At 43.9% G+C, this 114,085-nt stretch carries 123 protein-coding genes, 4 tRNA genes and 6 pseudogenes (1 of these 133 cut by a window edge); 49 read left to right on the forward strand and 84 right to left on the reverse strand.

The window, feature by feature from the left end; all coding sequences use genetic code 11:
• Window positions 1-413 precede the first annotated feature (413 nt).
• From FTU40_RS09440 to FTU40_RS09450, 3 genes are read right to left on the reverse strand one after another with little or no spacing between them, the layout of a single operon-like run.
• Window positions 414-1,490 carry a DUF6670 family protein gene (locus tag FTU40_RS09440; RefSeq protein ID WP_180040633.1) on the reverse strand — a complete coding sequence of 359 codons (1,077 nt, stop codon included), beginning with the start codon at window positions 1,488-1,490 and terminating at the stop codon, window positions 414-416.
• An 18-nt stretch (window positions 1,491-1,508) separates the two neighbouring features.
• Window positions 1,509-2,330 (reverse strand): CDP-diacylglycerol--serine O-phosphatidyltransferase, encoded by an 822-nt coding sequence (gene pssA / locus FTU40_RS09445; protein ID WP_005094042.1) that lies wholly within the window; start codon window positions 2,328-2,330, stop codon window positions 1,509-1,511.
• Between the two features lie 38 nt (window positions 2,331-2,368).
• Window positions 2,369-3,226: a 23S rRNA (adenine(2030)-N(6))-methyltransferase RlmJ gene (locus tag FTU40_RS09450; RefSeq protein WP_005094045.1), complete on the reverse strand. Its 858-nt coding sequence runs from the start codon at window positions 3,224-3,226 to the stop codon at window positions 2,369-2,371.
• Between the two features lie 117 nt (window positions 3,227-3,343).
• On the opposite strand from FTU40_RS09450, the gene FTU40_RS09455 reads away from it, so the two are divergent.
• The gene (locus FTU40_RS09455; RefSeq protein WP_180040635.1) at window positions 3,344-3,946 is read left to right on the forward strand and encodes a 2OG-Fe(II) oxygenase; all 603 of its coding nucleotides are present in this window, start codon (window positions 3,344-3,346) and stop codon (window positions 3,944-3,946) included.
• Between the two features lie 70 nt (window positions 3,947-4,016).
• A complete protein-coding gene (locus tag FTU40_RS09460) occupies window positions 4,017-4,544 on the forward strand; it encodes a hypothetical protein (protein ID WP_180040637.1) in 528 nt (175 codons plus the stop codon).
• Window positions 4,545-4,634: 90 nt separating this feature from the next.
• On the opposite strand, the gene FTU40_RS09465 is transcribed toward FTU40_RS09460, so the two are convergent.
• From FTU40_RS09465 to FTU40_RS09490, 6 genes are all read right to left on the reverse strand, one after another.
• Window positions 4,635-4,892, reverse strand: a complete 258-nt coding sequence (locus FTU40_RS09465; RefSeq protein WP_005094049.1) for a DUF2789 family protein — start codon at window positions 4,890-4,892, stop codon at window positions 4,635-4,637.
• 115 nt (window positions 4,893-5,007) lie between these two features.
• Window positions 5,008-5,262, reverse strand: a complete 255-nt coding sequence (locus FTU40_RS09470) for a DUF2789 family protein (protein WP_034608346.1) — start codon at window positions 5,260-5,262, stop codon at window positions 5,008-5,010.
• Between the two features lie 88 nt (window positions 5,263-5,350).
• Window positions 5,351-5,611 carry a DUF2789 family protein gene (locus tag FTU40_RS09475; protein WP_005094053.1) on the reverse strand — a complete coding sequence of 87 codons (261 nt, stop codon included), beginning with the start codon at window positions 5,609-5,611 and terminating at the stop codon, window positions 5,351-5,353.
• Between the two features lie 174 nt (window positions 5,612-5,785).
• Window positions 5,786-6,772: a malate dehydrogenase gene (locus FTU40_RS09480; RefSeq protein WP_005168672.1), complete on the reverse strand. Its 987-nt coding sequence runs from the start codon at window positions 6,770-6,772 to the stop codon at window positions 5,786-5,788.
• A 167-nt stretch (window positions 6,773-6,939) separates the two neighbouring features.
• Window positions 6,940-7,578, reverse strand: coding sequence for a ribonuclease I (locus FTU40_RS09485; RefSeq protein ID WP_180040640.1), 639 nt, complete (start codon window positions 7,576-7,578; stop codon window positions 6,940-6,942).
• A gap of 31 nt (window positions 7,579-7,609) precedes the next feature.
• Window positions 7,610-9,544 (reverse strand): lytic transglycosylase domain-containing protein, encoded by a 1,935-nt coding sequence (locus FTU40_RS09490; RefSeq protein ID WP_180040701.1) that lies wholly within the window; start codon window positions 9,542-9,544, stop codon window positions 7,610-7,612.
• Between the two features lie 334 nt (window positions 9,545-9,878).
• On the opposite strand from FTU40_RS09490, the gene miaB reads away from it, so the two are divergent.
• Genes miaB through ybeY form a run of 3 tightly spaced genes read left to right on the forward strand, consistent with a single transcriptional unit; the run spans window position 9,879 to window position 12,956 of the window.
• The gene (miaB, locus tag FTU40_RS09495; RefSeq protein ID WP_180040642.1) at window positions 9,879-11,336 is read left to right on the forward strand and encodes a tRNA (N6-isopentenyl adenosine(37)-C2)-methylthiotransferase MiaB; all 1,458 of its coding nucleotides are present in this window, start codon (window positions 9,879-9,881) and stop codon (window positions 11,334-11,336) included.
• Between the two features lie 38 nt (window positions 11,337-11,374).
• Window positions 11,375-12,451, forward strand: a complete 1,077-nt coding sequence (locus FTU40_RS09500; RefSeq protein WP_074383566.1) for a PhoH family protein — start codon at window positions 11,375-11,377, stop codon at window positions 12,449-12,451.
• Window positions 12,452-12,473: 22 nt separating this feature from the next.
• Window positions 12,474-12,956, forward strand: coding sequence for an rRNA maturation RNase YbeY (gene ybeY, locus FTU40_RS09505; RefSeq protein WP_005094076.1), 483 nt, complete (start codon window positions 12,474-12,476; stop codon window positions 12,954-12,956).
• Window positions 12,957-13,134: 178 nt separating this feature from the next.
• Here the strand turns inward: ybeY and FTU40_RS09510 are convergent, their stop codons facing one another.
• Entirely contained in the window at window positions 13,135-13,992 is an 858-nt protein-coding gene (locus tag FTU40_RS09510; protein WP_005094077.1) for an energy transducer TonB, read from the reverse strand.
• Window positions 13,993-14,253: 261 nt separating this feature from the next.
• Here FTU40_RS09510 and FTU40_RS09515 point away from each other — a divergent pair, with 261 nt between their 5' ends.
• The 3 genes from FTU40_RS09515 (at window position 14,254) to FTU40_RS09525 (ending at window position 16,478) form a co-directional block, all read left to right on the forward strand.
• Window positions 14,254-14,940 (forward strand): hypothetical protein, encoded by a 687-nt coding sequence (locus FTU40_RS09515; protein WP_180040644.1) that lies wholly within the window; start codon window positions 14,254-14,256, stop codon window positions 14,938-14,940.
• A 190-nt stretch (window positions 14,941-15,130) separates the two neighbouring features.
• Window positions 15,131-15,814, forward strand: a complete 684-nt coding sequence (locus tag FTU40_RS09520) for a DUF3108 domain-containing protein (protein ID WP_370982144.1) — start codon at window positions 15,131-15,133, stop codon at window positions 15,812-15,814.
• A gap of 88 nt (window positions 15,815-15,902) precedes the next feature.
• Window positions 15,903-16,478: a xanthine phosphoribosyltransferase gene (locus FTU40_RS09525; RefSeq protein ID WP_005094083.1), complete on the forward strand. Its 576-nt coding sequence runs from the start codon at window positions 15,903-15,905 to the stop codon at window positions 16,476-16,478.
• Window positions 16,479-16,788: 310 nt separating this feature from the next.
• Here the strand turns inward: FTU40_RS09525 and FTU40_RS09530 are convergent, their stop codons facing one another.
• The 3 genes and pseudogenes from FTU40_RS09530 to FTU40_RS09540 form a co-directional block, all read right to left on the reverse strand.
• Window positions 16,789-17,451, reverse strand: coding sequence for a hypothetical protein (locus tag FTU40_RS09530; protein WP_180040703.1), 663 nt, complete (start codon window positions 17,449-17,451; stop codon window positions 16,789-16,791).
• 83 nt (window positions 17,452-17,534) lie between these two features.
• Window positions 17,535-18,739: pseudogene (locus FTU40_RS09535) on the reverse strand (CsgG/HfaB family protein).
• Entirely contained in the window at window positions 18,733-19,110 is a 378-nt protein-coding gene (locus FTU40_RS09540) for a hypothetical protein (RefSeq protein ID WP_005094089.1), read from the reverse strand. The pseudogene FTU40_RS09535 and the gene FTU40_RS09540 overlap by 7 nt, the downstream one beginning before the upstream one ends.
• A gap of 832 nt (window positions 19,111-19,942) precedes the next feature.
• On the opposite strand from FTU40_RS09540, the gene FTU40_RS09545 reads away from it, so the two are divergent.
• Entirely contained in the window at window positions 19,943-20,365 is a 423-nt protein-coding gene (locus FTU40_RS09545) for a hypothetical protein (RefSeq protein WP_100329343.1), read from the forward strand.
• Between the two features lie 53 nt (window positions 20,366-20,418).
• Here FTU40_RS09545 and wrbA read toward each other — a convergent pair whose 3' ends face one another.
• A complete protein-coding gene (wrbA, locus tag FTU40_RS09550) occupies window positions 20,419-21,015 on the reverse strand; it encodes an NAD(P)H:quinone oxidoreductase (RefSeq protein WP_074383568.1) in 597 nt (198 codons plus the stop codon).
• 114 nt (window positions 21,016-21,129) lie between these two features.
• Here wrbA and FTU40_RS09555 point away from each other — a divergent pair, with 114 nt between their 5' ends.
• Entirely contained in the window at window positions 21,130-22,377 is a 1,248-nt protein-coding gene (locus tag FTU40_RS09555) for a YihY family inner membrane protein (protein WP_005168686.1), read from the forward strand.
• Window positions 22,378-22,407: 30 nt separating this feature from the next.
• On the opposite strand, the gene yddG is transcribed toward FTU40_RS09555, so the two are convergent.
• The 4 genes and pseudogenes from yddG to FTU40_RS09575 all read right to left on the reverse strand — a co-directional run bounded on the left by yddG (window position 22,408) and on the right by FTU40_RS09575 (window position 25,566).
• Entirely contained in the window at window positions 22,408-23,295 is an 888-nt protein-coding gene (yddG, locus tag FTU40_RS09560; RefSeq protein ID WP_180040646.1) for an aromatic amino acid DMT transporter YddG, read from the reverse strand.
• Window positions 23,292-24,229: pseudogene (locus tag FTU40_RS09565) on the reverse strand (DMT family transporter). The gene yddG and the pseudogene FTU40_RS09565 overlap by 4 nt, the downstream one beginning before the upstream one ends.
• 155 nt (window positions 24,230-24,384) lie before the next feature.
• Complete coding sequence (locus FTU40_RS09570; protein ID WP_180040649.1) at window positions 24,385-25,026, reverse strand: fumarylacetoacetate hydrolase family protein; 642 nt, start codon at window positions 25,024-25,026, stop codon at window positions 24,385-24,387.
• A gap of 42 nt (window positions 25,027-25,068) precedes the next feature.
• Window positions 25,069-25,566, reverse strand: a complete 498-nt coding sequence (locus FTU40_RS09575; RefSeq protein ID WP_005094104.1) for a YcxB family protein — start codon at window positions 25,564-25,566, stop codon at window positions 25,069-25,071.
• A gap of 160 nt (window positions 25,567-25,726) precedes the next feature.
• Between FTU40_RS09575 and FTU40_RS09580 the strand changes: the two genes are divergently transcribed.
• A complete protein-coding gene (locus FTU40_RS09580; protein ID WP_180040651.1) occupies window positions 25,727-27,025 on the forward strand; it encodes an SRPBCC family protein in 1,299 nt (432 codons plus the stop codon).
• Window positions 27,026-27,130: 105 nt separating this feature from the next.
• Here the strand turns inward: FTU40_RS09580 and FTU40_RS09585 are convergent.
• The 4 genes from FTU40_RS09585 to FTU40_RS09600 all read right to left on the reverse strand — a co-directional run bounded on the left by FTU40_RS09585 (window position 27,131) and on the right by FTU40_RS09600 (window position 27,810).
• Window positions 27,131-27,207: transfer RNA gene (locus FTU40_RS09585), tRNA-Arg, on the reverse strand.
• Window positions 27,208-27,502: 295 nt separating this feature from the next.
• Window positions 27,503-27,579, reverse strand: a tRNA-Arg gene (locus FTU40_RS09590).
• 48 nt (window positions 27,580-27,627) lie between these two features.
• Window positions 27,628-27,704, reverse strand: a tRNA-Arg gene (locus FTU40_RS09595).
• A gap of 16 nt (window positions 27,705-27,720) precedes the next feature.
• A tRNA-Ser gene (locus FTU40_RS09600) sits at window positions 27,721-27,810 on the reverse strand.
• Between the two features lie 263 nt (window positions 27,811-28,073).
• Here FTU40_RS09600 and rnr point away from each other — a divergent pair.
• From rnr to FTU40_RS09630, 6 genes and pseudogenes are all read left to right on the forward strand, one after another.
• Window positions 28,074-30,521, forward strand: a complete 2,448-nt coding sequence (gene rnr, locus FTU40_RS09605; protein WP_005168700.1) for a ribonuclease R — start codon at window positions 28,074-28,076, stop codon at window positions 30,519-30,521.
• A gap of 79 nt (window positions 30,522-30,600) precedes the next feature.
• On the forward strand, window positions 30,601-31,071 hold the full coding sequence (locus FTU40_RS09610) for a hypothetical protein (RefSeq protein WP_252357268.1): 471 nt from the start codon (window positions 30,601-30,603) through the stop codon (window positions 31,069-31,071).
• A gap of 154 nt (window positions 31,072-31,225) precedes the next feature.
• A complete protein-coding gene (locus FTU40_RS09615; RefSeq protein WP_180040653.1) occupies window positions 31,226-33,265 on the forward strand; it encodes a M3 family metallopeptidase in 2,040 nt (679 codons plus the stop codon).
• Window positions 33,266-33,305: 40 nt separating this feature from the next.
• Window positions 33,306-33,515: a YheV family putative zinc ribbon protein gene (locus FTU40_RS09620; protein WP_171509128.1), complete on the forward strand. Its 210-nt coding sequence runs from the start codon at window positions 33,306-33,308 to the stop codon at window positions 33,513-33,515.
• An 18-nt stretch (window positions 33,516-33,533) separates the two neighbouring features.
• Entirely contained in the window at window positions 33,534-33,968 is a 435-nt protein-coding gene (locus FTU40_RS09625) for a hypothetical protein (RefSeq protein ID WP_180040655.1), read from the forward strand.
• Between the two features lie 53 nt (window positions 33,969-34,021).
• Window positions 34,022-34,672: pseudogene (locus FTU40_RS09630) on the forward strand (EamA family transporter).
• A gap of 59 nt (window positions 34,673-34,731) precedes the next feature.
• Here the strand turns inward: FTU40_RS09630 and FTU40_RS09635 are convergent.
• From FTU40_RS09635 to FTU40_RS09655, 5 genes are all read right to left on the reverse strand, one after another.
• On the reverse strand, window positions 34,732-37,014 hold the full coding sequence (locus tag FTU40_RS09635) for a TRAP transporter large permease subunit (protein WP_180040657.1): 2,283 nt from the start codon (window positions 37,012-37,014) through the stop codon (window positions 34,732-34,734).
• Window positions 37,015-37,210: 196 nt separating this feature from the next.
• Window positions 37,211-37,783 (reverse strand): rhombosortase, encoded by a 573-nt coding sequence (rrtA, locus tag FTU40_RS09640; protein WP_005094122.1) that lies wholly within the window; start codon window positions 37,781-37,783, stop codon window positions 37,211-37,213.
• Window positions 37,784-37,850: 67 nt separating this feature from the next.
• The gene (locus FTU40_RS09645; RefSeq protein WP_005094123.1) at window positions 37,851-38,891 is read right to left on the reverse strand and encodes a hypothetical protein; all 1,041 of its coding nucleotides are present in this window, start codon (window positions 38,889-38,891) and stop codon (window positions 37,851-37,853) included.
• Between the two features lie 536 nt (window positions 38,892-39,427).
• Entirely contained in the window at window positions 39,428-39,814 is a 387-nt protein-coding gene (locus tag FTU40_RS09650) for a hypothetical protein (protein WP_005094124.1), read from the reverse strand.
• Window positions 39,807-40,064, reverse strand: coding sequence for a succinate dehydrogenase assembly factor 2 (locus tag FTU40_RS09655; protein ID WP_100535177.1), 258 nt, complete (start codon window positions 40,062-40,064; stop codon window positions 39,807-39,809). The genes FTU40_RS09650 and FTU40_RS09655 overlap by 8 nt, the downstream gene beginning before the upstream one ends.
• Before the next feature lie 183 nt (window positions 40,065-40,247).
• Here FTU40_RS09655 and FTU40_RS09660 point away from each other — a divergent pair, with 183 nt between their 5' ends.
• Window positions 40,248-41,420, forward strand: coding sequence for an acyl-CoA dehydrogenase family protein (locus FTU40_RS09660; RefSeq protein WP_180040659.1), 1,173 nt, complete (start codon window positions 40,248-40,250; stop codon window positions 41,418-41,420).
• A gap of 60 nt (window positions 41,421-41,480) precedes the next feature.
• On the opposite strand, the gene FTU40_RS09665 is transcribed toward FTU40_RS09660, so the two are convergent.
• The 30 genes from FTU40_RS09665 to FTU40_RS09810 all read right to left on the reverse strand — a co-directional run bounded on the left by FTU40_RS09665 (window position 41,481) and on the right by FTU40_RS09810 (window position 57,749).
• Complete coding sequence (locus tag FTU40_RS09665; RefSeq protein WP_180040662.1) at window positions 41,481-42,971, reverse strand: NAD(P)/FAD-dependent oxidoreductase; 1,491 nt, start codon at window positions 42,969-42,971, stop codon at window positions 41,481-41,483.
• A gap of 215 nt (window positions 42,972-43,186) precedes the next feature.
• On the reverse strand, window positions 43,187-43,552 hold the full coding sequence (gene rplQ / locus FTU40_RS09670) for a 50S ribosomal protein L17 (RefSeq protein ID WP_004281488.1): 366 nt from the start codon (window positions 43,550-43,552) through the stop codon (window positions 43,187-43,189).
• 18 nt (window positions 43,553-43,570) lie between these two features.
• Window positions 43,571-44,578 carry a DNA-directed RNA polymerase subunit alpha gene (locus tag FTU40_RS09675; protein ID WP_005094131.1) on the reverse strand — a complete coding sequence of 336 codons (1,008 nt, stop codon included), beginning with the start codon at window positions 44,576-44,578 and terminating at the stop codon, window positions 43,571-43,573.
• 16 nt (window positions 44,579-44,594) lie between these two features.
• Complete coding sequence (gene rpsD / locus FTU40_RS09680; RefSeq protein ID WP_005094132.1) at window positions 44,595-45,221, reverse strand: 30S ribosomal protein S4; 627 nt, start codon at window positions 45,219-45,221, stop codon at window positions 44,595-44,597.
• A 12-nt stretch (window positions 45,222-45,233) separates the two neighbouring features.
• Window positions 45,234-45,620 carry a 30S ribosomal protein S11 gene (rpsK, locus tag FTU40_RS09685; RefSeq protein ID WP_004281491.1) on the reverse strand — a complete coding sequence of 129 codons (387 nt, stop codon included), beginning with the start codon at window positions 45,618-45,620 and terminating at the stop codon, window positions 45,234-45,236.
• A gap of 19 nt (window positions 45,621-45,639) precedes the next feature.
• Window positions 45,640-45,996 (reverse strand): 30S ribosomal protein S13, encoded by a 357-nt coding sequence (gene rpsM / locus FTU40_RS09690; RefSeq protein WP_004281492.1) that lies wholly within the window; start codon window positions 45,994-45,996, stop codon window positions 45,640-45,642.
• 105 nt (window positions 45,997-46,101) lie between these two features.
• On the reverse strand, window positions 46,102-46,218 hold the full coding sequence (gene rpmJ, locus FTU40_RS09695; RefSeq protein WP_000867907.1) for a 50S ribosomal protein L36: 117 nt from the start codon (window positions 46,216-46,218) through the stop codon (window positions 46,102-46,104).
• A 20-nt stretch (window positions 46,219-46,238) separates the two neighbouring features.
• Window positions 46,239-47,558: a preprotein translocase subunit SecY gene (gene secY / locus FTU40_RS09700; RefSeq protein ID WP_171063316.1), complete on the reverse strand. Its 1,320-nt coding sequence runs from the start codon at window positions 47,556-47,558 to the stop codon at window positions 46,239-46,241.
• Between the two features lie 45 nt (window positions 47,559-47,603).
• The gene (rplO, locus tag FTU40_RS09705; protein WP_005094137.1) at window positions 47,604-48,044 is read right to left on the reverse strand and encodes a 50S ribosomal protein L15; all 441 of its coding nucleotides are present in this window, start codon (window positions 48,042-48,044) and stop codon (window positions 47,604-47,606) included.
• A 3-nt stretch (window positions 48,045-48,047) separates the two neighbouring features.
• Window positions 48,048-48,224: a 50S ribosomal protein L30 gene (rpmD, locus tag FTU40_RS09710; RefSeq protein ID WP_005094139.1), complete on the reverse strand. Its 177-nt coding sequence runs from the start codon at window positions 48,222-48,224 to the stop codon at window positions 48,048-48,050.
• A gap of 6 nt (window positions 48,225-48,230) precedes the next feature.
• On the reverse strand, window positions 48,231-48,728 hold the full coding sequence (gene rpsE, locus FTU40_RS09715) for a 30S ribosomal protein S5 (protein ID WP_004281496.1): 498 nt from the start codon (window positions 48,726-48,728) through the stop codon (window positions 48,231-48,233).
• Between the two features lie 2 nt (window positions 48,729-48,730).
• Window positions 48,731-49,081, reverse strand: coding sequence for a 50S ribosomal protein L18 (rplR, locus tag FTU40_RS09720; protein ID WP_004281497.1), 351 nt, complete (start codon window positions 49,079-49,081; stop codon window positions 48,731-48,733).
• A gap of 14 nt (window positions 49,082-49,095) precedes the next feature.
• On the reverse strand, window positions 49,096-49,629 hold the full coding sequence (gene rplF, locus FTU40_RS09725; protein WP_005094142.1) for a 50S ribosomal protein L6: 534 nt from the start codon (window positions 49,627-49,629) through the stop codon (window positions 49,096-49,098).
• Between the two features lie 13 nt (window positions 49,630-49,642).
• Window positions 49,643-50,038, reverse strand: a complete 396-nt coding sequence (rpsH, locus tag FTU40_RS09730; RefSeq protein WP_005094144.1) for a 30S ribosomal protein S8 — start codon at window positions 50,036-50,038, stop codon at window positions 49,643-49,645.
• A 12-nt stretch (window positions 50,039-50,050) separates the two neighbouring features.
• The gene (gene rpsN / locus FTU40_RS09735) at window positions 50,051-50,356 is read right to left on the reverse strand and encodes a 30S ribosomal protein S14 (protein WP_180040664.1); all 306 of its coding nucleotides are present in this window, start codon (window positions 50,354-50,356) and stop codon (window positions 50,051-50,053) included.
• A gap of 9 nt (window positions 50,357-50,365) precedes the next feature.
• Window positions 50,366-50,902, reverse strand: coding sequence for a 50S ribosomal protein L5 (gene rplE, locus FTU40_RS09740; protein ID WP_005094146.1), 537 nt, complete (start codon window positions 50,900-50,902; stop codon window positions 50,366-50,368).
• A 16-nt stretch (window positions 50,903-50,918) separates the two neighbouring features.
• On the reverse strand, window positions 50,919-51,236 hold the full coding sequence (rplX, locus tag FTU40_RS09745) for a 50S ribosomal protein L24 (protein WP_004281502.1): 318 nt from the start codon (window positions 51,234-51,236) through the stop codon (window positions 50,919-50,921).
• 9 nt (window positions 51,237-51,245) lie between these two features.
• Complete coding sequence (rplN, locus tag FTU40_RS09750) at window positions 51,246-51,614, reverse strand: 50S ribosomal protein L14 (RefSeq protein WP_005094147.1); 369 nt, start codon at window positions 51,612-51,614, stop codon at window positions 51,246-51,248.
• A gap of 91 nt (window positions 51,615-51,705) precedes the next feature.
• A complete protein-coding gene (rpsQ, locus tag FTU40_RS09755) occupies window positions 51,706-51,963 on the reverse strand; it encodes a 30S ribosomal protein S17 (RefSeq protein ID WP_004281504.1) in 258 nt (85 codons plus the stop codon).
• Window positions 51,960-52,157, reverse strand: coding sequence for a 50S ribosomal protein L29 (rpmC, locus tag FTU40_RS09760; protein WP_004281505.1), 198 nt, complete (start codon window positions 52,155-52,157; stop codon window positions 51,960-51,962). The genes rpsQ and rpmC overlap by 4 nt, the downstream gene beginning before the upstream one ends.
• A complete protein-coding gene (gene rplP, locus FTU40_RS09765; RefSeq protein WP_004281506.1) occupies window positions 52,157-52,570 on the reverse strand; it encodes a 50S ribosomal protein L16 in 414 nt (137 codons plus the stop codon). Before rplP ends, rpmC begins: the two co-directional genes overlap by 1 nt.
• Before the next feature lie 3 nt (window positions 52,571-52,573).
• Complete coding sequence (rpsC, locus tag FTU40_RS09770; RefSeq protein ID WP_004281507.1) at window positions 52,574-53,326, reverse strand: 30S ribosomal protein S3; 753 nt, start codon at window positions 53,324-53,326, stop codon at window positions 52,574-52,576.
• A 1-nt stretch (window position 53,327) separates the two neighbouring features.
• Window positions 53,328-53,657 carry a 50S ribosomal protein L22 gene (gene rplV, locus FTU40_RS09775; RefSeq protein WP_001982638.1) on the reverse strand — a complete coding sequence of 110 codons (330 nt, stop codon included), beginning with the start codon at window positions 53,655-53,657 and terminating at the stop codon, window positions 53,328-53,330.
• 11 nt (window positions 53,658-53,668) lie between these two features.
• On the reverse strand, window positions 53,669-53,944 hold the full coding sequence (rpsS, locus tag FTU40_RS09780; RefSeq protein ID WP_004281508.1) for a 30S ribosomal protein S19: 276 nt from the start codon (window positions 53,942-53,944) through the stop codon (window positions 53,669-53,671).
• A gap of 19 nt (window positions 53,945-53,963) precedes the next feature.
• Window positions 53,964-54,788, reverse strand: coding sequence for a 50S ribosomal protein L2 (gene rplB / locus FTU40_RS09785; RefSeq protein ID WP_005094148.1), 825 nt, complete (start codon window positions 54,786-54,788; stop codon window positions 53,964-53,966).
• A gap of 11 nt (window positions 54,789-54,799) precedes the next feature.
• Complete coding sequence (gene rplW / locus FTU40_RS09790; protein WP_005094149.1) at window positions 54,800-55,120, reverse strand: 50S ribosomal protein L23; 321 nt, start codon at window positions 55,118-55,120, stop codon at window positions 54,800-54,802.
• Window positions 55,117-55,719: a 50S ribosomal protein L4 gene (gene rplD, locus FTU40_RS09795; RefSeq protein ID WP_005094150.1), complete on the reverse strand. Its 603-nt coding sequence runs from the start codon at window positions 55,717-55,719 to the stop codon at window positions 55,117-55,119. Before rplD ends, rplW begins: the two co-directional genes overlap by 4 nt.
• A gap of 11 nt (window positions 55,720-55,730) precedes the next feature.
• Window positions 55,731-56,369, reverse strand: coding sequence for a 50S ribosomal protein L3 (gene rplC / locus FTU40_RS09800; protein WP_005094152.1), 639 nt, complete (start codon window positions 56,367-56,369; stop codon window positions 55,731-55,733).
• 60 nt (window positions 56,370-56,429) lie between these two features.
• Entirely contained in the window at window positions 56,430-56,741 is a 312-nt protein-coding gene (rpsJ, locus tag FTU40_RS09805; protein ID WP_000070912.1) for a 30S ribosomal protein S10, read from the reverse strand.
• Window positions 56,742-56,987: 246 nt separating this feature from the next.
• Complete coding sequence (locus FTU40_RS09810; RefSeq protein WP_180040666.1) at window positions 56,988-57,749, reverse strand: type 1 glutamine amidotransferase; 762 nt, start codon at window positions 57,747-57,749, stop codon at window positions 56,988-56,990.
• A gap of 161 nt (window positions 57,750-57,910) precedes the next feature.
• On the opposite strand from FTU40_RS09810, the gene FTU40_RS09815 reads away from it, so the two are divergent.
• The 6 genes and pseudogenes from FTU40_RS09815 (at window position 57,911) to FTU40_RS09835 (ending at window position 63,134) form a co-directional block, all read left to right on the forward strand.
• On the forward strand, window positions 57,911-59,113 hold the full coding sequence (locus tag FTU40_RS09815; RefSeq protein WP_005094155.1) for a PLP-dependent transferase: 1,203 nt from the start codon (window positions 57,911-57,913) through the stop codon (window positions 59,111-59,113).
• A gap of 59 nt (window positions 59,114-59,172) precedes the next feature.
• A pseudogene (locus FTU40_RS15380) lies at window positions 59,173-59,260 on the forward strand (hypothetical protein); the annotation flags it as partial.
• Between the two features lie 436 nt (window positions 59,261-59,696).
• On the forward strand, window positions 59,697-60,908 hold the full coding sequence (gene hmpA / locus FTU40_RS09820) for an NO-inducible flavohemoprotein (protein WP_100355133.1): 1,212 nt from the start codon (window positions 59,697-59,699) through the stop codon (window positions 60,906-60,908).
• Window positions 60,909-60,997: 89 nt separating this feature from the next.
• A complete protein-coding gene (locus tag FTU40_RS09825; RefSeq protein ID WP_005094159.1) occupies window positions 60,998-61,450 on the forward strand; it encodes an Rrf2 family transcriptional regulator in 453 nt (150 codons plus the stop codon).
• An 88-nt stretch (window positions 61,451-61,538) separates the two neighbouring features.
• Complete coding sequence (yihA, locus tag FTU40_RS09830) at window positions 61,539-62,483, forward strand: ribosome biogenesis GTP-binding protein YihA/YsxC (RefSeq protein WP_180040668.1); 945 nt, start codon at window positions 61,539-61,541, stop codon at window positions 62,481-62,483.
• A 231-nt stretch (window positions 62,484-62,714) separates the two neighbouring features.
• A complete protein-coding gene (locus FTU40_RS09835; RefSeq protein WP_005168733.1) occupies window positions 62,715-63,134 on the forward strand; it encodes a VOC family protein in 420 nt (139 codons plus the stop codon).
• Here FTU40_RS09835 and FTU40_RS09840 read toward each other — a convergent pair.
• The gene (locus FTU40_RS09840; RefSeq protein ID WP_034608350.1) at window positions 63,131-64,369 is read right to left on the reverse strand and encodes a dicarboxylate/amino acid:cation symporter; all 1,239 of its coding nucleotides are present in this window, start codon (window positions 64,367-64,369) and stop codon (window positions 63,131-63,133) included. The genes FTU40_RS09835 and FTU40_RS09840 overlap by 4 nt on opposite strands.
• A gap of 176 nt (window positions 64,370-64,545) precedes the next feature.
• Window positions 64,546-65,418 carry an acyl-CoA thioesterase II gene (locus FTU40_RS09845; RefSeq protein ID WP_005094170.1) on the reverse strand — a complete coding sequence of 291 codons (873 nt, stop codon included), beginning with the start codon at window positions 65,416-65,418 and terminating at the stop codon, window positions 64,546-64,548.
• Window positions 65,419-65,703: 285 nt separating this feature from the next.
• Here FTU40_RS09845 and plsB point away from each other — a divergent pair, with 285 nt between their 5' ends.
• Window positions 65,704-68,274: a glycerol-3-phosphate 1-O-acyltransferase PlsB gene (gene plsB, locus FTU40_RS09850; RefSeq protein WP_180040670.1), complete on the forward strand. Its 2,571-nt coding sequence runs from the start codon at window positions 65,704-65,706 to the stop codon at window positions 68,272-68,274.
• A 139-nt stretch (window positions 68,275-68,413) separates the two neighbouring features.
• Here the strand turns inward: plsB and FTU40_RS09855 are convergent, their stop codons facing one another.
• Window positions 68,414-69,229 carry an NAD-dependent epimerase/dehydratase family protein gene (locus FTU40_RS09855; RefSeq protein ID WP_180040672.1) on the reverse strand — a complete coding sequence of 272 codons (816 nt, stop codon included), beginning with the start codon at window positions 69,227-69,229 and terminating at the stop codon, window positions 68,414-68,416.
• Between the two features lie 33 nt (window positions 69,230-69,262).
• On the opposite strand from FTU40_RS09855, the gene recG reads away from it, so the two are divergent.
• Window positions 69,263-71,308, forward strand: a complete 2,046-nt coding sequence (recG, locus tag FTU40_RS09860; protein WP_100357824.1) for an ATP-dependent DNA helicase RecG — start codon at window positions 69,263-69,265, stop codon at window positions 71,306-71,308.
• Window positions 71,295-71,930, forward strand: coding sequence for a ComF family protein (locus tag FTU40_RS09865; protein WP_180040674.1), 636 nt, complete (start codon window positions 71,295-71,297; stop codon window positions 71,928-71,930). The genes recG and FTU40_RS09865 overlap by 14 nt, the downstream gene beginning before the upstream one ends.
• Window positions 71,931-71,933: 3 nt before the next feature.
• Here the strand turns inward: FTU40_RS09865 and FTU40_RS09870 are convergent, their stop codons facing one another.
• Together FTU40_RS09870 and FTU40_RS09875 are read right to left on the reverse strand one after the other, a co-directional pair.
• A complete protein-coding gene (locus FTU40_RS09870; RefSeq protein ID WP_005094183.1) occupies window positions 71,934-72,335 on the reverse strand; it encodes an NUDIX domain-containing protein in 402 nt (133 codons plus the stop codon).
• A 31-nt stretch (window positions 72,336-72,366) separates the two neighbouring features.
• On the reverse strand, window positions 72,367-72,957 hold the full coding sequence (locus tag FTU40_RS09875) for a TIGR00730 family Rossman fold protein (RefSeq protein ID WP_005094184.1): 591 nt from the start codon (window positions 72,955-72,957) through the stop codon (window positions 72,367-72,369).
• A gap of 152 nt (window positions 72,958-73,109) precedes the next feature.
• Between FTU40_RS09875 and FTU40_RS09880 the strand changes: the two genes are divergently transcribed.
• Window positions 73,110-74,123, forward strand: coding sequence for a CorA family divalent cation transporter (locus FTU40_RS09880; RefSeq protein ID WP_005168743.1), 1,014 nt, complete (start codon window positions 73,110-73,112; stop codon window positions 74,121-74,123).
• 325 nt (window positions 74,124-74,448) lie between these two features.
• On the opposite strand, the gene FTU40_RS09885 is transcribed toward FTU40_RS09880, so the two are convergent.
• The 8 genes from FTU40_RS09885 to dxs form a co-directional block, all read right to left on the reverse strand.
• Window positions 74,449-74,739: an STAS domain-containing protein gene (locus tag FTU40_RS09885; protein ID WP_005168745.1), complete on the reverse strand. Its 291-nt coding sequence runs from the start codon at window positions 74,737-74,739 to the stop codon at window positions 74,449-74,451.
• A 15-nt stretch (window positions 74,740-74,754) separates the two neighbouring features.
• A complete protein-coding gene (locus tag FTU40_RS09890; RefSeq protein WP_005094187.1) occupies window positions 74,755-75,387 on the reverse strand; it encodes a phospholipid-binding protein MlaC in 633 nt (210 codons plus the stop codon).
• Between the two features lie 18 nt (window positions 75,388-75,405).
• The gene (locus tag FTU40_RS09895) at window positions 75,406-76,083 is read right to left on the reverse strand and encodes an outer membrane lipid asymmetry maintenance protein MlaD (RefSeq protein WP_005094188.1); all 678 of its coding nucleotides are present in this window, start codon (window positions 76,081-76,083) and stop codon (window positions 75,406-75,408) included.
• On the reverse strand, window positions 76,083-76,862 hold the full coding sequence (gene mlaE / locus FTU40_RS09900; RefSeq protein WP_074383590.1) for a lipid asymmetry maintenance ABC transporter permease subunit MlaE: 780 nt from the start codon (window positions 76,860-76,862) through the stop codon (window positions 76,083-76,085). The genes FTU40_RS09895 and mlaE overlap by 1 nt, the downstream gene beginning before the upstream one ends.
• The gene (locus FTU40_RS09905) at window positions 76,859-77,677 is read right to left on the reverse strand and encodes an ABC transporter ATP-binding protein (protein ID WP_005094190.1); all 819 of its coding nucleotides are present in this window, start codon (window positions 77,675-77,677) and stop codon (window positions 76,859-76,861) included. Before FTU40_RS09905 ends, mlaE begins: the two co-directional genes overlap by 4 nt.
• Window positions 77,678-78,083: 406 nt before the next feature.
• Window positions 78,084-79,997, reverse strand: coding sequence for a DEAD/DEAH box helicase (locus FTU40_RS09910; protein ID WP_180040676.1), 1,914 nt, complete (start codon window positions 79,995-79,997; stop codon window positions 78,084-78,086).
• A gap of 553 nt (window positions 79,998-80,550) precedes the next feature.
• The gene (locus FTU40_RS09915) at window positions 80,551-81,381 is read right to left on the reverse strand and encodes an inositol monophosphatase family protein (RefSeq protein WP_034608351.1); all 831 of its coding nucleotides are present in this window, start codon (window positions 81,379-81,381) and stop codon (window positions 80,551-80,553) included.
• Window positions 81,382-81,495: 114 nt separating this feature from the next.
• A complete protein-coding gene (dxs, locus tag FTU40_RS09920) occupies window positions 81,496-83,406 on the reverse strand; it encodes a 1-deoxy-D-xylulose-5-phosphate synthase (protein WP_100355141.1) in 1,911 nt (636 codons plus the stop codon).
• Between the two features lie 309 nt (window positions 83,407-83,715).
• Here dxs and ribA point away from each other — a divergent pair, with 309 nt between their 5' ends.
• Entirely contained in the window at window positions 83,716-84,318 is a 603-nt protein-coding gene (gene ribA / locus FTU40_RS09925) for a GTP cyclohydrolase II (protein ID WP_005094196.1), read from the forward strand.
• Between the two features lie 150 nt (window positions 84,319-84,468).
• On the opposite strand, the gene hemN is transcribed toward ribA, so the two are convergent.
• On the reverse strand, window positions 84,469-85,842 hold the full coding sequence (gene hemN / locus FTU40_RS09930; protein WP_005094198.1) for an oxygen-independent coproporphyrinogen III oxidase: 1,374 nt from the start codon (window positions 85,840-85,842) through the stop codon (window positions 84,469-84,471).
• A 236-nt stretch (window positions 85,843-86,078) separates the two neighbouring features.
• Here hemN and hemF point away from each other — a divergent pair, with 236 nt between their 5' ends.
• From hemF to FTU40_RS09955, 5 genes are all read left to right on the forward strand, one after another.
• Window positions 86,079-87,035 (forward strand): oxygen-dependent coproporphyrinogen oxidase, encoded by a 957-nt coding sequence (gene hemF, locus FTU40_RS09935; RefSeq protein WP_180040678.1) that lies wholly within the window; start codon window positions 86,079-86,081, stop codon window positions 87,033-87,035.
• A gap of 135 nt (window positions 87,036-87,170) precedes the next feature.
• Window positions 87,171-87,377, forward strand: a complete 207-nt coding sequence (locus FTU40_RS09940) for a hypothetical protein (protein ID WP_005094202.1) — start codon at window positions 87,171-87,173, stop codon at window positions 87,375-87,377.
• A gap of 98 nt (window positions 87,378-87,475) precedes the next feature.
• Entirely contained in the window at window positions 87,476-88,264 is a 789-nt protein-coding gene (gene aroE / locus FTU40_RS09945) for a shikimate dehydrogenase (protein ID WP_005094203.1), read from the forward strand.
• 396 nt (window positions 88,265-88,660) lie between these two features.
• The gene (locus FTU40_RS09950; RefSeq protein WP_005168756.1) at window positions 88,661-90,484 is read left to right on the forward strand and encodes an acyl-CoA dehydrogenase C-terminal domain-containing protein; all 1,824 of its coding nucleotides are present in this window, start codon (window positions 88,661-88,663) and stop codon (window positions 90,482-90,484) included.
• 346 nt (window positions 90,485-90,830) lie between these two features.
• Window positions 90,831-91,040 carry a cold-shock protein gene (locus FTU40_RS09955; protein ID WP_004281542.1) on the forward strand — a complete coding sequence of 70 codons (210 nt, stop codon included), beginning with the start codon at window positions 90,831-90,833 and terminating at the stop codon, window positions 91,038-91,040.
• Window positions 91,041-91,261: 221 nt separating this feature from the next.
• On the opposite strand, the gene hemW is transcribed toward FTU40_RS09955, so the two are convergent.
• Window positions 91,262-92,416, reverse strand: a complete 1,155-nt coding sequence (gene hemW / locus FTU40_RS09960) for a radical SAM family heme chaperone HemW (RefSeq protein ID WP_180040680.1) — start codon at window positions 92,414-92,416, stop codon at window positions 91,262-91,264.
• 126 nt (window positions 92,417-92,542) lie between these two features.
• Between hemW and FTU40_RS09965 the strand changes: the two genes are divergently transcribed.
• Window positions 92,543-93,001, forward strand: coding sequence for a DMT family transporter (locus FTU40_RS09965; RefSeq protein WP_005094208.1), 459 nt, complete (start codon window positions 92,543-92,545; stop codon window positions 92,999-93,001).
• Window positions 93,002-93,041: 40 nt separating this feature from the next.
• Window positions 93,042-94,418, forward strand: coding sequence for an MATE family efflux transporter (locus FTU40_RS09970; protein ID WP_373686056.1), 1,377 nt, complete (start codon window positions 93,042-93,044; stop codon window positions 94,416-94,418).
• Here FTU40_RS09970 and FTU40_RS15235 read toward each other — a convergent pair.
• Window positions 94,407-94,650: pseudogene (locus tag FTU40_RS15235) on the reverse strand (DUF1737 domain-containing protein). The gene FTU40_RS09970 and the pseudogene FTU40_RS15235 overlap by 12 nt on opposite strands.
• A 287-nt stretch (window positions 94,651-94,937) precedes the next feature.
• Between FTU40_RS15235 and FTU40_RS09975 the strand changes: the two are divergent.
• Both FTU40_RS09975 and FTU40_RS09980 read left to right on the forward strand, forming a co-directional pair.
• A complete protein-coding gene (locus FTU40_RS09975; protein WP_180040682.1) occupies window positions 94,938-96,236 on the forward strand; it encodes an AarF/ABC1/UbiB kinase family protein in 1,299 nt (432 codons plus the stop codon).
• Window positions 96,237-96,333: 97 nt separating this feature from the next.
• The gene (locus FTU40_RS09980) at window positions 96,334-96,585 is read left to right on the forward strand and encodes a type B 50S ribosomal protein L31 (RefSeq protein WP_180040684.1); all 252 of its coding nucleotides are present in this window, start codon (window positions 96,334-96,336) and stop codon (window positions 96,583-96,585) included.
• Between the two features lie 87 nt (window positions 96,586-96,672).
• On the opposite strand, the gene crcB is transcribed toward FTU40_RS09980, so the two are convergent.
• Window positions 96,673-97,053 carry a fluoride efflux transporter CrcB gene (crcB, locus tag FTU40_RS09985; protein ID WP_004281556.1) on the reverse strand — a complete coding sequence of 127 codons (381 nt, stop codon included), beginning with the start codon at window positions 97,051-97,053 and terminating at the stop codon, window positions 96,673-96,675.
• 174 nt (window positions 97,054-97,227) lie between these two features.
• Between crcB and FTU40_RS09990 the strand changes: the two genes are divergently transcribed.
• Window positions 97,228-97,560 (forward strand): HopJ type III effector protein, encoded by a 333-nt coding sequence (locus FTU40_RS09990; protein WP_180040686.1) that lies wholly within the window; start codon window positions 97,228-97,230, stop codon window positions 97,558-97,560.
• 70 nt (window positions 97,561-97,630) lie between these two features.
• Here FTU40_RS09990 and FTU40_RS09995 read toward each other — a convergent pair whose 3' ends face one another.
• Window positions 97,631-98,194, reverse strand: coding sequence for a hypothetical protein (locus FTU40_RS09995; RefSeq protein ID WP_180040709.1), 564 nt, complete (start codon window positions 98,192-98,194; stop codon window positions 97,631-97,633).
• A gap of 191 nt (window positions 98,195-98,385) precedes the next feature.
• On the opposite strand from FTU40_RS09995, the gene FTU40_RS10000 reads away from it, so the two are divergent.
• On the forward strand, window positions 98,386-99,015 hold the full coding sequence (locus FTU40_RS10000) for a class I SAM-dependent methyltransferase (RefSeq protein ID WP_100357832.1): 630 nt from the start codon (window positions 98,386-98,388) through the stop codon (window positions 99,013-99,015).
• Window positions 99,016-99,033: 18 nt separating this feature from the next.
• Here the strand turns inward: FTU40_RS10000 and FTU40_RS10005 are convergent, their stop codons facing one another.
• Window positions 99,034-99,612, reverse strand: coding sequence for a hypothetical protein (locus tag FTU40_RS10005; protein ID WP_100357833.1), 579 nt, complete (start codon window positions 99,610-99,612; stop codon window positions 99,034-99,036).
• Window positions 99,613-99,639: 27 nt separating this feature from the next.
• A complete protein-coding gene (locus FTU40_RS10010; RefSeq protein WP_005094229.1) occupies window positions 99,640-100,107 on the reverse strand; it encodes a Holliday junction resolvase-like protein in 468 nt (155 codons plus the stop codon).
• A gap of 124 nt (window positions 100,108-100,231) precedes the next feature.
• On the opposite strand from FTU40_RS10010, the gene FTU40_RS10015 reads away from it, so the two are divergent.
• The 4 genes from FTU40_RS10015 (at window position 100,232) to FTU40_RS10030 (ending at window position 103,401) form a co-directional block, all read left to right on the forward strand.
• Window positions 100,232-100,876 carry a ParA family protein gene (locus tag FTU40_RS10015; RefSeq protein WP_005094230.1) on the forward strand — a complete coding sequence of 215 codons (645 nt, stop codon included), beginning with the start codon at window positions 100,232-100,234 and terminating at the stop codon, window positions 100,874-100,876.
• A gap of 128 nt (window positions 100,877-101,004) precedes the next feature.
• Window positions 101,005-102,135, forward strand: coding sequence for an AI-2E family transporter (locus tag FTU40_RS10020; RefSeq protein WP_373683703.1), 1,131 nt, complete (start codon window positions 101,005-101,007; stop codon window positions 102,133-102,135).
• A gap of 122 nt (window positions 102,136-102,257) precedes the next feature.
• A complete protein-coding gene (gene sodC, locus FTU40_RS10025; RefSeq protein ID WP_180040688.1) occupies window positions 102,258-102,800 on the forward strand; it encodes a superoxide dismutase family protein in 543 nt (180 codons plus the stop codon).
• A 298-nt stretch (window positions 102,801-103,098) separates the two neighbouring features.
• A complete protein-coding gene (locus FTU40_RS10030) occupies window positions 103,099-103,401 on the forward strand; it encodes a DUF3817 domain-containing protein (RefSeq protein WP_005094233.1) in 303 nt (100 codons plus the stop codon).
• 71 nt (window positions 103,402-103,472) lie between these two features.
• On the opposite strand, the gene FTU40_RS10035 is transcribed toward FTU40_RS10030, so the two are convergent.
• From FTU40_RS10035 to FTU40_RS10055, 5 genes and pseudogenes are all read right to left on the reverse strand, one after another.
• Complete coding sequence (locus FTU40_RS10035; RefSeq protein ID WP_005168783.1) at window positions 103,473-104,702, reverse strand: MFS transporter; 1,230 nt, start codon at window positions 104,700-104,702, stop codon at window positions 103,473-103,475.
• A 172-nt stretch (window positions 104,703-104,874) separates the two neighbouring features.
• Window positions 104,875-105,459 (reverse strand): hypothetical protein, encoded by a 585-nt coding sequence (locus tag FTU40_RS10040; protein WP_074383601.1) that lies wholly within the window; start codon window positions 105,457-105,459, stop codon window positions 104,875-104,877.
• A gap of 82 nt (window positions 105,460-105,541) precedes the next feature.
• Entirely contained in the window at window positions 105,542-105,919 is a 378-nt protein-coding gene (locus tag FTU40_RS10045) for a hypothetical protein (RefSeq protein WP_005094245.1), read from the reverse strand.
• 104 nt (window positions 105,920-106,023) lie between these two features.
• Window positions 106,024-107,105, reverse strand: a pseudogene (locus FTU40_RS10050) (RNA-guided endonuclease InsQ/TnpB family protein).
• 171 nt (window positions 107,106-107,276) lie between these two features.
• On the reverse strand, window positions 107,277-108,686 hold the full coding sequence (locus tag FTU40_RS10055; protein ID WP_180040689.1) for an FAD-binding oxidoreductase: 1,410 nt from the start codon (window positions 108,684-108,686) through the stop codon (window positions 107,277-107,279).
• Window positions 108,687-109,040: 354 nt separating this feature from the next.
• Here FTU40_RS10055 and serA point away from each other — a divergent pair, with 354 nt between their 5' ends.
• Together serA and FTU40_RS10065 are read left to right on the forward strand one after the other, a co-directional pair.
• On the forward strand, window positions 109,041-110,273 hold the full coding sequence (gene serA / locus FTU40_RS10060) for a phosphoglycerate dehydrogenase (RefSeq protein ID WP_074383602.1): 1,233 nt from the start codon (window positions 109,041-109,043) through the stop codon (window positions 110,271-110,273).
• 115 nt (window positions 110,274-110,388) lie between these two features.
• On the forward strand, window positions 110,389-111,255 hold the full coding sequence (locus FTU40_RS10065; protein ID WP_074383603.1) for an EamA family transporter: 867 nt from the start codon (window positions 110,389-110,391) through the stop codon (window positions 111,253-111,255).
• Between the two features lie 55 nt (window positions 111,256-111,310).
• On the opposite strand, the gene FTU40_RS10070 is transcribed toward FTU40_RS10065, so the two are convergent.
• Window positions 111,311-112,129, reverse strand: a complete 819-nt coding sequence (locus tag FTU40_RS10070; protein ID WP_257223535.1) for a hypothetical protein — start codon at window positions 112,127-112,129, stop codon at window positions 111,311-111,313.
• A gap of 51 nt (window positions 112,130-112,180) precedes the next feature.
• On the opposite strand from FTU40_RS10070, the gene FTU40_RS10075 reads away from it, so the two are divergent.
• Together FTU40_RS10075 and FTU40_RS10080 are read left to right on the forward strand one after the other, a co-directional pair.
• Window positions 112,181-112,486, forward strand: coding sequence for an IS630 transposase-related protein (locus tag FTU40_RS10075; protein ID WP_087547287.1), 306 nt, complete (start codon window positions 112,181-112,183; stop codon window positions 112,484-112,486).
• Window positions 112,487-112,533: 47 nt separating this feature from the next.
• Window positions 112,534-113,019, forward strand: a complete 486-nt coding sequence (locus FTU40_RS10080) for a transposase (protein WP_225554184.1) — start codon at window positions 112,534-112,536, stop codon at window positions 113,017-113,019.
• Here FTU40_RS10080 and FTU40_RS10085 read toward each other — a convergent pair.
• Window positions 112,985-113,338 carry a hypothetical protein gene (locus FTU40_RS10085; protein ID WP_257223536.1) on the reverse strand — a complete coding sequence of 118 codons (354 nt, stop codon included), beginning with the start codon at window positions 113,336-113,338 and terminating at the stop codon, window positions 112,985-112,987. The two genes, FTU40_RS10080 and FTU40_RS10085, sit on opposite strands and share 35 nt — an antisense overlap.
• Window positions 113,339-113,648: 310 nt before the next feature.
• Between FTU40_RS10085 and FTU40_RS10090 the strand changes: the two genes are divergently transcribed.
• Window positions 113,649-114,085, forward strand: the 5' end (the start) of a protein-coding gene (locus tag FTU40_RS10090) for a DMT family transporter (protein ID WP_180040691.1). It continues 442 nt past the right edge of the window; only the first 437 of its 879 coding nucleotides appear in the window; its start codon is at window positions 113,649-113,651; its stop codon lies off the right edge, out of view.

The following is a 114,085-nucleotide window of genomic DNA, read 5'->3' on the forward strand; positions in this document are numbered from 1 at the left end:
CAATCTTGGCTCATCAATTTTCTGACAAATATTTCTCAAATAAACTTCGAGTAATTTCTACCATCAATCAATGAAAATAATTTCGATCGATCAACCAGTAAAAATCCACACAAGTTGTTCTTCATAAGCTCTTAATGATCTTCTTGCTGATTCGTCACCAGCAAGCTAGGTCGGCTATATTACACTGAATTTCTAAAGTGTCAATCCGTAATTCAAATTAATTTAAACTTATCCAACAAAACCTAATCTCAACACTTCGTGCTAAGTCACTGTTTTATCAGAAGTTTTAATCTTCATCACTGCCGATGGATGTGCATTCTACAGGATTTCACACCCAACACAACCCCTATTTCTAAATAATTCAGCAAAAAACCAACGACTGTTTATTTATTCTACAAAAAATGCAGGTTTTTCTATTTTTTGAGCATTAAAGGGACCGAATTGGATAAATGACTTAATCTTTTTTCAGTTTTATTCTGTTCCTGAAAGCTTAAAGGCCGGCAATCTATGTATTCACAATAGCCACCCTCCCCACTTTCGGTTTCTTCATTTATTTTGACCTGATAACTAAAACTTCCTACATAACCCGCTGCCAGGCCAAATTTAAAATCTCCACGACTTTGACCTTGTACCCAGATACAAGTACCGTCTGCATTTTCATAACACCATTCAAATTCTCGCGGCAAATACATACTTTGCCGATTGGGTGTCGTGACACGCGGATAAACACGATGAACTTTAAAATAAACTTTGCGATCGAACATTTGGGTCCGCATGTTTTTTAAATCACGGAGATATATCCGCGACTGAACAATACTATTAAAACCATCCCGAATTTGTGCCAACAACAGTTGCCGGTTTTCACTGAGATTAATAATTTGATAAGTCAGGAAAGCCAAAGGCAGATAGGGAAAGTTAAAACTCCGCGCGTATTCAAAGCTTCCGAGACCATCAATCGTATACTGCTGTGCTTTATAGCTCACGGTTCCCTGACAATGACACAGCAAAGACCAGTGCTCGGCAAGTGAAAACCTCACCTGGCTAAAGTGGGAAATGAGCTGAGTGGTATGAATGCTTAAATCGAAACTGAGTTCCGAGTCAAAACGCTGCAAACGAAAATGAGGAAAGGCCCCACTCAGTTGCTCCCGATCTAAAAACTGAAATAAGCCAGCATCAAAGTTACAGTCCTGCTGTACTGAATAACGATGCAGTTGGCCGACCATATGCGAACTCGTGCTGCAAATCACCGTAGCGGTATCCAGTGCGTTGGTTTGAATTGCACTGGGATTGGCCAGCATCGGTGCATTCGGCTGCCCGATAATGCTGAGAAAATTTAGATAGTGCAGCGGCGCCGGAAGTCCAGGAATCATCAAACCTTGATGAATAATCTTATATTTTGAGTTGGGGCCATGATAGGCAGGATAATGCGAAACAGTTGGAGTCTGATTCAGCTGTTTCGAACGATCTAAAAAATCTTGAAGAAACCGCATCTCAGACTCCTTATATTTTTATAATCTACTCGATCTTTTTGCCATAAAGGTGGTCACAAAACCAGATAAGGCATAGAGAATAGAAATTACCAGAATGCCGACAGGAATATTATAAGTCATCGCAGCAAAGACAAATACGGCAATTGGTAATACAAAAAACGGAACGCGTTTACGCTCTACGGTCTTGAATGAATAATATTTGATATTGGAAATCATCAACAAGCCCACCGCAATAATGACAACAGCATTAATGATCTGAATGGATGCTTCACGAATATCAAAAATTTCAGGAAAATCTAAACCGACCCAGACCAGCGAAACAATCATGAGAGCCGCCAATGGACTGGCCACACCAATAAAATAACGCTTGTCTACCACGCCAATCTGTACGTTAAAGCGGGCCAGACGAAAAGCAGCACAGGCGGTATAGACAAAACAGGCGGCCAGACCAATCCGGCCTAAATCACTCAAACCCCAGCTATACATCAAGATCGCGGGAGCAACACCAAAAGCCAGCATATCGGAAAGCGAATCAAACTGTTCACCAAACGGACTTTGCGCACCAATCGCACGCGCCACACGCCCATCCAAACCATCCAGCAAAGCCGCAATAAAAATTGCATAGATCGCTTGCTGGAAATTGCCATTCATACTGGCAATAATGGAGTAGAAACCTGCTAACAGCGCAGCGGTTGTAATCAGGTTAGGCCATAGATAGATGCCTCGACGCTTAACTTTCTGCCCTTCCTGGGTATGTTCCTCTTCTTCCACCTCAAAGGTGATGCCATCAAAAGGCAAGTCTTTTGAAGAGTCGCGTTCCGGTTTGCTTATATTTGTCATTCTTGTCGATCCTAGCTATGACCTGTGCTTTGAAAAAATTATTCGCCGACTAACCAGCGAACTGCAGCGTGACCACCATTTTCACTCATGCGAAGATGTGGGAATAACCATTGTAGTGCTTCATCTGCATCTTCAGAGAATTTCCAAGGCGGATTAATCACCAGCAAACCACAACCATTCAAGCCGACTGGGGTGTCATCCGGCCATACACAAACTTCACACACCAGTTGACGGCGGATGCCGGTCTTGAACATTTTTTTCTCGAAGCGTTCAATCATGGCACGGTCTTTAATTGGATACCAAACAGCAAATACACCTGTCGGCCATTTCTTATAAGCGGCAACCAGCAATTCTACCAATTGTGGAAAATCTTTACGCTCAAGCTCATAAGGTGGATCGATCATCACCAGACCACGTTTTTCTTTCGGCGGAATCACCCCCAAAAGACCTTCATAAGCATCACGCTCATGCAAGCCGGCACGCTTGTCAAAAATATTATGACGAAGTTGCTGAAACACATCACGCTGCATTTCAAAAATAGTCGCTTTATCAATCTCGCGCATACCTTCAAGGGCAAACCAAGGTGAACCGGGATAAGCACCCTTACCAAAGTTTTCACGCATTTTCTCAACAACTTTCAAATATTGTTGTACGCCTTCAGGTGCATTACGCTTGATCGAGTCATCCAGTTTAACAAGACGATGAATACCGTTTAAGAACTCACCTGATTTTTGCGCTTCAGCAGTCGATAAATCATATTTACCCGCACCACCATGTGTATCTACATAGCGATAAGGTTTGTCTTTTGCATTCAGTCGAGTCAACAACTGAAGCAATAAAACGTGCTTCATGACATCGGCAAAGTTGCCTGCGTGGTAAGAGTGACGGTAATTCATGTTTCATTAATTCCTAATATCAACAGCTATTTTAACATGAAAAATAGTTTCGTTCAGGCACGATTCTTACACTAAAATAGCGAACCTGTTTTGCCACACTATCGAGAATTGAAAAAAATGGAAGCTGTTATCATCCCAGGGGATTGGAATGTTGATCAAATCTTAGATGATTTAGATCAACATGGCTTTAGTATTGTTGACGATGCTTATTCTAGCGAATATCAACATGCGGTAAGTCAGGAATGCTTAAGCCACTTAAACGAATTTCGTAATGCAGCCATTCAAAATGGCGTCGTCAGCAACATCCGTAGTGATCATATTCTTTGGTTACGACCTGAATTTCAAATTTCCCACCTACACACCCAAACCCTGCAACAGTTTTCTCAAGCTTTAAACCGTGCGTTTTATTTAGGCATTAAAGAAATCGAAGCACATTTTGCCTGCTATCACGCTGGCGAGTTTTATGCGCTGCATCGTGACAATCCTCAAGCTAAAAATGGCCGAATGATTTCCAGTGTGTATTATCTGCATGAACAATGGCAGGCAGATTGGGGGGGTGAATTGCGTCTGCAAGATAAAAATGGCCAGTGGCATATTATTCAGCCAAAACCGAACCGAATGGCGCTGTTCCAGAGCGATTTATTACATGAAGTCTTGATCTCCAAACAGCAACGTCTATCCATTACGGCCTGGTTAAGAAGCGATACAGCCTTAATCTAATGCTCGCTCATGCTTTAAATTTATTTTTTTAACCTCATATAGGCATTATTGAGAAATGAGGATTGCGTTGATGCGATTAACAACCAAGCAGATTATTGAGCGACTGGGTGAAACTGACCAATTGTACTTAAAAGGCAATACGCCAGAATTAACGCTTGAACGTGCTGATCTTCGTTTACAGCTGGTGACTTTAAGTGAGCTGCGTCAGGAACAGCGACATTTCCTGCAAGAAGCGATTGTCTTACTTGAACAAGGCCGGGTGGAATTTGAAGAAATGCCGCTGCGCATGTATATCAATTTATCCTTGCATCTGGCCAAGGCTTATATGATGTTTTTTGAACTGACCAAAGAGCAGCATTTTGCCCTGATTACCCAGCAAATTCTTAAGCCGATGGCCAGTTATGAACATGGCGATATTTATTTCTTCCTGGCTTATGCCAGTGCCAGTAAAAATGAGCCAGCCCTGACACGTCACTGGTTAGGGAAATACACCAAAACGGTTGAATGTGAACTGGAATTGTTGCAGCAGCATCATGCCTTTAGTGATTATCGTCAGCAGGAATGGTTTATCAAAATATTAAAAAGTAAAATGCATTAAGCTTAACAGCGTCAAAGAAAACGCCTCATTTGAGGCGTTTTCTTTTGAGCATCACTTTCATTTTTTAAGTAATACCAAGATATAACACAGTTAAGCAGGCTGACGTCTGTAGGCATCCATGTGTAATTGCTGGTTCAGCTCATCCACCCAGATTGCCCAATCATCATCCTGTACCAGATGACTAATCAATAACGAACGCTGGGATTTATTCCAGAATGGTGCCTCATGCAAGGACAGGCCTGCTGGAAGCTGATGAGTCCGGATATACAACTCAATGGCAGCAGCGCTATTGGCCAGACCGAGTTGAGAAAATAACATTTCTAAGGATGGTTGGTTCTTCATGAGCATGTCGCCCTCCTTATATCAGATAAATTGTAATTATTTATAGATCTAACTTATAAGATAAGACAAAAAAAACCTAGTCATTTCACTAGGTTTGTTGTTTCTTTTTGTAGACTATAATTTAAACACCTTGCTTGTCACTTTCGACATGTAACAGCTGGTTCAGTTTGTCAATAATCACAATCCATTCATCATCTTGATGCCAGTGCTCGCGTAAGAATGCACTTTGGCCCTCACTCCAGAATTCGGCATCCGGTAAAGCGACTTCAGATGGCAACTGATGGGTATGGGTGAATTCATTAATTGCGGCTTCATCAGAAGGCAAACCCAATTGTTCAAATAATAATTCTAAAGTTGGCTGTTGTTCGAACATGATCCACTTGCTCCTGTTATATGCTCTAAACTAAAAATAAGACCTTTACCATCCCTAAAATAAGAACTGGCATAAATCTTTAAATATTCATTTATAAATCACATGACCCAGAACCCTGGGCTTCGCTATGTAATTGTTCATTCAGGACATCAACTAAAATTGCCCATTCATCATCTTTTTTCCACTGACCAATCAGGAAATCATGCTGGGATTTCGACCAGAACGGCGCCTTGTGCAAAGGCACGTCCATGCCAATTTGATGGGTCTTAATAAACTCATCAATCGCCTCGGGACTCGAGTCCAATCCAAGTTGCTGAAAAAACATTTCTAACGTTGGGTGTTGATCAAACATCTTCTTCACCTCGCCTTTTATTGGATTATTTATGTTTTTTAGCTTAGTCCAAGCCTAAGCAAGATTCAGTTGCTGCTGCATCACAGCATGTTATTTTTTGTTCATCAAAAAAATAGAGATATAAAAAAAGCACCCCGAATGGAGTGCTCTTTCAACTTAATCTAAACGATCAAATTATTTAAGCATGTCAGCAATCGCTGCGCGCTCTTCTTCAAGTTCGTTCAATGTAACATTGATACGCTCACGGCTGAACTCGTCGATTTCTAGACCTTGAACGATTTTGTATTCACCGTTCTCAGTCGTTACAGGGAAACCGAACATAACGCCTTCAGGAATACCGTAAGAACCGTCAGAAGGAATACCCATGGTTACCCATTCGCCATTTGTGCCAAGAGCCCAATCGCGCATATGATCGATTGCAGCGTTTGCAGCAGAAGCAGCAGAAGACAAACCACGCGCTTCAATGATGGCAGCGCCACGCTTACCAACAGTCGGAAGGAATGTATTTGCATTCCAATCTTGGTCGTTAATCATGTCTTTAACGCTTTCGCCATTAATTGTAGCGAAACGGTAGTCAGCATACATGGTTGGAGAGTGGTTGCCCCAAACTGTAAGATTTTTGATGTCTTTAACCGCTTTACCGGTTTTAGCAGCAATTTGAGATGCAGCACGGTTGTGGTCAAGACGTAACATTGCAGTGAAGTTTTTCGCTGGAAGATCTGGAGCAGATTTCATCGCGATGTAAGCATTCGTGTTCGCAGGGTTACCTACAACAAGAACTTTAACGTCACGGCTCGCAACTTCGTTAAGTGCCTGGCCTTGACCGATAAAGATTTCGCCGTTCACTTTAAGCAGATCAGCACGTTCCATACCTGGACCACGTGGACGTGAACCAACTAATAACGCGTAGTCAGCATCTTTGAATGCAACTTTAGGATCATCAGTACCGATCATGTCTTCTAGTAGCGGGAATGCGCAATCTTGAAGCTCCATCATTACGCCTTTAAGCGCTTGCTGAGCTTTCTCAAAAGGAACTTCGAGCAATTGCAAAATCACTGGTTGATCTTTACCTAGCATTTCGCCGCTTGCGATACGGAATAATAGGCTGTAACCAATTTGACCTGCAGCGCCAGTAACGGCAACACGAACTGCTTGCTTCATCTAATTATCTCCAATTGAGGATATTCAATGCGATTAAATAGTTAGTATTTAATCTAATAATCGTAAACGCGAAAGATTGTACTCCAATCCTTTGCCAGATGCATATAAAAGAGGACGGATTTCACCTAAAGTCTGATAGGAAATATAAATTAAATCGGCAAAAAAGCTCAGTATGTTCCTTTTATTGTGACAGTTTTTGGGCATGTATTAATAATGTTGGCAGGACAGGATTTATAATTGCCATTTTTGTGATAACAGACTTTGATCGAGGTCAACACGCTGCTAGCTTGAGTAAGCTGGCAATTAAATCTCAAAGCATTGGCGGGTAATTGCGGATTAATTCTCACAAATTTCACACGCAGCGCATCGACTGATATGGTGATATTTTCCTGTTCAGTCAGCTCTGCCGGCACTTTAAGCCGGTCTGCATAATTGATAATCGTCCGGAAATATTGGCTGGCATTCATCGGAACGCAACCGCCGATGTTGCGCCACAAAATGGTCCGGGTATTTTCATCCGGCATGATTCTGGCCACCACCTTGGACTGAAGCGGTGAAAGTTTCGCAGAGCTATTGGTGGTACAGTTTTCTGACGTAGCCTGAGGATATAAGCCGGAAATATTCAAGGAATAGCCTTCCAGACATTTTCGTTTCTTTGCATATTCAGGGTACAGGCTACACAAAGCCGGCACCATTTCTACATCCATAACATAGTCTGTCGGCATGGCGAATGCTGCCGGACTGCTGCCAAAAAATACAAGCGCTGCCCATTTCCCCCAAACTCGACGATCCTTCATTATTTTCATGAATAAATCACCATCCCCAATAATTTTAATTTTATTGTGTATTACGTAATGGTATCAGTTGCATACGCTTACCCACGGACTGTGCACCCTGTCCTAACAAGAGACCGTAATGTGTGGCATTGGTCATGACATGTTTCACATAATCTCGGGTTTCAAGTAAAGGAATACTTTCAGTATATTGATCTGCTGCCATGCCCTGAAATTCCGGCTGCCAACGGCGGGCACGGTTTGGTCCGGCATTATAGCCTGCGGTTGCCAAGACTGGGCTGTTGCTGAGCTGACGCTGAATGGTCGATAAATAAAAGGTGCCGTAACGAATATTGGTATTCATATCGGTGAGAGCTGCCGGATTATAAGCCTCACCCATTTGACGCGCCACCAGCTTGGCGGTATCTGGCATGATTTGCATCAGGCCACCGGCACCCACATGTGAACGTGCCACGGTATTGAAACGGCTTTCCTGACGCATCAACCCATAAGCCCAAGCCGGATCGATCCCGGCATTGCGGCTATGACTGACCACGTAATTCTGGTGCGGCATTGGATAACGATAATTGTAGTTATGTTTGTTCACGGTGCGGTCAGCTGCATAAATGGCCCGATCATGCCAGCCCATGTCCATGGCACGCTTTGCTGCGGCCAGCAACAGCTCATCATCTTTCTTCAGATAGGCCTGACGCACTGCCCAGTTCCATTCACGGTTAATGTAGTTATTCGGTGCACTGATATTACGTAGCGTGAACGCACGACGGAAATGAATATCCTGATTCAAACGTTGCATGGCCTGATTCGATGGCTGAATTGGATTGGGTGTGCTCGCAGTTAGCTGTCCCAACTTGTCGCGTGCCAGCAAGTTGTGATAATCATCCCCGGCGGCCAATGTACGATAAATACTCTCTGCAGTTTTCTTTGAACTACGATCTGCACGCTGCTCACTGGCACGGGCCAGCCAATATTGCCAGCGATCTTCCTGTTTCTGATTGACGCTCATGGCATCAATCGCACGGATTAGGCTTTCCCACGCACTAAAACGGATGGCCTGACGCGCATAAATCTCAGCTTCTTCCGGACTAAATGGCAGACCATAACTGGCATCAAAGGCATTTAACACTTCCCGGTTAAAGTTGTTCTTCATGACTGTGGTTCCACCGACATACCCCACAGCTCGGTATAAGGCACGTTGTACTTGTACCGGTGTGCCTTCAGCAGTCCGTTTCACAATGGATAACGCCGAGTCCAGATCACTATCTGCCAGACGTCCCAGTGCATAAATCAGATAAGCATGTTCTGCCGCACTGTTTTTCGGTGCAGACCATAAATAATTGGTTGGATTGGCCTGAATCGAATTGAGTTGTGCTAAAGACAGATTCAGACCGATTCCTTGCGCAGTGGCAATAGCCTGACCTGACTGACCGGCACGCAATTGTACCCAAAGTCGCTGTTGGCGGTCTTCTGCCGTCATTAAAGGGCTAGAAAGCATCATTCGACCAAGTCCAGTACAAGAATCCGGTTGGCTATTGGTGGTTAGCCAGACCTCTTTAAACTCGGCATAAACCAGCTCATCACCGGCTTTGGCACGAACTTGTGCTACGGCACAGGCTTCAGCTGGATCAGCATTGGTCACATAAGGCAATACCGGTTGAGCCGTGGTGAAATCTGCCATTTTGACTTTTTCTTCGACATAGTCCGCTGCCAGCTTTTCAGCCATCGCAGATTGCGGGTAGCGCTGAGCAAAACTGACAATTTGGCTGGCAGGTTGCAAGGCAAGATTCTGGTTTAAAATCCAGTATTCCGGATAATAGCCTAAAGCATCATTCTGCATGGACAGGCGATATTGTTGTAATAATTCAGTATTACCTGAATTGGCCGCACGTAAGGCATCGTTAAATTGCTCTTCAGCTGCATATGTACTTGCTGAACCGATACACGCCACACTTAACGTAATTAATTTATAATATTTATACATATTTTCAGTGTGTTTCAACATCCCTTTGCCTTCTCTCATCGATTCTGTGCCTAGCCTATGTTGCTTATCATAAGAGCTTTGTTGAAATATTATAAGCAACTGTATTGTTCAGTTATGTAACCTTATGATTAAGCAATATTAATCTACAGACAATTTTTACCCATAAATCAATATTTTTCCACGTTTAATTTAAGCTATAAGTTTAAGCGACTTTCCTGCTAAAATATGCGCCTTCCCATATTTCAGTCCGTGAATTGAATTGTTATTCACCTGTTTGATGCGTCAATCAGGCTGTTCGTTCACTCTTTCAACGTATTACCTTGTAGGAGCCTACATGACGGTTCAAACCTTCATTCCGAATGGTGCCCCAGCTGCCTCAGAAAACACTGTTACCCAGCCAGCGCACACCCCTGTCCATGAGATTGCAGTAAAAAAACTGTATATCGAAACGCAAGGGTGTCAGATGAATGAGTACGACAGTCACCGTATGGCAGACCTGTTAGGCGATTCTCATGGCTATGTGCTGACCAACGATCCTAAAGATGCCGATATTCTGCTGATGAATACCTGCTCGATCCGTGAAAAAGCCCAAGAAAAAGTGTTTTCCGAGCTGGGTCGCTGGCGCAAACTGAAAGACAAGAATCCGGATCTGATTATCGGGGTTGGCGGCTGTGTGGCGTCTCAGGAAGGCGACAACATCCAGAAACGTGCCAATTATGTCGACATGATTTTTGGCCCGCAAACCCTGCACCGCTTGCCACAAATGCTGGATCAGCATTTTGACCAGATCGAAAAACCGAAAAAAGAAAAAATCAAACTGGTAGATATCTCCTTCCCGGATATCGAAAAATTCGACTTTCTGCCTGAACCGCGTGTTGAGGGCTATAAAGCCTTTGTTTCGATCATGGAAGGCTGTTCAAAATATTGTTCGTTCTGCGTGGTGCCTTATACCCGTGGTGAAGAAGTGTCTCGCCCACTGGATGATGTATTGGCTGAAATTGCGGGTCTGGCAGAAAAAGGCGTGCGTGAAATTTCCCTGCTGGGTCAAAACGTCAATGGCTATCGTGGTGAAACCTTTGAAGGCAATATCTGTACTTTTGCCGATCTGTTGCGTTTAGTCGCGGATATTCCGGGCATTGGCCGGATTCGTTATACCACTTCGCATCCACTCGAATTTAATGATGACCTGATCCAGTGTTATCGCGACCTGCCACAAATGGTTTCACATCTGCATCTGCCGGTACAAAGCGGTTCCAATGATGTCCTTCTGGCGATGAAGCGCAACCATACGATTGATGTCTATATCGAGAAGATTAAAAAGTTACGTGCAGTTCGCCCAGATATGCATTTATCTTCAGACTTTATCATTGGCTTCCCGGGTGAAACTGATGAGAACTTTGCAGAGACCTATCAATTTATTAAAGATCTGGATTTCGATCATTCTTATAGTTTTATCTATTCAAAACGTCCGGGTACGCCTGCGGCAGAACTGGAAGATACCATTCCGGAAGATGTCAAAAAAGAACGTCTGGCCAAAGTTCAGCAATGGATTAAACGCTCGAGTATTGACAAAACGGATGCCATGCTCGGTAGCATCCAGCGGGTACTGATCGAGAAAGTCTCTGATAAAGATCCGAATATTCTGGTGGGTACGGCGGACAACACCCGTTATGTCAACTTTATTGGTGATCCTGCCTGGGTAGGTCGCTTTGCCGAGATCGAAGTGACCGAAATTAAAACTTTGAATTTAGTTTATGGTGAACTCTTGAATCTTGAGCCTGACGTGGCGTAATGTAGAGCATATAACGTACACTTCATAAGGAATACTCTTTGACTGCAGCGATTCGACGTACAGTAGCTTTTCCTGGGATTTCAATGGACCGTATCCAAGCGATGTTAGGTGCTTATAACGGTCATTTGAAGCAAATTGAACAACGTTTAGATGTCAAAATCTCCCATCGCGGAGAGAGTTTTATTGTGGATGGTGGAATCGATGCCGTTGAAAGAGCCGAAATACTCTTGCAACGTCTACACGAAGAATCTGAACAGAGCCAGCAGATCAGCGCAGATACCCTGCACCTAATGATTCAGGGCAGTCAGACTGACCGTGAACTCCAGCAAGATCTAGAAGACCAAGAACATACCGGCCTGGACAATGTCTGGTTACAAACCCGTAAAGGCCGGATCAATCCGCGTGGTGCCAACCAGAAACGTTATGTACAGCGTATTCTGCAAAGTGATATTTCTTTTGGTATAGGTCCTGCCGGAACCGGTAAAACCTATCTGGCTGTCGCTGCTGCTGTGGACATGCTGGAACGCAATGAAATCCAGCGCATTCTACTGGTGCGTCCTGCGGTCGAAGCCGGTGAAAAACTGGGTTTCTTGCCAGGGGATTTAAGCCAGAAAATCGATCCTTATTTGCGTCCATTGTATGATGCTTTGTATGAAATGCTCGGCTTTGAAAAAGTGGCCAAGCTGATCGAACGTCAAGTGATTGAGGTGGCGCCACTCGCTTATATGCGTGGCCGTACCTTGAATCATTCTTTCGTGATTCTGGATGAGGCACAGAACACCACCCCTGAACAGATGAAAATGTTCCTGACCCGTTTAGGTTTTGGTTCTCGAGCGGTCATTACTGGTGATGTGACGCAGGTGGATTTACCGCGCGGCCAACAGTCTGGTCTTTCACATGCCCTGCGTGTGATTGATAAAATTCCTGAAATTCATATCACCCGTTTTCATTCTCGTGATGTGGTTCGTCATCAACTGGTACAGAAAATTGTTGAAGCCTATGAAGGCTGGGACAGTGATCAGCAGCGTTTAAGTGCAGAAGCACGTGCAGAACGTAAAGCACGTCAGGACGCCTTGATCGCTGAAAATAATGCTGCCGCAGATGCACAGCATTAAGCTTTCAATTTAAGGATTTGTGTTGAAACTTAGTCTTTCCTTACAGCAGGATTTTCAGTCACCTGAACTGGTACTAAAACGTGCCTCTATTAAAAAAGTAGTCGAAACCACTTTAGGTCATATCGGTACGCAAAGTAATTGCGAAATCGGAATTGCCTGTGTCGATCATGATGAAAGTCATAAACTGAATCTGGAATATCGCGGCAAAGACAAATCGACCAATGTCCTGTCTTTTCCGAGCGATCTTCCAGATGAAATGGCGCAATTTCTGGATGCCTTTCCGATTGGCGATCTGGTGATCTGTATTCCTGTGGTACTTGCTGAAGCGCTTGAGCAGCAAAAAGCGCCGTTGACGCATTTCACCCATATGCTGGTGCATGGCACCTTGCATTTAATGGGTTATGATCATGAAACATCAGATGAAGATGCGGAAGAAATGGAAGGCATTGAAATTGAAATTCTGGCCAAACTGGGTTTTGAAAATCCTTATCTGGAACGAGATTAAGATTTAAAAGAAAATGAAGGAAGCGAGCTGAGGCTCGCTTTTTTAATGCTTTATATTCGCTCTTCTTCTAGGAGATGAGAATCCTCAGAATATATTCTGAGTTCGCAAGGGAGAGGTTCTAATACCTGTTAAAACCCCTCTCTAACTCTCTCCCAAAGGGAGAGAGAACTAGAATGAATTAACGTACTTCAAACTCTGCTTCAGCCGGATCAAAACGCCAGGTTCGGATAATCCGCAATTCAGAAATTTCCTTCATTTTGGCATCAAACGCACCAAATGGCGCCGCTTTACGTACAGAAGATTTCGCAGCCTCATCCAGCATGGCATGTCCTGAACTGTCAATTAATCGGATGGCACGAATCCCTCCATTCTGATTCAGGATCACCATCAGACGAACTTCACCTGCCAGATTCTGCTGCTTGGCAGCTTCCGGATAATACTGATTGCCATAAAACTCTACTTTCTGACGGAACTTTTCCAGATAGGCTGCGGAGACATCCTGCTTGGATTGAATACCATCCACAGTTTTAATTTTTTGCTGACGACTAAAATTTTGCTGACGCTGTAAATATTGCGCTTCCAGACTGGCCACCATGGCTGCTTTGGCCTGAAACTGGCTTTGTAACTGCTCCTGCATTTTTTTACGCTGATTTTCTTCTGCCTGTTTTTGCCAGCTCAAGGTGGTCATCAGCACTTTTTCTTCAAAACTGAGTTCCTGTTTCTGTTGCAGCAGATCCGGACTTTCTTGTTGTTCTTCCCCTGCCTTCTGCTCTAACAAAGGAGATGGCATATCACTCGACATCCGGTGCGCTTCTCGAAACTTGCCAGAACCTTGCTGGTCTGTCTGGGCCAGAAAATCAGCGTGTTCAATTTTTTCATCTGTTTGTCGCAAGCTGACTGCAATTTCTTTGGTGCTGGTCTCCCGATCTTGCGGCATACCAAATTCCAGTGTCAATACGATCAAATGCAGAATGCCTGCGGTGAGCACGGCACTGCTAAACACTGGATCTTTCCACCAGGTTCTGACCAGAGGCATTAATATCATTGCTTATCACATTACCCAAACTCAGTCCTGAGTTCAGTTCCCCAAAAAAGTATTTTAAAGATTAAAAATAAACAAATTGGGCATTTCTATTTTAAAAATGCCAAATCCATCAAATCTTCAACGTTACATAACTAAAACTATAAAAATGGTGCTATTTATTTTGCTAAACTTCAAGCTTGAATACTTGTATTTTTCATACAATTCGACAAGATACACTTCGAGTCAAAAATAAAGTTGCTAGGATGCTTCAATATGCAAACGCTAATTTCCAATATTTCCAACCGAATCCGCCAAGTGTATCAGAGGGCGGAAGGATTTATTGAGGATGAGCGTGAATTCCCTTTATCGCAAGTCTTCTTAAATGCAACTTTTCAACGCTTTGTCACTGACAATGTCGATGCACTGAAAGACTTACACGCAGACCTGCATGAAGACTGGCTGCGTCTCTACGCGACACTAGACTATAAAGGCTTGAATATCACTTTGTCGGTAGACTTGAAGCTGGTTCAGATGGAACTGAATAAGACCACCCAGCTGATTGTATTCGAGCAAATCAGTGATACACAGCTTATTGAAGCCAAATATCCAAATCTGTTGTATAAGCTTGGGGTGCGTTTTGCCCTGTTCTTCTATCAACGCATCTTGAACAAAGATCCATTGGGCATGATTCTGGAAAAACTTGGCGTTATTAAAGTCATTGATGACTTGCTGTATCTGGACTTGAACCGCTGGTTAGGCAAAAACCGTTCGATTATTGACACTCTAGGAAAAGTTCATGTGAATCATGCAGTGCTTCGCGAAGCTGAACTGGTGGTGATTGGTAATGTGAATCTGGCAGCCCTGTTTAGAAAACTTTCTCAAGACAGAGAGGAAAATTGGAATGAAGACGAAATGGACGATAACCTGGTGACCCCGATCAAACAGAAAGATCCGTCTTGAATACCATCCAATCCCGTTTTTTGAACTTTTGTTGAAAAAAACTACATGAAAGATACATTTTTGCTAGAAATATCCCTTAAATTTCCATATTTTGCCTAAAGAATAAAAGCTACAACAAGTAAGATGTTTTGCCCGTTTAACCAATATAGGAAAATGACTAATGGTGAAGACTGTATTTAAGACTTTAGCGATGACCACAGGTCTAAGCGGTGCAATACTGTTGACTGGTATTTCTAGCCAGGCTTTTGCCATGACGCCTTTCCAAGCCAATTATCAATTTAGCTATAATGGCAAGAATATGGGTTCTGCCACCCGTACTCTGAGTAAATCCGGCAATAACTGGACTTACGTCTTTGCTGCAAAAGCCGGTGGTATTGCTTCAGCAACTGAAACCAGCCGTTTCACCTTTAATAACGGCAAGATTGGCTCCAGCAGTTTCAGTCGTAGCAGTAAAATCCTGGTACATAACAACACCATGAGTATTAACTTTAATCCTTCCAGCAAAACCATCAATACCAGAAAAGATGATGAAAAGCGTTCTTTTGCCTGGAGAGCCGATGTTCTGGATGAACTGAATGCGGAATTACAAATTCGTGAAGATCTAAAAAATGGTGGCTTAAAATCGAATTATTATCTTGCTGATGCTAAAGAGGTCGAAGGCCGTAAGTTTGTTCGACAAGGTTCAGAAACGGTCAGTACCAAATATGGTTCTTTTAATACCATCAAGGTGGTGATGAAGCATAGCAAGCCGGGTCGTGAAACCATCTTCTGGCTGGCACCGAAACTTGACTATCTGCCAGTCAAAGTTTCGCATGTAGACAAGAAAACCTCTTATGGTTTGCTATTAACTGACTATAAAGGTGCAAGCAACTAAGATTTTGGCGAATTTCACTTGATTTTTTCCGGGTGCTTTTTACAATACGCTTTTGCTTGAAAAAGCACCTGCTCTTGAGGATTCTCCCGTGCATGCACTAGAACAGAAAATCTTGGCCGAAGGCATCGTTCTCTCTGAAGAAGTTTTGAAAGTGGATTCTTTCTTAAACCACCAGATTGACCCAGTCATGATGCAATTAATTGGTCAAGAATTTGCGCGTCTGTTTAAGGATGCTGGTATCACCAAAATTATTACGATTGAAGCATCAGGTATTGCACCTGCAGTGATGGCAGGTTTAGAACTTGGTGTACCTGTCATCTTTGCACGTAAATACCAGTCTTTGACCCTGAAAGATGATTTATACCGCTCTAAAGTGTTTTCATTTACCAAACAGACTGAAAGCACCATCGCGATTTCAAATAAACACATCAGCTCAACCGACAAGGTTTTAGTGATTGATGACTTCCTGGCGAATGGTCAGGCGGCGCTGGGTCTGGCCGATCTGATTCATCAGGCAAACGCAGAAGTGGTCGGTATTGGTATTGTGATTGAAAAATCATTCCAGCCTGGTCGCGACTTGCTGCTTGAAAAAGGCTACCGTGTGGAGTCACTGGCACGCGTAAAATCTTTGGCAAATGGCACAGTTGAATTTGTTCGCGACTAAGCTCGACAATCAATTTTAAAAGAGCGCTTATGCGCTCTTTTTTATTTTGTCTATCTGATGAAATAAATTAAAAATATTCAAAGCTCGACTCTAGTTCAATCTAATGTGTTATTCATGATTCCTGACTTGATCCTAGATAAATGGCTTACTTTTAAATTCGAAGTGATTAAACCTCTAAAATAGATCGTGTCATAAAATAAATAATTTTTCTATCCGATGAATAAACAACCAGTTATAGCAATTTTATTATAAGATAAAGAGGTCTAACTATCTGCAAATAATTAGACCTCTGTTCACCTTGAACAAGAGTTTATTTAACCGTCACAGTAATACTGCCGCTATTTACAGCACCGATAGCGGTAGTTGTGATGCTATTGTTAATAGCAGTTTGAGTTCCTTCTGCAATCGCATTGACAGAGGCATCAATGGTACCCGCATTATAGGCAATGTTCGCTACACTATAATTGCTTAAAGTTTCATTGATCTGCTCACTATAGTTGGTAGACAGTGATGAACTTACAACTTCCGATAGATCTGAACTATCCGCAACCTCGGATAACTCTTCTAAGGTTTCAGAATTATTCGTTGCACTGGTGACTTGACTGAAATCATAGTCATATGTTTCATCTGATACGTCTGATATCACCTGATTGAAGCTGCCTTGCTCAATCGTGATACTACCTGTGTTCGCTGCACCAATTGCAGTAGTTTCAATTGTCCCTTCAATTGAAACTACTGCAATTGGTACTTCTCTTACTGCTCCTGCAAGTGCTTCTAAATCAACGCTTGCATCAACATCACCTGTATTCACTGCCAGATTCAGCGCAGAACCATTTTCAACCTGCTGAGAAATAGAATCCAGAGTAGCTTGTAAACCGGTATCTACTTCCACATTGGTTTCTTGAGCATATGCCATCCCCGCACTAGACAGAAAGGCGACGGATAATGCGACTGTTTTGATCGTGTTTTTCATCATTGTTCTTCCTACTGTTATTTTGAAGTACTTCTCGCTAAGTACTTCTTCTGACAATGGGAGCGAGCCCATTTTCAAATCTTTTAATCACGTTGAATATTTGACCAGTAATTCTCCACTACCTCTGGATTGGCATCCCATAAACTGGATGACTTCTCCTCAGCTTGTTCTTTGTTGGCTTGTTCTTGAACATCTTTTTTGTCATTTATTTTGCTTGTCGGAGATGGGCGCTTAGTCTTACTAATATATTTAATCAGTTCCTGTTTGCTCATTTCAGGCTCGGCTTCAGGATTCTGAATCACCTCAGATTCTTTCTGCGTAGGCGGCTTGGTATCTTTGCTGGGTGAATTGGTCGACTTGTTTTTTTCATTGAATGAATCTGCCTGACGTGAGGCCGATTCCTGAACAGGGTTGCTGGAATCGGTACTGATTTGTTGCTGATTTTTCTTATATTTATGCAAGGCAACAGAACTGCGAGTGAGATCTAAGCGACCAAATTCAGGTGGAATTTCCGCACGGCAACTTGCAAACACTGCCGGTGGCACGACCTGACTGAGTAATTCAAAAGTGGCCAGGTTCAACATTTGGCGTAAGGCAAAATTAGTCGCCTCTCGTTCTCCCTTGCCAATTTGAATATTTAACAGTGTACGACCCGCGAACCTGCCTGCACTAAGACCATAATCCTGTGCAGCAATCTGCTTTTGCAAAGAAACATTACCCACCACTTTACTACTGCGGGTATCGGTCAGAGATAAATCCAAACCGACCATAATACGGGTTTGACTGTAATTTGGGCCAACTCCGGCAATTTGCATGTCAAAACCCCCACCCGGAATAAAATCCAGACTGTTAATACTGCCGGTGACATAATAATCGGAGGCCTGAATTTGCCTTGGATCACGAATCCCCCACTTGGCTTCACTTTCGATAATCCGGGGATCACGTCGGTTCATTAAACTGACGCCCGCCTGAAACAAGGCAGACTGCACCATATCTCCCGCACCCTGGGTCACCATTTTGCCACTTCCGCCATTGGTGACTACGTCTTTACCGGTTTGATCCAGAATCGCGCCAACAGAAAAACTCACATCACTACGCAGTTGCCCTTTGAGGCAGGAGAGCGCCATATCAAAAGGGGTAAAAATATCGGTAATGGGTGGTCCTTGCACCAGACTAACTGCTTTCTTGTTTGAGGGAGCTAAACCTGTACAACCTGTTAGAAACGAGCTAAAAAAATAGGAATACTCAGAGAAAATATATATTTTCGGGTTAAGGAGAAATTCAGCATAGCGACTCTCCTGATTGAGTACTTAAATTAGGACAGCGCTGAGCGTTTTGATTGGTATTTGAATTGACAGGTGCTTCATTGAGTAATTCACTCGAAATATCGATGTTGTTGTCTGAACCTTCGACATTGATATTGTTGGTGGGTGTATTTACGGTACCTATAGAGGTGGTTGAGGTACTGTAAATAGTGGTTCTACCTAATCCAGAATAATAATCGGACTCCTTGAGCTCGATCAGATTGGCTTGAACTAGATTTTCATTGGAGCGGGCACTTGATGATTTCCAACGCTGCGTCCACTCATCAGATGTGGCATAAGCATTGTTTAAAAAACAAAAACATAATAAACCCAGATTGATGACTAATATTCTCATAATCTTAATATCCTCTGATCTAAGATATTTATTTAATTCTTGGGTTGAGTAAGATTAAATTTATCTGAAAAATATTAAATCACATAAAAAAATAAAAAGTAGAATCCAGCATTATTCACATATTTATTTATATTGATTAAAAACCCATATATTTGTTTTTATTTATAATAATTATTTTTTTATAATTTGTGATTTGTAAGAAATCATTATATTGAAAATATATGAATATAATAATCACCTAAAAAACTTGATTAAAATAATATATTTTTTATCTTATTAATAATAAATAAATTATCTAATCACGACCCAAATTATTATTTATTTTAATTTCAAAAATCTGTAAATTTTTATTTTATTAGAACTTCTCATTAATAATAAATATCACACTTTATTAAAAATACAATTAATCAATGAGAATGAAAACCACTTATAAAAAAATGCCAAATAGCTTTAATGATTCCTTTCTGTTTGCAAGCTTTTGAGAGCAGCCAGCAAACCATCAGCTGCTTTGAATATAAAGAAATGGCCAATCAGGCCTGTGTATAGATAGAGTACTGAGGAAGAAAAAACTCAAAAATCTTATAGTGTCCTGCATGATCGAAGTAATTCAAAAATGACTCAAGCAGATAAAAATAAATATATTTACAGCTGAAATACAATGTTTTAGCGTTAATTCAACTAGAATCAGGAAAGTAGGAAATGCTCCTGATCTCAGGATTCAGCATGTATATATGCTGTTGCAGCATATTATGAAGAGCTGCTGATCTAGAGAAAATTGCATTTCCTCCATAAACTTAAAACAAGTGAATACCAATCCTTGATGGAAAAACCTATGCAATGTCCTAAATGTGGTTCCACTGACATCGAACAGCGTGATCACGAACAGAATTTAAAGAAAATTGGTGGCATTCTCATGAGCTCGGCCGGTGCCACTGCGGGTACAGTCGGTGGTGCCGCTTCTGGCGCATCCGTTGGCGCAGCGATTGGTACTGTTGCTGGCCCCTTAGGTGTAATTTTAGGTGGGACAGTGGGTACTTTTGTCGGGGCAATCAGTGTTGGCATTACCGGTGGCGTAATAGGGAATTTCCTCGGCAAAAAAGCCGGGATTTCCGTCGACCGTAATTTATTCTTAGATTATCAATGTTTAAAATGCAAACATAGATTTATTCAAAAAGATCAAAAAGATCAAAAAGATCAAAAAGATCAAAAAGATCAAAAAGATCAAAAAGATCAAAAAGATCAAAAAGAAGATTAATATCATGAAGGAAATGAAGTGAGTGAGTTCTTCATTTCCTTGTGAGTTAATGCTTAAGACTGATTGAGTTTTAAAGCCACTTCAGCCAGTCGTTTGCCCTGTACTTCGCACAAAACTTTTTCATCTGGGCTTAAACCCTGATCATGCCGTGGGCCACTGACATGACTGGCACCGTACGGCGTACCGCCAGTCTTGGTATTGGACAAGGCAGCTGTAGCATTACTGAGCCCCATAATCATCATACCGTGGTGGAATAATGGTGGCAGCATAGTCAACAAGGTACTTTCCTGTCCGCCATGCATGGAGCCCGATGCGGTAAAGACACAAGCCGGCTTACCATGCAACGCGCCATTCAGCCATAGACTGGTGGTCTGATCCCAAAAGTATTTCATTTCTGAGGCCATATTGCCAAAACGGGTCGGTGAACCTAAGGCCAAGCCAGAACACTGGGCCAAATCCTCTAAACTGCAATAAATATCCCCTTCTGCCGGGATACTCGGCTCGGCTATGGTTACGACGCTAGAAATATTCGGGACAGTCCGAATTTTTACCGCCATTCCTGCCGATTCAACGCCATTGGCTATCAGATGTGCCATTTCTTTCGTTGAGCCATATTTGCTGTAATATAAAACAAGAATATAAGGTTGCATGAGGCTTCTTATTCATTACTTAAAAAAATAAAACTATACGATATTCTGTAACTTTTTTGGTTAAGCTAATGGATGAAAATTCATGATGATTAAAAAAATTGAGATTGGATGCACATGATTGTTGAGTATTTAAAAAAGTTACCCTTTTATGAGAAACACTGGTTTCAGTTTATTTTATTCGTACTTCGACGCTTTGAAGCAGACCGTTGTCGTGAGCAAGCCGGTTCTCTGACCTATACTACGCTTTTCGCAGTCGTGCCGATGTTGACGGTTTTCTTGGTCATTATTTCATCGATTAAAGCCTTAGAGCCTGCACGACAACAATTGCAACAGCTGATCTACAGTAACTTTCTACCCAAAACCACGATTGCCTTTGATAAAGCGCTGAATGCCTTTACCGATAAATCCAGTAATTTAACCGTGATTGGTATCCTGTTTTTATTTATTACGACCGTATTGATGCTCACCAGTATCGAAACGGCCTTTAACCGAATTTGGCGAGTGACTCAGACCCGAGGTGGAATCATCGGGTTTATGCGCTACTGGACTATCATTTCGCTGGGACCGATTTTACTGGGTAGTGCCTTCGTCATTTCATCAACCGTGGCTTCCATGAGTGTCCTCAGCAATAACTTTGCCGGGTATGAACTTAATGGTGCTTTTGTCCTCTGGGCCATTTCTTTTTCTCTGACCGTACTCGGATTTTTCATTCTCAACTGGACCATCCCCAATCGCAGTGTGCCACTCAAGTCTGCATTTATTGCCGGCCTGTTTAGTGCAGTGGTGTTTGAGCTGCTTAAAAACCTGTTCGGTTTTGTGATGTCAAACTTTACCAGTTATGAGATTGTCTATGGTGCATTCGCCGCTGTGCCGATCTTTCTACTGTGGATTTATTTATCCTGGAATATTGTCTTACTCGGCGTTGAGATCAGTTATGCCCTGACGGCCTTTGAATCTGGCCAGGATCATAAACGTCACCCAATCATCATGCTGCTGGATCTATTAGAGCTGTTTCATAAAAAGCAAAAAACTGGTGAGAGCATTAGTGAAGCAGAAGCATTAGATGCTTTGGGTCGTGATGAAATTGGTCGCTGGCCAAACTATGTGAGCATGTTTGAAAAACAAAATCTGATCAAACGTACCGATGACAATGAATATGTCTTGGTACGTGATCTGGATCAGGTGAGTTTTTGGGACTTTTATCTGCAACTTCCTTATCCATTGCCACGTAAGCATCACTTCACCGAGGCACATACCGAGGAAATCTGGATGCAGAAATTCTCGCCTAAACTACAGGAAACCGATCAATATCTGGAAGAAAAGCTGAGTTTTCCACTTTCTGAATTGTTCCGGAATAAATAATCCTAAATCCTCTCGCTTGAGAGGATTTTTTTAAGTTGTTTGCGTAGACTTCCAGCAGACGATCGCACCTGCGGTCACCAAAGCAGTACCAATCCAAAAACTCAGCTCGGGCCGAATATCCAGAATCAGCATCGACATAACTGAAGACAGAATTGGCATAAAATAGGTGGCCAAAATCAGTACCTTGATATTGCCGTACTGCATGCCCTGATTCCAGTTACTATAAGCAATCCCGATCAGACTGCCTACTATGGCGATTTCCAGCCAGAGCTTCAATGAAGGCATCCTGAAAGGCTCATCCAAGCCCAGATGTAAGCCCCATAACGCAATGACGGCGACCACAAAAAAAATCGGTGCGCCGTTTTGTCCACGACCATATTTTCTGGTCAGAATGCAATAACATGGCCATAACAAGGCACCGATAAAAGCAAAGCCATAAGCCCAAGGATTTTCAGCTAAAACCTGCATAAGTTTCGATAGATTGGTAATTTCAGGATTGACCACCAACATCAGACCGACTACAGCAAGCAAAAACCCTGGAATGACCCAAAGACGCGCCTGCAATTGCCGGGCAAATATCGAAAAGACAATCATCAAGGGTGGCCAGAGATAATTAATCATCGCAATCAGCATCACCTGTTCACGGTGATCCGACCAGGCAACTGCAACAAGAAATAGAATTTCATAAGCAACGAACAAAGCCCCACACCCCAATAGATAGCGCTTCGACATTTGCATGATTTTAGGAAATCCAATCAATGCCAGAATCGCCAGACTACTAAAAGTGTAAATCAGGGCAATCCCCTGCACCGGACTGGTAGATTCGGTAATCAATTTGACCACAGCCACCAGACTGGCCCAGATCAGAATGGAAGACAGGCCAATCCAGGTGGCCAGTTTCATCGACCAGACGTTCATGTTTGCTCTTGAGGATTGTTCGTTGTATTCGGTTTTTTCAGCCATCCCTGCAAGCTCACCAGAATCACGCCCAGCATGACCATACAGGTTCCAACAATAAAATTCAGTTCGATCTGTTCATCCAGAATCAGCACCCCAAACAGCATGCCAAATACAGGCGTTAAAAAAGAAAATACGCCCAAACGTGAAGCCAGATAATGTTTCAGCATCCAGAACCAGATCAAATAACTGGCAAAGGAAATCAGCATGGTATGAAAGATCAGACTGGAAATAGACAGGGTCGTCCATTGAATGGTCGCTTGCCCACTAAAAAAAGCCAAAGGTAGCAATAATATGCCGCCCATCAATAATTGATAGAATAAGGTCTGGGTGGCAGGTGCTTCAGCCAGTCGGCTCAGACGTACACTGACAGTGGTGGCTGCCCAGAATATACCTCCGAGTAAGGCCAGAAAATCTCCCCACAAAGCATCGGTTTGTAAAGTAGAGCTTGTCTGTGGTCTGAGTAAAAAACTGACCACAATCCCGCTAAATGCCACGAAGATACCGCCCCATTGCACACGCGACAAACGCTCTGCCGGCAATTTCCAGTGCAGACCCAATGCGACAAAAATCGGCGCAGTATAAAGCAAAACAATGGTATGCGAAGCTGAGGTATAGCGTAGTGCTTCCCCAATCAGATGAAATTCGGTTGCGAACAGTATTCCGACCAGCAATCCTGCAGGCAAATAGCGGGTGCTCAAAAGCTGACGGCGCACGCTCTGCTGAATCAGGGGATACACCATGATCGCAGACAAGGCTGAACGCAAGGCAATTTGCATCAAGACTGAAATATCACTGGCCGCCCATTTCAGCACGACCTGTTGTAGCCCCACAACATACATAATACAAACATGATGGCAGATGCTTTGGCATCTAGCGCCTGACGTTGCTTCACCCCTACTCCTGTGACCGCTTTAAAGTGCCCACTATAATCTTCTCTGCGGTAAAACAATACTTTTCTATTATTTTGCCAGCGCTGTAAATATTTTAAAACTCGATAAAAAAGGACTGCGTTCGCAGTCCTTTCAATCAAAAAATAAACCGTTCAGCTTATTTAACCCAAGTCGTCCAGATATAATCCTGAGACTGGCCTTTCAGGATCATCTTTAACTGATCGCCTGCATGCAATGCCGCCACACCTGCGGGTGTACCCGTCATCACCACATCACCTTCTTCTAAAGTGAATACCTGGCTAATATCTGCCAGTAAAGTCGCGATATCAAAAATCAATAAAGCGGTATCGCCTTTTTGACGCAGTTCTTCATTCACCTCCAAAGTGTAATGCACATCTTGCCAGTCCGCGACCACATCATTCACAGGAATCCAGTCTGACAACAGACACGAACCATCAAAGGCTTTGGCACGTTCCCAAGGCTGGCCTTTTTTCTTGAGTTCATCCTGCAAGTCACGCAGGGTCAAGTCCAGACCTAAAGTCACCGCACCCACCGCTTGCAGTGCTTTTACAGGATTATTTTCTTTGCTTAAAGTCCGGTCAATACGCAAACTGAGTTCACATTCATAGTGGCAGTTGCCCCACTCCGGATTCCATTCAATCCCTGCATCGAGCGAGCCTAAGGCACTCGGTGGCTTAATAAATAAGACCGGACGATCAGGGATCGCATTTCCGAGTTCTTTGGCATGATCGGCATAACTGCGACCAACGCAGACAATTTTGGATGGGCGTGTACTCATGATCAAAACTTTCCTTTATTTGTCTTTATATCGATCTCTGGATTATTTTTTAAATGCATTCTCAAAAATGTTTTGCTCAGTCGCATCTTTAAAGGCACGTTTTGGCACAATGATGACGGTACGGTTTTTCAGTTCCAGCATATAGGTCAGTTTGCCGGCAGCAAAATTCTGCACCTCACTATACGCTACCAGCTTGCTACGCTCATTATTAAAAATCTCCGCATAGTCCTGATACAGATCAAGGCCTTGTTCACTCTTACCAAACTGATATTTGACGAACTGGCGTTTAAACATCATCGGCAGAAACCAGTAACGCATGATGCCTTGCAGGATCAGGAAGAATGCCCCCAAAGCCACATAATAACGTCCTACCCCGTCAAAGCCCATCGAAAAGCCCCAAATGATAATCCCGATACTGACCAGAGGCGTCAGAAAACGTGAAATCTGCTTTTTGCCAAAAGTCGCCAAGGCAAAACCATCCTGAGATTCTTCTAAAGTCAGAAAATAACGGGTCGATAAAGTCGGTGCTGACTCAGTCATAGCATCACATCAAAAAAATAAAATCTTGCCCAATACTATAGCAAAATATGCACAATGCTTATGGCCTGACGCATCAATTACATAACTTTGCTTTGGAAAAACGTGTATTTAGTTTTAAATAAACAGCAATTAAAACAAAAAATATGCAACAGGATGTTGAATGAAAGGATTCAAGCAATGTATTGCAATCGGTATCTGTTCGGGTCTGTCTACTCTATCACTGGCCAAGATCATTCCCTGGGATGCAGAATTACCCAGTAGCCTGAGTGCTTATCCGGGCAATGCCCAACAATTGGCAGAATTAACAGGCGAAAGGATTCTGATTTATGCGCATCCGGTGACTAAAACCCAGCTTCCTACCTTAAACAGTAAGGCCACCAGCAAGGTACAATTTTATAGTGCCGCCGTGGTTTTGCCTATGGCTGAAACACAGGTCGAGAAATTGCTACAGCATTATCCGGATTATGTTGGCCTGTTTCCGACTTTAAAGTCAGCCAAAATTCTAGAACAGCAAGGTTCGATTCAGCAGGTCAAATATCAGGTGCATATCCCCACACCAATTCCGATATTGAACTTCAAAGAAACCGTGGTGATGCAGCATCATCTGGGCAATAACAGCATCAGCACTTTAATTATTGATGCACCCATTCCTTATGGCGCGGGAAAACTGGAATGGTTCGCGCTTGATCCGCACAGAACTCTGGTGACAGTGACCCAGTGGGGCGACCTGAACCAGCCTAAAGGTTTTCTATTCAGTAAAATTCTCAATGCCCTGCCTGAAGCCAAACTTGGCATTCCTCCCGGTACCAACGCATTTCTACTCGAAGCACTGCAACAGCGTTTTAAAACCAGTCATGCCACAACACTCACCGCCCCGACTCCACAACTGAAATTTAATTCACAACAGCTACAGAAGATTGCCCAGCTTAGTCAAAAATCCGGCCAACCAGTCAGTTTTATTTTGCCCAGCTATCAGATTAAAGAAGGAAAAGCGTCAGAAAATTTGAGATTTAGCAGCACCTATCAATACTTTCCGCATTCGGTAGACAAGCTACGACCGTGGTTGGCTGCACAAGCCAGTCAACAGCTTTTCCCACGCCAGATCAAGAAAGTCGAACTTAACCCGATCAATACCCAAAGTGTAGATGCCAACTATAAAGTTTCAGTGGGCTTAGGCGTGATTCAGATTCCATTCAACTTCAAGATGCGTTTTTACCAGCCCGATCCCTTGCAGAATCAGTTCAATGCCAATGGTGGCGACTTAAAGTTTGTCAAAGGCGGCATGAAGCTATTGCCGCAATCACAAGGTAATCTGTTCCAAATCACCAGCAGCATGAAGATTCATGATCAGGCACCGTTTTTATTAAGGGCCATGCGCAGTCTGCCCTATCACGATGTATTACCTGCGGTGGGTGGCAATACCGTCTATGCACTCAAGGTACAGCAAAAATTAAGATAATCAACGAATCGGTAGTTATTGGTTTTTTATATGAAAAAGCGTTAAATATCACAGACGTAAAAAAACCGCATCAATGTGCGGTTTTTTCAGAATTCTTATCAAGATTGGTGCGCTCAGAGAGATTCGAACTCCCGACCCCTTAGTTCGTAGCCAAGTGCTCTATCCAGCTGAGCTATGAGCGCGACGTCTTGATGGGGTGCATTATACGGCTTTTTTAAGGCTTGTTAAGTGTTTTTTAATAAAAGCACAACTGAATGTATAGTAATTAAACGATACAGCAGTATTTACAGTTTTCTGTGAGAATTTCTGCACATTTAGAGCTAAAAACAATTAATACCATCCGGACTTTGACGCTGCATTCAATGTGGCGACAAGCTCCATTTCATCCTGATGAAAAGTACACAGCAAATACCGAGAAAGATGTTCCCAAATTTCAGGCACAAAAAAACCGCTATGAAAGCGGTTGATTGTTCAAGTTGGTGCGCTCAGAGAGATTCGAACTCCCGACCCCTTAGTTCGTAGCCAAGTGCTCTATCCAGCTGAGCTATGAGCGCGTAACTTGTGTGCCTAGGTTGGCAATACGTTTTTCTGCTTAACTTACTTGGTGCGCTCAGAGAGATTCGAACTCCCGACCCCTTAGTTCGTAGCCAAGTGCTCTATCCAGCTGAGCTATGAGCGCGCGACATAAGTAAGCGTGGCGGTGAGAGAGGGATTCGAACCCTCGATACAGTTACCCGTATGCGTCCTTAGCAGGGACGTGGTTTCAGCCACTCACCCATCTCACCGTAACGTGCGGCCATAATACAAATTTCGGCATGGCACTGCAAGCGCAGCATCGAAAAAAAGTGCATATTTTTGCTCGTTTAAATACTTTTTAAGCAATTCAGCGATTTTTCGTACATTTTCCTGCTCAAAAAACCGAATAAATTTCCAGTTATCTAAAATGAACAGAAAATTGAAAACTTAAATGGATTATTGCAATCATTTACGTGCAGTCTGCGCACACATGTTTTATGCTAAACCTATCTCCTAAGATAAATTTAAAGACATGATGAAAAACTGGGTCGATCCTGAAGCAAAAGCTGAAGCCGAACGTTATGACAACCCTATCCCAAGCCGTACGCTAATTTTAGAAACCATAGAAAAAAATAATGCCCAGTCTCATGCCGACCTGGTAGAACATTTCGAAATTGCAGATCAAAAAAGTATTGATGCTCTCAGCCATCGTTTAATTGCGATGGTGCGTGACGGGCAATTGATGAAAGATGGTTATAAATTCCAGATTGCCGTCGAGCAGCCTGAATCCGAAGCGACGGTTTATATCAATTCCCGCGGGATGGGAACTGCCAACATTTCTGGCCAGGACGATCTCTTACTGGCTGAGCGTGAACTGCGGCTGGTCTTTAATGGCGACCGTGTCAAAGTACGTCAAACTTCAGTAGACCGTAAAGGTAAAGCCTGGGGTTATGTGACTGAAGTTGTGCAGCACCGCGTTAAGCAGATCATTGGTAAAGTTTCCCTATATGAAGGTGAATACTTTGTTCAACCTGCCAGCCCAAATGCGCATCAGCCGATTACTCTTGAAAAAGAACTGATTGAACATGCGCAAGTCAATCTGGGTGATTCGATTCGCGTGGCGATTGATACTTATCCGACCCGTGAAGAGTTTGCGACCGGTCATATTGTCCAGTCCATGGCAGATAAAGCCGATACCGAAATCATCATTCCACAAACCATTTTAGAATATGGTTTGCCCTATGAATTCCCGGAAGAAGTGATTCAGGATGCAGAAAGCTTTAAAGAACCAACAGAGAAAGACCGTGAAGGTCGTGTGGATCTGCGTGATTTAGCTTTGGTCACTATTGATGGTGAAGATGCACGTGACTTTGATGATGCAGTATATGCTGAAAAACGTCCGGGCGGTGGCTATCGCGTGGTCGTAGCGATTGCCGATGTCAGTCATTATGTACGTACAGGCAAACCGCTGGACGATGAAGCTCAGGAACGCGGAACTTCTGTCTACTTCCCGCACTTTGTTTTACCAATGCTGCCTGAAGCCTTGTCGAATGGCTTGTGTTCTTTAAATCCGGCTGTTGATCGTCTCTGTATGGTCTGTGATTTAAAACTGTCACGTGCCGGTCGTGTTACCGGTTTTGAGTTCTATCCATCCGTGATGCACTCTAAAGCACGTTTGACTTATGATCAGGTTGCCCAATATCTGGAAGGCGACAGTCAGGCCATTACCGAAGATCGCGAAGTTCGCAAGTCGATCAACACCCTGTTCCAGCTGTACCAGGTTCTGAAAGGCTTACGTGCTGAACGTCATGCCATGGAATTTGAAACCGTTGAAACGTATATGACTTTTGATGAGCTGGGCGGAATTAAAGAGATTTTGCCGCGTAGCCGTAATGATGCGCATAAGCTGATTGAAGAATGTATGTTGCTGGCCAACGTGGCAGCCGCAGAATATGCATTGAAAAATGAAATTCCGATGTTGTACCGCGTACATGAGCCACCTGAGTTCTCGCGTATTCAAAAAGTCCGTGATTTCGTCAAGCTGCTTGGTTTGAAATTCCCGGAGCAACCGACCCAAGCAGATTATCAGGCGGTGATTGAAGCGACCAAAGACCGCATAGATGCACCAAGCATTCATGCGGTGTTATTACGCTCCATGATGCAGGCTTATTACGGCCCTAACAATGCGGGGCACTACGGTCTGGCTTATGAGGCGTATACACATTTCACTTCGCCAATTCGACGTTATCCAGATCTGTTATTGCATCGTGCCATTAAAGCGCATTTAAATAAAAAGCCATCTCCGCTTTCAGGTGGAGCTTTAGATGAAGCAGGAACACATTTCTCTGCCACTGAACGCCGTGCCGATGAAGCCTCTCGCTCGGTGACGACCTGGTTGAAATGTCATTATATGCAGCAGCATCTGGGCGAAGAATTTGTTGGCATCATTAGTGCGACAGCAGAGTTTGGCCTGTTTGTGACGCTAAAAGACCTGTATGTGGATGGTATGGTGCATGTCAGCCAGTTGGGCGATGACTTCTTTGTCTTTGATCAAGTCAGCCAGAATCTGGTCGGCCAGAATCGTGGTCAGGTCTTTGGTCTGGGCGATGAAGTCAAGATCAAGGTGGCTGGCGTCAATCTGGAAGAGCGCAAGATCGACTTTGAACTGGTACAGCAACTCAGTCATGCCGGCCGTGCGATCCGAGCCCGTGCGCCGCGCGTGAGCGAGAAAAAACCGGCAGTACGTCCAGCAGCAACAGAAGAGGTTTTTAGCAAGAATGAGCGCGAGTCTAAATCCAGCCTGAATGCCGATGGAGAACAGCCCATACGACGCAAAAAAGCCAAAGGAAAACCCAGCTCTTACAACAGCAAGTCTGCTAAAAAATCTGCAGCAAAGCCTGAAGCAAAGGCTAAAGATAAAGTAAAGAAAAAGACCAAAGTGAAAAAGAAAAAGTCGAATGCAAAAGCCAAGACTGAATAATTTTTGACGGTATAAAAAGAGCGCTAAGGCGCTCTTTTTTATTTATAATCAAAATATTAAAATAGGAAAAATTATAAGAATGAATACCATAACTATTTTTACTTTGATCATTTCTTTAATGGCTTTGCTTGTGACTTATGCCGTATTTAAATCTGATCAGCAACCACAAATTATAGTTTTTGCTCTTCCGCATTACGGTAAGCAATCTTTCATTCAACTACAGATAAAGAATATAGGAAAATCCATTGCCTATAATGTACAAATATCGAGTGATCAACCCATTCCTAAACGGGCCTTCGGAATTAAAAAATTAAATGCTTCAAAAGATTATTTTGATAGCGGTATTTTCAAACATGGAGTCAAAGTATTTCCACCCAATCAGAGCTATATATACGATTGGGGACAATACGGCGGCCTCAGAGAGGCTTTAGATAATAATCCTATCACCATGAAAGTCACGTATTGGTATCAGCACCCTTTAAACTTATGGAAAACTCAAATCACTGATATTTCCATCATCGATATAAATGAACTAGAAGCCTTACCCTGATCTGATGGTGGATTTATTGAACAGCTTCAAAATATTAATAAAGAATTGAAAATATTAAATACAAAGCTAAAGAAAAAACTTTAACTACCTTGATTTCCCCCACCAAAGGCCCTACATCTAGAACTAATATAGGCAATTGATTCGGCAGACCGACATGACTTTAGATAAGGCAACTTTGCCTGTTCCACAATTTGATCAGATTACCCTGGCCGATCTCAAAGAAAAAATTGAAACAACCATTCAAGCCGGACAAAAGTTTTTAAATGAACTGACTGATACGCCAGACTCGGTTCAGGCTCAACTTGAGATTCTGGAACAGGTCGATACCCTCGAAAATAATATGAGTGAATCCTGGGGCGTGTTATCACATCTGAATGCCGTGATGAACAATGCCGAAACCCGTGACGTCTATCAAGCCTTATTACCGGGTCTGAGCGAATACTATACGCAACTAGGTCAACATACGGCGCTGTATCAAACTTATCAGCATGTTCATGATGCATCAATTTTTAATGAATTACCTGCAGCCCAGCAAAGTGCCATCAAACTGGCCTTACGTGACTTCAAACTGTCTGGTGTGGCCTTAGAAGGCGAAGCGAAGAAACGTTATGCGGAAATTTCTGCACGTCTCTCACAACTGTCTTCGGACTTTTCCAACCATGTGCTGGATGCGACTCAGGCTTATTTCAGACCATTAGCTGAAGATGAGTTAGCGGGTCTCTCTGAAAGTAATATTGAGCTGTTAAAACAATATGGCCAGCAACGCGAGCTGGATCAGCCGGTGGCTACGCTAGATTTCCCGTCTTATCTGGCAATCATGACCCATGCGGAACATCGTGAACTGCGTGAAGAGCTGTATAAAGCCTATACCACGCGCGCTTCAGATCAGTCCGAGCAAACTGAATTTGACAATACCGCCTTAATTGAAGAAATCCTCAGCTTACGTCAGGAAATGGCCAAGCTGCTCGGCTTCAACAATTATGCAGAATTATCCCTGGCCAGCAAAATGGCGCCAAGTGTAGAGGCAGTAGACGAATTCTTGCGTGATCTGGCAGAGCATGCCCGTGCGCCGGCAACCAAGGAAATTGCAGAACTAAAAGCCATTGCCGCTGAAGATGGTATTGATGAACTGAAACCTTGGGACAGCAGCTATTATTCAGAAAAGCTGAAAATGCAGCAGTTCAATCTGTCACAGGAAGCGCTGAAACCTTATTTCCCTGCACCAAAAATCCTGCAGGGCCTGTTCAGTATTGTCAATCGCCTGTATGACATTCAGGTGATTGAACGTGAAGCGCCGGTTTGGCATCCAGAGGCGCGTTATTTCGAACTGGAAGATCAAGGTCAGGTGATTGGCGGTTTCTATTTTGACCTGTATGCACGCCAAGGCAAACGTGGTGGTGCCTGGATGAGCGGTTTCCGTTCGCGCATGCAGACCCGTGATGGCCTGCAAAAACCGATCTGCTATATGGTGGGTAACTTTACTCCACCTGTTGGCAACCGACCTGCACTGCTCACGCATGATGAAGTAATTACCCTGTTCCATGAATTTGGTCACGGCCTGCATCACATGCTGACTGAAGTGGACAATATCGCGGTGGCAGGTACGCATGGCGTGGCTTGGGATGCCGTGGAGCTGCCAAGCCAGTTTATGGAATTCTGGGCCTGGGATCAGGACAGTCTGAATCTGCTCAGTGAACATATTGAAACCAAGGAATCTTTGCCGGCCGACCTGCTCAAAGCCCTGCTCGATGCACGTTTCTTCCAATCCGGTATGCAAACCCTGCGTCAACTTGAATTTGCCTTGTTTGACTTGAGTATTCACCGTGCCAATCCGGCTTCAAATGCGGAACAGGTTCAGGCCACACTGAATGAAATTCGTGAAAAATATGCAGTTCTGCCCACCACCGACTATAACCGTTTCCAGCACAGCTTCAGTCATATTTTTGCCGGCGGTTATGCAGCGGGATATTATTCCTATAAATGGGCCGAAGTTTTGGCCAGTGATGCCTTCGACCGTTTCGAAAATGAAGGGATTTTTAATACCACCACTGGAAAACAGTTTCGGGAAAATATCCTCGCAGTTGGCGGAAAAGATCAAGCACTTGACGCATTTATCAATTTCCGCGGACGCGAGCCAAAAATAGATGCATTGCTACGTTATCAAGGTTGGACGAACCGCTCTAAAAACGCTTAAACTAGCTTTTTAAGTTGATCACAAGGTGAGTATGATGACCATTAAACGTCGTTTCATTGCAGGCGCAAAATGTCCAAAATGTCAAGCGTTAGATCGTGTCGTCATGCTGACCTCTGGTGAAGATGAGTGGATTGAATGTATCGAGTGTGGTTATGAAGAAAATCGTCCCACACATGTTGACCAACCAGAAACACCAGCTGTTCCAGATGAAATTGGCGTGATTCAGTTTAAACCTCATTCAGCAAAATAAAAAATCAAGGTTCAAGCTATGTCAGTAGAACAAAGAAATAACCCCAAACTTTTAATGGGGATTATGGGGGCTTTAGTTACTGTCGTTGTATTGGTGCTGCTCTATCAATGGTTGAATGCACCTTCGAAGGAGACACAACGCATGCAACAGGAGGAAATCGCAGCTGTTCCGGCAACCACATCTACAGCGACAACTGAAGAAAATACAGATGCAAGCAATGCGGCTGAGGCACTCGAGACCAAAGCATTAATCAGCGGCAGCCTGTTAAAAGCGCCAGTACCGGAAAATGCTACTTTGGCCAACGAAGAGATGGCCAAATTAGCCGATATTCAAGTTCAGCTCAATGAGCAAAAAGCCACGCTAGATGCGCAGCACAGCGATGCTGACCAGCTCATTCAGTTGAAAGAGGAACAGATCAAGCTACTCGAAGCACAACTGGCTCAAGGCCAATAATCTTGATGCATTTCGGCTAGAAGATCTGTAGATCTTCTAGCCGAAATGTCTCCCTGTCTACCACAGCCACTTCACCACTATTCAAAGCCATTATTTTACTGACCTGCTCTGCTTTTTTATTTTCAGTGATGGGCGTATGTATCCGTTATGCCTCACAAACGGTTGATTATGCTACTGTGGTTTTCTTCTGTAATGTGGTCGGGCTGTTTATTTTCCTGCCTTTCATTTTTAACCAAGGTCGCGGATTTTTTAAAACTGAAAAACTGTGGATGCACACCTAGCGTGCGGTGGTCGGTCTGATTACCATGTATGGCTTTTGTTGCAGTTCAAGCGCTGACCAAAACCGAATCTCCAGAAAAAATCGTATTTTATTTCTGTTTGATTGGCAGCCTGATTTCAGTGATTCCGATGTTTTGGGTGTGGCGGCCCTATACTACTCTGACAGAACTTCAGCTATCTGATTACTGCCGGCATTCTGGCCAATTTCAGTCAGTTATTGATGTCAAATGCTTACAAACTGGCGTCGGCAGGACAAATTGGGCCGGTGAATTATGTGGTGATTTTTTTTGCCGGTATATGGGGGTTTTCTGTTCTGGCAGGAGGTTCCTGATCTATATAGCCTGATCGGATTAGGGTTGATTTTCTGCGCGATTCTGCTGTGTAGCCCAATCCTGCAAAAGCGCCTGAATTCATCTAAAATCTGAGCCAAGAATTCAGATTAAATTAAAAAAGCACCCGTAGGTGCTTTTTTAGTGTATATCTTTTATGGATACCAGCCGAACAGCTTAAAGACATAAGGCACATAGGCGATGATCAGCATTGCAGGCAGCAGCACAATCACCGGTAAAATCCAGCGTTCATAACGGTAGTAAAAAGACAGATGGCGTACTTCTGCATCCGCTTCAGCCACTTCGGCATTGCCAATGGATTGTCTGGCCAACAGATGGTTCAGTGCCACCGGTGGCGTCACATAGCCCAGTTCAAAGCCAATCAGGGTGATCATCCAGAAATGCACCGGATGAATGCCGTATTGGTAAGCCACTGGAGCAACAGTCGCCGAGATCAGAATCACCGCACCAAACGGATCCATAATCATCCCGACAAAAATCATCAAGCCGACAATCAGGGAAATGACCAGAATAGTACTGCTGATATCGGTTGGAAACGCTTCCATAATTTCCATACGTTCCAGCAAGCCACCGACACTCACAGAAAGTGCCATCAGGATCACCAGCGCACCAATATGCCCCACGGTTTCACTGGTGGAGATATGCATCGACTTCCAGAAACCCACCTTACGCAAGATTTCTGTAGCATTTGAACGCTTTACACCATGATCAACAGCCAATTCTTTATCTCGCTGCCCCGCATGCTCTGCTTCACGATATTCTACATTGGCCACGCTAGCAGCTGTCGCCAGTTCAGGAGTATTTCTCGAATGTAAGGTCGCATTCAAAGTCTCATCCCAATGACCGACCGGTGGCAACGGTGCCGGTTCATGACGTAATTTATCATATAAGACAATCATCAGCAGAATGACCGGCATCATCACAGGGGCGGTAAATTCATTCAGGTCTGTCGACAAAGCATATTTGTAGAATAGCCAGATCAGAATAAAAATCACGATATAAGGAATAATCGCAAGGAAGGCACGACCTGATTGAGGAGCTGCGATGGTTGGTGCGGCAATCCGGAATTTATTTTCTGCAAAGAATAAAGAAATTACCAGGAATAAAGTCGAGCTGAGCAGGAAGACATAAATCCCATAGTGATAGAGCAAATCAGTAGTTACTTCTTTATTCAGTGATGCTACCACGACGATCAGCAAGCATGGACGTAAGACCACACCCAGTGAACCGGACATTGCAGTGGCGGCCAGTGCAAACTGACGGCGTCCACCTGCATTCCAGACTTCCTTATAAATGATCGCACCTGCGGCAATCACGAAAATCCCTGATGCACCGGTATAGGCAGTCGGTAAGGCAGCGGCCAGCAGAATTAACCAGGTCAAGGTTTCAGGGGCCAGATTCCATGGACGCAGAATGTTCAGGAACATATCTACCACACGGGTCTGTTTCAGCAACATACCGGCCCAGATAAACAAGGCCAGATTCAGGAAAATACTGGAAAACTCGACCAGTTGCCCCAGATAAATCCCCTGTCCCATTGGATAATCCATAAAGAAGGTGAAGTTTATTCCGGTAATAATGGCCATATAGGCATACAGTGGCACACTCAAAAAGGCCAGACCAAAACTGCCGCCCTCACGCGTTGGTTTTGGTTGTTTAACCACCTGATATAAACTGATTAAGGTTAAGCTGCTAAACAGAATCATCCACAGCCAGTAGATGTATTTCATCTCGCCCATCGGTACGCCCGAGTTCAGCACAGACTGGTATTGACTGTAGGATGAGAATGCCAGAAAAGCATTACCCAGCAGCATGGCGACCGAATAGACTTTAAAATCGATACCTGTACTTGGACTACGCAGACCAATATGATGGGTTTTTAGGGTGGCACTGATCGCAGCGAATACCACCATGATGACCAAGAGCAAGGCCCGGTTCTCAGTGCCAAACTTGAATATTCCAAAGAAAGACGTTTCAAAAGCCCGATAAGCCCGAATACTCGGTTGTGCTTCGACATGTTGAATGGCTTTATCGTAGAACAGATAAGATTCTTCACAAACCTGCTGTGCCTGTAATACCGCAGCCCGGACATCCGCTTGCGAGCGCACGCCGAAGAAATCAGCATATTCATCGGCTGCATCGGCTTTCATCTGCTGCTGAACACGCTGATCGACATTGATCTTGCGTTCACATTGTGGACGTGTCGGTTCAGCACGTAAAAATGAATATTGCATCCCGGTTGCCGGATCGCCATAGAGACGCTCCCCCATGCGCAGCAACTGGCCGTGAATCATTTCTCCAGTACCAATAATCAGTGTAAGCAAAAGCAAGACCAGCACCACGAAGGTCGAGATCCACTCTGTCCAGATATAACGCAACAGACCTAATCCTGATCTGTTTTGATCATCATTTTGCATGTATATTCCTATTTTTATTTTAGCGACCTGTGTTTGTTCTAGGACGCTGATCTTCCCTTCTGGCCCGAAAATTCCTTTTCAAAGGTCAGGATTTTTATTCTATGTTTTGACTCTGCATCAAAATCAGCACAATAAAAATGACAATTTATATTTTCTTTTTGTTTTTTCTGCCAAGTGCTTTATTCATTGCTTCACTTTAGCTATCCCGAAAATAGTTGCTGACAATATAGGCCAGCGCCAACATCACTCCCCAAATTACCCCGAGCAAATGTGCTTCGACCAAGACCGGACTGCCAATCAGCTGTGCAGTCCCGACATTGCCAATCGTATTTTCCCAGACCAGTTTGCCAAAGATCAAAAATAACACCAGTGCAGCAAAACTGCGTTCCCGCTTATACAGCAAATGTACACAGGCAACGGCAACATAGGCACCATGCAGCACACCCGACAAGCCAGCGTAGGCTTCAATATTGGGTAAGAAAAAATAAAAACTTAAACTGATCAAAGGTGGCAAGATCAGTAAAATGGCAGAAAAGTGCCATAGAATAGCGCGTGGAAAAATAAAAGGCAGACAGATAAAAGCGAGAATATTCAGGAAATAATGGGTCCACCCCACATGTACCCAATGTGCCGTCCACAGTCGCCAAAACTCACTGAGCAAACTCTCTTGCCAGTAGATGAAACTATCCTTGAAAATTTGCAGACATGCACAGAGAGAGACAAAAGCCGCTAGAAAAATAATTTTTCGTCGAACATGTTGATCTAGCATCAGCTTATGCTTCTCCCTAACCATCTAGTTTAATTTCATCCTTAAAATTCTATGCAGGCTATCTGGGTTACAGGTCTGCACTGAATAGGTCATCGAGTTCCGAAGAGCTGTCTGATTCATCCCAGAAACGTTGCATGCCATCATCGGCGCTGCGCACACCAGTATTTTCTGTCCAGTAACGATCTGAAATTCCACCGACCATAATCGCTGCCATACTGTCGATCAGCTTGAACTGTGGATTTACCGGCTTTTCCTCAGTACGGGCCTGCGCAAAGGTTTTTAAAGCATCGCGGATTTTGGCATCGTCACCGCTGGCCTGTGCTGCTACAGCATATAAAGCATGCGATAAACGTACACCTTTTTGCTCACCAATTTGTGTAGATTGTTTTAATGTTTGGTAAGGATCAGGTTTACCATCGCTTGCACCTGGTAATAAAGTCCAGATCACAGCACGCGTAGCATTCGGTGCTCCCCAGAATTTGGCATTATCCAGACAGGTCATACCACGTTCGACCACAGCAGCGATATCTTTGGGTACATGCACTGCGCCGCCAGAATTAATATCATTGGTCATGGCTTGTAAACCGCTGAGCATGCCCAGCAGATAAACCGTTTGCTCCATATCGCTGTTCATGCGCGGGCATTCTTCACCCAAGGCTTTTTGATATTTTTTTTCATAACGGCTCTGGAACAATTGATAACCGGTATATTGACGCTGTGCCGCTAGAGCCGCCCAGCGCTTCTGCTCGATTCGCGCATCTTGGGCTTCCGCTACCTGGTTGGATTTTGAAGCCCGCAAATAGCGTAACTCAGCTTCCAGCGCCTTTTGCTCGGCACAAATGCCGGCAGCCGAATACATCAATACGGCTACCCGGGTCGGATCCGCTCCCATTTCTTTGGTTGCCATGATGGCCGGAGTTAGAGAATTGCCTGAATTACAGACCATCTCGGCATCATCCATGGCTAAAATTGGTGGGACAATATGGTTTTCGGTAAAACCCAGTGCGACATTGGCACCGGTTTTAATGACATGGGAACACCCCGTTAATACTGTTGTTGTTATTGCAATGGTCGCCATACCTTGGCATATTTTACGGACGCCTGACATTTTCCTGTCCTCTATAATTGTGATTATGTCCATCTTTCTGTTAAAGATATCAGAAGCATTTTGTGAATAAAAGAGTATTTACTCTAATCCGGACCAGACACTGTGCCATCAAACTGGCCGACTGCAATTGACTTGATCTGTTGAATTCCCAAATTTTGGGCAAAAAAAAGTAGCATTGCGACGGTTCAGCACATGCTACTTATTAACTGTACAAACAGAGAGCCGGTAATAACTCTGCTTGATTAAGATGAAAATTTATCCTTCAGCACCATCGCGAATTGTCCAACCACCAAAGCTGAAACAATCACTACGATCAAAAACATCCACACTGGAGATTCTATTGAATTCTCCCGTATTTGCTGTTGGTGCGTTCAATGTACAGGCTAAAAATAAAACATAGGCGGGAAATTGTCATACAATTTATCTTACTGATAAGTCATTATTATTTTCTGTCTGACAATGAAAGCGTATTAATGATCTAAGTATCTGTTTTATTGAAACTTCAATCAAGTGATTAAAATAGCGTTGTCTGACAACTAGATAAGTTTGGTCAGAACTTTCAGGGATTTCCATTGTTTTAGCGGCAATTGGTCACACCAGATCAATAAAGGCTGAGCCTTGGCGTGCTGAAAATACACCACAATATAAGCTTGATGATCAATCACATGACTAACACATACCCGACAGGTGGGCCGAGATTTGGCCGTCAATGACCATTCACGTCCATCCAGATATTCAAACTGTTCAATCTGGGGCGTCTTGCGATAAAACAGCTGATAAATCACCAGTCCAATCGCAGCACACAGCAGCCAAATCGCAATCGGCAATAGCTGGTATAGGAGGTACATCAACAGTGCAAAAATAAAAAGCTGAAACGCCAGTGCACAATAACTGCGTTTCAGCTTGAAACAGCGATTATCCATGAACGTAAAATTTAAGCTTCTTGATCAAATCTTTTAATTCAGGACGCGGCGGCTCAGAGACTTCCATAAACCAGTCCAGCAGATCTGGATCTTCCTGTTCAACCAGTTCGGCAAACATCTGCTTTTCAAATGGATCAGCAGTTAAGTAGTAGTTTTTTACGTAGGGATCAAAATACACATCCAGCTCTTTTAGACCACGACGCGCGCGATAAATCACTTTGCGCTCTTCTAAGGTGATGTCATCAGTCATCGAATTTCCCCAATTCGTTATAAACCGGAATAGTTTACCTGAAGCCATCGCTGAATTTCGAGGGATTTCATACAAATGACCAAAAGCATCAGCATATTTAAGTTATTTGAACATTCCGCTCATTGTTGCTGATCTATGCTTGACCTACTTTAAAGCAAACAGATCAGAATAAGGAATAACAAGATGCAATCTGCAGCCATTCGCCCGCTTGCCCCGATGCTGCCCCGCCAGCTTTTTACTGCCGAACATGAAGCATTTCGTCAAACCGTACGCAAGTTTTATGAAAAGGAAGTTATTCCGCATAGCGAGCGCTATGAAAAGCAACAGCATGTGGATCGAGAGCTCTGGACTAAAGCGGGTGAACTGGGACTACTCTGCGCCACCATGCCAGAGCAATATGGCGGCTCTGGGGTAGACCGGCTGTATAGCATGATTCTGATTGAAGAACAGGCTTATGCTGGTGATTCAGCCACAGGTTTTTCCCTGCATTCGGATATCGTCGCCAATTATCTGCTGAACTTTGGTAATGAAGCCCAAATGCAGCAATGGCTACCGAAAATGGCATCTGGAGAAGTAGTTACCGCCATTGCCATGACCGAACCGGGAACCGGCTCAGACTTACAGGCAGTGCGTACCTCTGCAGTACTGGATGGCGATGAGTATGTAATTAATGGATCCAAGATCTTCATTACCAATGGCTATCTCTGCGATATGGCGATTGTGGTCTGTAAAACGGGTAATAGTGACAAAGGCTCGGCCAATCTCTCATTAATTATGGTCGAAGCCGACCGGGCCGGATTTAGCAAAGCTAAACCGCTGAATAAAATCGGCATGAAAGGCCAGGATACTTGCGAGCTGTTCTTTGACGATGTACGCGTACCACAAGAAAACTTGCTCGGTCTGGAAGGCATGGGCTTTATGATGTTGATGAAAGAACTGGCCTGGGAACGCCTGATTGTGGCAATTATGTGTCAGGCTGGCGCTGAAGCTGCTTTCGCACATACAGTGAAATACACCAAGGAACGTCAGGCCTTTGGCAAGAGTATTAGCCATTTTCAGAATACCCGCTTTAAACTGGCAGAAATGCGTACCGAAATCGAGTTTTGTCGCGCTTATCTGGATCGCTGCATGGAGCTGCAACTCAAGCAAGAATTAGGCATCGATGCCGCTGCTGCGGCCAAATATAAGATTTCAGAAATGTATAGCAAGGTGGTAGATGAATGCCTGCAATTGCATGGTGGTTATGGCTATATGCTGGAATATCCAATTGCCCGGGCCTATATCGACAACCGCGCCAACCGGATTTATGCCGGTACCAACGAAATTATGAAAGAACTGATTGCACGTTCACTGTAAACTGGACGCATAAAAAAGGAGTCACTCAGGACTCCTTTTTCTTTAGTTCGATATCCGACTTTAAGAGACCAGACGCGGTTTATGTTTGAGAGCCTTGCTGTTTTTTTTAAATTTCAGCACCCTATCTTCAAACGAAGCCTGTTTAAGTTCCTTACGATCTGCAAGATAATTGTTGCTGACTTTCCACGGTGCATGTTTACCTTGTTTTGGCATCACATCTGCAGCACGGGCAATATAGCCCGAACTGAGACTACCCATCACAGTATCCTCTAGCAATTCAGTCTGATCACCCTGAGCGATGACTTCAGCATAGCCCTGCTGATCCATATAGTTCAGCAAACGGCAAATGTACTCAGCGGCAATATCCACTTTTAAAGTCCAAGAGGCATTGATATAACCAATAATTAGCGCCATATTCGGCACATCACTAACCATGATGCCTCTATACAGCATATGTTGTGAGGTATCGACAGGTTGACCATCAATCATCGCCTGAATTCCACCAAGAATCTGGATATTTAAGCCTGTGGCTGAAACGATAATATCTGCCTCCAGATGTTGACCCGATTTCAGCTGAATGCCAGTTTCAGTCAAGCTTTCGATCTGATCCGTTACAACTGATGCCTGCCCTTCACGTAAAATTTTAAACAGATCACCATCCGGCACCACGCATAGGCGCTGATCCCACGGCTCATAATTCGGGGTAAAGTGTTTCATATCCACTTTACCTTTGAGCTGAAACTGCACGGATTTAAGTAACAGCGTTTTTAACAGTTTTGGCTGTTTTTGTGCCAAGGCATAAATTCCGCGCTGCATGCCAATATTCCGGGCACGGGTAATTTTATAGGCCACATCTTCTGGTAGATACTGCCGCATCTTTGCATAAATCATATCAATAGAGGGCACTGAAGCGATATAGGTCGGAGAACGCTGTAACATGGTCACATGCCCGGCGCCGCCTTTGACCATCGCCGGAACTAAAGTAATCGCGGTGGCACCACTACCAATGATCACCACTTTTTTGCCCTGATAATCTAAATTTTCCGGCCAATGCTGCGGATGAATGAATTGACCTTTAAAAGCCTCCTGATTTGGAAACTCGGGCTGAAAACCTTGGTCATAGTTGTAATAACCGGTACAACTCAGTACGAAATTCGCAATCCAGATCTGCTTCTTGCCGTGTTCATCCTCAATCTCTACTGACCATTTGCAGGCCATAGAATCATAGTTGGCGGTTAACACACGGTGTTGATAATGAATTTTCGATTCCAGATTAAATTCATCTACTACTTCGGCCAGATAACCCTTAATCGAAGCGCCATCGGCAAGTACACTGGCTTTTTTCCAAGGTTTAAAATTAAAACCAAAGGTCGACATATCCGAATCAGAACGAATTCCCGGATATTTAAATAAATCCCAGGTTCCGCCAATGCTGGCACGTCGCTCAATAATTTCAAATGAGCGCTGCGGACAATGTTTAGAAAGATGCGCTGCCAGACCAATTCCCGAGATCCCCGCACCCACAATTAAAATATCGATTTGCTTTTCCATATTGTTCTTTTACCTAAGCGATACTATCTGTTTTTATTAAATCACAAAATTGACAATACACAATGTCAAGTTTGATAAAAAGCCATTATTTTTTTATCTTTTCAGGCCAGATTAGTTCTGCATGATGCAAATACCTGAAAATAAATTTCAGACATTAAAAAAGGCCGGTTTATTCAACCGACCTTTTCGAACAACTTGCGTTATTCTTCACGAAATTAGTTAACTTCGCGATCTACTAGCTCAACGTAAGCCATCGGTGCAGCATCACCTGCACGGAAGCCCGCTTTAAGAACACGTAGATAACCGCCGTTACGCTCTTTGTAACGAGGGCCAAGAACGGTAAATAATTTACCAACAGTTGCTGCTGAACGAGTACGAGCAAACGCCAAACGACGGTTTGCTACTGTATCGTTTTTAGCTAAAGTGATTAAAGGCTCAGCTACACGACGTAACTCTTTCGCTTTAGGCACAGTTGTTTTGATCAACTCGTGCTCGAACAAAGAGTTAGCCATGTTTTGGAACATCGCTTTACGATGGCTGCTTGTACGGCCTAATTTCACACCACTATTACGATGACGCATGGTGATAGTCCTACTTAATTAACGGCTACGATAGGCGAAACGATCGTCCATACGGAGACTAGCCGGTGGCCAGTTCTCTAAACGCATGCCGAGTTGTAAGCCTTTAGAAGCCAGAACATCTTTGATCTCAGTAAGCGATTTTTTACCCAAGTTAGGAGTTTTAAGCAACTCAACTTCAGTACGCTGTACAAGATCACCAATGTAGTAAATGTTTTCTGCTTTCAAACAGTTAGCAGAACGAACAGTTAGCTCTAGATCATCTACTGGGCGAAGCAAGATTGGGTCAACTTCTTCACGCGGCTCTTGAGCCACAGGTGCTTGATCTTTCTGAAGGTCAACAAAGATTGCAATTTGTTGTTGCAAGATTGTTGCCGCTTTACGGATTGCTTCTTCAGGATCTACAGTACCATTGGTTTCAAGATCAATGACCAATTTGTCAAGGTCAGTACGTTGTTCTACACGAGCGTTTTCCACTGTATAAGACACACGTTTGATTGGGCTATAAGAAGCATCTAACTGCAAGCGACCCACTGGGCGAGTTTCGCCTTCTGGGAAGCGTGAATCAGAAGTCTCGTAGCCACGACCTTGAGCAACTTTCAGACGCATTTTCAATGAGCCTGAGGCACTTAAAGTACCGATCAAATGTTCAGGGTTAACCACTTCAACATTATGAGGTAAACGAAGGTCAGCCGCAGTTACGTCGCCTGCACCTTGTTTCTCTAATGTTAAGTATGCTTCATTTTGATCGAACAGCTTAATCGACAATCCTTTTAGGTTCAGCAAGAGCTCGACGATGTCCTGCTGCAAGCCTTCCAAAGTACTGTACTCGTGCTCGACCCCTTCAATCTCAACTTCTACCACAGCTGCGCCAGGTAGAGAAGAAAGAAGGATGCGACGTAAAGCATTACCCAGAGTATGACCAAAGCCACGCTCTAAAGGTTCTAGAATAACTTTTGCCGAGGTCCCGCTTGCCGCTTCGACCTTGATCGCTTGCGGAGTTAGAAACTCATTTGCAGTACGCGTCATATTGCTTCCTCAAGGATTATTTAGAATACAATTCTACAATCAAGCTTTCGTTGATTTCAGCAGGTAAATCAGAACGATCCGGTGCAGCTTTGAACGTACCTTCTAATTTAGAATGGTCGATTTCCATCCAAGAAGGCATGCCACGTTGAGTTGCTAATTCAATTGCGTTTTTGATACGTAATTGTTGTTTAGCGCCTTCGTGAACTGCGATCACATCACCCGCTTTAACTTGGATAGACGCAATGTTAACACGACGGCCATTCAAAGTGATGCTGCGGTGAGATACTAACTGACGAGCTTCTGCGCGAGTAGAACCGAAACCCATACGATAAACAACGTTATCAAGACGGCTTTCAAGTAGCTTCAACAAGTTTTCACCAGTTGCGCCTTTAACACGAGCAGCTTCTTTGTAGTAGTTACTAAATTGACGCTCTAAAACACCGTACATACGACGTACTTTTTGTTTTTCACGTAATTGTAGTGAGTACTCAGACTGTTTACCGCCACGAGCTCCACCATGTTGGCCAGGAGCTTTAGCGTGTTTTTTAGTTTTTACATCAAACGGTTTAACGCCTGATTTAAGTTGCAGGTCTGTCCCTTCGCGGCGAGAGAGTTTGCATTTTGGACCAATATAACGAGCCATGAATGTTTCTCCTTACACGCGACGTTTTTTAGGTGGACGGCAACCGTTGTGCGGGATTGGCGTCACATCGGTAATGCTGTTAATTTTATAACCCACTGCACCTAAAGCACGAACCGCAGATTCACGACCAGGACCAGGACCTTTTACAAGGACGTCCAAGTTTTTCAAACCGTAGTCTAAAGCAGCTTTACCAGCAACTTCAGCAGCTACCTGAGCAGCGAACGGAGTTGATTTACGTGATCCACGGAAGCCTTGTCCACCTGAAGTGGCCCAAGCCAGTGCATTACCTTGACGATCGGTAATAGTCACAATGGTGTTATTAAAAGAAGCGTGAATGTGTGCGACACCTTCAGAGACGGTACGAGTGACCTTCTTGCGTGCGCGAGTATCTTTAGCCATCTTTTAGCTTCCAGAAATCTTATTTCTTAATAGGTTTGCGCGGACCTTTACGGGTACGAGCGTTAGTTTTGGTGCGTTGACCGCGGACAGGCAAGCTGCGACGATGACGAAGACCGCGATAGCAGCCTAAATCCATTAAACGTTTAATGTTCATGGAAATTTCGCGACGTAAATCACCTTCGGTCGGAACCTTAGCAACTTCTGCACGAATCGCATCAAGCTGAGCGTCATCTAATTCACGGATCTTAGTCGTTGGAGCAATACCCGCAGCAGCTAAAATAGCTTTTGAAGTATGGCGACCAATACCAAAGATATACGTTAGAGAGATAACAGCGTGCTTGTTATCCGGAATGTTTACACCGGCAATACGAGCCATTCAATTTTCTCCAAAAAGGCAGTAGATAATCAACCGCCCCACAAAAATCTTGAGGGGCGGATAATAACCCAATTCGCCTACAGAAATCAACAGGTCTTAATCAGATTAACCTTGACGCTGCTTATGACGAGGTTCTGCGCTACAAATTACGCGGATAACCCCATTACGACGGATAACTTTACAGCTACCACAAATTTTCTTAACAGAAGCTTGTACTTTCATGATGAAACCTCTAAGTGCGCTTATCCCTTAGGATGAGCTGTCGTTTTTCTCATTAACGTTTGATTATCATACTGGTGCGAGGTGAGGTGTGACTGCAGCTGAGCCATAAAGTCCATCACTACTACCACAACAATCAGCAAAGAAGTACCACCCAAATAGAATGGAATACCAAATGAACTTTGCAACACCATCGGCATCAAACAAATGACGGTGATGTAAATCGCGCCAATAAATGTCAAACGACTGAGAATATGATCTAAGTAACGAGCAGTTTGCTCACCTGGACGTATACCAGGCACATAAGCTCCGCTGCGTTTCAAGTTCTCTGACACTTCTTTAGGACTAAATACCAGTGCTGTATAGAAGTAACAGAAAAAGATAATTAACGCACCAAAGAGCACCAAATACAACGGCTGACCAGGCGACAATACCAATGCTACATCTTGCAGGCTACGCTGAATAAATCCGGCATTCGGATCTGCACTACCCACCCACTGGCCTAAGCTCGCAGGGAACAACAGCAATGAGCTGGCAAAAATTGCCGGAATCACACCCGCCATATTAATTTTCAATGGCAAATGTGTCTGTTGTGCAGTAAATACACGACGACCTTGTTGTTTTTGAGCATAGTTGACCGGAATACGACGCTGCGCTTTCTCGATAAACACGATGGCTGCCAAAACACCCAGAGACAACAGACCAAAAATTACCAAGCCAATCAGGCTGGTCTGGCCATTATCTACAGATGACAAAGATTGCATAATTAAATTAGGCAATCCGGCAACAATACCCGCGAAGATGATCATGGAAATACCATTCCCCACCCCACGTTCGGTAATCTGCTCACCCAACCACATCAAGAACATGGTTCCCGCAACCAATGAGGTTACTGCAGGAATATAAAAAGCCAGACCAGTATTCAGGGTAATTCCCTGACTGATCAAGCCTGCACACATCCCGATCGCTTGTACAAGCGCCAGAAATAATGTGCCTTGTCGTGTGTATTGATTTATTTTACGTTTGCCTTGCTCGCCTTCTTTTTTCAAAGCTTCCAGCGAAGGAACCACTGTCGACATCAGCTGCACGATAATCGATGCAGAAATGTAGGGCATGATCCCAAGAGCAAGAATAGACATTCGTTCTAATGCACCACCGGAAAACATGTTAAACAAACCAAGGATAGTACCTTGGTTTGCATTAAACAGGTTTTCTAGGGCCGCATTATTGATGCCCGGTACTGGAATATGCGCTCCTAGCCGAAACACCAACAACGCACCAATGAGAAACATCATTCGACGAATAATTTCACGGTATTTCACATGAAATGGTTGGCCTTTCATCATGTTGACATGACCTGAAGAACTAGGAGTCATAGACACTGGGGATTACTCCTCGACTTTGCCGCCAGCAGCTTCAACAGCAGCTTTAGCGCCTTTAGTCAATGCAACACCTTGAACAGTGAATGCACGAGTAATTTCACCAGAAAGTACGATACGAGCACGGATCATGTCTTTACGTACAACGTTCGCCGCTTTTAAAGTTTCTAGAGACACGATGTCGCCTTCAACTTTAGCAAGCTCAGATAAACGTACTTCAGCAGTTTTCAAAGCCAATTGGCTAGTGAAGCCGAATTTAGGCAAACGACGATAAAGTGCTGTTTGACCGCCTTCGAAACCTGGACGAGTACCACCGCTCTTACGTGAGTTTTGACCCTTGACACCACGGCCACCGGTCTTACCAACGCCAGAACCGATACCACGGCCTACACGAAGGTTGTCACGTTTAGCACCTTCTGCAGGTGCAATTGTATTTAAACGCAGAGTCATGGCTTATTCCTCTACACTAACCATATAGTAGACTTGGTTGATCATACCACGGTTAGAAGGCGTATCTTGCACTTCTACAGTATGACCAATACGACGCAGACCTAAACCTTGCAGGCTCAGCTTATGATTTTTCAAGCGGTGCGATGCAGATTTAGTCTGGGTAACTTTAATCGTTTTCATGATTGATTACCCTTGAATTTGTTCTACTGAAAGACCACGTTTCGCAGCAACCTTCTCAGGAGTAGTCATATCACGCAAACCGTTGAAAGTTGCGTTAACTACGTTAGCAGCGTTAGTAGAACCACGGCATTTAGTCAAAACGTTACGTACACCTACAGCTTCTAAAACTGCACGCATAGCGCCACCAGCAATTACGCCTGTACCTTCAGAGGCAGGCTGCATGAATACGCGACTAGCGCCATGACGTGCATGAATTGGGTGCTGTAACGTACCATCAACAAGGTCAACAGTAATCATGTTGCGACGAGCAGCTTCAAGTGCTTTAGAGATAGCAGCTGGAACTTCACGTGCTTTACCACGACCAAAACCTACGCGACCATTACCATCACCCACAACAGTTAATGCTGTGAAAGAGAAGATACGACCACCCTTAACAACTTTGGCTACACGATCAACGGCAACCAGCTTTTCAACAAGACCTTCGTTTTGTTCAACTTTAGCCATGATTAGAACTCCAAGCCGTTTTCACGAGCAGCATCAGCCAAGGCTTTGATACGACCATGATATTTAAAACCAGAACGGTCAAATGCAACTTTAGTAACACCAGCTGCTTTAGCGCGTTCTGCGATTAAAGCACCTACTTTTTGAGCTGCTTCAACGTTACCAGTTGTACCTGCACGTAGAGTAGCGTCTAAAGTAGAAGCTTGCGCTAATACTTTGCCACCATCTGCAGAGATAACTTGAGCATAGATGTGACGCGGAGTGCGGTTTACACACAAACGAGTCGCACCCAATGCACGGATGTGCAAGCGTGTGCTTTTCGCACGACGCAAACGGGATTGTTTCTTTTCGTTCATAAGAACCTCGCGCCTTATTTCTTCTTAGCTTCTTTACGAAGTACAACTTCGTCAGAATAACGAACACCTTTGCCTTTATACGGCTCTGGTGGACGGTAACCACGGATATCTGCAGCAACCTGACCTAAAGCTGCTTTGTCAGCAGATTTAAGTACGATTTCAGTTGCAGTTGGAGTTTCAGCAGTTACACCTGCAGGAAGTGCATAATCGATCGGGTGAGAGAAACCAAGGTTAAGATGAACAACATCACCTTTAACCGCAGCTTTATAACCAACACCGATAAGCTGTAACTTACGTTCGAAACCTTCGCTAACACCTTTTACAAGGTTGTTAAGCACAGCGCGAGCAGTACCAGCTTGCATCCAAGCGTCTTTCGACTCTTGTACTGGAGCAATAGCCAGAGTACCGTCTTCCTGTTTAAGCTCGACCAGCGCATGCAGGTTGAAAGACAATGTACCTTTAGTGCCTTTCACTTCGACCTGCCGGCCGTTCTGAGTAACTGTTACACCATTCGGTACAGTTACTGGGGCTTTAGCCACACGAGACATGAGGAATCACCTATTAAGAAACAAAAGCAATAACTTCACCACCAACGCCTGCAGCACGTGCAGCGCGATCAGTCATGATGCCTTTGCTTGTAGAAACAATTGCAATACCTAAACCTTGCTTAACGCTTGGAAGTGCATCTTTACCGCGATACTGACGTAGACCTGGACGGCTTACGCGTTTCACAGTGTCAATCACTGGCTTGCCTTCAAAATATTTTAACGTAATTGTTAAAGTTGGTTTGCCTTCAGCTTCCGCAACTTCTACGTTAGAAATGTAACCTTCTTGTTGAAGTAAGTTAGCAATTGCAACTTTCAACTTAGAATTAGGCATAGAAACAGTTTGTTTCTTCGCCATTTGTGCGTTACGAACACGTGTTAGCATGTCGGCAACGGTATCTTGCATACTCATTTATAGTGCTCCTTACCAGCTTGCCTTAACAACGCCAGGTACATCACCTTGCATTACTGTTTCACGTAATTTGTTACGGCTTAAGCCGAACTTACGGAAATAGCCATGCGGACGACCAGTTAAACCACAACGGTTACGTAGACGTACTGGAGATGCATTACGTGGTAATGCTTGCAATTTCATCATCGCTTCGAAACGTTCTTCGTCTGATGCATTTACGTTTGCAATAACAGCTTTTAATTCAGCACGTTTTGCAGCGTATTTAGCAACAGTAGCTTCGCGTTTCGCTTCGCGATTAATCATACCTTTCTTAGCCATATCGACCTCTTATTTGAACGGGAAGCCGAATGCACGCATAAGCGCACGGCCTTCGTCATCGGTGCGAGCAGTCGTAGTAATGGTAATGTCCATACCACGAATACGATCAATCTTGTCAAAATCGATTTCAGGGAACATGATCTGTTCCTTAAGACCCATTGAGTAGTTACCACGACCGTCGAATGATTTCGCAGAGAAACCACGGAAGTCACGGATACGAGGGATCGCAATCGAGATCAAACGGTCTAAGAATTCGTACATACGTTCGCCGCGTAAAGTAACTTTACAACCGATCGGCCAACCATCACGGATTTTAAAACCAGCGATTGATTTACGAGCTAACGTAAGTACTGGTTTTTGACCAGCGATAGCTTGCATATCTGAAAGAGCACCATCAAGGAGTTTTTTGTCAGCAGCAGCTGCGCCAACACCCATGTTGATCGTGATTTTAGTGATGCGAGGAATTTCCATCACATTTTTAACGCCTAAAGTCTCTAATAACTGAGCTTTAAGTTCGTCATTGTAACGTGTTTTAAGTCTGGCCATGGCCTATATCAACCTATTACTTCGCTACCGCCACTGATTCACCATTTGATTTGAATACGCGAGTTTTCACGCCATCAATCACTTGGTAACCAACACGGTCAGCCTTTTGGGTTGTAGCATTAAAAACTGCCACGTTTGAAATATGAAGCGAAGCTTCCTGAGTTACAACGCTACCTTCAGCGCCTGTAGCACGGTTCGGCTTTTGGTGCTTCTTCACCAAGTTAAGGCCTTCAACCTTAACACGGTCATTAGAAACAGACAGAACAGTACCCTGTTTGCCTTTTTCTTTACCTGCGATCACAATTACTTGATCGCCTTTTTTAATCTTAGCCATGATCGCCTCTTATAGAACTTCAGGAGCCAATGAAATAATTTTCATGAACTGTTCAGTACGAAGTTCACGAGTCACTGGTCCGAAAATACGAGTTGCAATCGGCGCTTTGTTGGTGTTCAAAATAACAGCAGCGTTATCGTCGAAACGAATCACTGAACCGTCTGCACGACGGATACCGAATTTTGTACGAACCACAACTGCATTCATCACGTCACCTTTTTTAACACGTGCGCGTGGAATTGCTTCTTTTACAGTAACTTTAATAATGTCGCCAACAGAAGCATAACGACGATGCGAGCCACCAAGTACTTTAATACATTGTACGCGGCGTGCACCACTGTTGTCTGCTACGTCGAGCATAGTTTCGGTCTGAATCATTGCCCTACTCCAAAACCGAGCAACACCGGTCGAAATTTCGAAAGGCTCAAAGAGTACTCGAAATTGACCGATGATGCAACAAGAACGTTAATTACTCAGCAGCTGCTTCAACAACTTCAACTAGAGTCCAAGACTTAGTTTTAGAAATTGGGCGGCTTTCTTTAATGGTTACAACATCACCAGCTTTCGCTGTGTTGTTCTCATCATGAGCATGTAATTTTGTTGAACGGCGGATTAATTTGCCATACAACGGGTGTTGAACTTGGCGTTCAATAAGAACAACGATAGATTTATCCATCTTGTCGCTTACAACTTTGCCAGTTAACGTGCGGACTGTTTTATCACTCATTGTCCGTTCCCCTGTTTTTCGGTAAGGAGGGTCTTAATACGAGCAATCGTCTGACGAGTAAGTGCAACTTCATGCGATTTACCCAATTGACCAGTTGCTTTCGCCATACGAAGACGGAATTGGTTAAGCTGTTGCTCATCAAGCAAAGCTGTCAACTCTTCTACCGACTTTTCACGTAGATCTTTAGTTTTCATTACATTACCGTCCGAGTCACGATAGCGGTTTTAAACGGAAGCTTAGCTGCTGCAAGCGTAAACGCTTCGCGAGCCAATTCTTCGTTAACACCATCAATTTCGTACAAGACTTTACCTGGTTTGATTTGGCAAACCCAATATTCCACAGAACCTTTACCTTTACCCATACGCACTTCAAGCGGCTTAGAAGTAATCGGTTTGTCCGGGAATACACGGATAAAGATCTTACCACCACGCTTAATACGACGGCTAATTGTACGACGCGCTGCTTCAATTTGACGCGCAGTCATTTGACCACGTTCAACTGATTTAAGTGCAATAGTACCGAAAGATACTGTGCTACCGCGGTGTGCTAGACCAGTGTTACGGCCTTTCTGCACTTTACGGAATTTAGTACGCTTAGGTTGCAACATGGATTATTCTCCTTTTTCAGCAGAACGATCATTGCGACGACCACGACGCTCTTGACCTTCACCACGACCACGACCGCGTTTAGCTGGACGTTCTTCTGCTGGAGCTGGGTTCATGACTTGTTTCATGCCGCCCAAGATCTCACCACGGAAGATCCAAACTTTAACACCAATCGTACCGTAAGTAGTCTCAGCACGCATAGTCGCATAGTCGATATCTGCACGAAGCGTATGTAGAGGTACACGACCTTCACGATACCACTCAGTACGAGCAATCTCAGCACCACCTAAACGGCCTGAAACTTCTACTTTGATACCTTTAGCACCAGCACGCATTGTGTTTTGTACCGCACGCTTCATAGCACGACGGAACATTACACGTTTTTCCAATTGAGAAGCGATTGCTTCAGCAACTAGACGCGCGTCTAAGTCTGGACGATCAATTTCATTGATACTTACTTGCGCAGGAACACCCATGATAGATGTTAATTCGCGTTGTAGTTTCTCAATATCTTCGCCTTTTTTACCGATTACGATACCAGGACGCGCAGTGCTAATAGTTACTTTAGCAGCGCCTGTAGGACGTTCGATAAGAATGTTGCTGATCATCGCATTTTTAAGTTTTTTGATTAAAAACTCACGAACTTGAAGATCTTTAAGCAAGTATTCAGCGTATTGTTTCGGATTCGCATACCAGTTAGCGTTATGACGTTTCACAACACCTAGGCGGATACCGATTGGATGAACCTTCTGACCCATATCAAACCCCTACCTTAACGGTGATGTGACAAGTACGCTTAGTAATACGATCTGCACGGCCTTTAGCACGTGGCATAATACGTTTCAGGCTCATGCCTTCATCAACGTAGATCGTAGAAACTTTAAGGTCGTCTACATCTAAACTGTTATTGTGTTCAGCGTTTGCAATCGCAGATTCCAACGCTTTCTTAACTAGAACTGCAGCTTTTTTGTTGCTGAAGTTAAGGATGTTAAGCGCGTGCGCAACAGATTTGCCGCGGATAAGATCTGCAACCAAACGAGCTTTTTGTGCCGAGATAGCGGCACCGCGTAATTTAGCAGTTACTTCCATCATAGCACCCATTAACGTTTAGATTTCTTGTCAACACCGTGACCGCGATAGGTACGAGTTGGTGCAAATTCACCAAGCTTGTGACCAACCATGTGTTCAGAAACGATCACAGGAACGTGGTTACGGCCATTGTGTACAGAAATTGTTAAACCAACAAAATCCGGTAGGATCATCGAACGACGCGACCAAGTTTTGATCGGCTTACGGTTATTAGCCGCGATAGCCGCTTCAACCTTAGCGAACAAGTGCGCATCGACGAATGGGCCTTTTTTCAGAGAACGAGGCATTGTCAGATTCCTTTACTTGTTACTTAACGCGACGGTCGCGAATGATCATCTTAGTCGTACGCTTATTGGTACGTGTCTTGTACCCTTTAGCTTTTTGACCCCATGGGCTTACAGGTTGAATACCTTTGTTACGCCCTTCACCACCACCGTGCGGATGGTCAACCGGGTTCATTGCCATACCACGAACGGTAGGACGAACACCACGCCAGCGCGATGCACCAGCTTTACCAAGCGAACGAAGGTTGCTTTCCGAGTTAGATACTTCACCTAACACAGCGCGACATTCAACGTGAATTTTACGCATCTCGCCTGAACGTAGACGAACGATAGCGTAAGAACCGTCACGACCCAACAGCTGAACTGAAGTACCAGCTGAACGAGCAATCTGCGCGCCTTTACCGATTTTAAGTTCGATGTTGTGAAGAGTAGAACCGATTGGCATGTTGCGAAGCGGCAAGCAGTTACCTGGACGAATTGGAGCATCGTTACCAGACTGTACTTTATCGCCAGCGCGAAGGCCTTTAGGAGCAATGATATAACGACGTTCACCATCAGCATACAATACAAGTGCAATGTGTGCAGTACGGTTAGGATCGTATTCGATACGCTCTACAGTTGCAGGAATACCATCTTTGTTACGTTTAAAGTCAACTAGACGGTAGTGCTGCTTATGACCGCCACCAACGTGACGAGTCGTGATGTGACCGTTATTGTTACGGCCGCCAGTACGTTTTTTAGCTTCAACCAACGGAGAGTACGGTGCGCCTTTGTGAAGGTGATCATGAACCACTTTCTCTACAAAGCGACGTCCTGGAGACGTTGGCTTACATTTTTGAATAGGCATAATTCTCGTCCTTATTCCGCTGTGCTTTCAGCGGTATCGCCCAAGTCAGCCATTTCAACATCTTGGCCAGCTTTCAGGGTGACGTATGCTTTTTTAACATCAGAACGACGTCCTAATGTTTTACCAAAGCGTTTAGACTTACCTTTAGTGATAGTCGTGTTAACTTTAACAACTTCTACACCAAAGAGTTGTTCCACTGCTTTTTTGATTTCAAGCTTGTTTGCATTGATAGCAACTTTAAACACTTGAACACCAGCAGTTTCACCTAAAACTTGTGCTTTTTCTGAGAATACAGGTCCTTGCAGGACTTGATAGATACGTTCGTTGTTCATCCGAGTTCTACCTCAATTTTCTTAGCAGCAGCTACAGACATAACAACTTTGTCGAACGCAATCAAGCTAACCGGATCGATTGCAGCAGCATCAACCACATCTACGTGTGGAATATTGCGTGCAGCAAGATACAAGTTCTCATCAACAGCATCGGTAACGATCAATGCACGAGTTGCATTCAAGTCGTTAAGCTTTGCAAGCAATTCTTTAGTTTTTGGAGCTGCAACAGCAAACTCATCAACTAAAATTAGGCGATCTTGACGAACAAGCTCAGCCATGATGCATTGCATAGCACCGCGGTACATTTTACGGTTTACTTTTTGAGACCAGTCTTGTGGACGAGCAGCAAAAGTTTTACCACCGCCAACCCAGATTGGGCTACGAATAGAACCAGCACGAGCACGGCCAGTACCTTTTTGACGGAATGGCTTGCGGCCACCGCCAGAAACGTCTGCACGTGATTTCTGAGCTTTTGAACCTTGACGGCCACCAGCTAAATAAGCTGTAACCACTTGGTGAACAAGAGCTTCATTAAATTCACGACCGAACGCAACTTCTGATAATTCAACAGCAGAGCCGGAAACAGTATTTAAATTCACGTTATTTCCCCTCAGGCCTTGATCGTAGGACGAACGATTACGTCGCCACCAGTAGCACCAGGAACCGCGCCTTTAACAACAAGAACTGAACGTTCTGTGTCGATAGCAACGATCTCAAGACCCTGTGTAGTTACGCGTTCAGCACCTAAATGGCCAGCCATTTTTTTGCCTTTGAATACGCGACCAGGAGTCTGGTTTTGACCAGTAGAACCTAAAACACGGTGAGAAAGCGAGTTACCGTGAGTTGCATCTTGCGTACGGAAATTCCAACGCTTAACACCACCTTGGAAACCTTTACCTTTAGATTGACCAGTTACGTCAACAACTTGACCAACCTGGAACAATTCAACGGTAAGCGTACCACCAACTTCACGACCTTCAAGATCAGCTTCTGTAGCGCGGAATTCTTGAACTAGACGACCAGCTGCAACACCTGCTTTCGCAAAGTGGCCTTTCTGAGCGTTAGTTACGCGAGATTCGCGACGTTCACCAGTAGTGATTTGAATCGCTTGATAACCATCAGTTTCAAGCGTTTTGATTTGAGTGATGCGGTTAGGATCAACCTCAATCACTGTAACAGGCACAGAAACACCAGCATCTGTAAAGATACGTGTCATACCGCACTTGCGACCGACTAAACCAATAGCCATGTGCATAAACCTCTAAAAAAGCGGCCTAATTAACTTAGAGTGTTAATTAACCCGAAAGCCTTAACCCAATGCGATCTGAACATCAACACCAGCTGCAAGATCTAACTTCATCAATGCATCTACAGTTTTGTCTGTAGGTTGAACGATGTCGATCAAACGCTTGTAAGTACGGATTTCGTACTGGTCACGCGCGTCTTTGTTTACGTGTGGTGATGTTAAAACGTTAAAACGTTCAATGCGTGTTGGCATTGGAATTGGACCACACACTTGTGCCCCAGTACGTTTTGCGGTTTCTACGATTTCTTGAGCAGATTGATCAATCAGGCGATGATCAAAAGACTTAAGACGGATACGAATTCTCTGGTTAGACATACCAGTAAACTCCAAGCCAAATATATAAAGAATCACTCCTGACGCATCTCACCCCACTTTAATACGGGTAAGTGTCAAGAGCAGTGAAATATCACTAAGGTCGTGATCGATGCCACGACTGTAACGATAGTTAACTACTTTATTCGCAGTTAACCCCCTTCCTATCGAAGGGTCGCTTATTATAGCCATTGTTTAATGCATAAGCAAATCCCTTTTATGGTTTTATCCAAGTTTTCAATTTACCCCCTAAAACAAGAGTTTATTTTCTGAATACGGGGCAGTTTTCGCCAAGACATATTCTATAGCTCGATTTAATATCTGATTTCCTTCAACAAACTTATTTTTATGGGTCTTTTTTAATTCAGAGAGATCCTGAACATATTTTCCTGAAAATTGTGCAAGCTGCTCCTCATCTTCCAAAAATAAAGACAGGATTTCTGGAGTACTCTCTGGATGAAACTGAAAACCGAGCACATTTTTACCCAACTGGTACATCTGATTACGACAGGCTTGGTTTTCTGCCAGATGCACTGCCCCTTTGGGTATTTCAAAGCTTTCACTATGCCATTGCAGAATATTGAACTGTTCGGGCAAGCTAAAACATTCTTGCGGTAGATTGGCTACCTTGTGTACCGTGGCCCAGCCCAATTCCTGCTCAGGATTACGACTGACGCCCGCCCCCAATGCATTGGCAATCAATTGTCCACCCAGGCATAAACCGATTGCCGGTTTGCCATGTGACAGATAACGACGCAACCAGCGTTTCTCTATCTTTAACCAAGGGAAATTCGCCTCATCATTGACACTCATGGTTCCGCCCATGATGATCAGTAAATCGACGTCCTCAACCCTTGGCAAAGCCTCAATCTCTAAAGGACGATCCAACGGTAAAGCAAAAAACTCAGTCGCACTAATGTACGCCTGATACTGCTTTAAAAACTCATGACAACTACCATAGCCTTCACCAGCAATATGCTGAAAATAATGCACTTTTAAATGCGACTTCATGCTCCTCAACCTATTTTTTAGCTAGATAGTTTTAGGTTTTGCAAAAATGAAGCCAACTTTTTTCAAGGACCAATTTTTTTAACAATTCACAACCGAACTGGCAGTGAGTCACAGATTCTCTTAAGCTAAGGTAATATTTGATTACATTTAAGGGCATTCACATGAAAAAAAACGCTCAAACCACCCTGATTCATGCACCACGAAAAGCCCCTCAATCCATTTCTACGGTTCAACCTCCCCTGTTTCGTGCATCGACCATTATTTTTGAGAATACTGATGCGCTATTTAATCGCCACTGGACCGATGCTTATGACTATAGCTACGGCACCCATGGCACACCCACGACATTTACCTTAGGCGATAACATCGCGCAAATTGAAGGCGGTGAATACTGCCTACTTGCGCCGAGCGGTTTATCCGCCATTAACCTGGTGAATTCTTGTTTCTTGAGCCAAGGTGATGAAGTCTGGGTTGCCGATAACATCTATGGTCCAAACATGGAACATCTGCGCAATCTGGAAACGCGTTATGGCATTGCGGTCAAAGTGTATAACCCGCTTGAGGTCGAAACCTTTACACCAAGTGAAAAAGCAAAACTGCTTTGGCTGGAAGCAGCCGGTTCAGTCACACTGGAGTTTCCAGATCTGGTCGGTTTAATCAAAAAAGCCCAGGCACATCATATTTTGACGGCGCTGGATAATACCTGGGGCGCAGGTCTGGCTTTTAATGCTTTTGATTTTGGCGAAGAGCATTTAAGTGTCGATATCACGGTTCATGCCCTGACCAAATATCCAAGCGGTGGTGGCGACATCTTGATGGGCTCAGTTGTTACACGAGATAAAACCCTGCATCACAAACTGTTCCGTACCCATGCCATTCAGGGCATTAGTGTTTCTGGTGATGATGTGGCGCAGGTACAACGCAGTCTGGCTTCGATGCAACTGCGTTATCAGCATCAGTCCGAAAGCGCACTGACTTTAATGAAGTGGCTCAAACAGCAAACTGAGCTTGTTCAAGTTTTACATCCAGCCGATCCAGATTGCGCTGGACATCAATACTGGAAAGATATTTGCAAGACAGGTCAAAGTGCCGGCCTGGTTAGCGTGATTTTTGATCATTCTTATAAGCTGCAAGATATTCGCAATTTCTGTGACAGCTTAAACCTGTTTAAGCTCGGCTTTAGCTGGGGTGGCCCTGTCAGCCTGGTCATGCTCTATAACTTAAAAGACATGCGTGTACTGGAACATTCACATTTAAAACATGGCTTTCTGGTTCGCTTCTGTATCGGACTGGAACATCCGCAAGATTTGATTCAAGATATCCAGTACGCCCTAGAACACATGAAAAAGCCTAAAAATGAATGATAAACAATAGGAAAAGTTAGGTGAACACTATTTGGTATTACTAAAAAACCACAAATACCATGCAAGACATTGTCTTATGCTCACAGCTTACCAGTCGGCATGGTCTGCTTGTCGGTTTAACTGAAACTAAAAAAACAGTCACTCTTATTTATGAACAGAGTGTCGATCGGAATAGTGCTTTTGAAATGCTGCAAAACCCAAGTGGCCGAACCTCAAAAAAATGCCAAACAAGCAGAATTTGCAAAACAGCAAGCCAAGGAACAGTGACCTCTAACCGGTGAGCAACCAAAGGAATTAGAACACGCGACTTAGGCAACCTGAAGAGTTCATAAAAGATACTGATCGATTTATCAAACTGCGCACGCAGGCTCGGAGATGATACCGGGGAGAATTGTCCGCGAGTTTCATGACTGCTTTTTCAGTGAAAATAGCACGATTTATTCCTATCAAGATTTTTAAAATTATGGGATATTCAGATATCCCATAATTTTTTTATGGTTTTATTAAAAGATGTATTTACAAGGCACGCTTTAAGATGTATTTTAAATACATCTTATAAATAAACAGCCATGAGAGATCAAACATGACTCCGCAGCAAATTGACCTTGTAAAAGCAACAGTGCCTGTACTCCGCGAAAATGGTGTGGCACTCACGGGCTATTTTTATAACCGCATGTTAGGCAACAACCCTGCCCTTAAAGAAACGTTTAATATGGGTCACCAACGCAGTGGTGCACAGGCGCAAGCCCTTGCCGGCGCTGTATTGGCCTATGCCGAAAATATTGAAGACCCATCTGTACTTTTACCTGTGGTTGAGCTGATCGCGCATAAACACGTGAGCTTAAACATTCAAGCGCCAGACTATAATATTGTGGGTGAAAACCTGCTGCATTCTATTAGTGAAGTATTAAGCATCCCGATGGAAGATCCATTAATTGATGCTTGGGCTACAGCTTATGGTCAATTGGCTGACTTGTTCATCAGCACTGAAAAAACGATCTATGAGCAGCATCAGCAAACCAAAGGTAGCTGGTTAGGCTGGCGCAATTTCAAAATTGCCCAAAAAGTAGTGGAAAGTGACGAGATTACTTCAATCTATCTACAACCGGTCGATGGTGGTGATTTACCGAAATATGAAGCCGGTCAATATATTTCAGTTCGTGTATTCGTAGAAGAACTTGGCTTAAAACAGCCGCGTCAATATACGCTTTCAACCAGCCCTCAAGCAGACTATTTGCGTATTTCAGTTAAACGTGAACCGGGCAATGGCGCAGATCAAGTTGCAGGTTGGGTGTCTAACACTCTACATGGTTTGCCGGAAGGTTCAGAAATTGAAGTATCTGCACCAACAGGTAACTTCTACCTGATCGATCCAGCTAAACGTAATGTGTTTATCAGTGGTGGTGTTGGCCTGACGCCAATGATCGCGATGCTGAACCAGCTGGTGACTCTGGATATGCCACAACCTGTGACCTTTATCCATGCTTGCCGTAGCAAACAGGTTCATGCGATGCACCAGCATATTCATGACCTGAAAGCAAAATATCCGCGCTTAAGCACCCTTACTGCTTATGAATTTCCACATCAAGCTGACAAACTGGGTGAGGATTATGATGTAGCAGGTCGTCTGGATCTAAGTACAGTTGATGCAGCGCTGTTACCAGTCAATGCCGATTACTACCTTTGCGGCCCAATGCCATTTATGGCAGAACAGCAAAAAGCACTCGTTGCCCGCGGTATTCCTGCTGAAAATATTCATAGTGAAGCATTTGGTACAGGTGGGGTTCACCACTAAGCCCTCGCTTCAAGCTGAATAGGTGGGGCTAGTCTGGTTATGCTAGACTAGCCCTTATCTATTTAATTCTTAAAGATATTAGTGCGATCATGCAATTAAACAAATTTACCGACTATGCTTTGCGTATTTTAATGTACATCTCCCAGCCGCGAGATACGCCGTATACGATTGCGGAAATTGCGCGAGATTTGTATGTGTCACAAAATCATTTAATGAAGATTGTGCATTTCATGTCGAAACAAGACTGGATTATTGCCACACGCGGTAAAGGCGGCGGCATCCGCTTAAATCCTACTACACTAAATCTAAAACTCGGTGAGATCGTGCTTAGCTTGCAGGGTGAAAATCATGTGATTGTCGAATGTAATACCCCACCCTGCGTACTGCGTAGCAATTGTGGTTTAAAAGGTATTCTCGACCATGCGCTGGAACAGTTTTACCAAAGCCTGAACCAATATACCCTGGCCGATGTGCTCACCCCATCTAACCAATCTCATTTTAGTACTGTTTCTCCAATCGGTTTAATTAACCTGATGGATTAAGTTGCAATAGCATTGCAAAGCAAAGTTCGCTTGCCTGTGCGACTTCCTTTATAATGTTTCTTTGTAGATCATTTATTGAAGTTGAGTTATGCACCACAGCAGAGGAAAATCCAAAAACAGTAAGACAGCCCATGCACCCAAGCAAAAGATCAGCTACGAGAAAAAAGTTGATTCTGCTATTACTGAATATTCTGTGCGCTCACTCAACTGGCTACGCAAAGCCGAATTTTTAATGAGTGCACCAAAACTCAGTCTTTGTGTAGAAGATACAGGCTATGAAATTGCTTTTGCCGGTCGCTCCAATGCCGGTAAATCCAGTGCGATTAATGCCCTGACCAACCAGAAACAGTTGGCACGTGCATCAAAAAGACCCGGCCGCACCCAGATGATTAACTTTTTTAGCTTGGGTAATCCAGATCAGCGTCTGGTCGATTTACCAGGCTATGGCTATGCTGCCGTACCAGAGGCGATGAAAATTGTTTGGCAAAAAGAACTGGAAAATTATCTGATTCATCGCAAAAGCTTACAGGGCTTGGTGCTGTTGATGGATATTCGTCATCCGCTACAACACTTTGATGTGATGATGCTGGAATGGGCTTATTCACGTCATTTGTTTGTGCATGTTCTTTTGACCAAATCAGATAAGCTGAATCGTGGCCCTGCCTCTAAAGCGCTTCAGGAAGTCAAAGCCACATTGAAAAAAATGAAACTGGACTTCTCGATTCAATTGTTCTCCTCCATGAACAAAGAGGGACTTGAAGAACTGGCCAGCGTCATGGGCGGCCGTCTGAATTTCACTTTAGATCAATCAACTCAATTTGATTTGGACAGCATTCCGGAAGTATCGGCTCATGATCTAAATCAATTCGATGAACCAGTTGAACTCGACTCTGGGTCTGATGCAACTGCTATTGGTGAGGTTTCACCGCATGACTTAAATGAAGCTGAAGAACCGCTTGAATTACTTGAGCAGGATCAGTCAGAACTTAAAGCAGCAGATGAGCTGAACCAGAATAAACGCTCAGCTGAATAATCAAATGACAAAATATTTGATTGATTGATTTAAATTAAAAACCTCCGTTATGTCGCATAACGGAGGTTTTTTTCTAGGCTGATTTTCGCTATGCCAAGCTGGTCAAGTGATAGCAGCGCCGGATTGATCAGATTTACCTGTTTTTACATGAAGACTGCATTGTTTACTTAGTGATTAAATCCTGATTCATATTAGAATAAATCTTGATCAGCCTTAGATCAGGAACCCATTATGAAACCATCTATCTCTGTGATTACGCTGGCTGTTCAGGACATAGAGCAATCATTGCAATTTTATTGTGAGGGTTTAGGCTTTAAAAGCGACGGAATTATGGGGCAGGAATTTGAATATGGTGCGGTGGCGTTTATTCAACTGCAATCCGGTCTTAAGCTTGCCTTATGGCCGCAGCGCAGCCTTCAGCAAGATACCGGTCTTGAATTGAGCCCGATCTGCCCAACCCAAATGGCGCTGGGACATAATGTCTATAGTCCATTAGAGGTTGACCAGATCATGGTACTGGCTGAACGTGCGGGCGCTAAAATTATCAAAGCTGCACACACCACCTTTTATGGCGGATATGCTGGTTATTTTCAGGATCCCAATGGTCATCTCTGGGAAATTGTCTGGAATCCGGACTTAGATAAAGATTAAACCGGCGCTTCAGGTTCACGGGTATGCCGGTCTACCACCACACTGATCATCATATCGCCCTGCACATTCACCACGGTACGTACCGTATCCAGTAAACGGTCGATCGGCAATAAAATCGCAATCGCCTCGGCAGGCAATCCCACAGATTGCAACACCATAATCATGGTGACCATGCCAGCGCTTGGAATCCCAGGTGCGCCTAAGGATGCAATCATTGCCGTGGCACAGACCACCAGCTGTTGCCCCAGACTCAGATCCAGCCCCATTAAATTGGCAATAAACAAGGCGGCGGCTGCTTCATAGAGTGCTGTGCCATCCATATTCAGCTGTGTTCCCAGTGGAATCACAAAACCTGCCGTATGCGGACGTACGCCCAGATTTTCCTGCGCACATTTCATTGACAGTGGCATGGTGGCCGAACTGGAACTGGTGGCAAATGCGGTAATTAAAGCAGCGCGTGTGCCTTTAAAGAACGTGATCGGATCCATCTTGCCAAAAATCCACAGCAATAAAGGCAATACCACGATGCCATGGAAAATGGTGGTTCCGGTGACCACGGCCGCAAATTCAGCCAGACGACTGAGTACCGAAATATCCTCAGTCGCGATCAGCTTGGCCAATAAAGCAAAAATACCGAAAGGTGCCAGTTTCATCACCCAGCCAATCATCAACATCATGATTTCAAAAAACTGGTGACTCAACTTGCGCACGGTACGGAATTTATCTCCGCCTGCGACCAGTGCCACACCGACAAACAAGGCAAAGACCACCACTGCCAGGACATTGCCATCTGAAAATGCTTTAAACGGATTGATCAGGGTATTTTGGATAAAATTGGTAAAGAAAGAAGATGGCGTTAAGGTGTCCGGAGTCTGATGCTGCGCCATGGCATCCTGGAACATCAGTACATCGACACCCTTGCCGACATCAAACAGATGTGCACAGGCCAGACCTAAAATGAGTGCTAAAGTCGTTGTGGTCACACAGCACATCAGGGTGATTTTCCAGGTGCGATTCAGTTGTCCGCCTGCCTGTAGATTAGATACCCCGACCACAATCGACGTAAAAATTAGCGGAACCAACAGCATTTTTAATAAGCCGATAAAAACACTGCTGACGATGCCGATGCCGTATAAACTGACATCAAAAAATGAGGTCTGCGGAAATATTGTGAGTAAAAATCCAAACAGCACCCCCAATACGGCGGCAATTAAAATTTGCGTATTTAAGCTCATCTTTTCATGCATTTTAATATAGATCTTAAGCGGCACTATGCCATGCCGATTCTACAGAATCGAGTAATATTTTATAAACGCGTGCCTAGAACAAGATCTCAAATAATGATTGTTCTGCGGATTAAAAACAAAAAAACCGAATCTGGGATTCGGCTTTTTGAGCAAAAATATAAAAATTATTGGGTTTCGATTTCACGTAAGCGGATCAGCCCTTCCTGCGTGGTACTACAGACCAGTTCGCCATTCTGCCACATCCGTCCAAAATTCAGACCACGCGAACTGGCACTCTGGGTGGCATCCATGTCATATAGCATCCATTCATCGGCACGAAATGGCTTATGGAAGTACATGGCATGGTCAATACTGGCACATTGCAGGCTTGGCGAAATATAGCTCAGACCATGTGGACGCAGTGCCGTGGTCATCAAGGTAAAGTCTGAATAGAAAGCGGCAATGGCCTGATGCAAAGAAATCTGATCCACTTCTGCAGCAATTCGGTCATGCGTGCGGATATAGTGCGCATAAGACGGCGCTTCCGGTTGCGGCTGAAACGGATTTTGCGGATTGATCGGGCGAATCTCGACATGACGATCACGGGTGAAAGACGCACGGACATTTTCCGGAATAAACTCAATCATTTGTTTGATCAGTTCTGCTTCATTTTTCAGGCTTTCTGCTGGCGGATATTCCGGCTCTGAAATCTGGTAATTGAGACCTTCTTCCTGATGCGCAAAAGACACCATACACATAAAAATAGTGCGACCATGCTGAATCGCACGTACTTGACGGCTGACAAAGCTCTTGCCGTCACGGATACGATCCACTTCATAAATAATCGGTGCATTGACATCTCCACCAAACAGAAAATAGGCATGTAACGAGTGTGCCGGACGGTCTGTGGTATAAGACGCAGCGCGGAGTGCCTGCCCTAAAACCTGCCCACCAAACACGCGCTTGCCCACCAGATTACGGCTGATTCCCCGAAAAATGTTTTCTTCTAACTTTTCCAAGCTGAGCAGCTCGACCAGTTCCTGTGTTAAGGCATTCATAAGCAACCTACGTAATATTGGAGATATCCCAAAAATGGAAAAACAGATCTAAATAATTAATCTGGAATATTCTGCCACAAAATCAGACCGAAACTCTAAAGATTGCATGACTGTTCTGTCATACTGATGTCATAAGTGACTAGGAAAAGCATCTGCTTTCACGCTAAAATTAGAGCACTTCTGTTGAAGTTGTTAAAAAAAGATATATGGTTTCGCTTTGGAAACCCGCAAAAATAAACCCCCTCAGAAGTCCTGTGGTTTTGGTCAGTAAAATTAGGAGCAGCTATGTCCAAGAATGGCTTTGGTCAAATGTATCGCAAGCTTTCAAGTAAGCTACTTGATCTTGTGGTTACCCCTCATGTTCTTGGGGAAGTACCAAGTGAAGTGACAGCACCTGAACCTGATCAGACTGCAACAGAATCGCAAAAGCTGGTCTGCTACGTTTTACAGAACCATTCGCGTAGTAATGCGCTGGTCGTCGATGCAGAAACCCGCCGTTTAAAGTTGCCAGCTGCGCTCGATCCAATGCAACTGGGCAATAGTAAGGAAAAAGCTTCGCTGCTGTTTTTACAGCATCATGATGAAAATAACCTGCTCAGCTCACCGCCGCATGCGTTTCCGCCGCGCCTGTTACGCCTGATTGAAATCCTGGAACAACATCCTGAACTAGATGTGGAATTGGTACCAGTCACGGTGCTTTGGGGACGTGAACCTGAAAAAGAAGATTCCTGGTTCAAACTGCTATTTACCGATACCTGGTCTACGCCAAGCCGGGTCAAGCAACTGGTCAATATCGGTCTGCATGGCCGTCAGTCTTATTTAGAGTTTCACGAACCCCAGTCTTTACGTGCCATGATTGAGCATGCCAAAGAAACGCATCCAAATTCAGCGCCAGCGACTTATATTGTTAGCACTTTAAATGATTATCTGGATGGTCAGCGCGAAGTGATTCTCGGGCCGGATCTGTCCGATCGCCGTAACGTCATGCACGGCCTCATCAAATCGCCAGATGTACAGGCTGCGATTCGCAATGACAGTATTCGCAGTAAAATCTCGATGCTGGAGTCTGAACGTCGTGCCATTGGTTATCTGAACGAAATTGTTTCCGATTATTCTCATTCGACTGTACGCTTTGCCGATAAAGCCCTGACCCGCTTATGGACGCAGCTCTATGACGGCGTGGAAGTGCATAATTTCAGTACCGTGCGTGAACTGGCCAAAGATTATGAGATTGTCTATACCCCATGTCACCGCAGTCACATCGACTATTTATTATTGTCTTATGTGATCTATCGTCGTGGCTTGATGGTGCCGTATATCGCTGCGGGCGATAACCTGAATATGCCTTTTGTGGGTCAGATTTTACGTGGTGGCGGTGCGTTCTTTATCCGCCGTACTTTCCGTGGCAATGCGCTCTATACCACAGTCTTTAAAGAATATTTATATAGCGTTCTGTCACGCAATACCCCACTGGAATACTTTATCGAAGGTGGTCGTTCACGTACTGGTCGTTTGCTACCACCTAAAACTGGGATGCTGGCGATGACCGTACATGGTCATTTACGCGGCAAAGCCAAACCAATTGTCTTTGTACCGACCTATATCGGTTATGAACGCCTGATGGAAGGCGGCACTTATGTCGGTGAGATGAGCGGCAAGCCGAAAGAAGCCGAATCTATTTTTGGTATTGTCAAAACCCTGCGCAAAATTGAACGCATTTTCGGTAAAGTGCATCTGAATTTTGGTGAGCCGGTATTTCTGGATGACATCCTGAAACAGCATGGCGCAGAAAATATTAAAATTGAAAAGAACGATGATCCAATTCCACAAGCAGTTTCTGATGCAGTAAACAGCTCTGCGCAAGCGATTCTGGAAAATATCAACCGTGCAGTGGTGATCAATCCGGTATCGCTATTATCATTGATCCTGTTGGCCACGCCAAAACATACGCTGGATGAAGAAATCTGTATCAAGCAGCTTGATACTTATCGTACCCTGCTGGCGGCATTACCTTATGATGAACGGATGGAAGTTACACCGCTTTCAGGCAAAGAAATTATTGCCTATGCAATGAAGCTGAAACTGATCAAGCGGGTAAAACATGTGCTGGGCGATATCATTGCCATTGAAGATAATCAGGCAGTTTTGCTGACTTATTTCCGTAACAATATCGTGCATTCCTTTGTGCTTCCGTCATTGATTGCAGCACTGGCTGAACACAATGGAACGATTCGCCGTGATGATGTCGTCAACATCAGCAGCACCCTGTACCCATTCCTAAAAGCAGAGCTGTTTTTAAAATGGCGTGAAGATGAGATTCAGGATCAAGTCAATGCGCATATTGATAACTTGATTTCTGCCAAACTGATCACGCAAGATGGTGAAAATCTGCTTGCTCCGGCACCCAATACTGAAGTCCATCATCAGCTCGAAGTTCTGGCTGCACCAGTGACTCAAAGTCTGGAACGTTATTACATGACTTTGGCACTGATTACCCAGCGTGGTTCAGGCAATATTTCGACCCGTCAGGTTGAAGAATTGAGCTATCTGGTTGGTCAGCGTTTATCAGTTCTATACGAATTCAATTCGCCTGAATTCTTCGACAAAGCCCTGTTTCAGAGCTTTATTAAAGTCTTAACCCAAAAAGGTTATCTGTGTACCAATGACGACAATGCCATTGTTTTTGATGAACAGCTGACCAACGTGGCGCAATATGCAGATCTGGTACTGGATGAAGTGAAATTACAGATGCTGCATCACATCACCGCCTTTACCGATGAAGAACTCAAAGAAGCACTTGATGCAGTTGCGGCTGAACAAGCCAAGAAACGTGCCAAGCGCAAAAAAAAGAAGTAAAGCTTTTATTCTCTCTCCTTTCAGGAGATGGGAAGCACTGCTTCATAAGGGGGATGAGGGGGAATTTAAAATCCTTCCCCTTCTCCCCAGCTCTCTCCTACAAGGAACGGGAATTTAATCCTCCCTTTTTAAAGGGAGGTTAGGAGGGATTACTTTTCCTCATTAGTTCCAAATAATCCTCAAAACAATCTGTATGCTTTAATTCAAATCCTGTTTTTTGCATCCGAGTGGTATAGAGCTTTTTACCGGTGACCTGCTTGTTCTCAACTTCGAGTAAAGGCAGCCCCATCTGCTGCTGAAACCATTGCAAGACTTTATGTAAAAGCTGTGGCTGGTTATTGCTCACAATATAAGAAGACTCAGGATGTTCCACGTGAATCATCTGTGACAAGAAACGTGATAAATCTTCGATATGAATCCGGTTTGACCAGTGCAGATTTGGATAGCTGGTCATAGATACTGCCATTTTTTGTAAGCGCTCTACCGATGTTCCATAAATTCCACTTGGGCGAATAATTGTACATTGCTCAGGATAAGCCGCTAAATAGGCCTGCTCCATCTGATACAGGATTTCTCCTTGTGCATCATTGGGCTGTAGAGGCGTTTCATCATTGACGTTTTCTCCAGCATTTTGCCCATAGACCCGTGTCGATGACACCACCACAATCCGTTGCACTGGATGCTGTTTCAAGGCAGTCACAATCGGCTGCACAGAATCCAGATAGGTCTGTTGATAACCATCGACAGCACTTTGTTTTGGACTAAGCAATACATAGACCCAATCAATCGGTGTGACTGTCGTTAAATTCAGTTTATGCAAATCTTGAATCAGATGAGTTGCAAAGGAATCTGTTTTGGGACTTGAGCTAATTGTGCTAATTTGATGACCTTGCTCAAATAGTTGTTTAGCAACACGCCGGGATGTTTTACCATAACCGATAAATAGAATATGCATTGAGCACCGAATCACGAATCTGGTTGAGGGGACATGGCTGCAGTCCATCAGTTACAAGGCGTTGGCAATGCCGCCGCTGCATTACTTGAAAAATTAAATATCTTCAATACTGATGATTTGCTTTTTCATCTACCACGTGACTATGAAGACCGTAGCACGATCATTCCCATGAATCAATTGAGCGTGGGGCGTAGCTATTTGCTCGAAGGTATCGTCAAAGGCGTGGATTTCCCGCCGGGTAAACGCAAGTCCATGGCTGTATTACTGGATGATGACTGCGGTAAAGTCACTTTGCGTTTTTATCATATTTATAAAGGCATCACCGATCGCTGCAAGCTCGGTCACCGTTTAAGAATTTTTGGTGAAGTCCGGGTCGGTGCGCGCGGTCTGGAAATGTATCATCCCGAGCTGCAAGTCATTACTGAAGATACCCCGCTACCGCAAACCCAACTTACCGCGATTTACCCGGCCACTGAAGGTCTGACCCAGCCAAAAATACGCGATTATATTCAGCAGGCTTTGGCTCAGTATAGCGATCATCTGCCTGAACTGCTGCCAGCAAAATTTAGCAATGGTTATGCGTTAAAACAGGCACTGGAATATATCCATCATCCGCCAGTCAATGCCAATATGTTACAATTGGCACAAGGCTCGCATCCCGCACAGCAACGCCTGATCTTTGAAGAACTGGTGGCGCATCAGATCAGTTTATTGACCCGGCGTGCCTTTATTCAGCAGGTTGAAGCCCCTTCATTTGCACCGAGTAAAACCTATGCCAAACAGCTTCTGGCCAGTCTGGCTTTTGAAATGACCGGTGCGCAAAAACGTGTATCCAAAGAAATCGCACAAGATTTAAAAGCCAATAAACCAATGTTACGTCTGGTGCAAGGCGATGTCGGTGCCGGCAAAACATTGGTGGCCGGTGTCGCAGCCTGTCATGCCCTGGAAGAAAGCTGGCAAGTGGCGTTGATGGCACCTACCGAAATTCTGGCCGAGCAGCATTATCTCAACTTTAAACGCTGGTTTGAGCCACTAGGTCTTAATATCGCTTGGCTGTCCGGCAAGCAAAAAGGCAAAGCCCGCGCCGCAGCGGAACAGGTCATTCGGGACGGGAGCGCCCATCTGGTGATTGGCACCCACGCCCTGTTTCAGGAGAATGTCGAGTTTGCCAAACTCGGTCTGGTGATTATTGATGAGCAACACCGCTTTGGAGTCGATCAACGTCTTGCACTCAGAAATAAAGGCCTGGATGGCATGTCCCCGCATCAGCTGGTGATGACCGCAACCCCGATTCCCCGCACCTTGGCCATGTCGGCTTATGGTGATCTGGATACCTCGGTGATTGACGAGCTGCCACCGGGTCGTACCCCGATTCAAACGGTGACCATTCCACTGGATCGGCGTGAACAAGTTCTGCAACGTATTGCGACGAATTGCGCTGAAGGCAAACAGGCCTATTGGGTCTGTACCTTGGTGGAGCAATCCGAAACTTTAGATGCCCAAGCCGCGGAGGCCACTTTTGCCGAAATTCGGGAACGCTTTCCTGCGCTGAATATCGGTCTGGTACATGGCAAAATGAAAGCCGATGAAAAACAGGCGGTGATGCAGCAATTTAAGAATAATGAATTACAGCTACTCATTGCCACCACCGTAATTGAGGTCGGGGTCGATGTACCCAACGCTTCCATTATGGTGATTGAAAATGCCGAACGTTTAGGCCTGTCACAGCTACATCAGCTACGTGGTCGGGTTGGCCGTGGTGCCAAAGCCAGTTTCTGCGCCCTGCTATACAAGCATCCACTATCGCAAAACGGTCAGGAACGCTTAAGAATCATGCGTGAAACCAATGATGGTTTTATGATTGCCGAGAAAGATCTGGAATTGCGTGGGCCGGGTGAATTACTGGGGACTAAACAAACCGGCGATATGAATTTCCGCGTGGCCAAACTTGAACGCGATGATCACCTGCTCAATCAGGCACATTATGTGGCACAGCAAATTTTAAAAGATTATCCAGATCAGGCTGAGGCATTATTACAACGCTGGCTACCGGAAGCACCGCGTTATGCCTATGTTTAAATTACTGGCACAGGGAATCTCCAAGCTGAATACGCTTCAGCCCTGCCAGTTGTGTCAGACTGATTATCAGAGCATTCATTCAGTCTGTCAGGATTGCTGGCAGCAGTTGCCGTGGATACATCAAACCATTCAGCGTCAGGAAATGCAGTTTCAGATTGCCTGTGATTATGCCTACCCAATGGATCGGTTGATTCAGCTGTTTAAATATGAACAGAAGCTGCATTTGCAAAATTTACTGGCCGGTACGCTGTTGAGTTTAGAATTACCCAAAGTCAGTGCAATAGTCCCGATGCCGATCTCGACTGAACGCCTGGCCGAACGCGGTTATAATCAATCTCTGGTACTGGCCAAGCATGTGGCGAAAAAATTGAATGTTCCCATCTGGCAACCTGTTAGCCGGCTGAAACAGCATTCACAAAAAGGCTTAAGCCGTCTGGAAAGAATCGAAGATATCCAGTCGCAGTTTCAGATCAGTACACCGTCTAATATTCGTTACCGACGCGTGCTGATTATTGATGATGTTGTGACAACCGGCAGTTCGATTCTAGCGCTCACTCGAAAACTTGAAGAGCTAGGCTGTCAAAAAATTTATGCAGCCTGTCTGGCAGGCGCGCAAATCTAAAATTTAAGCTTGGGCGAGCAAATGTGACTTCACCCACGGAATCACAATTTCAGTCGTTAAGGGCGCCAGCAAGACCTCTTTTTCATCCAGATCAACCCATTTCATTTCAGCGATTTCTGCTTCAATTTTAGGTGCTTGATCGAGCCTTACCCAATAGACATAACTCACCAGTTGATGATCAGGTTCATTGGCAGTCTGGGTTTCAAAACGGCCAATGAATTGCTGAATCTGGGCTTGTGTGCCAATTTCTTCCTGAATTTCACGCAACATGGTGGCTTCCGGGGTTTCATTTGGCTCCAGCTTGCCACCGACCTGCATAAAGCAGGATGTTCCTTGCTTGCGAACCACCAGCAGTTGCTGCGCTTCATTTAAAATAATGGCTGCAGCCACCGTAATCACTTTCATTTATTTTCTACAATTGCGTATTCTAGATAACTTATTTTACAAGGTCGGTCTGATCAACCATACCCCATTTGGCTTCAGGCGGCTGATAACTTTCGAATTGGCGCAAAATATCGTCCAGATCATCACTGATAATCAACGCCTCAGTGAAACGTGATTTAGTAAAACCCTTCTCCGTGGTCATACGGATGAATTTAATCAGGTCATCATAAAAACCATCGGTATTGAGAAAAGCACAAGGCTTCTGATGAATTCCCAATTGTGCCCAGGTCCATTGTTCAGAAATCTCTTCCAGTGTTCCTGCACCACCGGGAATGGCAATAAATCCCTGAGCCAGTTCCGACATCCGGGTTTTACGCTCATGCATATTATCCACCACATACAGCTCGGTAATATGTGGATGTGCCAGCTCACGATTGACCAGCTGTCTTGGAATTACGCCAATCACCTTACCGCCCGCCGCCAAGGCACTATCAGCCACAATACCCATTAAGCCAGAACGACCTCCTCCATAAACCAGCGTTTGCTGTCGTGCCGCCAGAGTCTGACCGACTTTTTCGGCAACCTGCGTATAAAGAGGATCCGAGCCAAGCGCTGAACCACAAAAAATTGCGATAGAATTCATCATTTCATCCTCTAATTGACGCCATATTGTACGAAATCGCGGCAAGTGCGCTTTTTACCAAAATAACTGCTTAATATCAGTGTTTTTATTCAATTCCTTGTCTAAAATACACCCATTCCAATTCACATACTGCGCCCGGGAGAAAAGACAGCATGCTTGAAGCCTTTTACGCCACAGAGCGCGGTAGCTTAGAAGATATCACGATTAATGGTGATTTCGACCTGCATCCAGATTTAGTCTGGCTTGATCTGATTGCGCCTTCACAGGAAGAGCAGCAATGGATTTTAGATGCCTACGAGCAAAATTTACCGACCTTAAAATCGCTGGAAGATATTTCCTCGAGTGCCCGATTTTACCGTGATGATGACGGTATTTTGCATATCAGCACCTATTTTTTAACCAAGAATAAAAACTATCAGGTCGAAAATGAACACGAAGATGAATCCAGTATGCTGGCAACAGTACAAACCGTTGCATTCATTCTGCACAAGGATCGTCTGTTTACTTTGCGTGGTGAAAAACTGGTGGCTTTTCGCGCCTTTCGTGCCCGCGCGCGCCGCAATGATTATGAAATCGATTATAAAGATCCGACCTGGATTTTATTGGGCTTACTCGAAGCCAAGCTGGATGAGCTGGCCGATATTCTGGAAGATGTGCATAAAGATTTAGAGAAATATTCAACTGAAGTGTTGAATAACCGCCATCGTGAACAGATTCTGGATCTGGATGACATGATTACCCGCTTGGCGCAACTTGAAGATATGTTGGGTAAAGCGCAACTGTGTTTAATCGATTTACGCCGCGTCCTGACCTTCCTGTCGCGTCCACGCGCCTTGGGCAGTCATATTTATGATGCGGATATTCGAGAACTGAGTGAAGATGTGCGCTCGCTGGTCGAGCATGATGCTTTCTTGTTCCAGAAAGTACGTTTCCTGCTCGATACCACGTCCGGATTCATTAACACTGAGCAGAACGATACCATTCGTCGATTCTCGATTCTGCCGAGTATGCTTGCGCCACCAATGCTGATTGCCAGTATTTACGGTATGAACACCGAAGTGCTGCCCTTTGCACAAGGCACCATGAGTTTCATCATGGTCAGTATTATTTTAATTGGCTTCCTGATTGGCCCATTGATTTACTTTAGATGGAAGAAGTGGATCTAGAATCCCTCCTAACCTCCCTTTTGAAAAGGGAGAGATGCTTCCTGTCAGGGAGAGGTTTTTTTATTAGATATCCCTTTCTAAGTCTCACTTGCTCTTTAATTAAAGTGAAGCGCAAGAAATGCCTGTATTTAATTCATATTTATTTAATCCCTCTTCAACTTCTCTTTAAAAAGTGAAGAAAATGGTTAGGGAGGATTTTTACACCCCTCTCTCTAACTCTCTCCCTGAGGCAGAGAGGACGTGCAATCCATATTTAGATCTATTTGATTTGAATGATTTCTTAAAATTTGATCACAATAAAAAAGCACCTTTCGGTGCTTTTCTTTTACTGAACGATGTTTAAATCATCCTGCAAATGGCTGGCCTGAATGATATTCATCATTTTAGCAGGAACAGCTTTAAACTGTAGCCCTTGAGCCTGAGGAGTCTGGCGCAGCCAGCGCACCAAAACTGCCAAAGCCAAAGTACTGCCACTTTCAAGCTCGGCCAGATTAACCACAAGTGGAAACTTGCTTTGTGACTGGATCACACGTAGACCATTTAAGTAATAGTCCTGTGCATTGTCATAGTCAATCTTGCCTGAAACCTGTAGTTCCTGATCATTGAATGTAATCACGGCTCACCTGTTTGATTATTTCTTGTCGATTGCAGCTTCTGCATCCGGTTTAAAGTTAGCAATTGCTTTATCAATATTACCGCCATTACGTTTTACCGTCGCAGCAAACTGGTTACGGAACTGCAAACCCAGGTCAATACCCGATACGTTGATATTGCGGATTTTCCATTGTGAACCCTTGTCCACCAGCTGGAATGCTACTGGAATTTTCTCGCCCTTGTTATTAAAGTCGATGGTCACGACAGGGTTTTTGCTGTTGCTGGCCTTGTAAGGACGCACGCTATAAGTCTGATTACTGAACTTGGCAAAGGCAGAACCATAGTTTTCAATTAAGGTTTCACGGAAATTCTTTTCAAACTGCGCACGCTGTGCCGCCGTACTATATTGGTTCGTGGCATATGTGCCCATCACAATACGTGTGAAAGATTGAGAATCAATATACGGATCCAGATTCTGGCGCACAATGCTTTTGACCAAAGCTGGATTTGATTGCAGTTTTGCATTGTCAGCTTTGAGGCGCTCAATTAAACCATCTGCTACTTTTTTAATAAAAGCAGGTGGTGCTTCAGACGGTGCAGCAAACACTGTACCAGCAACCATTGTTGAAAGAATGCTTACTGCAAGCGTTTGTTTTACTAAAGTCTTCACTGAATTCTCCTCAATCTATTATTCAACAAATGCAGGTTCTGCATCTGTTGTTTCTGAAACTGTCGTCTGTTCCGATGTAGTTTCTTGACTATCTGACGATTTGCCAGCACCACCGGTAATAAATTTCGTCACCAAATCTTCAATTTCCATAGTGCCTTGGGTATTGGCAATCTGATCGCCGCGTTGCAAATAGCTCAGGCCACCACCTGGAATAATTTTCAGGTACTTTTCACCCAATAAGCCATTGGTCGCTACCATAATATAAGCATCTTCATCAATATTGGTGATGGATTTCATGTTAGCTAACAGTTGTTTTTCCATGTCTTTTTGTTGCGCAGGTGTCGCTGCTTCATAGTCCGAGCTGTAGCGTAACTCGTCCAGAGCTTCCTCTTGAACTTGCTTTAATTGTTCAGCATTAAACGAGGTCAATGAGCCATCTAAGGTCATATGTACGGTTGCCAGGCGCGTTACAGGATCCAGGGTAATCTCATCGACCTGTCCCACTTTCACCCCGCTTAAAGCGACTTTGGCACGTGGCTTGATGCCATTCACATTTTCAAAAGTTGCCGTCATTTTATAGCTGTCGGAAATATTGCTGCCGACCAGACCACTGACACGCATCGCTAAAAAGAATAAGGCAATACCAAATAAAATAACAAAAACACCAACGGCCAGCTCACTAGTACGTGATTTCATTAAACACCTCCGAACATGACCGCAGTCAACACAAAATCAAAGCCTAAAACGCACAGTGAAGAATAGACGACTGTACGCGTTGTAGAAGTTGCAATACCTTCCGATGTCGGTACACAGGCATAGCCTTGATATACCGCAATCCAGGTACACATTAATGCGAATACAAAACTTTTAATAATAGTGCCATTCAAGACATCTTTATAGAATTGCACGCTGCTTTCCATGCCGCTCCAATAAGCGCCTTCATCAGCCCCCAAAAAGTCTACACCGACCATTTTGCCGCCCATAATTCCGACTGCGGCAAAGATCACCGAAAGCATAGGCAAGCTGAAAATCCCCGCCCAGAGACGTGGCGAAATCACCCGTTTTAAGGGATCCACCCCAATCATTTCCATACTGGACAATTGTTCAGTGGCTTTCATCAGACCAATTTCTGCGGTCAAAGCCGAACCGGCACGTCCTGCAAACAGCAAAGCCGCGACCACAGGTGCTAATTCACGCAGCAAGGTCAACGCCACCGCTGTACCAAGCATGGATTCACTGCCAAAGGTCGACAGAATACTGAACATCTGCAAGCCAAGCACGGCACCAATAAACAGACCAGAAACCACAATAATCAGCAGGGACAATACCCCGACCCGATACATCTGATAAACAAATAGTCTTAGCCCAAGCCAGGTCGGCATGGAAAATAAGATCTGCAACAGCATCAGGGTTGCGACCCCAATCCCCTGTACACGTTCAATAACGCGTCTACCTAATGCGGCAATTGCATTCATGAACGTACCTCATCACTTAAATAAGCCCGGTGACTAAACTGATAATCGACTGGACCTTCCACCGAACCCGTCAGGAATTGCTGCACAAAAGTTGAAGGATGCACTTTTAGCTCTGCCGGTGTCCCCTCGCCCTGGATCTTGCCTTCTGCCACAATATAAATGTAATCAGCAATGGATAAGGTTTCTGTCACATCATGCGAGACAATAATCGTGGTCAGATCTAGTGCTTCACGCAATGAACGGATCAGGCGAGTCAATACCCCCATCACAATCGGATCTTGTCCGGCAAAGGGTTCATCGTACATGATCAGTTCAGGGTCCAGCGCAATCGCCCGGGCCAAAGCCACACGTCGGTTCATACCACCAGACAGTTCCGATGGCATCATTTGCTCTGCACCGCGCAAGCCGACGGATTCCAGTTTCAATGCCACGATTTCCTTAATTAGATGTTCTGGCAGTTTGGTATGGGCCCGAATTGGAAACGCGACATTTTCATACACGCTCATATCGGTAAACAAAGCACCGCTCTGAAATAGCATACCCATCCGTGCACGTGCTGAAAAAAGTTCGGAACGTGACATCGAGGCAATATCTTTGCCATCCAATAAGACCTGACCATGCTCAGGCGTCAGCTGCCCACCGATCAATCTTAATAAGGTAGTTTTACCAGTTCCGGATGGCCCCATAATGGCGGTAATCTGCCCACGACGAATATTTAAACTCACGTCGTCATAAATCACGCGCTCGCCTCGTTTGAAGCTCAAATTCTTGACTTCAATCAAAGACTGAGTATCTCGCGCTGTTTGATTTTTCATAGCTGAGTTTATTCCTACATTTTTTCAGCATGCATACTATAAAGGAACGAAGTTCAAAATGTTAGCAGTTGAAAAAGGTGGGGGAATATCATAAAAAGATGACAATAATTGATTATTTCGTGTTTTTTATAATAAAAATATGTACTTAGGCTTAAAATGACTAGATTGATTAATTAAAAACACTGTATAAATAATAGATAATATTACATAAAATCAAAGTCAATGCGATATATGGCATATGCACCTCTATCAATTGAGATCGAGCGGCTAAACTTTTCATATTAATAATTATCATAACCCTGACAAAATATGAATTAGTAGACATTTTACGTTAAAAAGCAAAAAACTCAATGCATAAAAAAAACCGGTATTTCTACCGGTTTTTTATCTTCATCTAGCGACTCTATTAGTCGTTAAATTTACGACGTGGACGATCTTCACCACCGAACGAACGTTCACCACGTGGTTTGTCATCAAAGTTGCGACGTACTGGACGATCACCGAAATCACGTTTTGGACGGTCATCACCGAATGAACGCGCTGGACGATCACCGAAACCACCTTCACGACGTGGAGCAGGACGATCACCGAAACCACCTTCACGACGTGGAGCAGGACGATCACCAAAATCACGTTTTGGACGATCACCATAACCGCCTTCACGAGCTGGCTTGTAATCTACACGGTTGCCACGGTTGTCATCATTAGAGCGAGGACGGTCACCAAAACCACCTTCACGACGCGGAGCTGGACGATCACCGAAGTCACGCTTTGGACGGTCATCAAACGAACGTTGTGGACGGTCGCCAAAACCACCTTCACGACGTGGCGCTGGACGGTCACCAAAGTCACGCTTTGGACGGTCATCAAACGAACGTTGTGGACGATCACCGAAACCGCCTTCACGACGTGGCGCTGGACGATCACCGAAGTCACGACGTGGACGATCTTCGCCAAATGCCGGACGTTCGCCACGTGGTTTGTCATCGAAGCTACGACGTGGACGATCATCACCGCCTTCACGACGTTTGAAGTTGCTTTCGCCTTCAAAACGACGACCACCGCCAAAACCACCACGACCGCCATCACGACGACCGCCGCCATCACGACCACGACCACGACCAGCGCCATCACGGCTACCACGTGCAGGAGGTGGAGATGGCTCAAGACCTTCGATTTCAGATACGTTTAAACGCGCATCAAGGAAGTCTTCCAAAGCACGGATTTTGCCACGCTCACGGTAAGTTGCAAGTGTAATGGCTTTACCAGTACGACCGGCACGACCTGTACGACCAATACGGTGTACATAGTCTTCGTTCTTCATTGGAAGACCGAAGTTAATTACGTGTGAAATGGTTGGTACGTCAAGACCACGAGCAGCAACGTCAGTTGCAACCAAGATCTTCGCACGACCTTCACGGATGCTGCGTAAACGACGGTTACGAACAGTTTGTGGCATAGCACCATGCAGCGCTACAACTGATAGGCCTGCTTCAGCAAGTTCTTCAGCCAACATATCTGTGTCTTCTTGAGTTGACGCAAATACAACTGCTTGATCAACGTCTTCTTCGTTCAACCAGTGAGTAAGCAGTTTTTTCTTGTGCTCGAAACCGTCAGTCCAATGCAAAGTCTGAGTAATGTCAGTATTTGTAGAGTGACCAGTTTCAATCGAAATACGCAGTGGATCATTCATCATGCGTTCTGCAAGTGTAATGATACGTGGTGCAAACGTCGCAGAGAACATTAGAGTTTGTTTACGGTTTGCAGCCAACTCACCAATTGCTTCCAAGTCTTCAGAGAAACCTAGGTCAAGCATACGGTCAGCTTCATCGACGATTAACGCATCAACTTTATCAAGTTTGATTTGACGGCGATTCACCAAGTCAAGTAGACGGCCTGGAGTTGCAACAACAACTTGCGCGCCTTTTAACTGTTGAATTTGCTTACCGAAAGGCATACCGCCCATGATTGCAGCAATACGAACACCTTTCATGTGACGTACAAATGCAATTGCGTCTTGACATACCTGTTGTGCCAATTCACGAGTCGGTGAAATCACCAGAATATTCGGTTGAGTAACCGCTTTCATACGGTCTTTAAATGGTACTAATGTATCTTGGCTTGCCAACGCATTTAAGGTAGGAAGCAAGAAAGCAGCAGTTTTACCAGAACCTGTTTGGCTTGACACAAGAAGGTCTTTACCTTCAAGTGCAGCTGGAATCGCTTGTTCTTGTACAGGAGTTGGAGTAGTAAAGCCTAAAGCATCGAGAGCCTGGGTTAGAGATTCGTCGAGGGAAAAATCAGCAAAAGTTTTGCTCATAGAGAGTGTTCACCCTGAAGTGGGTGCTCCATTAAATAAATTACAATATGGACATCGGCAAAAAGCGGCACAGCAAATAGAGCTGAAAAAGTTAGGATTCAGCAGCGATCCGAATAACGACGATGTGGATATAACGCACGTATATGATTACGGCCGCAAACCTGAAGGAATCGCTTAAGCGATTGGGGCGCGAAGGATATGTCCTCTCTATGGACAGAACGCGCATACAATGATTAGAAGATAGTGTTCAGGTAAAGAACGGAAAATTAAGTGCGTGGCAAGATTATAGCAGAATAATCAACAATGTCATTAAGTTTTAAAACTAATTTGCTCTGTCTATAATTTATATATTAATTTCATACACTTAAATATGAATAAAAAAATGTAACAACCGGTATAAAAAGGCAGTTTTCGCCAATTCACTTGATATTTCCAATATTCATATCATGTGAGAAATATACTCTACCTCCCTTCTTAACTATTTTACTGCTCTAAAAAAGGCATCCCGAAGGATGCCTTTTCTGAAAATTAGATATATTTCATCTAAACCCGATTATTTTGCTGCTTCACCCCAAGCAGGAACAACTGCTTGCATTAAAGGTTTAAGCATTTTCATTGAACAAGCCAAAACTTGACCATTTTCCATAGAGTCGCTACCACCACGTGCATCAACTACAGTACCGCCTGCTTCTTTCACGATCAATTCGCCCGCTGCGATATCCCAAGGTTTTAAACCAAGTTCGAAGTAAGCATCAAAACGGCCTGCAGCAACATAGGCTAAATCCAATGCCGCAGAACCTGAACGACGATATTGCGCGCCAGCTTCAGTCACGTTTAACAAACTTTGAAAATGGTTCTTGGCATAAGATACAACTTCGCCATTACGTTTAGCACGGTAAGCGTGACCAACAGCCATAAAGGTATTTTCCAGACTGTCTTTGACATTCACACGAATACGACGCTGGTTCATCATGGCACCACGACCACGACTGGCAGAGAATAGCTCATCTTTCACCGGGTCATAAATCACCCCGTGTTGAGTAATGCCTTTGTGCTGAACTGCGATAGAGATACAGAAATGCGGGAAACCGTTAATGAAGTTTAAAGTACCATCCAGTGGATCGATCACCCAACACCAATCGGCGTCGTGACCATTACCTTCCTGATAGCCAAACTCTTCACCAAGGAAACTGTGATTTTTATAGCTTTTACGTAGGGTATCGATGGTCAACTGCTCCAAATAACGATCTACACGCGTTACTGGACCATCAATTCCTTTTTCTTCGACTTGTAGATCGAGTTTATGACGATTCTGATGCGCTTTTAAAAGCTCTTGACCAACTAACTGAGCCGCACGCGCAGCCATCACCACCATAGGTTCCATTGAACACCCACTACAAATTTAAAGAAACTGATAAAGAATAATGCATAAAAGCCCCGATATCTTAGCAAATATCAGGGCTTTTTTGGAGAAAATGTGTCTAAAATTTTTAAGAACTTATGACAAAACGCTTTGCCCCAAGGCTGACCAGGCTTGATTCATTGATTTTTCAATACCTTGCGCATCCAATCCGGCCTGCTGCAACATTTGTGCATGCGTGGCCTGAGCCATAAACGTGTCGTCTAAACCAAGATTCAGCAGCGGTTTCACAATCTGTGCTTCTGCCAGATATTCATTCACAGCACTACCCGCACCGCCCATCACGGCATGTTCTTCTACTGTCACAAACAGACTGGTGCTTGATGCCAGATCATCCAGCATTTGCGTATCAAGAGGTTTGATAAAACGCATGTTCACAACACGCACACCAATCTCATGTTTCACTGCAAAGGCTTCAGCGGCGTCGACTGCGGCCTGTACCCGGCTGCCAAAAGCCAGCACAGAAATATATTCGTCACACTGCGCATTAAAGCTGGCGACAATTTCCGCCTGACCGATTGGAATTTCAAGCATCTTTTGCTGGATATCCACCCCTAAGCCATTACCACGTGGATAACGCACAGCTGCCGGCCCAGGATATAAATAAGCGGTATGCAGCATTTGACGACATTCATTTTCGTCTTTTGGTGCCATGATCACGATATTCGGGATCGTCCGCATATAGGCATAGTCATAGGCACCGGCATGGGTCGGGCCATCTTCACCGACCAGACCAGCACGATCAATACCGAAGGTCACATCCAGATTTTGTAAGGCCACATCGTGTACCAGCTGGTCATAACCACGTTGCAGGAAGGTCGAATAAATTGCCACGACCGGCTTTAAGCCTTCACAGGCCATGCCCGCAGCCAGCGTCACGGCATGCTGCTCTGCAATCGCGACATCGAAAAAACGTTCCGGATATTCTTTGGCAAACTGCACCATACCTGAGCCTTCGCACATGGCCGGTGTAATCGCGAGCAAGCGCGAGTCCTGTGCTGCTTCATCGCAGAGCCACTGTCCAAATACATCCGAATATTTCGGTGCAGTCTTGGCAGCGGTAATGGCATTAAGCTTACTAATCGCGTGATATTTGATTTGATCCGATTCGGCCGGCGCAAAGCCCTTGCCCTTTTTAGTATAGATATGAATCAGACGTGGGCCTGTACGCTTTTTCAGCGCTTTAAATACATGCACCAGTTGTTTGACATCATGACCGTCATAAGGGCCGAAATAGTCAAAGCCGATGGCTTTAAACAGGTTATCTGCGGCATCAGTCGCGGCACAGTGCAAGCGTGAGTTATACAGCCACTCCGGATGCGGCTGTACGTAAGCTTCACCTTCCTCGGTGATATTAACGAATTCACCGCGCTCCCAGATCGCCGCCAGATGCTTGGCAAAACCGCCAGTACTGCAAGAAATCGACATGTCATTGTCGTTCAGCACCACCATCAGATCGGCATTGTGCGCAACGGCATCGTTCAAGGCTTCAAAGGCCATACCCGCCGTCATGGCGCCATCGCCAATAATCGATACCACTTCACATGGCTTGTTCTGGTAGCGACGTGCCAAGGCCATGCCCAGACCAGCAGAAATCGCCGTCGAAGAATGCCCTACCCCAAAGGTATCAAATTCAGATTCTTCACGTGCCGGAAAGGCTGCCAGACCATCTTTGGCCCGGATAGTGGTGAGCTGTTCACGACGACCGGTCAATGCCTTATGCGGATAGGCCTGATGCCCCACATCCCAGATCAGACGGTCATGTGGAGTATTGAAGCAATAGTGCAGAGCCACCGTAAGCTCAATAACACCGAGGTTTGCACCAAAATGTCCACCACTTTGCCCGGCAGCATACAAAATGAATTGACGTAACTCATCTGCCACCTGTACTAGCTGGCTTTGCTCGAGTAAACGTAGTTGCTCAGGATGATTGATCGTATCCAGCAACGGTGTTACAGGGCGTTGAGTAGGGATTTCTGTATACAGCATATTATGGCAAAGCCTTCTAAAGCCTGGCAAATCTAAAGCTAGGTCAATGGGGAGTACCCGATCATATAGCTGAATTGTAGCAGCTTCAATTCAGCTACGCTTCTAGCGATGCAATATTAAACAATGATCTCATCGGGGTGAAAAAATCGCAGGCTACGATTATCCTGAATAATCTTACTATTTATCAACTATTATCGTCTGCTTTCTACAAAAAAGAAAATCTAATACAGAATTTCGACTTTGCAATTCTACCAATGTTCAATCATTACGCTATACTTTAGCCACTTTCAGGATTTAACGGGTTCAGCTGTGCCAATCGAATTTGTCGCAACGTCAAGATTACCTACCGCTCACGGTGAATTTAAAATTACTGTATTTCAAGACCCTAAGACTGGCGAAGAACATGTCGCGCTGTCTAAAGGACTTGAAGAAGTTTCTGACGAGCCAGTCGTGGTTCGTGTACATTCTGAATGTTTAACCGGTGATGCCTTTGCTTCACTGAAATGTGACTGTGGCCCGCAATTGCAGGCGACTTTAAAGCTGATCAATGAGTTAGGTCGCGGGGCGATTCTGTATTTGCGTCAGGAAGGACGCGGTATTGGCCTGACCAACAAGATTCGTGCCTATGCCCTGCAAGATCAGGGACATGATACGGTCGATGCCAATTTAATGCTTAATCTGCCGGCTGATGCACGTCAATATGACATGTGCAGCATTATGCTGGATCATTTGCAGGTCAAAGCGGTACGTCTGGTGACCAACAATCCTTTAAAAATTGAAGCTTTAAAAGCCCAAGGGATTAATGTGGTCGATCGGGTGCCCCTCACCGTCGGCTTAAATCCGTTTAATGAGCAATATCTCAAAACCAAACATGAGCGTATGGCACATCTTTATCAGAAGGATGATTTTTAAATCCTCCCCTTAATAAATCCCTCCAAACCTCCCTTTCTTGCGCTTCGACTTAAAGCAATGCTTAAGTCTTGCTCAGGGAGGCTTTTCCTTCTTTCAAAAAAAGGAGAAAACTCCCTCCTTTCTTAAAGGAGGGTTGGGATGGATTAAGTGTTAAATCGTCATCGAAAAAATCCGGTTCTCCGGCATGCGTCGCTTTAAACGTAAATCAAAAGCCATACAAATATTACGTACAAATGGTTTCCCTTTCTCCAAAATCGTGACTGATGAGTCTGTCATTTGAATCAAACCATCCTGTGCCATTTCTTTAAGCTGTTCCACCACCTGATCGATTTCAGGGAAAAATAGCTCGGGTTTTTCCCATGAGGTACTAAAGCTGCACATCAAATTCAGAATATGCTGACGAATAATCAAATCTTCCTGATTTAAGACATGTCCTTTAAATACCGGAATTTCATTGCGAGCTAAACAGGCATAATATTCTTCAATAGTTTTCACATTCTGGGCAAAGCTGTACCAGCTATCACTGATCGAAGAAATTCCTAAACCGATCATCACTTGAGTTTTAGAGGCGGTGTATCCCATAAAATTGCGGTGTAATGTTCCAGCTTGAAAGGACTGGTACATGCCATCTGTATCTAAAGCAAAATGATCCATGCCAATTTCATGATAGCCATGCGCCAGCAGTTTCTTTTTGGCCGCTTCATAACATTCACGTTTGATTGCATCTTTGGGTACATCAGCATCTTTAAAACCGCGCTGGCCATTGCCTTTAATCCAAGGCACATGTGCATAGCTATATAAAGCCAAACGATCCGGCAGAAGTGAATTGGTTTGCTCAATGGTATTTAAGACATCGTCCAGATGCTGAAAAGGCAGGCCAAACACCAGATCATGCGAAATCGACTCATAGCCAATTTCACGCGCCCATTCGGTTACCTGTTTGACATGTTCATAGGGCTGAATCCGGTGAATGGCTTTTTGCACGGTTTCATTATAATCCTGCACCCCATAACTGACCCGGCGAAAGCCCAGATCATACAAGCCTTGTAAATGCTCACGCGTGGTATTGTTCGGATGCCCTTCAAAACTGAATTCATGCACAGGCGCTATGTCTGCTTTGGCCAAAATACCTTGAATCAGTTGAGTCAAATGCTCAACAGAAAAGAAAGTCGGTGTTCCCCCGCCTAAATGAATTTCTTTAATGACCGGCTTATCTTTCAGCAACTCACAATACAAATCCCATTCTTTCAGCACTGCCTGAATATAGGGCTGTTCCATTTCATGTTTTTTCGTGACTCGCTTATGACACCCGCAAAAAGTGCACAGGCTTTCGCAAAATGGCAGATGGATATACAGGCTAATGCCTTCACTTTGATTGGATTCAGTAAAGGATTTTTTCAGCGTTTGCTTCCATTGTTCCAGTGAGAAATTCTGCTCTTCCCAATATGGAACGGTCGGATAACTGGTATAGCGGGGACCGGGAACATTATATTTTTGAATCAGGGAATTGACCTGTACCGACATGACACCCACCTATTACCATCGAGAAATGCTCAAACCCATGAGCGCTTGCAAGTTATTGTGCGGAGCTTGAAAAAAGAATTCAACCTAGCCATTTGGTCGGATTTAATACCCCATTCTGTCCATCAATACTCAAATTTAAAGCCTGGTTCAATCCACTACATTGCTAAATAGACCTTAATCTTTGACTGATTTTATGCTTTGATGTAGCTAGTTTTTTATTTCCCTACGAGGCTCTGATGCAGCATCCTACATCTGCGGATATTCAACGCGTTCGTGAATTTCTCCTCGACCTGCAGGCACGGATTTGTGCAGCACTGGAACAACAGGAGCGTGCTGGCGGCGGTACGGCCGAATTTATCATTGATGACTGGGAACGTCCGGAAGGTGGTGGTGGCCGTTCGCGTGTTTTGCAAAATGGTACCGTGATTGAGAAAGGTGGGGTGATGTTCTCCCATATCAATATTTCCAAACTGCCCGCTTCAGCCACTGAACGCCATCCCAATATTGCCGGTGCCAAGGCGCAAGCGATGGGTGTATCGCTGGTCATCCATCCGAAAAATCCGAATGTACCGACCTCACATGCCAACGTGCGTTTATTTGTTGCAGAAAAAGAAGGGCAAGATCCAATCTGGTGGTTTGGTGGCGGTTTCGACCTGACCCCGTTCTATTCAAATGATGAAGATGTCCTTTCGTGGCATCAGACGGCGCATGATCTGTGTGCGCCATTTGGTGAAGAGATTTATCCTGAACATAAACAATGGTGTGATGATTATTTCTATTTAAAACATCGTGATGAACAGCGTGGTGTCGGCGGGTTATTCTTTGATGATCTGAATCAGTGGGATTTTGATACCTGTTTCCAGTATATACAGGCCGTAGGCAATGGTTATCTAGAGGCGATTCTGCCGATTTTCCAGCGTAATCAGGATAAGCCTTATACCGAAGCACAACGCGAGTTCCAGTTGTATCGTCGTGGCCGTTATGTCGAATACAATCTGGTTTATGACCGCGGTACGCTATTTGGTTTGCAGACCGGCGGCCGAATTGAATCAATCTTGGTGAGCTTGCCTCCACTGACCGGCTGGTCCTATCGTCCTGAATGGGATGAAGGCTCGCCGGAAAAGCGTTTGACCGATTACTATCTGAAACCCCATGACTGGCTCACAGAATTAAAATCAACTGCAATGAAATGATACAAAACAGCCCTCAAATAGAGGGCTGTTTTAATCCATTATTCCTCTATACTGCTGCAGAGTAATCCCTGATTTGGTCGCGGCATCCTATCGCTACATCGATCACAATCTATTAGATGTCTAGTGAGAATAACAATGCATCATCTTCAATTAAATCTTCCTGTTTTTGCCTTTTGGCTTTTTCTGGCTCTCGCCATCAGTGCGATGAGTACCGCCGTTTTGAGTCATAATCTGCTTCTGGATGGCGCGGCTATTCTGGTGAGTATCCTGACTGTGGTCGGAGCTGTGCTTAGTATGGCGCTGGTATTTGCAGAACATATTATGGACATCTGCAGTTCCTAAACCGCACTTCCAGCCCCCTTATTTAAAACAGCGCAGGCTTTAGTCCCTGCGCTTTTTCACGTATATTGATGCTCATTTCAGCACATGGACATTGTGAAATGAGCAAACAATTTGCCGTGATTGGTAATCCGATTGAACAGTCACGCTCTCCAGAATTGCATCATGCTTTTGCAGCAAAAACCGGAATTGATCTAAATTACAGCAAACGTCTGGCTCCACTGGATGGCTTTGAGGCCAATATTCAGGAGTTTTTTGCCCATGGCGGAATCGGGATGAATGTCACCGTGCCGTTTAAAGAGCAGGCTTTTGCCCAGTGTCAGGTGCTCAGTGAGCGAGCCAAAATTGCCAAGGCAGTGAATACCCTGTGGATGAAAAATGGTATTTTGCATGGCGATAATACTGATGGTCAAGGTCTGGTCGATGCGATTCGTGCACTCAACTGGCCGCTGGAAAATACCAACATCCTGATTATCGGTGCAGGCGGCGCAACCCGTGGCGTGATCTATCCTCTCGCCCAGGCAGGCGCAAAAAAAATTGTGATTGCCAATCGCACCTTGGCACGCGCTGAACAACTGGTTGCGGATCTGCAGGATGCTGTAGCGCAGCTCGAATTACAGGCTATTTCACTAGAACATCTTGCAGGTGAGTTTGATCTGGTGATCAATGCCACTTCAGCCAGTCTCAGCGGTGATGCTTTGCTGCTTCCAGAAGCCTTACAGTTTAACTATGCCTATGAAATGGCCTATGGCAAGCCTTCCTCCTTCCTTGATCAGGCCAAAGCACGTGCTGTGCCAACATCTGAAGGCTTTGGCATGCTGGTCGGTCAGGCACTGGAATCTTTTTCTATCTGGAATGGCATCAAACCAGATTTAAAAGATTTTCTATAAATATCCAGTTATTTTGACCAGAGAATTCGGGTTGTAACAACAATCCGAATTGATCTTAACTCCATTATTAAAGACTAAAAATTCAGCTACTGGATTTAATGACATTTTTAACTTGAATTTTTTATTGATAACAATTGAGTACAATTCATACAAAAGTAGCACTAGACAATCTGGTGTTCAATTCATTAAAGTCCAATCAGATAAGAAGTTTTCAACCTTTCTGTACGCTGACAGCCAGAAGATGAAATCATCCGATTTTATTGGTTGGCTCTAAGACTCGATTCGCTTTTCTGACATTTTTATTTGCTTGCCTTATCAATGTTTTTTTATCTCAAATATGAATAATCAAAGAATCGATACAGATAATCCAAAACTATTTTAATCAGGATTAAACGCATGCCAGCATATAAAGCCCCTTTACACGACATTCGCTTCCTTATGAATGAAGTGCTCGATTACCCTGCGCACTACCAGAATTTGTCGAATGGTGAATATGCCGATACCGACACGGTAGACATGATCTTGGAAGGTGCAGCAGATTTCTGTGAAAATGTACTTTCACCTCTGAATGAAAGCGGTGATGCTGAAGGCTGTCATTTTGAAAATGGCGAAGTGAAAACGCCTAAGGGCTTTAAAGACGCTTATGATCAGTTCGTCCAAGGTGGCTGGCAAGGTCTGTCTTATCCTGAAGAGTTTGGTGGTCAAAACCTGCCAATGTCTTTAAACCTGATCAAATCGGAAATGATGGGAACTGCAAACTGGTCATTCCAGATGTATCCGGGTTTAAGCGTGGGTTGTATCAATACCATTATCCAGTACGGCACCGATGAGCAGAAGAATACCTATCTGCCACATCTGGTTGCGGGTACTTGGGCTGGCACCATGTGTCTGACTGAACCGCAATGTGGTACCGACTTGGGTCAGGTTAAAACCAAAGCCGAGCCGCAAGAAGATGGTACGTATGCCATTTCAGGAACCAAAATCTTTATTTCCGCAGGCGAGCACGATCTCACTGAAAATATCGTACATATCGTGCTGGCGCGCCTTCCGGATGCACCGCAAGGTACTAAAGGCATTTCACTGTTTATCGTACCGAAATTTATTGCTGCTGCCGATGGTGGCATCGGTGAACGCAATCCAGTCAATTGCGGTTCGATTGAACATAAAATGGGGATTCGCGCCTCAGCAACAGCCGTGCTGAATTTTGACAAGGCCACGGGTTACTTGATTGGTGAACCAAATAAAGGCTTGCATGCCATGTTCACCTTCATGAACACTGCGCGTATTGGTACTGCGATTCAAGGCATCTGTCATGCGGAGTTATCCTTCCAAGGTGCTCTGCCGTATGCCAAAGAACGTATGTCGATGCGCGCCCTGTCTGGCAAAAAAGATCCGGAAAAAGTGGCGGATGCCATCATTCATCATGCCGATGTACGCCGTATGCTGTTGACGCAAAAAGCCATTGCCGAAGGTGGCCGTGCCATGATTTATCATGCTGCGCAAATTGCCGACAACATGAATGATGCTTTATTGCGCGGCGATACCGCTGCCTTTGAACAGCATGATGATCACTTAGGTTTCTATACCCCGATTCTAAAAGGCTTCCTGACTGAAATGGGCTATGAAGCATCGAATCATGGTATGCAAGTCTTTGGTGGTCATGGCTATATCAAAGAATGGGGCATGGAACAGATTGTACGTGACTCACGTATCTCTACCTTGTACGAAGGAACGACAGGTGTACAGGCACTCGATCTGATCGGTCGTAAAGTACTGTTAACCTCGAAAGGCAAAGTGATTCGTGATTATACCGCTGAAATCCTGAAATTTTGTGGTCAGCATGCGCGTAATAAATATATGCGCCGCTTTGCCTGGGATCTCACCAAGCTATGTGCCCAGTGGAATGCATTAACTGTTCGAATCATGCTGGCAGCCCGTAAAGACCGCGACATCGTCTCTTCTGCTTCAGTCGATTTCCTGATGTTCTCGGGCTATGTGATGATGGCATACTTCTGGGCGCAGCAAGCTGCAGTTGCCTCAGCCAAACTGGCTTCTGGCGATGGCGCAGAAGTACCTGAGTTCTATAAAGCAAAAATCAAAACCGCTGATTTCTATTTCGAACGTATTCTGCCTCGTACCCAAGGTCATGCTGAAGCGATGGTGAATCCATCCAAAACCATGACCGCACTGGCGCCAGAGCACTTTAGTTTTGATTACTAAGCTGTAAATTGAATTACAAAGAGCGCTTCGGCGCTCTTTGTATTGAGAGCTACCCTTTCAAAACCCTAAAAACACTGATCTGAATACAAAATATACAGGTTTAATTTTATATTTTTCAATAGCCTAATAAATTAGATAAATAAAACGCTTGTATATCTCAAAATAAGCGGTATGATAATCCCAACTAGAAAAATTCTTGTTTTGGTTAGTTTCTTTTAAGTATCGCAGTTTTAGTCATAAACCTTCGTATTACAGATCAAAAAGCTCCATCCTTTTTATTTTTCAAAGTTACAGTTAGTCATCTGAAATTTTGGCTATAAATTCATACGATTCAATAGGTTACATTATGTCTAATACAGTTAACGGTACAGTAAAATGGTTCAACGAAACTAAAGGTTTCGGTTTCATTCAACAAGAATCAGGTCCAGACGTTTTTGCTCATTTCAGCGAAATCACTGGTTCAGGTTTCAAAACTTTAGTTGAAGGCCAAAAGGTTTCTTTCAGCGTAGCTCAAGGTCAAAAAGGCCCTACAGCTGTAAATATCGTTGCTCTATAATTTAGAAGCAAGATATTGAAAAAAAGCACTTTTAGAGTGCTTTTTTTGTGCTTGTAATTTCTCTTATTCAGCTCTAGCTTTTAAAGCTTATTTGTTTGATCTAAAAACCGGTGTGCTCTATGCCAAGCTAAAAATTCCTGATCTGGTAAAATCTGCACAATAAAAAACCCTCATATAGATTTATGAAGGTCTTTGAAAAATGTTCAGAAAATAAAAATCAGTTAAAGAAATTCTTCCAGTACCGAATTTAAGAAGATATGCCCCTGCTCGGTACATGCAAGCCGGTTTTGGTCATCGATCATTAATTTTCTTTTACGTAAAGAGCTTAATAAATCTTGTAAAGTATCCAAACTTTGACCAGTACGCTCGATATAAAATTTAGCCTCTACGCCCTGATTTAAGCGTAGCGCATTCATCATAAACTCAAATGGCATCTCTTCAGCTTCAATACGCTTAAACTGCAAATGTTCAGCAGGTACTTTGGCTAAGTAATCCTTAGGTAAGCGGGTTTTCTGGAAACGATATACGCCATCAGGTTGAGTCACTTTGCCATGTGCACCCGCACCAATCGCCAGATAATCGCCGAATTGCCAATAATTCAGGTTATGCGCTGAAGGTAATTCTTTACGCCAGGCAGAAACTTCATAATTGATAAAGCCTTGAGCTTTGAGGTAAATTTCGCCCTGCTCCTGAATATCTTCAAGTACATCATCTACCGGTAGAATAGGTTGGGTACGGAAAAATACCGTATTCGGTTCAATCGTCAGCTGATACCAGGAAATATGTGTCGCGCCATTTTCTACCGCAAGTTTTAAATCATGCAAGGCCTGATCTAAAGTCTGTTCAGGCAAGCCATGCATTAAATCGACATTAATTCGTCGAAAGCCTGCTTCACGCGCCAATCCAATCGCAGAAATCGCATCTTCATTGCTGTGAATCCGACCCAAGCGTTTAAGATGGTCAGTATTAAAACTCTGCACCCCAATTGACAAACGGTTAATGCCGGCCTGCAAATAACCTGCAAATGGGTCATGCTCTACCGTACCGGGATTTGCTTCCAGCGTAATTTCACAGCCTTCTGCAAAGGGAATAATGGCTTGCAACTGATCAAATAGCCATTGATAGCCTTGAGCAGAAATCAGCGACGGCGTACCGCCACCAATAAATACACTATGAATCTGGCGGCCTTGGGCAAAATCGACCTGCGTTTTAAAATCCTCAACCAAGGCATGTAAATATTCCTGTTCTAGTTCCAGTGATAATTCACCATCAGGAACAGCATGCGAATTAAAGTCACAATACGGACATTTGCGCACGCACCATGGCATATGAATATATAAAGACAATGGGATAACAGCAGGATTCAATTCAGCCAAAGAACTACTCAAAAACGACTACAAGATATAGCTGAATTTTAACATGACTCGGCAGCAACACTGCTAAAATTAAAATGATCACCGGGTTATATCTAAAAACTCAAATAGAATTAGACAGTTAAAATTATGAAAATATCTTCTCAACTGATTATTTTACTTCCTTTAGTCTTTGCAATTGGTGTTTTGCTGACGCTTCAAACCGCAATTAACACGCAACTGAAAGAATATTTATATTCTCCTATGCAAGCTGCATTTTTTTCCTTTTTGATTGGTACAATAGTGCTCGCTGTGATTGTACTTTTTCAGTCCAACCCCAAACCCGGTGTACAGGAATTAATGAATGTTCCCTGGTATTTATGGCTTGGGGGCATCGTGGGTGTCTACGCGATTAGCATGAGCATTTATGCAGCCCCCAAACTTGGCTTTCTGGTGCTTAGCGGCCTGATTATTTTTGGTCAGATGGCCATGTCGATGCTGGTCGATCATCTGGGTTTATTGGGCAACGAAAAAATGCCGATTAACTGGCAACGTCTTTTAGGCGGCGGAGTAATTTTTATTGGTGTGCTTCTCACTTTACAACGCTAAACCCCTCTATTTAAGCACATGATCACGATGAGTAATTTTTGTGTCGAATGTTACACCGGTTACGACCTTTGGTTTTGAATTAAAAAAACTGTTTCATCTGATGTTACCTATTCTGGTAACCCAATTTTCCCAGGCAGGTTTGGGCCTGATTGATACCATTATGGCAGGTCATCTGTCTGCGACCGATCTTGCAGCAATTGCAGTCGGGGTGGGTCTGTGGATTCCGGTGATGCTGCTGTTTAGCGGTATCATGATTGCAACGACACCCTTGGTGGCTGAAGCGAATGGCGCACGTACCCCTGAAAAAATTGCCACCATTGCCCGTCAGTCACTTTGGGTAGCCCTGATTCTGGGGATTATTGCTGGCCTGATTTTGCAGCTGTTGCCAGCGACTTTACCAATCTTAGGTGTACCGGAAAGCTTGCAGCCCAAAGCCGGTTTATTCCTGCATGCGATTGGTTTTGGTATGCCGGCAGTGACTATGTATGCCGCCTTACGTGGCTATTCAGAAGCGATTGGTCATCCACGTCCGGTGACCGTCATCAGCCTATTGGCACTGGTATTGCTGGTTCCACTGAACTATGTATTTATGTATGGAATTGGCCCTGTTCCAGCCTTGGGTAGTGCCGGCTGTGGTTTTGCTACGGCAATTTTACAGTGGTTAATGGTCATTACTCTGGCACTGTATATTTTTAAGAATAAAGCCTATCAACGCACCCAGCCGTTTACTCATTGGGAAAAAATCAACCCGGAATGGATGAAACGCATCTTGCAGCTTGGTCTGCCGATCGGACTGGCGATTTTCTTTGAGGTCAGTATTTTTAGTACTGCGGCGATCGTGCTCAGCCCTTTGGGAGAAACTATTGTTGCTGCGCATCAGATTGCCATTTCAGTGACCTCACAGCTGTTTATGATTCCAATGTCACTGGCGATTGCCCTGACCATTCGGGTCGGCACCTATTATGGCGAGCAGAACTGGCAGGCGATGCGTAAAGTGCAATATCTCGGCCTGATCACTGCTACTATTCTGGCAATCCTGACCATGATTTTGCTTTGGGCGTTCCGTAATGAAATCGTGGCGCTCTACACCTCGGATATGATCGTGACCCAAATCGCGGTCTATCTGATTCTGTTTGCGATTGCTTATCAACTAATGGATGGCTGGCAGATCAGTGCAGCAGGTTGTCTGCGTGGGATGCAGGACACCAAAGGCCCTATGTGGATCACCATGCTGGCTTACTGGGTGATTGCCTTCCCGGTCGGGGTGTATCTGTCCCGCTTTACCGACATGGGCGCAGCCGGTGTCTGGGTTGGCCTGATTGTGGGTCTGAGTGTGGCCTGTGTACTTTTATTAGCTCGTTTATATGGCAACAATAAACGTTTAAGTCTCGACCACTCAATGCGTTCAACCGATTAATTCAAGCTGGAAAATGCGCTGCGATTCAGGATCCAGTGCATTTTTTAATCCTTTGGAAATCTCCGATTCGTCTATCACATCTTTGATCAGCAGGGGCTCTTACAATCACCTCCGTGCCATTAAAGCGCATGGTGGGTGAATCATCTAACTTAGGTCCTGTATTTAAGGTTTAAGTGATACGCACACAAAAATGCACATCATCTTGAGCAGTAAAATATCGATAGACTTTCATTGAATTTTCTTCATTACTGCGAGTTGTTTTATTTATACTTTTGGGACTAGAACAACCTTTAGTATGATTATGTAGCTTTATCTAAAGCAATGATGTATTCAGGAATCTTGTTTTGGTTTAAGTACAGGAAAGGAAGAAAAATCTTCTGATAAATCAAAGATCATGCACTAAAGATGGAGAAGTTAAAGAAAATCACAACACAACCTCTACAATTAAATCTAGGCAATTGAATCTTTGTCACCTATGATCAAATACATCAAATAATTGTTGGTTTCAAGGAATCTCGCATGGCAAAAACGGCTAGCACACCCGGTCGTCGCTTTATGAAACTTGCCGGAATGACCGCAAGTATTGCAGGTAAAACCCTATCCAATTCAATTAAAAATTTAACTGCCGACGAAGAGCAGAAAAATACTGCGCGCAGCAAATTATTTCAGGATATTGGTATACAAATCGCGGATACCTTGGGAGAAATGAAAGGCGCGGTCATGAAAGTTGGTCAGATCGCCTCGCAATATAAAGATATTTTTCCACCCGAAGTTGCCAAAGCCATTGCCAAATTGCAACGTCAGGCACCGCCCATGCCATTTAAGGACATTCAGGCGCAAATTGAAAAGGAACTCGGCAAACCTTTACAGCAATTATTCCAACAGTTTGGTGAACAGCCTTTTGCCGCTGCATCGATTGGTCAGGTACATAAAGCCACTTTACCCAATGGCCAGCAAGTGGTGGTCAAGGTGCAGTATCCGGGGGTCGATGAAGCCTGTGAAAGTGACCTGAAACAGGTACGTCTGGCGCTCCGCATGATGGGCGTTTTAAAGATTGACCGTAAACTTCAGGATCAGTTATTTAAAGAAATTCAGCATAGTCTGGACAATGAGCTCAACTATGAAATTGAAGCTCAGAACCTGGAAGTTGCCCGCGCTTTCCATGAGTCACTGGATCATAAAATTGTGATTCCACAGGTTTTTCATGAATATTCTTCACGGCATATTCTAACCTTGAGTCAGGAAATGGGAGAAAGTATTGAAACCGCCAGCACCTGGCCACAGGAAACCCGCAATGCCTTAGGGCGCCGTCTGCTGCGTGCGATTGGTCAGGAAATTTTTTATCTGAAACGCTTTCACTGTGACCCGCATCCGGGCAACTTTGCCTTTCGTGAAGATGGCTCTGTGATTGTTTATGATTATGGTGGCGTTAAGACTCTTTCGACTGAAGTGATTGGGCATTTCCGGGAACTTATTCATGCCGCACGCGAGAAGAATATTCCCGTGATCGAGCAACAGTTAGATGCGCTGCATTCCTTGACTGAAACCGGAAAATTCCCGACTGAATTGTATGAACAATGGCTGGAAGTTCTGATGCGTCCACTGGTCACCCATTATGATTTTGCTGAAAACTCGGCCCATCATGATGGCATGGAGTTGCTCAAACCTTCTCTAAAATATTGGGATGTGTTTAAGCCATCTCCAGATACGCTCATGGTGAACCGGACAATTTCAGGACAATACTGGAACCTGATTCATTTAAAAGTTCATGATGATCTGAGTGATGTATTTGAAGAACTGGTGCCGAGTCGAGGTTAATTTTGACCCCAAAGGCTTACACGCTGTAACTCTAGATAACTTGAAGTATTAAATGTTACGTTATAACATTTCATTAAGAATCATGAGGGAATTATATATGCGTCCAGATATTCATCCAGCGTATCGTGAAGTGTTATTTCATGACACCAATGCCGATACTTATTTTGTGATTGGCAGCACAATGAACTCTAGCCAGACTAAAGAATATAAGGGGAAAACATACCCTTATGTCACGCTTGATATTTCAAGTGCTTCTCATCCCTTCTATACTGGCGAGCAGCGTCAAACCAGCAATGAAGGTCGCGTGGCAAGCTTTAATAAACGTTTTGGCCGCTTTAAACGTGGCTAAAACTAAAAACCGTCGATTATCTTGATCTTCAAATCGTGGTTTATGTCAGGAAATAACCTCCAGTTTCCTGACTTTTTTATGTCTGTTTCAGCTTTGAGCCAAAGCCAGTGAAGTCAAGTAAAAACCCAGCGCCAGAACGATAATTCCAACAATTACACTCGACAGCGCATACAATAGAGCTAAACCTACGGCGCCATGTTTCAAAAGCTGAAAGCTTTCCAGACCAAAACTGGAAAATGTGGTAAATCCGCCCAGTATCCCCACCATTAAAAACAGACGTGCTTCCTGTTGCAGCATTGGATATTTTTGGCTACAGGCAAAAAAGATCCCTGCACATAAGCAGCCCAGAATATTGACCCACCACGTCGGCCAAGGAAATTGCATCTGTGGTTTTAGCAACCAGAGCCCTGCTGCATACCGTAAACTGGCACCCACTGCCCCGCCGATTGCCACCCAAAGCCAGCCCATATACGTTCCTATTCTATTTATTGATCCAGTTGATTTGATCCGGAATTTCAAATTAATTATGAATCATTTTCATGATTATCTTGAACTGAAAACTTATTAAATACCATGGAACTTCGCAAGAAAATTGCTATATTCATCGTATCGATTTTTTATTGATTGCAAAGGGAAAACAGCATGGCACAAGATTTATTGGCACAATTGGCCGCAGGTGAGGCAAAATTTGCAGATGTGATTGCCTATATCGAAGCGCGTTATACCCATACCCCGACTGCATTTAAAAATGGCCAGCAGAGCAATGCGACCACTGAAAACCAAGGCAGCGCCAAAGTTTTTGCCTTTGCACGACTCAATGGGCTGGATCAGACCCAAACCTTAAGCCTGTTTGCCGAGCACTATGCAGCTGTACAAACGACGCCTCAAACCAGCGATCATCCGAATATCCGCCAGTTTATGCAAAATGGCTGGGATGGCATTGCATTTGAAGGTCAGGCTTTAACTGCTAAATAAGCAGTTTATCAATATATAAAACCGCTCATAAAAGCGGTTTTATATAGGCATCTAAATAGCAAATTTTAATTTAGCTTTTCCCAACCGTTTCAATCCACTGAATTGAACTGACACGGAATACCTCACAGGCGCCATCACCGGTATCGGTCGGAGTTAAAGACGATGTCCAGACCAGATCTTTATCACGCACTTCAACCAGCTCACCCTGCATACGCACCAGATCACCACGTTTCACCTTTTTAATGGCCTTGGCAATTTCAGGATTGGCCGGAATGATATGCATATTGGACACCATCTGCTTGGCTTGTTCTACCGGCACGGGCACCCGATCCATTTTCCAGTTCAGATAACGGTCATATTGATTGACACTAATATGTCGGGCAATTTCAGGTTCAGCAAACAGCCCCCAACTCACCGCATAATCAATCGGAGAGAATTTGGCCTGTGGATCAGCGCTATAGACTTTGGAACCCAAAATACGGAAATCGCCTTTAAAAGGCTGCAAGACAGAAATTGACTGTCCTTTGACCACAGGTGGCAAACCTTTGGCAATATTGTGATCGACCGAGCTATAGCTGGAAATAGGCAGCAACAAACCGGCCAACAATGCATAATGTTTAAAGTGTTTGAACATCATTTTTAATCTAATCCTAATCGAGTTGATCAAACGTTTTAAGGATATCTTCCTTGATCTTACGTATTTTTTAATGAATAAACAGTTGAACTTGGTAACAAACTGGGTGTATTTAGTCAGCTTGGGCATTCCCGAATATTGTATTTTTCAGTTAAGCTAAAATACATTCAGATTAAATTAAAACAACCCAAATGCTGTATCAACTTTATCAACAACACATCTTTCCGCACCTTTTAAATCAGGTGATGCAAACGCCGTCCTTGATGGATTTACGCCGTGAATTGCTTTTGAACATTTCTGGTGAAGTACTGGAAATTGGTTTTGGTACAGGGCTGAATCTGCCTTTCTATCAAGAAGTAGATCTGGTCTATGCCGTAGAACCCAATCCGGCCATTTTCAAGCTGGCAGAACCGCGCATCCAGCAGGCTGCTTTTCAGGTTGAACATATTCAGGCCAGCGCAGAAGCATTGCCTTTTGCAGAACATAGTCTAGAACATGTGATCTCGACCTGGACGCTGTGTAGTATTGCTGACCTCGGCCAAAGTCTGCGTGAGATTTATCGTGTGCTACAACCGGGCGGTCACTTGCATGTGGTCGAACATGTGCTGAATCGACAAAATTTAAATATCCAGCGCCTGCAGCATTTACTCACCCCGATTCAGAAGAAAGTCGCAGATGGCTGTCATTTAAACCGGGATATTGAAACTGCCTTACTGGAAACTGGTTTTGAAATTGAAGAATTGAATTATATCAATGCCGCAGGGATTCCGAAGATTGGCCAGCGTATGCTGCTGGCTCGACTGCGTAAACCGCAAGGCTAATTTATTTTCGTTTTGCCGTTAATGTTGCTGCAACTGAGTCACACGCAGCAACTGACAATGGGCATGATATTCCGAGCCTGTACCCACCTGAAATTCCTGTCCCGTGCTTCCTGAATGTACTGTGACCAGATCACCGCTGAGTGTAATCTTCTGCCCTGATTTTAGCCTGCGAATCTGATTGGCAATTTTCTCGTTGGCAGCGATCAGACTAAAATGCCGGATATGCGTGCTGAGAAATTCAGCTTCAGCCTGGCTGATTTGTTCCTCGATTTGATAACAGCGTTTTGCTTGATCAAATGCTAATGTTGCCTGCATGGCTGGCAGTGACTGGCTGAGCAACAGCACATCGATATTACTGACATAGGCCAGATCATTAAAATGTCCAACCATAGGGCTGGCCTGATGCAAGACACGACGATTCGGTTTAACGAAACGTTTATCATGCACAGTAAATGTAGCTGAAATAGGTTGAATCGGCTCTACCGAAAAGTTTTTCAAGACACCTCGTTCTTCCAGATGTGGGATCGCACGAAAAAACTCATTCCAGACCCACAGTCCAAGCATAAACAGCAGCGCAGTGATCAGTAATTTCTGCATAATTTCTTATTCTTTCCTTGGTCGTGCTCAATCATCGAAATCAATCCGGATGGTTTCAAAACGCACCCGCCCTTCCTGAACTGCACGGGCAATCGCTTGCTGGCCTTTAGTCAGACGCGCTCCGCCACTTTTGATATCAATCAATACCACTTCAATATCCTCTGCTTCGCCTTCGCCGTCTCTGAAATCGGTATAGCCATCAAAGACCACATAATCGACAGGATCGCCCAGAAACTTGGCATCACTGGGCAGATATTGAAATTCCGGCATGATCGGTGCGAGCTGTTCCGCCATTTTGCCTTTCAGGACTGCCCTGCTGGTATTGACACTGCGTTTTTGCGCGGCGATCAATGCCTGCTGATGTTCTAGTTCCAGCTCGGCAATATACTGCTCATATTCAGCCTTGATGCGTCCATTGCGTGTCTGACTTAAAATAATGGTGGTCAGCACCACCCCGATACATGTGCCAATCAGCATGGCCATCCATATGGACATTCAATCTTCCTAATTTACTTTATTTTTTCAGCACAACATTCGACTGAAGTTGAAAACATCAGCCATTGGTACGCTTGAAAAGAATGATATGCTAGGCAGGAACAGAATAAAATCACCTTGAGTCATGAAAACAATTTTAGTTGCGAATCAGAAAGGCGGTTGTGGCAAAACCATGACAGCTATTAGTTTAGCGTCAGCACTCGCACAAAAAGGTTATAAGGTGGCGCTGGCCGATGCCGATAACCAGAAATCTGCATTGCAATGGCTCAAGCAACGTCCGGAACAGGCCATGCCGATTCAAAGTCTGGACTGGCGCAATCACAAATCCATTGGTGATGCACCGAAGCAGATTGAGTATCTGATCATTGATGCACCGGGAGCGTTGACTGAAGATCATGCCGAGCAGCTGATCAGTGAAGCGCATGCGATTATTATTCCGATCCAGCCTTCATTTTTTGATATTGATTCGACCCGCCGTTTTCTCAAGCATTTGCAGGACATTAAGCGGATTCGTAAAGGCAAGGTTGAAATTTTACTGTTGGCCAACCGTACCAAACCGAATGCAGCCAGTAATCAGGACATACAGCAGTTTTTTGACAAGATCGACCAGCAGCCGGTGGCCTGGATTTCAGAACGTGCACCTTATAGCCGTCTGGCTATGGAAGGTCTGTCAGTCTTTGATAAACCTCAAAAAATCTATCGGGAATTACAGGATCAATGGCAACCGGTGCTGAATGCCATTATCGATGATCCCAGTCAGTGGTTTTAAGCCAGTCCGCTGAATCCTAACACTGCTTTGGGAAAATAATCACGCTACTTACCAAGCCGTCATTTTCGATCGCTTTTTTTTCAGTTAATATGCCTGAACACGACCTAAAAAATGAGCCATTAAATTCAGTGCAACAGTACGCGCCTACATTACAAAAAGTCTTATTATTTGGATTGTTCTTTATCCTGATTTTTTTGAGTTTTCATATACTCAAATATTTCATCATCCCTGTAGTTTGGGCAGCGATTATCGCCTATATGACTTGGCCCTTGTATCAGTCGGTGTTACGCATGTGCGGCAATCGGCCAACGCTGAGTGCAACCGTGATGATTCTGGCCGTGATTCTGGTGTTTGGTCTGCCATTTATCTTCGCCATTTTTATGTTGCAGCATGAAGGTCGTAATCTGTATTTTGAATTGCAGCGACAGGTCTTTTCCGGTCATCTGGATGTACCGGATTTTATTCGTGGCCTTCCGATTGTCGGCAAGGAAATTAGCCGAACTTTAAATGAAATCAATACCGATCCAAACAGTATCGCGCTATCGATCTCGAGCTGGATTCAAGGTCATCTGAATTACGGCAAAGTGGTATTGAATGAAGTCAGTAAAAATATCTTTAAATTGTGTTTTGCGATACTTTCGCTGTTCTTTTTCTACCGTGATGGTCAGACCATTTTAAATCAGGTGCGTAAAGCTTTTGAGATGGTGGTCGGGCCACGTGTACATCATTATTTTTCTACCATTTCTGCCACTACACGTGCGGTGGTCTATGGCGTTGGTTTGACTGCAATTGCCCAGTCTTTATTGGCAGGTCTGAGTTATTTTGTCGCGGGTGTACCGAATCCGATGGTCTTGACCATTGTGACCTTTATTTTCGCCCTGATTCCTTTCGGCCCACCGGTGGCTTATAGTGCAGTATCACTGTGGCTCTTTTCACAGGGACAGACGATTGAGGCGATTGGGGTGATGGCTTGGGGCGTCTGTATTGTCAGTACGGCCGACAACGTAATTCGTCCACTGGTGATTTCTGGCGCAACACAAATTCCATTCCTGTTGATTATGTTTGGTGTTCTGGGCGGTATTGCCAGTTTTGGTCTGGTCGGCGTTTTCATTGGTCCAGTGATTCTTGCAGTCTTGCTGGCAATTTGGCGTGAATGGTTACATGAAAGTAATTTGAATGAACCTTTAATGATGCCTAAAGCCACCATGGCACATGACCTCGATCCGCAGACCGAGGACACACCGCCCAAAGCACCTTAAAGCACAGATTGAATCGACTTAAACAAAACAAAACATTTAAGTACTGATTCTATATAGAGCTTCTGATCTTGCTCTGTTTCAATAGATTTACAAAACAGAATAAAGATCAGGATGCCAATACCATGTCTTCATTGTTTAAAATTACGACACTTTGTGCGCTCAGTGCTGCACTTTTCACAGGTTGCGCCTCGACTTCTCCATCGAATGAACTGGTCAGAGCCGTGACTGTAAATGCAGTAACCGCTGAGGGGATAGGTCAAGAGATTGGCACCGTATTACTCAGTGACAGTCCAGCCGGTCTGGTGATACGTACCAACCTGAAACAGCTCCCTGCCGGTGAGCGAGGTTTCCATATTCACGAAAATGGTTCATGTGCACCCGCCATGAAAGATGGCAAGATGGGTGCAGCACTGGCTGCCGGTAGTCATTACAATCCGAACCAGTCCCCCAATCATGGTACGCCGGTGACCGGTCACCTCGGTGATTTGCCCACATTAAAAGTCAATACTGACGGTACTGCCCGTGTCACCCTGCTTGCACCACGTTTGAAACTGGCAGATCTTCAGGGTCGTGCCATTATGGTTCATGCCGGCGGCGACAACTATTCTGACACCCCCTTACCATTAGGTGGTGGTGGCGACCGCATTGCATGTGGTGTGATCTAAACAGATTAATGTAGATATAAAAAGAAAAAGACGGGCAATCTGCTCGTCTTTTTTCATGAAATTTTCTTTAGAGTTGGCATCTAAATAACTTTTTTACTATAGATCAGTTTATTGCCGGAAAACTTAAAGTTTTTTTTTGCAGTTATGCCATCAATAACAATATCGCGAAACTCAATAACCAACTGCTTTACTCGGTTATAACTCATTATAAATATTGAATATATTTTTATTTTTAAGATTTAATCTTCAATTTATATTGGGTACACTCAGGGTTAATTTAATTAAATCAGTATGTCTTATGAACATCAAAACTTTACGTCTGGTCGGTTTGTTTGAAGGGATTTCATTTCTGCTACTTTTATTTATCGCGATGCCCGTGAAATACATGATGGATAATCCGATCTTAGTGAAATATGTTGGTATGGGGCATGGCGTACTATTTGTGCTGTTTTTAGTGGTGTTATTTGCGGTCTGTGAAAAGCAAAAATGGTCGCTCAGCATGTTTTTGATGGGCCTGATCGCTTCAATTTTGCCATTTGGGCCATTTTTGTTTGATCTGAAATTAAAGAAACTAGAGCAGCCCGTCGCTGAGCTTCAATAGATATTAAAATCCTCTCTCCCTCTGAGAGAGTTAGAGAGAGGGTATAGCCTTCCTTTATAAAAGGAGGAGCTTTAAAACTCCCCTCTCACCTTCCGCTCAGAAATAATCTGCTTTAAGCTCAGACGCGGCAAAGTAAACCACAATGCAATCAAAATAAAAGATGCGATGCAATAGGCCCAAATATCATAGGCTTCATAAGCCATTCGAACTGCTTCAATCACCACGAAAAAGCTCAGCATCAGGATAATCGAAACCGTAGCAGCCACCGTACCTTTGGACACTTCAGAAGACATCAGTGCAAAACGGTACAGCACCGAGAAACTTACGCCTTCACCAAGGCTGATACAGGTGGTGCCGATAATCAGGCAATGCACAAAATAATCTGGAATAAACAGACCGAGTATTAATAAGCCTGTACCAAACAGCATCAATGGCACACCCAAGAGTACAGTTTTCCCCAGCGGCATTTTGTCGATGATTTTTAGCAAAACCAGATTACCGATAATCAAGCCGCCCAAAACCGGAAACTGCGCCAGACCATATTGCACGCTGCTGAATCCAAACTGCTCGACCAGAATTACAGGCGATAAGGCAATCCATAACATCAACGGCAGGCTGACCAAAGGTAGTGCCGCGGTCATAATCACAAAGCGTTTATTTTTTAAAACCTGTTTAAAGTCATCCAGAATATAGCTAAACGGCTGCTTCGGAACACTGACTTTCAGGTTTGGCATTTTGGCTTTCAGGCCAAACCAGCTTAAAAATGACAGAAATGCAATGCCGATAAAGCCCCAATGCCAGGAAATATGATCAATCATAAAGGCACCCAGTACCGGCCCGAGCAATGGCGCCAGTAAAGAAACATTGGCCATGAGTGCCATGACTTTGATGGCATCGCGCTCTTCGAAGCTTTCCTGAATGGCGGCATAACCTACGGCGGTAATAAAGGACAGTCCAAAGCCTTGTAAGAAACGCAGGAATAAAAAGCTTTCGATATTGGGTGTTAGTAAAATTGCCAGACAGCTAATTGTGAAAAATGCCACGCCGCCCAAGAGCACGGTTTTACGTCCAAGACGATCGGATAATGGCCCCAGGATCGCTGCAACAAATGCCCCACCTAACAGGAAAAAGGACATGGAGGATGGCGCCCATGAACTGCTTACCCCAAAATCACGGGTAATCGATAGCATGGCTGGTTGGATCAGGTCATTACAGATATAGACGGAAAATTCAAACAAGACCAGTGCCAGCGGGAACATGAGTGTGGCACGGGTCAGTTTTTGGGTTTGGATGTTTTGCATGGGAGTTTTTATTGTCACCCTGCTCGTTTAAGCAGGCTAAACTTTGTCTAAAATAGAAAGAGGAAATTTTAGCAGAGTCCTGTTTTTAAGTCCGTTCTCTTTTTTAATGACCTACTCAAAACAAATCAATGGAGGATACATTATTCATCTATATTCTAATAATTTATAAAAATCAAATAGACTCTACTGAGTTCCACTCTTGAAACCATTTTTCTTTTCTAGGATTTTCAAAATGAAGAATTTTTTCTACTAAGTCTATAATTAGTTGATCAATATCTTTTGCTATCGAAGATCCTAACTTTATTTTTGAAATACTTCCACTTTTTAATTGGTCACTACAGTCTAATCTAGAGTAATGATAGTTAGCCCTATCCATGATAAATTTATCAATATAATTAACATGTCCTTCTGTTGAAAAATGGTCTTGAGGAAAAAATTTTACTAAGCTCAGCCAACAGAATCTTAAAAACCAGATTAAGTCTTCATTACCTTTCATCATATTAAGAGCAATTTCGCTATCCCAATTGATATGACAGTTTAAATACACTTCTCTTTTCAAGTCAGGTAAAGAAAAAATAAAATTTTGATCTGCCTCTAATTCACTATCTTTCTCACGATACAATAATTTTTCTCGTAGGATTTTTTCTGATTTTCTTTTATCGTAATTGGTGTAAAACCTATTTAGATAGAATAATAAGAGTGAAGCTAAAAATCCTCCAATCACGCCAATTGTAGCGGCTGATATATTTGAGTCCATCAACTCCCCCCTCTTCCCAAAAGCAAAAAGCGCATCACTAAGATACGCTTTTAACCAAATTCTGACTAAAGATCAAACACTATTATGGGCAGGCTGCTTTCTGGAAGTTTCTGGTATTTGAACCACGTGCACACTGATATAACTTTTCAGCATTCTGCATTTTCCAGCTTTTCTGTTCTTTTTTGAAATGATAAATGGTCTGAACTGATTTGACCGAATCATCCAACAAACCTGTTTCAGTCACTTTCACCTGCCCAACGGTGGGTGACTCCACATTATTAAAAAACTGACGAATCTCGACTGTTGCCAGTTCATTACGTAAATCAGGCCTCATTTTAAGTACCTGATCCAAAGGTGTATCCGAAGAAGACTGCACTTTTGCAATCACCTGCTGGGTAGTGGTACAACCCGACATCATCATACCCAGACCTAAAGCTGTAACCGCTAATAACCGTAACATATCGTTTAACCCAGATTATCCTTATTATACAAATTTATCATGCCGCGCTTTTCAGCTTAACGCTATTTAGACTATGTAACCCCATTTACACAGCATTGACATCCTCACCTCCCTGAAACGGAGGTGATTCCTACTACTAGACGCTTATGCCCAAGCGCAAGTATGTTCTTAGCTGCATTTTCGTCCCTGTTATTGGAACTTCCGCATTCACACTCCCATACTATTATTCGCAAATCTGCTCTACCTTTCGGACTGCTAGAAGTGATCTCACCACAGCACGAACCTTGCGAAACAATGTTTCTCAGGTTGTGAATCTCTCACTTACTTCTTCAAAAATTGCCCCTGCGTTCTCGCATTTATACTTGAGCATTGTTTTGAATGCTGAAAAACCTGTATCTAAAACAGATTTTGCCATTTTAGTTTTTACAAGTTTACCCGCGCTCAGATCGCCAACAACAATCAGTGCATTTTCTCTCACAAGCATGGTACTTGCCTTATGCAAATGATCTTTACGACAATTGGCAATTTTAGCGTGTAATGCACGTACACGTTTTTTATTCTTGGCTCGTTGAGCAATACCTAATTTCTGTGCATATTTTCGATAGAACTTAGGATTTGAAATTACAGTACCATCAGAACAGGTGGCAACGTCTTTTAAACCTAGATCAATACCAATCGCTTTAGTTGCAGTAGGTTTATTTTGCTTAGATGAATCCACTACAAGGCATACATACCACCGTCCACGACTATCCTCAACGAATGAGCCTGTTCTCACGCTGTATTTACTTAATCCGTAACTATCCCATAACTTGAATTGATGCTTGCCGTACTGAACATATCCATCAGCATATTTGATTGCTACTTTCTTGAAAGGAATCCAACCAAGTGATCTTCTCGCTGACTTCTTATTGCTCACACGCCATTTCAGCTTTGCTTTCTTGAACTGTTTTCTTCGAGTGATTAACTCTTCTGTAACAGCCTGAATGGTTTGGCTATGTAGATTGCATTCTTTCGATGCGCCTTTGGTGTACTTGGCAACATCATAAGCTGATAGAAATTCACCTTTTCTTTTTAGATGTTTAAACCCTAAATCATTGACATAATTCCAGACAAAATTCACCTCAGATGCCAATTGGTCTAGCACCTTGCAATGTTTGTCTTTTATGCGTAATTTGAGTGTTTTCATGTGGTTATATTAACAATTTTTTCTCTATACCCTATGTGGGGCAATTCTTAAAACGACATCTTATGTCGTGTCGCTTATATCTCTGCTCTGAAGGACAGAGTTTTACGCTTCATTTGATAAAAAAAGCGCAACTTGCGATGCGCTTTTGTAAACTTTTAAAATCCGATCAGATTAAAGATCAAATAATTTACCCGGGTTCATAATGCCATTTGGATCGAACACTTGTTTCAGGGCTTTCATATATTCAATTTCTTCCGCAGAACGTGAATATTCAAGGTATGGCTTCTTGGTCATCCCTACGCCATGTTCGGCTGAAATTGAACCATCATATTTTTTCACGGTGTCAAAGACATACTTGTTTACTACCTGACATTTAGCGAAGAATTCATCCTTGCTTAAATCCGCTGGTTTCAAGATGTTCAAATGCAAGTTACCGTCACCGATATGACCGAACCAGCAAATTTCAAAGTCTGGATAGTTCTCTGCAACAATTGCATCAATTTCTTTAATAAATGCAGGAACGTGCGTGATCAATACTGAAATATCATTTTTGTATGGAATAAACGGTGCGATTGACTCAGAGATGTCTTCGCGTAAACGCCATAAGCTTTCGACTTGGTCCAGACTTTGGCTCAGAACGCCGTCCAGTACCCAACCTTGTTCCATACAATGCTCAAAAATTTCCATCGCCTTGTCCATAATCGGCTCAAACGGCGCTTCAAACTCAAGCAAAACATAAAATGGACATTCAGTTTCAAATGGACGTTGTACATGACCATTGGCCAATACTTTTTGCATTGCCAGTTCACCGAAAAACTCGAATGCGGTTAAATCAATTTTCGCCTGGAATGCATGAAGCACGGGCATGACTGCATCAAAATCAGTGACACCCAGCACCATCACTTGCAGGTCTTGCGGTTGACGTTCAAGCTTGATTTCTGCTTCAGTGACTAGCCCCAGTGTACCTTCACCACCAATGAATAAGTGTTGCAGCGCATAACCGGTTGCATTCTTGATCATGCCTTTGTTCAGACGCAGTACATCACCTTTACCGGTCACTACCGTCAGGCCAAGTATCCAGTTACGGGTCATACCATATTTAATGACTTTAATACCGCCGGCATTGGTACCAATGTTCCCGCCAATTTGTGATGAACCCGCAGAAGCAAAGTCAACCGGGTAATACATGCCCTGTTCTTCAGCATAATTTTGCAGTTGTTCAGTCACTACACCCGCTTGCACACGTACCATACGGTCTGCCGGGAAAAACTCCAGAATCTGGTTCATCTTGTCCATGCTGACCACGATCTCGCCATCAGCAGCCACGGCACCGGCTGAAAGGCCAGTACGACCACCCGATGGAGTCACGGCAACATTGAACTGATTGGCAAGCTTCACAATTGCTTGAACCTGTTCAGTTGTTGATGGGAAAACGATGACCGATGGGTTTGGATCAAAGTGCTTAGTATGATCGCGACCCCAATTCTGGAGGCTGTCCGTATCGGTTTTAATACGGTTTTCACCCACAATTGCAGTTAATTGGGTCAATAACTCAGGGGTTAAAGCGACTGGAGCATTCATCGTTTGCAGACCTAGCATGATTTAAACAAGAGAGACTTCGCTGGTTTATTTGCATATTTTTTAGGCATAAAAACCTGTACACAAATCAGGCGAAACATGATGATTAAAGCACCAAAAATGGCAGCTTAAACAGCATGGCGCAATATTATAAGCTATTTTTTGGGGTTTCCCGCGAAAAATGACAATTTTGATAATATACCTTTGAAAATACAGATTTAATTCAACCAGAATTAGCAGCATTGTTCATATATCTACTCAAAATACCTGAGGTGACTGTCATCAAGGAAATGTATAACCGCCCTTTTCCTGTGCTATTATACCGCGACTAAATTTGGCCTTTGTAGCGGAGCCGTAATGAGCCAACATCTATCTCTACCTAAAGATAAAATCCGTTTTCTATTGTTAGAAGGCGTTCACCAGAACGCAATCGATACATTGAATGCAGCTGGATACACCAACATCGACTATCGTAAAACAGCGCTCGAAGGCGAAGCGTTGAAAGAAGCGATTAAAGATGCTCACTTCGTCGGTATTCGTTCCCGTACTCAACTGACTGAAGAAGTATTTGAAGCTGCGAACAAACTGATTGCAGTAGGTTGTTTCTGTATCGGGACCAACCAGGTGAACCTTGATGCTGCGATGCGTCGCGGTATTCCGGTATTTAACGCCCCTTACTCAAATACCCGTTCGGTTGCTGAACTGGTATTGGCAGAAACGATTCTGCTTCTGCGCCGTGTACCTGAAAAATCAACAGATACACATGCAGGTGGCTGGAACAAGTCGGCTGTCGGTTCATTCGAAACACGTGGTAAAACTTTAGGTATCGTAGGTTACGGTTCAATCGGTTCACAACTTTCTGTACTGGCGGAAAGCCTGGGCATGAAAGTAACCTATTATGATGCGGTGACCAAGTTACCTTTAGGTAATGCACGTCAGGTCGGCTCTATGGGCGAATTACTTGCCAATGCAGACGTAGTAACGTTACACGTTCCAGATCTGCCATCTACCCGTAACTTCTTTGGCAAAGAACAGTTTGCACAAATGAAAGAAGGTTCAATCTTCCTGAATGCGGCACGTGGTACATGTGTCGTAATTGAAGATCTGGCAGATGCGATCAAGTCTGGTCACATTGCTGGTGCTGCAGTAGACGTATTCCCGAAAGAGCCGAAAGCCAATGGTGAAGAATTCGTTTCTCCACTGCGTAACCTTCCAAACGTGATCCTGACTCCACACGTGGGTGGTTCGACCATGGAGGCACAAGCCAACATCGGTCTGGAAGTTGCTGAGAAATTCGTTGCCTATTCAGATAAAGGTATGACTTTATCTGCAGTGAACTTCCCGGAAATTGCGCTGCCATTGACTGAAGGTAAACACCGTTTACTGCACATTCATAAAAACATGCCGGGCGTTCTTTCTAAGATCAACAACCTGTTTGCTGAACACGGTATTAACATCTCTGGCCAGTCTTTAATGACCAAAGGTGATGTCGGTTACCTGGTGATGGACGTAGACGCGACTGCATCTAAAGAAGCACTCGATACCCTACATGAAGTTGAAGGAACAATCCGCGTACGCGTACTGTTCTAATTTAACGATATGCAAGAACCACAGCTTTCGGGCTGTGGTTTTTTGTTTTTTAAGGTTTTTATTTTTCAGCCTTTACTGTTCTTCCGCTCTTCGAGAAATCGAAACCTATTGAGTTATGCTGAATTTTAAAATTGCACCTATTGTACAAGCGCCACTGATTCTCCTGATCGCGATGATCAGTATGCAAAGCAGTGGCTCCTTTGCCAAATATCTGTTCGGTCAGTTTCCCATTCTGACCGTTTCAGCCATGCGTCTGCTTTTGGGTGCTGTAATTTTGGCATTGATTTTTAAAATTTGGCAAATTCATTTCAAACAGGTGAAATGGTTAGCAATTATGAGCTATGGCTTAGCTCTGGCTGGCATGAACTTATTGTTTTATCTGTCTATTGATCGCTTGCCGCTGGGCATTGCGGTTGCTTTTGAATTCATTGGCCCTTTAAGTGTGGCGCTGTTTTATGCGCGGCAAAAATTTGATTTTGTCTGGGTCGGATTGGCTATTTTAGGCCTGATTCTGCTGTTTCCCTTTGATCAGGCTGCACAGCCACTTGATCCGGTCGGGATTCTATTTGCCCTAAGTGCGGGTGCCTGTTGGGCGCTATACATCGTCGCTGGGCAAAAGCCTTCCGGGGTTTCCGGCAACCATACTGTGTGCTTGGGCATGTTGGTCGGGATGCTGGTGCTGATGCCAATTGCGCTTTTTGCTGGCATTCCTGCGCATACATTTGAACCCATCAGCCTGTTATATTTCATGGCTCTGGCTGTGCTGGCCAGCGCCCTGCCTTTTACCCTGGAAATGATTGCCCTGCGAAATTTAACCGCCTTGAGTTTTGGTACATTGATGAGTCTGGAACCTGCAATCGCAGCACTCTCTGGTTTTATCTTCCTGGGTGAAACTTTATTGTGGACACAATGGCTGGCACTGGCCACGATTATTAGTGCTTCAATTGGCTGTACGGTGACCAGTCAAAGACGAAAACATTGAATAAAAATAAAGGCGCTATAGCGCCTTTATTTAAGATAGCTTTATTAGAATCATTTTAACGTGGTGTTGCGTCTTTAATCGCCGTATTTAATACCGTGGCTGCTGTCACATTATAGCCATCACATGCAAAAGCAAGCTGATCATAAGTGTATTCTGTCCATTTGATCATTAAAGGACTGGCATCATTTTCCTTTAATTTGTCTAAAGCCACTTTTCGTGATTGGGCAACATAATCGTTGTGATCAATATGTTCTCCATGTTCCGAGAACGCACTGTTATAAATTCCTCCTTGATATTCGATCGCACCAAAATATTTGTAATATTGCATAGCAGCATCTTTATATTCTGCCTTTTTATATTTCAAGCCAGCCATGGTGTCATCTAGAATAATTTTTGCCAGCTCCTGGACAGACATTTGTGCCTGCCAATCAGCCAGCGTGCGATAGTCAGTTTTTGTTTCCGGATCAAATTCAATATATTCTTCTTCCGGATGTTCAGCCTGAAGACGGAAACATTTAGATCCATTCGGGAATGTGCGCGCCTTCTGCAAATCAATAAAATTGGCTGCAAACTCATTATAATATTTACGGTCAGCGGCTGTCGTATTATCACTATTAAATAACACTCTGGTTGCAGCATCCTCATACATTTTCACCACAGCAATATTGGTACGTTCAGTTAATGCTTTTCCTGACAGGTCGTACCACTCTATATGCCGATGATTACTGATGTTGTTCTCCGGTATGGTCACAGGACGACTCTTAAATTGAGTGGTCGTATTTTCCAGTACTTTTTCCAGCTTATAGCCGAATGCTCTACGGGTCCGATCTGCAGGAAATACCCCTTTGGCGGTGACATAAGTCGGGAACACCATGTTCTCCTCAATATTATAGCCAAATCCTAAAAACTATAGAACAATAGAGATATGGGATATTCAAAAGATTTTAAAGACAAAGTCATAGAAATTATGATTCGAGATGAAATGTCTGTGCGAAAAGCAGCACAGCATTTTAACATCTGTATACAGACAATTCAGAACTGGAAAAAATCCACTACAAACAAACCTATTCCTGGCCGTCCAGCTAAAATTAGCAGAGAGCAAATATTGAAGGATGTTGAACAATATCCTGATGATTATCAGTATGAGCGAGCTGAACGTTTAGGAGTAAGCACTCATGCGGTATTTAATGCGTTACATGCCGCAGGAATATCGCGTAAAAAAAGACGTTAAAGCATCCTAAAGCAGATCAAAATCAACGTCAGCAATTTCAAAATCTCATAGAGTGTTTAGAAGGGAAATTGCCTCTGATTTACATAGATGAAAGTGGTTTTCAAAGTGAAAGTACCAGAACCCATAGTTATAGCCTTCAAGGAACACGTGCTGAAGGTAAATTTAACTGGCAGTTGAAGAATTGCAGTAATGCGATCGGTGCAATCATTGAAAATAGATTACTGACAGTTGGTGTGTTTAATTGTTCAGTGAACACAGAAGTATTTGAATGTTGGATTGAACAGGATTTATTACCTAAGTTGAAAGAAAGCAGTGTTTTGATTATGGACAATGCGACCTTTCACAAAGGGAAAAGACTTCAGGAGTTGGTACGTTGTGCAGGCCATTACATTGTGTGGCTTCCTAGATATAGTCCAGATTTAAATCCAATAGAAAATATGTGGTCGCGAGTCAAGGCAATTCGAAATAAGTTTAGAGTTAAAGATATTGATAAATTATTTAAAGATTACTGTAATGATTTATTTGGTATTTAGCTATATATTCAGTATCCACGACACTGTTATCATCCGCATATAATATGCCGTCAGTAATTTTATTTTTATGACTGGCCAATAGAAGTTTTTTCGACTCCATGTCTGCTGCATCAGCATTCGGCAAGTTGAACTGATAGTTGTAGAATTCCGACACTGTGTCTGATGCTCCATCACCCGGGGTTCCAGGATTGTTCGGATTACCTGGATTGGTCGGAGCCGGTTGGCTAGGGACTGGTGTATTATTATCCGAATTATCAGAGCTACCACATGCTGCAAGCATACAGCCCAAAATGGCGCAAGAAAGTATTCGTAATTTCATTATTATCTACCTTATTATTTTCATTGTTATTTTAATGCTGCCCCGAATTGGGATCTAAGATATTTTAATAAATATAAAAATAAGATCAAATTAAAAATTGATTAATTTGTAACCACACCTGAGGTAAGTTTAATTTTGAATTTAAAACTTCACATATTTGATTGAGCTAAAATGTAAATTGATTATCTCCAAACTTAAGTTGCATTCACAAAATATTGCTCTGGCCTACTCAGCAAAAATCAACCAGTTTGCTATAATTTCATTTCTTTCTATTTCTCATTTTCACCCGCTCTGGGTAGAAGCTGCTTCCATGCCAAACGCCCAACTTCTTGCCGTATTCTTCATGGTCTTGTCCATGACTTCGTACCAGATCAGTGCATCTTTTGCCAAACAGCTGTTTAGTGTACTGGATCCGATTACTGTCACCATTTTAAGACTCTGTTTTGCTGCAATCATTGTCTGCGTCATGTTCCGCTCTTGGAAAATAATTTCACGTTTGCCTTTTTTAAAATGGCGGGATTTACTCTGCTATAGCGCGACTTTAGGGGTCATGAATATTTTATTCTATCTGTCACTTGGTCGTTTACCGCAGGGCATTGCAGTAGGTCTGGAGTTTATTGGCCCTTTGGGCCTAGCTCTACTGTCGATTAAACACCGTAGTGATTATATCTGGGTATTGATGGCCATTTTGGGCATCGCGCTGATGGTGCCATGGGGACAGGCCAATAGCAGTAATTTCGACCTGTT

Source organism: Acinetobacter sp. YH12100 (assembly GCF_013419135.1).
Taxonomy (GTDB): domain Bacteria; phylum Pseudomonadota; class Gammaproteobacteria; order Pseudomonadales; family Moraxellaceae; genus Acinetobacter; species Acinetobacter pseudolwoffii.

Bases quoted from the DNA above. Each gene is read 5' to 3' on its own strand.
- FTU40_RS10010 (WP_005094229.1), bottom strand. From the start codon at position 100,107: ATGTCCATATGGATGGCCATGCTGATTGGCACATGTATCGGGGTGGTG.
- FTU40_RS09455 (WP_180040635.1), top strand. From the start codon at position 3,344: ATGGAAGCTGTTATCATCCCAGGGGATTGGAATGTTGATCAAATCTTA.
- FTU40_RS09810 (WP_180040666.1), bottom strand. From the start codon at position 57,749: ATGAAGTCGCATTTAAAAGTGCATTATTTTCAGCATATTGCTGGTGAA.
- crcB (WP_004281556.1), bottom strand. From the start codon at position 97,053: ATGGGCTGGCTTTGGGTGGCAATCGGCGGGGCAGTGGGTGCCAGTTTA.
- rplB (WP_005094148.1), bottom strand. From the start codon at position 54,788: ATGCCTATTCAAAAATGTAAGCCAACGTCTCCAGGACGTCGCTTTGTA.
- rpsE (WP_004281496.1), bottom strand. From the start codon at position 48,728: ATGGCTAAAGTTGAACAAAACGAAGGTCTTGTTGAAAAGCTGGTTGCC.
- rrtA (WP_005094122.1), bottom strand. From the start codon at position 37,783: ATGCTAGATCAACATGTTCGACGAAAAATTATTTTTCTAGCGGCTTTT.
- FTU40_RS10070 (WP_257223535.1), bottom strand. From the start codon at position 112,129: ATGGTGTTCCCGACTTATGTCACCGCCAAAGGGGTATTTCCTGCAGAT.
- FTU40_RS09835 (WP_005168733.1), top strand. From the start codon at position 62,715: ATGAAACCATCTATCTCTGTGATTACGCTGGCTGTTCAGGACATAGAG.
- FTU40_RS09845 (WP_005094170.1), bottom strand. From the start codon at position 65,418: ATGAATGCCTTAACACAGGAACTGGTCGAGCTGCTCAGCTTGGAAAAG.
- FTU40_RS10030 (WP_005094233.1), top strand. From the start codon at position 103,099: ATGAACATCAAAACTTTACGTCTGGTCGGTTTGTTTGAAGGGATTTCA.
- rpsK (WP_004281491.1), bottom strand. From the start codon at position 45,620: ATGGCTAAAGATACTCGCGCACGCAAGAAGGTCACTCGTACCGTCTCT.
- FTU40_RS10085 (WP_257223536.1), bottom strand. From the start codon at position 113,338: ATGAAATTACGAATACTTTCTTGCGCCATTTTGGGCTGTATGCTTGCA.
- FTU40_RS09540 (WP_005094089.1), bottom strand. From the start codon at position 19,110: ATGAGAATATTAGTCATCAATCTGGGTTTATTATGTTTTTGTTTTTTA.
- FTU40_RS09515 (WP_180040644.1), top strand. From the start codon at position 14,254: ATGCAAACGCTAATTTCCAATATTTCCAACCGAATCCGCCAAGTGTAT.
- FTU40_RS09490 (WP_180040701.1), bottom strand. From the start codon at position 9,544: ATGTATAAATATTATAAATTAATTACGTTAAGTGTGGCGTGTATCGGT.
- FTU40_RS09645 (WP_005094123.1), bottom strand. From the start codon at position 38,891: ATGTCAGGCGTCCGTAAAATATGCCAAGGTATGGCGACCATTGCAATA.
- FTU40_RS09610 (WP_252357268.1), top strand. From the start codon at position 30,601: ATGAATACCATAACTATTTTTACTTTGATCATTTCTTTAATGGCTTTG.
- serA (WP_074383602.1), top strand. From the start codon at position 109,041: ATGAGCCAACATCTATCTCTACCTAAAGATAAAATCCGTTTTCTATTG.
- FTU40_RS10075 (WP_087547287.1), top strand. From the start codon at position 112,181: ATGGGATATTCAAAAGATTTTAAAGACAAAGTCATAGAAATTATGATT.
- FTU40_RS09440 (WP_180040633.1), bottom strand. From the start codon at position 1,490: ATGCGGTTTCTTCAAGATTTTTTAGATCGTTCGAAACAGCTGAATCAG.
- FTU40_RS09480 (WP_005168672.1), bottom strand. From the start codon at position 6,772: ATGAAGCAAGCAGTTCGTGTTGCCGTTACTGGCGCTGCAGGTCAAATT.
- rnr (WP_005168700.1), top strand. From the start codon at position 28,074: ATGATGAAAAACTGGGTCGATCCTGAAGCAAAAGCTGAAGCCGAACGT.
- FTU40_RS10045 (WP_005094245.1), bottom strand. From the start codon at position 105,919: ATGTTACGGTTATTAGCGGTTACAGCTTTAGGTCTGGGTATGATGATG.
- FTU40_RS10000 (WP_100357832.1), top strand. From the start codon at position 98,386: ATGCTGTATCAACTTTATCAACAACACATCTTTCCGCACCTTTTAAAT.
- FTU40_RS09650 (WP_005094124.1), bottom strand. From the start codon at position 39,814: ATGGATAATCGCTGTTTCAAGCTGAAACGCAGTTATTGTGCACTGGCG.
- plsB (WP_180040670.1), top strand. From the start codon at position 65,704: ATGTCCAAGAATGGCTTTGGTCAAATGTATCGCAAGCTTTCAAGTAAG.
- secY (WP_171063316.1), bottom strand. From the start codon at position 47,558: ATGAAAGGCCAACCATTTCATGTGAAATACCGTGAAATTATTCGTCGA.
- FTU40_RS10040 (WP_074383601.1), bottom strand. From the start codon at position 105,459: ATGGACTCAAATATATCAGCCGCTACAATTGGCGTGATTGGAGGATTT.
- rplN (WP_005094147.1), bottom strand. From the start codon at position 51,614: ATGATTCAGACCGAAACTATGCTCGACGTAGCAGACAACAGTGGTGCA.
- rpsS (WP_004281508.1), bottom strand. From the start codon at position 53,944: ATGCCTCGTTCTCTGAAAAAAGGCCCATTCGTCGATGCGCACTTGTTC.
- FTU40_RS09570 (WP_180040649.1), bottom strand. From the start codon at position 25,026: ATGAGTACACGCCCATCCAAAATTGTCTGCGTTGGTCGCAGTTATGCC.
- rplQ (WP_004281488.1), bottom strand. From the start codon at position 43,552: ATGCGTCATCGTAATAGTGGTGTGAAATTAGGCCGTACAAGCAGCCAT.
- FTU40_RS09530 (WP_180040703.1), bottom strand. From the start codon at position 17,451: ATGAAAAACACGATCAAAACAGTCGCATTATCCGTCGCCTTTCTGTCT.
- FTU40_RS09675 (WP_005094131.1), bottom strand. From the start codon at position 44,578: ATGACGCGTACTGCAAATGAGTTTCTAACTCCGCAAGCGATCAAGGTC.
- FTU40_RS09575 (WP_005094104.1), bottom strand. From the start codon at position 25,566: ATGACTGAGTCAGCACCGACTTTATCGACCCGTTATTTTCTGACTTTA.
- FTU40_RS09635 (WP_180040657.1), bottom strand. From the start codon at position 37,014: ATGCAAAATGATGATCAAAACAGATCAGGATTAGGTCTGTTGCGTTAT.
- rplX (WP_004281502.1), bottom strand. From the start codon at position 51,236: ATGGCTAAGATTAAAAAAGGCGATCAAGTAATTGTGATCGCAGGTAAA.
- FTU40_RS09910 (WP_180040676.1), bottom strand. From the start codon at position 79,997: ATGAGCAAAACTTTTGCTGATTTTTCCCTCGACGAATCTCTAACCCAG.
- rpsQ (WP_004281504.1), bottom strand. From the start codon at position 51,963: ATGAGTGATAAAACAGTCCGCACGTTAACTGGCAAAGTTGTAAGCGAC.
- FTU40_RS10065 (WP_074383603.1), top strand. From the start codon at position 110,389: ATGCTGAATTTTAAAATTGCACCTATTGTACAAGCGCCACTGATTCTC.
- FTU40_RS09655 (WP_100535177.1), bottom strand. From the start codon at position 40,064: ATGACTGATGACATCACCTTAGAAGAGCGCAAAGTGATTTATCGCGCG.
- FTU40_RS09955 (WP_004281542.1), top strand. From the start codon at position 90,831: ATGTCTAATACAGTTAACGGTACAGTAAAATGGTTCAACGAAACTAAA.
- recG (WP_100357824.1), top strand. From the start codon at position 69,263: ATGGCTGCAGTCCATCAGTTACAAGGCGTTGGCAATGCCGCCGCTGCA.
- FTU40_RS09940 (WP_005094202.1), top strand. From the start codon at position 87,171: ATGCATCATCTTCAATTAAATCTTCCTGTTTTTGCCTTTTGGCTTTTT.
- rpmC (WP_004281505.1), bottom strand. From the start codon at position 52,157: ATGAAAACTAAAGATCTACGTGAAAAGTCGGTAGAAGAGTTGACAGCT.
- yddG (WP_180040646.1), bottom strand. From the start codon at position 23,295: ATGAACGTCTGGTCGATGAAACTGGCCACCTGGATTGGCCTGTCTTCC.
- hemN (WP_005094198.1), bottom strand. From the start codon at position 85,842: ATGTCGGTACAGGTCAATTCCCTGATTCAAAAATATAATGTTCCCGGT.
- hmpA (WP_100355133.1), top strand. From the start codon at position 59,697: ATGACTCCGCAGCAAATTGACCTTGTAAAAGCAACAGTGCCTGTACTC.
- FTU40_RS09950 (WP_005168756.1), top strand. From the start codon at position 88,661: ATGCCAGCATATAAAGCCCCTTTACACGACATTCGCTTCCTTATGAAT.
- miaB (WP_180040642.1), top strand. From the start codon at position 9,879: ATGACGGTTCAAACCTTCATTCCGAATGGTGCCCCAGCTGCCTCAGAA.
- hemF (WP_180040678.1), top strand. From the start codon at position 86,079: ATGCAGCATCCTACATCTGCGGATATTCAACGCGTTCGTGAATTTCTC.
- FTU40_RS09615 (WP_180040653.1), top strand. From the start codon at position 31,226: ATGACTTTAGATAAGGCAACTTTGCCTGTTCCACAATTTGATCAGATT.
- rpmD (WP_005094139.1), bottom strand. From the start codon at position 48,224: ATGAAAACGATTAAAGTTACCCAGACTAAATCTGCATCGCACCGCTTG.
- rplO (WP_005094137.1), bottom strand. From the start codon at position 48,044: ATGACTCTGCGTTTAAATACAATTGCACCTGCAGAAGGTGCTAAACGT.
- FTU40_RS09880 (WP_005168743.1), top strand. From the start codon at position 73,110: ATGCTTGAAGCCTTTTACGCCACAGAGCGCGGTAGCTTAGAAGATATC.
- rpsD (WP_005094132.1), bottom strand. From the start codon at position 45,221: ATGGCTCGTTATATTGGTCCAAAATGCAAACTCTCTCGCCGCGAAGGG.
- rplV (WP_001982638.1), bottom strand. From the start codon at position 53,657: ATGGAAGTAACTGCTAAATTACGCGGTGCCGCTATCTCGGCACAAAAA.
- FTU40_RS09990 (WP_180040686.1), top strand. From the start codon at position 97,228: ATGGCACAAGATTTATTGGCACAATTGGCCGCAGGTGAGGCAAAATTT.
- FTU40_RS09915 (WP_034608351.1), bottom strand. From the start codon at position 81,381: ATGGAACCTATGGTGGTGATGGCTGCGCGTGCGGCTCAGTTAGTTGGT.
- FTU40_RS10035 (WP_005168783.1), bottom strand. From the start codon at position 104,702: ATGCAAAACATCCAAACCCAAAAACTGACCCGTGCCACACTCATGTTC.
- FTU40_RS09825 (WP_005094159.1), top strand. From the start codon at position 60,998: ATGCAATTAAACAAATTTACCGACTATGCTTTGCGTATTTTAATGTAC.
- pssA (WP_005094042.1), bottom strand. From the start codon at position 2,330: ATGACAAATATAAGCAAACCGGAACGCGACTCTTCAAAAGACTTGCCT.
- FTU40_RS09555 (WP_005168686.1), top strand. From the start codon at position 21,130: ATGATTGTTGAGTATTTAAAAAAGTTACCCTTTTATGAGAAACACTGG.
- FTU40_RS09475 (WP_005094053.1), bottom strand. From the start codon at position 5,611: ATGTTTGATCAACACCCAACGTTAGAAATGTTTTTTCAGCAACTTGGA.
- rplW (WP_005094149.1), bottom strand. From the start codon at position 55,120: ATGAACAACGAACGTATCTATCAAGTCCTGCAAGGACCTGTATTCTCA.
- FTU40_RS09460 (WP_180040637.1), top strand. From the start codon at position 4,017: ATGCGATTAACAACCAAGCAGATTATTGAGCGACTGGGTGAAACTGAC.
- yihA (WP_180040668.1), top strand. From the start codon at position 61,539: ATGCACCACAGCAGAGGAAAATCCAAAAACAGTAAGACAGCCCATGCA.
- FTU40_RS09840 (WP_034608350.1), bottom strand. From the start codon at position 64,369: ATGAGCTTAAATACGCAAATTTTAATTGCCGCCGTATTGGGGGTGCTG.
- dxs (WP_100355141.1), bottom strand. From the start codon at position 83,406: ATGCTGTATACAGAAATCCCTACTCAACGCCCTGTAACACCGTTGCTG.
- FTU40_RS09870 (WP_005094183.1), bottom strand. From the start codon at position 72,335: ATGAAAGTGATTACGGTGGCTGCAGCCATTATTTTAAATGAAGCGCAG.
- mlaE (WP_074383590.1), bottom strand. From the start codon at position 76,862: ATGAATGCAATTGCCGCATTAGGTAGACGCGTTATTGAACGTGTACAG.
- FTU40_RS09905 (WP_005094190.1), bottom strand. From the start codon at position 77,677: ATGAAAAATCAAACAGCGCGAGATACTCAGTCTTTGATTGAAGTCAAG.
- FTU40_RS10055 (WP_180040689.1), bottom strand. From the start codon at position 108,686: ATGAATGCTCCAGTCGCTTTAACCCCTGAGTTATTGACCCAATTAACT.
- rpmJ (WP_000867907.1), bottom strand. From the start codon at position 46,218: ATGAAAGTACAAGCTTCTGTTAAGAAAATTTGTGGTAGCTGTAAAGTT.
- FTU40_RS09895 (WP_005094188.1), bottom strand. From the start codon at position 76,083: ATGAAATCACGTACTAGTGAGCTGGCCGTTGGTGTTTTTGTTATTTTA.
- FTU40_RS09865 (WP_180040674.1), top strand. From the start codon at position 71,295: ATGCCTATGTTTAAATTACTGGCACAGGGAATCTCCAAGCTGAATACG.
- rpsH (WP_005094144.1), bottom strand. From the start codon at position 50,038: ATGAGTATGCAAGATACCGTTGCCGACATGCTAACACGTGTTCGTAAC.
- rpsM (WP_004281492.1), bottom strand. From the start codon at position 45,996: ATGGCTCGTATTGCCGGTGTAAACATTCCGGATAACAAGCACGCTGTT.
- FTU40_RS09660 (WP_180040659.1), top strand. From the start codon at position 40,248: ATGCAATCTGCAGCCATTCGCCCGCTTGCCCCGATGCTGCCCCGCCAG.
- FTU40_RS09450 (WP_005094045.1), bottom strand. From the start codon at position 3,226: ATGAATTACCGTCACTCTTACCACGCAGGCAACTTTGCCGATGTCATG.
- FTU40_RS10015 (WP_005094230.1), top strand. From the start codon at position 100,232: ATGAAAACAATTTTAGTTGCGAATCAGAAAGGCGGTTGTGGCAAAACC.
- aroE (WP_005094203.1), top strand. From the start codon at position 87,476: ATGAGCAAACAATTTGCCGTGATTGGTAATCCGATTGAACAGTCACGC.
- rplF (WP_005094142.1), bottom strand. From the start codon at position 49,629: ATGTCTCGTGTGGCTAAAGCCCCAGTAACTGTACCGAATGGTGTAACA.
- rpsJ (WP_000070912.1), bottom strand. From the start codon at position 56,741: ATGTCTAACCAGAGAATTCGTATCCGTCTTAAGTCTTTTGATCATCGC.
- FTU40_RS09975 (WP_180040682.1), top strand. From the start codon at position 94,938: ATGGCAAAAACGGCTAGCACACCCGGTCGTCGCTTTATGAAACTTGCC.
- sodC (WP_180040688.1), top strand. From the start codon at position 102,258: ATGTCTTCATTGTTTAAAATTACGACACTTTGTGCGCTCAGTGCTGCA.
- FTU40_RS09625 (WP_180040655.1), top strand. From the start codon at position 33,534: ATGTCAGTAGAACAAAGAAATAACCCCAAACTTTTAATGGGGATTATG.
- FTU40_RS09815 (WP_005094155.1), top strand. From the start codon at position 57,911: ATGAAAAAAAACGCTCAAACCACCCTGATTCATGCACCACGAAAAGCC.
- rpsN (WP_180040664.1), bottom strand. From the start codon at position 50,356: ATGGCTAAGAAAGGTATGATTAATCGCGAAGCGAAACGCGAAGCTACT.
- FTU40_RS09665 (WP_180040662.1), bottom strand. From the start codon at position 42,971: ATGGAAAAGCAAATCGATATTTTAATTGTGGGTGCGGGGATCTCGGGA.
- wrbA (WP_074383568.1), bottom strand. From the start codon at position 21,015: ATGCAACCTTATATTCTTGTTTTATATTACAGCAAATATGGCTCAACG.
- rplE (WP_005094146.1), bottom strand. From the start codon at position 50,902: ATGGCCAGACTTAAAACACGTTACAATGACGAACTTAAAGCTCAGTTA.
- rplC (WP_005094152.1), bottom strand. From the start codon at position 56,369: ATGGCTATTGGTTTAGTCGGTCGCAAGTGCGGTATGACACGTATCTTT.
- FTU40_RS09995 (WP_180040709.1), bottom strand. From the start codon at position 98,194: ATGTTCAAACACTTTAAACATTATGCATTGTTGGCCGGTTTGTTGCTG.
- FTU40_RS10005 (WP_100357833.1), bottom strand. From the start codon at position 99,612: ATGCAGAAATTACTGATCACTGCGCTGCTGTTTATGCTTGGACTGTGG.
- FTU40_RS09520 (WP_370982144.1), top strand. From the start codon at position 15,131: ATGACCACAGGTCTAAGCGGTGCAATACTGTTGACTGGTATTTCTAGC.
- FTU40_RS09580 (WP_180040651.1), top strand. From the start codon at position 25,727: ATGAAAGGATTCAAGCAATGTATTGCAATCGGTATCTGTTCGGGTCTG.
- FTU40_RS09510 (WP_005094077.1), bottom strand. From the start codon at position 13,992: ATGCCTCTGGTCAGAACCTGGTGGAAAGATCCAGTGTTTAGCAGTGCC.
- rplR (WP_004281497.1), bottom strand. From the start codon at position 49,081: ATGAACGAAAAGAAACAATCCCGTTTGCGTCGTGCGAAAAGCACACGC.
- rplP (WP_004281506.1), bottom strand. From the start codon at position 52,570: ATGTTGCAACCTAAGCGTACTAAATTCCGTAAAGTGCAGAAAGGCCGT.
- rpsC (WP_004281507.1), bottom strand. From the start codon at position 53,326: ATGGGTCAGAAGGTTCATCCAATCGGTATCCGCCTAGGTGTTGTGAAA.
- FTU40_RS09465 (WP_005094049.1), bottom strand. From the start codon at position 4,892: ATGCTCATGAAGAACCAACCATCCTTAGAAATGTTATTTTCTCAACTC.
- FTU40_RS09485 (WP_180040640.1), bottom strand. From the start codon at position 7,578: ATGAAAATAATGAAGGATCGTCGAGTTTGGGGGAAATGGGCAGCGCTT.
- FTU40_RS09875 (WP_005094184.1), bottom strand. From the start codon at position 72,957: ATGAATTCTATCGCAATTTTTTGTGGTTCAGCGCTTGGCTCGGATCCT.
- FTU40_RS09980 (WP_180040684.1), top strand. From the start codon at position 96,334: ATGCGTCCAGATATTCATCCAGCGTATCGTGAAGTGTTATTTCATGAC.
- FTU40_RS09545 (WP_100329343.1), top strand. From the start codon at position 19,943: ATGCAATGTCCTAAATGTGGTTCCACTGACATCGAACAGCGTGATCAC.
- FTU40_RS09965 (WP_005094208.1), top strand. From the start codon at position 92,543: ATGAAAATATCTTCTCAACTGATTATTTTACTTCCTTTAGTCTTTGCA.
- FTU40_RS09855 (WP_180040672.1), bottom strand. From the start codon at position 69,229: ATGCATATTCTATTTATCGGTTATGGTAAAACATCCCGGCGTGTTGCT.